This window comes from Acinetobacter variabilis, assembly GCF_000369625.1.
Classification (GTDB): Bacteria; Pseudomonadota; Gammaproteobacteria; order Pseudomonadales; family Moraxellaceae; genus Acinetobacter; species Acinetobacter variabilis.
In genome coordinates this window covers 619,984-735,326 of sequence record NZ_KB850113.1, presented here as the reverse complement: position 1 = coordinate 735,326, position 115,343 = coordinate 619,984, and the positions used below count along the sequence as shown (strand labels likewise).

Here is a 115,343-nt window from a genome sequence, read left to right as displayed (position 1 = left end):
CTTCTTCATATGCCGCTGCACCTGTCACTTTCAGAACATTCGGGTGCATTTGGCGAATTTTATCTTCGTCTTTTCCTAGACAACCTGTTACGATGACACGACCATTCGCGCTCATCGCTTCACCGATGGCATCTAAAGACTCTTGTACTGCAGATTCAATAAAACCACAGGTATTTACTACTACTAAATCAGCACCGTCATAATCCGATGCGACATCATAACCTTCAGTCTTTAACTGAGTTAAAATTCGTTCAGAATCTACCAATGCCTTAGGACAACCTAAAGATACAAAACCGACTTTGGGGGACTTCATGAATCTGCGCTCCACTAGAATGCGCGTATTGTATGTCTTTTCGCATCATAAAAATAGTTGAAATGGCTACTCTTTGCATCACGCACTAAAATAACGCCATAAAATATTCAATATAAAAGTTTATGCACCAAAATGAATCACTTTAGGTTTACAGCCTCAATTTAATCCGTTATACCTGAGTTTGATTGGGCATCCCCGTCAGATTTCGTGCATTTTTCAGCAAAATTTTAACAAGAGTTCTAAAGTTGGCGTGCATCTTGCTTAATTTGCCTCAAATCTGAACTTTGAAATTGTTATTTTGCTTTATGAAGATGCCATTGCGCCATTTTAATACAGGAAAACCACCGCTAATGGATCAGCCTCATTCCATCGATTATCGCCTTTTGGTGGACAACCTGACCACTGCCATTATGCTGGTTGATAGTCACCTGAATATTTATTACTTAAATACGGCCTGCGAGGCCATGTTTGATGTCAGCCTGTTACGCGCATCAGGCACGCCGGTCTTAAATATACTGCAAGCGCCAACAGATGAATTCAATACTGAAGAATCTCTATATAACACGCTGCATACTGGCCAACCTTATACTCGCCGTGAGGCGACGATCATCGTCAACTTTAAAGACATTCATGTGGACTATACGGTTTCCCTGCTCAATGCGGGCAAGCCAAATCATCCTTTATTGCTGATCGAGCTGAATCAGCGTGACCGCATGCTGAAAATATCGCGTGAAGAAAACTATATTCAGCAGCATCAGGTCGCGCGTCAGCTGATTCGCGGTGTCGCGCATGAAATTAAGAACCCGCTCGGTGGCATCCGCGGTGCAACACAGCTTCTGGCACGTAGCCTTGAAGATCCAAAATATAAAGAGTTCACTGACATTATTATTAGTGAAGTGGATCGCCTGAGAAATCTGGCGGATAGTATGCTGGGTTCACGCCAGTTACCAAGCTATGAAATGGTCAATGTGCACGAACCACTGGAACGTGTCCGCTCACTGATTGTGAACCAGACCAAAAAGAAAATTAAAATTACCCGGGACTATGACTTGTCCCTGCCAGAAGTTTTGGCAGACCGCGATCAACTGATTCAGGTCATGCTGAATATCTGCGTGAATGCTGTTCAGGCCATGACCGAGAACAAGGATTTCTTTGTCGAGCACCAACCTGAACTGGTGTTAAGAACCCGGATTCAGCGTTTATACACTATTAATGGTGTGATACATCGCTCAGTGGTACGCATCGACATTGAAGACAATGGTCCGGGTGTACCAGATGATATTATTGAAGCCGTTTTCTACCCGCTGGTGACCAGCCGTGCCAAAGGAACAGGCCTGGGCCTCAGTATTGCTCAAAATATAATGCACCAACATAACGGAATGATTGAATGCCAGTCAGTTCCAGGAAAAACCGTATTTAGCTTATTTTTACCTTGGGAGTCAGATCATGTCGCGAAATAAAATATGGGTGATTGATGACGATCGTGCCATGCGTTGGGTACTAGAAAAAACATTCAAAGAAGAAGGTTTCGACGTCACCAGTTTTGAAGAAGCCCAGTCAGCACTTGATCAGTTGGGTGTCGATGCACCTGATGTGATCCTGACCGATATCCGTATGCCGGGTATTGATGGTTTGACCTTTTTAGGCAAAGTAAAAAATACCAATCCTGATCTGCCAGTTATTATTATGACGGCGCATTCAGATCTGGAATCGGCGGTATCCAGTTATCAAACGGGTGCTTTTGAATACCTGCCAAAGCCATTTGATATTGATGAAGCATTAGCACTGGTTAATCGTGCGATTTTGCATATCACCAAATTACAGCAGCAAGAATCTGCTAAATCTGCACCAACGATTCAGTCAACTGAGATCATTGGTGAATCGCCTGCGATGCAGGAAGTGTTCCGTGCGATTGGTCGTTTGTCTCAATCACATATTACCGTGCTGATTAATGGTGAATCGGGTACAGGTAAAGAACTGGTCGCGCATGCCCTACACCGCCATTCACCTCGTAGTAATAAACCATTTATTGCACTAAACATGGCTGCAATTCCAAAAGACCTGATTGAGACTGAATTGTTTGGTCATGAAAAAGGCGCTTTTACCGGTGCAAATACGCAACGTCAAGGCCGTTTTGAACAGGCCAACGGCGGTACGCTATTCCTGGATGAAATTGGCGACATGCCTTTTGAAACCCAGACTCGCTTATTACGTGTCTTGGCAGATGGCGAGTTCTACCGTGTCGGTGGCCACATCCCGGTGAAAGTTGATGTACGTATTGTAGCTGCAACGCATCAGGACTTGGAAAAGCTGGTACATGATGGTCGCTTCCGTGAAGACTTATATCACCGTCTAAACGTAATCCGTATTCATATTCCTAAACTGGCGCATCGCTCTGAAGATATTCCAATGCTGGCGCAGCACTTCCTGGCGCGTGCCGGTAAGGAATTAGGCGTTAATCCTAAAATCTTGCGCCCTGAAACTCAGGAATATATGCAAAAGCTACCTTGGCAAGGGAACGTACGTCAGCTTGAAAATACTTGTCGCTGGCTAACTGTGATGATCACAGGCCGTGAAGTTTACCCAGAAGATCTGCCGCCTGAATTAAAACAGATTCCAATTCAGCAGCAAGATCCGGGCGCTCCAATTCCAAACCTGAATCAGATTGCGCCACATCACTGGGATGAATTACTGGGTCAATGGGCAATCCAGAAACTGAAAAACGGCGAAATGAAGCTGTTAGATGTAGCCACACCAATGTTTGAACGCACTCTGATCAATGCTGCACTACAACAAACCCGTGGTCGTAAGCGTCATGCTGCGGAGCTTTTAGGTTGGGGGCGTAATACACTCACTCGTAAGCTGAAAGAACTCGGCATGGACAGTGCGGATGACGATGAAGTAGAAGAAGTCGAAGGCCAGGCCTGAAATTAAAAAAGCACCTAAGGGTGCTTTTTTATTGCTTATATATAGTAATGAGATTCTTACACTGTTAAACCGATATATCGTGAATAACCCGCCGCGCCTAGATCCGATTTTAAAATCAGATAATTCGGATAAGTACTTGTGGTGATTTCTTCGAACATGTTGACGATGTCATCATTGGCATGCAGCTCATCTACTGTCTTTCGCATAGTTTGCTCAAATTCATCGGTAATGTATTCAAAACCGATATCCATGGCAATAAATAAGGTATGTTCACAGGGTTGAACATACTGTTCTTCTTGCCAGTTAATAATCTCTTGATGGCAATGTGGGCAGGCAATATTATCGGTGGCTTGGATGTCGAGTTCTACAAGTTGATATGGCATCTTTAATATCTAAAATTAGGACCTTCATTATTTTAACAAACGATTGAATATGAAATCTAATTATTATAAACAGATCTTTCCCTCTCCTTTTAGGGGAGGATCAGGGAGAGGTAGATTTAAAAAAAACAGTTCTATTCCACAATAAAAAACCCGCACTTAGCGGGTTTTCTATTACTTCATGATCTTAAGCAGATTTTTTCGCTTGAGCATTCTTACGGATGGTGATCATCACCAGTTGAACCGCTGCTGGTGTTACACCTGGAATGCGGCTTGCCTGAGCCAGTGTTTCAGGACGAATATCTTTCAGCTTCAAGGTAATTTCGCGAGAAAGACCTGAAACAACATCATAGTCAAAATCAGCAGGAATCTTGGTTTCCTCTAAACGTTTCATTTGCGCAACGTCTTGATGCTGACGGTTGATATAACCTTCGTATTTCACTGCAATCTCAATCTGGTCACCCACTTGTTGAGAGACTTCAGAACCAGTCAATTCAGCAATTTGAGCAAAGGTAATGTTTGGACGTTTCAGCAAATCAATCGCAGAACATTCTTTAGAAAGATCCGCACCTGTCATCTCAACGAATTTTTTACCCATTGGGTTGTTTGGTGCAGCCCAAAGATGTTGCAAACGACCTGTTTCTTTCTCTACAGCTTCCATTTTTTCACAATAAGCTGCCCAACGTTCGTCATCAACTAAGCCCATTTCACGGCCGATTGGTGTTAAACGTTGATCCGCATTGTCTTCACGTAGCATCAAACGGTATTCTGCACGAGACGTGAACATACGGTACGGTTCTTTAGTACCTAAAGTGATCAAGTCATCAACCAGTACACCCATGTATGCTTCATCACGTTTTGGTGTCCATTGCTCCTGATCCCAAGCGCGGCGTGCTGCGTTCAAGCCTGCAAGCAGCCCCTGTGCACCCGCTTCTTCATAACCTGTCGTACCGTTGATCTGACCAGCAAAGTACAGGTTATTGATCGCTTTGGTTTCCAAAGTGAATTTCAACGCTTGCGGGTTAAAGTAATCGTATTCAATCGCATAACCCGGACGAAGAATATGTGCATTTTCCATACCACGGATTGAGCGTACCAGTTCAAACTGCACGTCAAATGGTAAAGATGTTGAAATACCGTTTGGATAAAGCTCATGTGTATCCAGGCCTTCAGGCTCAAGGAATACTTGGTGTGAGTCTTTATCCGCGAATTTATGAATTTTATCTTCAATCGATGGGCAATAACGTGGACCTACACCCTCAATCACACCAGTGTACATTGGTGAACGGTCTAAACCGCCGCGAATGATCTCATGGGTACGTTCATTGGTATGTGTAATATAGCAATTCACCTGTTCAGGGTGCATAGACACATCACCCATAAATGACATGGTCGGAGATGGGAAATCACCCGGCTGTGGAGTCATTACAGAGAAATCAACTGAACGCGCATCGATACGTGGTGGTGTACCCGTTTTTAAACGACCAACAGGCAAGTTCAATTCACGTAAACGGTGCGCCAGAGAGATTGACGGCGGATCACCAGCACGACCACCTGAAGCATTGTTTAAACCGATGTGAATCACACCGCCTAAGAATGTACCCGCAGTCAGCACCACAGTTTTCGCATCAAAGCGAATACCCATTTGGGTCACGACACCTTTCACGGTATCGCCTTCAACAATCAGGTCATCTGCTGCTTGCTGGAAGATATCTAGGTTCGCTTGATTTTCTAAAGTCTCACGAATCGCCGCTTTATAACGAACACGGTCAGCCTGCGCACGAGTCGCACGTACTGCTGCACCTTTACGTGAATTCAGAATACGAAATTGAATACCGCCTTTATCGGCAGCCAGCGCCATCGCACCGCCCAAGGCATCAATTTCACGCACTAAATGTGATTTACCGATCCCGCCAATGGCCGGGTTACAGCTCATCTGCCCTAAAGTCTCAATGTTATGAGTTAAGAGTAATGTCTGTCGACCCATACGTGCTGCAGCCAGTGCTGCTTCCGTACCTGCGTGACCGCCACCGATAACAATGACATCGTATACTTTAGGATAGTGCATAGTGGTAAATAGAGAGATAGAAAAAGGATAGCTGAACATTATAGCAAACTTCCTTCCAAAGTTGACAAAATCACTTGAATTTATCCTTCGGAATTTACCCTGCCAGCCAATAAAGCAATGTAATTAAACTTTGCAGACTTACTATATAAATTAAACATCTAAACTCAAAAAGTTACCCGACTCATATTGTTTAATATTGATTAGTTTTTAATCTATAAAGTGGTCACATTACAAACAAAGGTATACATGATGAATAAGAATATTTTCCTAGCAACAGCGCTCTGCGGTCTATGTTTCGCTCCATTTGCAGCCTCAGCAAATGATAAAGTCGAAAAGGTTTATAATGCCCAAAAATACCAGCAAGTTTGTAAAGGTAAATCAGAGGGTGCTCCTGTAAGTTTTGCTTACCGCGGCATTATCTGGAATGGTACCTGTCAGCAACAGTTCTTCCCTTCATCATCAACCAATATCAAAGGCGATGAACCCGAACTTTATATATCTTGTAGTTCAGGCGGCGAAACTTCTGCAACCATTAATGGCACTCAGATCAATGGTAAATGTGCATTAGGCTTTACCCCTCCACGTCCACAGTCACAAATGCAGTCTCAGCCACGGATGTAACAAGATATGCAGTCTCAACCGCAAATGCAAACTCAGCCTCAAACCCCATCTCACTCAGGGATGTAAATCACTATATAGCTGATTAAATATATTTTTAATCATAAACTTAACGGGTAAAATGCATAAATTTTATCCGTTTTTATATTGCTTATTTATTCATCTACGCTAAACTCAAAACATACCTAAAAAATGAATAATAAAAAGGAAACTTCATGGATTCGGGGTTTTTTAGCTTGTTTTTGCCGATTACTTTGGCAATAACAATGATGGGGTTAGGGCTACAGTTAACAATCAAGGATTTTCTACATGTTAGCCGTTATCCTAAGGTGATTTTTATTGTCTTATTCTCACAACTGGTAATTTTAACCGGTTTAACCTTTTTAATCTGTCTGGTACTTGATCTGCCGCCATTGCTTGCTGTAGGCATGATGCTGCTGGCTGCCTCTCCAGGAGGAGCTACTGCCAATCTGCTAAGTTATCTTTATAAAGGTGATGTTGCGCTTAATATCACGTTAACCGGCATCAATACGATTATTTCTATTTTTACCTTACCTTTTATTATGAACCTGTCCCTGTACTATTTTATAGGACAGGATACCGGCATCGGCTTACCGCTTGAAAAAATGGCTCAGGTTTTTCTGATTACGATTATTCCGGTTGTGATCGGCATGCTGATGCGGGCAAAATTTCCAAAGCTTTCAGATATTGTACATATGCCAATGCGGCTGCTATCTATCGCTTTTTTAAGCATGCTCTTGATCTATGCCATTTTCCAAGAGCGCTTTAACATCATCGAATATTTTACCGGCATTGGGATTGCTACCTCTATATTATGTTTTTCCAGCCTGTTTCTCGGTTATTGCCTGCCTTTATTAATGGATATTCCAGACAAGATGGCACGTGCCTGTACCTTTGAAGTCGGCATTCATAACACAACTGTGTCAATGACAATTGCGATTTCTGTCCTGAATAATGTCACCATTGCCATCCCTGCGGGTATTTATTCAATTGTCATGTATGTTTTTGCTGGTATTTTTGGTTTTATGATCAGCCAGCAGAAACTCAGCTATAGTGCCAAGAGTCGTTTATCAGATTTGTAACTTTCTAAGTTAATTGCCTGCTTAAGCTGTATGCTTTTTATAGAAAATTTAAAACTATTAAAATAAATTTCTATAAGGAGCATGCAGATGGACTCTGGCATCATAACAATATTCCTCCCCCTCGCACTCGCCATCATCATGGTGGGATTAGGACTCGAACTCACACTTAAAGATTTTGCGCGGGTAAGTCAGCACCCTAAAGCAGTGCTGGTTGCCTTGTTTTGTCAATTAATTCTGCTGGTAAGCATTGCTTTCATTCTATGTAAAGTTCTGGCTTTACCACCTTTACTCGCTGTTGGTCTGATGTTGCTGGCCGCTTCGCCAGGTGGTAGCACCGCAAATCTGTTCAGCTATCTATTTAAAGGTGATTTGGCGCTTAATATTACCTTGACTGCGATCAATTCGGTGGTTGCTGCATTTACCTTACCTTTAATCATGAATTTCTCGATCATGCATTTTATGCAGGACAGTCAGCAGATCAGCTTGCAGTTCGGAAAGATCCTGCAAGTGTTTGGTATCATTATTATACCGGTCGCGATTGGTATGTTGATTCGTCATTATGCCCCAGCACTCACTGTAAAGCTGAATAGGCCTCTTCGCATTTTTGCAGTCCTCTTTCTGGTGCTGATTATTGCAGGAGCAATTTATAGTGAACGCGCCAATATTGCCGAATATCTGACTCAGGTGGGTTTAGCAACCGCCCTGTTCTGTCTCTTCAGCTTAATGATTGGCTATTTTGTTCCACGCCTGATGAATATCAATTTCGCTCAGGCACGTGCCAGCGCCTTCGAGATCGGTATTCATAACAGCACACTCGCCATGACTATTGCACTTACTGTCATGTCCAGCACTGTAGTTGCTATGCCCGCTGCGGTTTATTCAATCTTTATGTATATCTTCGCAGCTATTTTTGGATTATTACTGAATCGCTTTGCTCCAGTAGCTGCACATCCTACGATCTCTCCCACTCAGGAAAATGCGTTTTAACCGGTTTTCATAAAAAGGATGCGAAAGCATCCTTTTTATTTAACTCCGTCTCAAGAAGATCACACCTTCAAGCCGAACTTCCGTTACAATAGCTTTTTGAAAAAATGTATGAAGGTTATTTCTGTGAAGTGGTTACAAATTCATATTACAGTTGATCAAGCTCAGGTAGATTTTACTGAAACATTACTTAGCTCACTGGGCGCCGTAAGTGTCACTCTGGATGATGCTGAAAACCAGGATTTACTGGAACCACTTCCGGGTGAAACACCGCTCTGGAATAAAGTGATCGTGACTGGCATCTATGCTCAAGAAGATGACGAAGAAGAAATCGATGTAGCTGCATTGGAAACCTTTATTCGCGCACAACTACCTGAAGCACCGATCCGCCATGAATTCCTGGAAGATCAAGCTTGGGAACGCACCTGGATGGATGCCTACGAGCCAATCCAGATTTCTGAAAAATTCTGGATTGTTCCAGAGTGGATGGAAGCGCCTGAAGCAGATGCAGTGAATATCAAGCTTGATCCAGGTTTAGCTTTTGGTACAGGTAACCACGCCTCTACTTTCCTTTGCCTGCAATGGTTGGGTAAAACTGATGTAAAAGACAAGATCGTGATCGATTATGGCTGTGGTTCAGGTATTCTGGCTGTCGCTGCATTGTTACTCGGTGCCAAATATGCGTATGCAACTGATATTGACCCACAAGCTGTTTTGGCCACCAAACAGAATGCTGAACTGAATGGTGTATTGGATCGACTTTATGTTGGTTTACCAGAGGAGTTCAATGCAGAGCTTGGCGAGCAGAAAGCAGATGTATTTGTTGCTAATATTCTGGCTGGCCCACTCATGATGCTTGAGCCTGAGTTCGCAGAATTGGTCAAACCTGAGGCAGAGTTCGCACTCGCAGGTGTTATTGAAGAGCAAGTTGCTGATGTTACTAGCATTTACTCAAAACATTTTGATATATTAGAAGTAGAAAAACGCGATGAACACTGGTGCCGTATTTCGGGGAAACGCCATAAGAATTAAAGAGTCTATAAAACATTTATGAGTGACAAGCGAACCCACTGCCCGACCTGCTCTACAACCTATAAAGTTACGGTTGCGCAATTAACCATTGCCCAAGGCATGGTTTGCTGCCCAAAATGTAGTACGACCTTTAATGCTTTATCGCATCTGGTGACCGAAGCACAGAATTCGGTCGCCCTTACCCATACGCCAAGTCATGTTTCTTATATTAATAGAAGCCTCGCCGAATCTACTTGTTCAGCCAATTCTTCAGATCAGCACTATTTACTCAACATCTTTGATGAAAAAGTTGAAAACTCAAATATTGATCTGAAAACATATCTGAACAACCTGAATTATTTCAGTACCGAACCGATTGCAATCCTCCCTAGCATGAACTGGGATGATCAGGCTGATAAACAGCACAATAAAGGCCCGCTTTATTATTTAGGCTGGACCAGCCTAAACCTGTTCTTATTTGGCTTACTTTTATTTCAATTCTTCTGGTTTAATCCACACTATATTAAGAATAGTCATGTGATGAGTGTGGCTTTTAACAATATCTGTGAAGTGTTCAACTGTTCCAATCTCGAAGAACATTACAATCTGATCAATACCAATAAGGTCAAAGCCAAAGCAATTGCTACAGATAAAACCCAGTTTAGCGGTGAACTGATCAATTTCCATAAGCGTAGTCTGGAAATGCCAAATTTGAGAGTCCACCTTAAAGATCAGGGTGTGGTCTTGGCGACTTATAATTTAAAACCTCAGGAATACCTGATCGAAAGCTTGGTCAAGATTCAACGTATTCCCCAAAACAGCCCATTTAAATTTGAATTTGTGCTTCCTGTCGACCGTAAAGACTTCGATAATTACAGTTTGGAAATAATTCGACCTTAATATTGATAAAAACTATTAAAAAACGAAAAAAAAGTTAAAAAAAATGCAGTTTTCTTGCTCACTTTTCCCGAGACAATGGTATTATACGCGCCACGAAAGCTATGTGCTGCAAACTCCTCGCTACTTTTTCACAACAAATACAGTCTTGCCTAATGCGCTCTAAAACTTATTGCGTATCTAGCAGATTTTTTTGTTTTGATTTTGGTCAGTAACAAAACTTTAACTATTGTTACGCTTATTTTTCGACCAAATCGTCGAGATGTGGCAAGCTACAAGCTCAATGTAATGACCAAGTTTTAGAACTCCAGTTTTAGGATCTAAAATGGAGTTCATTTCAATTTCTAGACCACTTTTATATATCGCTTTACCCAAGTGATATTTGATTTTTCGGATTAATTCGCATGAATAGCAAATCTCCTATTTTTACTGCACAATCTGATGTCGCTCTTCGTATTCACGTAGATCGCGCAGTTCGCCACTACTTTGCACAACTGCAAGGCGAGCAACCTTCTCAGGTGTACGACATGGTGCTGGCAGAAATGGAGAAGCCTTTATTATCTGTCGTTCTAGAATATACGCGTGGTAATCAGACACGCGCTGCCGAGATTCTCGGACTAAACCGCGGTACTTTACGCAAAAAGTTAAAAGCTCACGGTTTAATGAGTGAATAAATGATAAAATGCTTGCGGCTACCGCAGGCATTTTTTTTTGACTGTTAATTAGCTATTTAGATTTAATCTGTTCCTTGGTAACTGTGACGAAGATCATGACTATTAAACGCGCTTTAATCTCTGTTTCCGATAAAACCGGTATTGTGGAATTTGCACAAGACCTTGCTGCTCTTGGGGTAGAAATTTTATCTACAGGTGGTACATACAAATTGTTGAAAGACAATAATGTCGCTGTAGTAGAAGTTTCGGAGCACACTGGTTTCCCAGAGATGATGGACGGCCGTGTAAAAACACTACATCCGAAAATTCATGGTGGCATTTTGGCTCGTCGTGGTCTAGACGAAGCTGTGATGGCTGAACACAACATCGATGCGATCGATCTTGTCGTTGTTAACCTGTATCCATTTGCTGCAACTGTAGCGAAACCAAACTGTTCACTGGCTGATGCGATTGAAAATATCGACATCGGTGGTCCAACAATGGTTCGTGCTGCTGCGAAAAACCACGCATCTGTTGGTATCGTGGTAAATGCTGCTGACTATACGACTGTGATTGCTGAGCTTAAAGCTGAGGGTGCTTTATCTTATGCAACGCGTTTTGACCTTGCTGTTAAAGCATTCGAACACACTGCTCAATATGACGGTATGATCGCATCTTACCTAGGCGCTCGCGTAGGTAAAGAAGAAGGTCAGGCAGATAAATTTGCGCGTACTTTCAATACTCAATTAAACAAAGCTCAAGACTTACGTTACGGTGAAAACCCGCACCAGTCTGCTGCGTTCTATGTTGACCCTGCTGCGAAAGAAGCTTCTGTTGCGACTGCTAAGCAGTTACAAGGTAAAGAACTCTCATATAACAACATCGCGGATACTGATGCTGCACTTGAATGCGTTAAATCATTCGCGAAACCTGCTTGTGTGATCGTAAAACACGCGAACCCATGTGGTGTTGCAGTATCTCTAGACGGCATCAAAGCCGCTTATGATCTTGCTTATGCAACTGACCCAGAATCTGCATTTGGCGGCATCATTGCGTTCAACCGTGAATTAGACGTTGCAACTGCGCAAGCAATTGTGGATCGTCAATTCGTTGAAGTGATCATTGCACCAAGTATCGCTGACGGCGTACTTGAAGTGACTGACGCGAAGAAAAACGTACGTGTACTCGTATGTGGCGAACTTCCAGCGATTAATGAACGTGCTCCACAGCTTGACTACAAACGTGTAAACGGTGGTTTACTGGTTCAAGATCAAGACTTGGGCATGATCACGAAAGATGACCTTAAAGTAGTGACTAAGCGTGCTCCAACTGAACAAGAAATCGATGACATGATCTTTGCTTGGAAAGTTGCGAAATACGTGAAATCAAACGCGATTGTTTATGCGAAAAACCGTCAAACTATTGGTGTGGGCGCAGGTCAAATGAGCCGTGTAAACTCAGCTCGTATTGCTGCGATCAAAGCTGAACACGCTGGTTTAGTGGTTGAAGGTGCAGTTATGGCATCTGATGCCTTCTTCCCATTCCGTGACGGTATCGACAACGCGGCTAAAGCCGGCATCAAATGCATTATCCAACCAGGTGGTTCAATGCGTGACGAAGAAACAATTGCTGCAGCGGATGAAGCTGGTATTGCAATGGTATTCACTGGCATGCGTCATTTCCGCCACTAATTAATTATAAGTTGTATTTATTAATCCCCCTAAATCCCCCTTTATAAAAAGGGGGACTTTTCGCGCATATAGAGGAAGTCTTTATTTCGCGATTCCCCTCCCTTTCGTAAAGGGAGGTTGGGAGGGATTCAATTTTGAGGGATTTTTTAAATGAATATTCTGGTTTTAGGTAGTGGCGGCCGTGAACATGCGCTTGCATGGAAAATCGCACAAGACGATCAAGTGGCAAAAGTATTTGTTGCACCGGGCAATGCAGGCACCGCAACTGAAAATAAATGTGAAAATGTCGCTTTGGACATTCTCGACAATCCTGCCATCATTGATTTTGCGAAAAATAATGCAGTTGAAATGATTATTGTGGGTCCTGAAGCACCGCTTGTGAATGGTGTGGTTGATGCTTGCCGCGAAGCAGGCGTGAAAATTTGGGGTCCAACTCAATTTGCTGCTCAGCTGGAAGGCTCTAAAGCATTCGCTAAGCACTTCTTAAAACGCCATAACATTCCAACAGCTTTCTACGATGTATTTACCGAAGTAGATGCAGCGAAAGCCTTTGTAGAGAAAAATGGTGCACCAATCGTGATCAAGGCTGATGGTCTTGCTGCAGGTAAAGGCGTGATTGTTGCCATGACCAATCAAGAAGCATTTGATGCGATTGATGACATGCTGGCTGGCAACAAATTTGGCGATGCCGGTTCTCGCGTAGTCATTGAAGAATTCCTTGCTGGTGAAGAAGCCTCTTTCATTTGTATGATTGATGGTGACAACATCCTGCCAATGGCGACATCTCAAGATCATAAACGTATTTTTGAAGGCGACCAAGGTCCAAATACTGGCGGTATGGGTGCTTACTCTCCTGCTCCTGTTGTGACTGCTGGCGTATTTGAAAAAACTATTAATGAAGTGATGCGCCCGACTGTTGAAGGCATGAAAAAAGATGGTCAAGTATACATAGGTTTCTTGTATGCAGGTCTGATGATTGACGATAAAGGTCAACCAAAAGTAATCGAGTTCAACTGTCGTTTTGGTGATCCTGAAACTCAACCGATCATGATGCGCTTAAAATCATCTTTGGTAGATTTGGTTCAAGCAGGTCTTGAAGGCAATCTTCCTGCAGAAGCTGAATGGGATGAGCGTAAAACTGTCGGTATCGTACTGGCATCTAAAGGCTACCCTGAAACTTCTAGCAATGGCGATGTGATTTCAGGTCTAGATACTGAAATGACTGATGCCAAAGTATTCCATGCAAGCACCAAAGCCAATGAAAATGGTGATATTGTCACTGCTGGCGGTCGTGTACTTTGTGTGACTGCTTTGGGTAACACCATTGGTGAAGCACAAGCGAAAGCATTAGAGCTTTGTGAAAAAGTAACATTCGACGGCGTTCAATACCGTAAAGATATTGGTTACCGTGCAATTGCGCGTGAAAATGCTTAATCTATATTTAGATTAAATAAAAACCCCGCTGAATGCGGGGTTTTTTTATAGTGAAGAATTTCAACTTTACTCATGCTTGGCTTTATAGTTTTATAAATAGCTAGATCACTAAACTCCATTTTTAGAAATGTTAGAAACATAACGCCTCATCCTTCGACCTTGGCAAGCATCGGACTATCCAGCTTTTATTGCTATGGGGCAAAATCCTGAAGTTATGCGTTATTTTCCCAGCCTACTGACACCTGAACAAAGTCTACAATTTATTGAAAAAGTAACTAAACAGATTGATCAGTATGGTTGGGGTTTATGGGCAGTTGAGCTAAAAGAGCCTAAAGAATTTATTGGCTTTATTGGCCTGCAACCGCAGCCTGATCTGTTTGAGTTTATACCCTGTGTTGAAATTGGCTGGCGTCTTGCCAAAAAATATTGGCATCGAGGTTATGCCACTGAAGGTGCTCGCGCAGTATTGGATTACGCATTCAATACTTTAGGTTTGAATAAAGTTGTATCTTTCACTGTCACAGTCAATACACCATCCGAAGCGGTGATGAAAAAGATAGGCATGGTAAAGACTCAAGAATTTCAGCATCCACGCTTGCCTAAGGATCATCCTTTATGTTGGTATGTATTGTATGAAATTAATCAAAGCAATTATTCAAGTAAATAAGGGTTGACTTAAACCTTCCTTAACCATTCATTAAAAAAGATTTTTCAGTAGCTCAATGAGCTAGTAGATTTACCTATGTTTATTCATTTTTATGATTTCTATTGGATAAAATCTTATAAAGATCAATCTTTAAGCGATATGTAATTCTGATTTATCTTCAATAAAAATAATATATTGTATTCATTAATATTTTAATCATTTTCATCTAATATATATTCTATTAAATAGATAAGTAGATAGTTTTTATCCACTATATCGAATAAATAATAATTGCTATGATTGCGCCCATTCAGAGTACTAAATTTGACTATATCTTTTATAAAATCTCTATTTACTCTCTCCAAATAGAAAACCGATATAGTGGTTTGGTGAACTCTGACCCGATCGAATTAACGTGAACTGTTGCAGTACATTTGCATTTTCTCTGCCGGAGCCACATGCGACATCGATCTAGAGTCAGATGAAAGTGTAATAAAACTCCACTTTAACATGACCTTAAAATGCATATACTTTAGGCAACACGAGAATTAGGATATCTTTATGAAAAAGCTACTTGGCGTTTTACTCAGTGCATCTGTATTGACTTTAACTGCATGCGGAAAACAAGAAGCCCCTGCAACGGATGCAGCACAAAACAAAGATTCAGGTGAACTTCAAACAGTTACTATGGCATCCACTGGTTCAGATGCTGACGTATGGCGCTACATTTCAACTTTGCCTGAAACTAAACAAGCCGGCATCAAACTTGATGTGAAAAACTTCACTGATTATGTTGCGATGAACACTGCGGTTGCCAACAAAGAAATTGATGTTAACGCATTCCAGTCTTATGCCTATATGGTGGCTTATAACGACGCCAATACTCAAAAGATCGCTCCACTTTCTACGACTTATCTTGAGCCAATGGGGATTTACTCAAGCAAAGTGAAAAAAGTTGAAGAGTTTAAGCAAGGTGCGACAATTGCTATTCCTAACGATGGCGCGAATGAATCACGTGCATTGTTACTTTTACAATCTGCGGGTCTGGTAAAACTTAAACCAAACTTTGACCTGGTAAAAGGTACGCCTGCTGACATCACTGAAAATGCGAAACAGATTGTCATCAAGCCAATTCAAATGGCGACTGCAGTCCGTGTGAAAGATGAAGTCGATGCGATTGTTCTAGGTAATACTTTGGCAATGGAAGGTGGTCTGAACGTATTGAAAGATGCGATCTATTACGAAGCGATTGATCAAAGTACTAAAATGAATGTTAACATTTTAGCTGTCGCTGCTGACCGTCAAAATGATCCTGTACTTCAAAAAGTTGGCCAGTTGTATCATACTCCTGCTGTGAAAGCCTATGTTGATGAACACTTCGGTGGTACTAAAGTTGCTGTAAATAAACCAGTGACTTATTTAACCGAAGAAAAGTAATACAATAATCAATATTCAGAACAGGCAAGATTTCTTGCCTGTTTTTTTATTCGTGATGCAGTATTTGACACTATGATTGAATTTAAAGACATCTCCAAACAGTATGAGCTCAAGGGTCAAACCTTACGTGCCTTGAATCGGATTAATTTACAGATTCCAACCGGCAGTATCTTTGGCATTATTGGCTATAGTGGTGCCGGTAAAAGTACCCTGATCCGCCTAATTAATCTGCTTGAACGCCCTACTTCTGGTCAGGTGATTATCAATGGCACGGACTTTACTGCTTTGGATGCCAAATCATTGCGTCAGGAACGTACCCAGATCGGCATGATTTTCCAGCACTTTAACCTGATGCAGACCAAAACTGTGGCTGCCAATATTGAAATGCCAATGAAACTGCTTGGCTGGAGTAAAGCTGAACGGGAAAAGCGTCTTGAAGAATTGCTGGACTTTATTGATTTAAAACATAAACGCAATGCTTTTCCAGATGAACTTTCTGGCGGTCAGAAGCAGCGTGTCGGTATTGCCCGTGCCTTAGCGAATCATCCAAAGATCTTGTTGTGTGATGAAGCAACCTCAGCACTCGATCCGCAAACCACCAAGTCTGTACTGCAACTGCTGAAACGCATTAATCAGGAACAAGGCATTACCATTGTCATGGTCACCCATGAAATGGATGTGATCGAAACCGTGTGCGATTATGTGGCCGTGATGGAAAAAGGTGATGTGATTGAAACCGGTTCTACCCTGCAGATCTTTAGTCAACCTCAGCATCCAACGACGAAAAACTTCATTCAAACTGTACTCCAGCAGAACTTGCCAGTAAATATTCTGGCGAATCTGGAAAATCAGAATCATCACAGTATTTATTGTTTAAAATTCCTGGGCAGCTCAGCGCAGGAAACCGTGATTCAGGGTGTAATTAAACAGTTTGATATCAGTTTAAATATCCTGTTTGCCAATATGACTGAAATTAATGGTTCGGTGATTGGACAGATGTTTATCCAGCTTCTCGGCGATCCTGCACAAATTACAGCTGCAATACAATATCTCAGAGATAACGGCGTACAGGTAGATCAAGCAGGAGTACAGGAATGAGAGACTTAATTGTACAGTGGCTTACTACAATCACTGCGCCTTTCTGGAAAAGCTCGCTGTCAATGGACCAGTTCGTGACCGCACTTCAAGAAACCTTCCATATGGTGTTCTTTGCGATGTTGTTTGGCTGTATCTGGGGCTTCACTCAGGCGATCATTTTACTCGTCACTCGTCCAAACGGGATTCTGCCAAACCGTGTGATTTACCATGCTCTAAACCCGATCGTAAATGCCCTACGCTCTCTACCATTTATTATCCTGTTGATTGCTGTTATTCCCCTGACTAAATTCTTGGTCGGTACTTCTATCGGTACGTGGGCAGCGATTGTTCCGCTGACCATTTATGTGGGTCCTTATATCGGCCGTCTGGTAGAAACCTCTCTGCTGGAAGTGAATGAAGGCATTATCGAATCTGCTCAAGCCATGGGTGCAACACCGATGCAGATTATCTTTAAATTTATTCTGCCGGAAGCACGTAGCTCACTAATTTTGAATCTAACCACAGCAACCATCAGCCTGATTGGTGCAACAGCGATGGCTGGAGCAGTTGGTGCTGGTGGTATTGGTGACTTAGCGATCTCTTATGGTTATCAGCGTTTTGATACCTCTGTCGTGATTATGACTGTAATTGTCTTGTTGATTCTGGTGCAGATTGTACAAAGTGTCGGTGACTGGTTATCTCGACTTCGTTAAGCTAAATTCCTAAGTAAGTAAAGCCCTCTTTTTGAGGGTTTTATTTTATCTACTAAGCAAATGATCTTACATTACAAATCCACCTTAACAGCTCTTTATTCAAATTCCACTAAGCACTAACTATAAAGAATGGTGACAGGATGTCACCCGTTGAGCTGTGGCACATGGACGTGCCATCAGATTAACAAAGGGGTTTTGTTACTTTTGGCTCGTCACTCGTCAAAAGTAAGGCACAAACACTACAAAGTTAAAATTGAATAAAATACTGAAATTCGATTTTTCCAATAACTTCATGACAAAGCTTATTAGCACTTGAAATTCTTCTTTTACTTTTGAAAGATCAAAAGTAACAAAAATCTTTTTTTGGCTTGATAATACTTCCCTGTATCACAAGCCAAAGGCGACATCCATGTCGCCTACTACAAATTCAATTTGGGTGCGTAGTTCTATTCCGATAAAATTATAAACATGACTTTAAGTCAATTCTAATTCACAATCTAAAAGTTCAGCATTTCCCCTCAATTTCAAACTGAAACAATAAATCCCGTGCTAAACTATCGAGTGGTTTTTGCAGGGACTCATTTATGCACTTTGTTCATCTTGGTATTCATACAGAATTTTCGATTACTGAATCCATCGTACGTATACCTGACTTGGTCAAAGCAGCCGCAAATGACGAGATGCCAGCACTTGCGCTGACTGATTTATCCAATCTACATGCTGCTGTTAAATTCTATAAAAAATGTCTAGATAAAGGCATCAAACCGATTCTCGGTTCTGAAATCCGCCTGAATGATGCCGAGCATCGGGTCACCCTGCTTTCCATGACCAACAAAGGCTGGCGCAACCTGACCGAACTGGTCTCTGAAGGTTATATCCGCGGCCAGCAACTGGATATTCCCTGCGTACAGAAAGATTGGATCTTAAACCAGCACGATGACATGATCGTATTGCTCAGTATGCAGTCCGATGTCGGCAAAATGCTGATTACTTCAAATCCCGATAAAGCTGAACCGCTACTGCAAGAATGGGTAGAGAAATTTGGAAATCGTGTTTATCTCGCCCTCACCCGCACTGGCCGTGCTAATGAAGATACTTTCATTGAAGAAGCGGTAAAGCTCGCAAAGAAATATAATATTGGTGTAGTTGCACATAATGATGTGCATTTTATTGCACGCGAAGACTTTGAAGCACATGAAGCGCGTGTCTGTATCGCAGATGGTTATGTGCTTGGTGATAATCGCCGTCCTAAAACCTATAGCCCTGAGCAATATTTTAAAAGCTCAACAGAAATGGCGGAACTGTTTAGCGATATTCCAACCGCGATTGAAAACACCTTCCATATCGCAAAACGTTGTAATGTCACCCTACGTTTAGGTTTCAACGATCTACCAGATTATCCAATTCCTGAAGGCCATACTATTGACACCTACTTCGCACATTTATGTGAAGAAGGTTTAGAAGAACGCCTGAACTTCCTGTACCCACCAGAAAAACGTGAAGAAGATTGGCCTATAATCCGTCAGCCTTATGATGAACGTCTGGCCTTTGAGATCAAGATTATTCTGGATATGGGCTTCCCAGGGTACTTCTTGATCGTCATGGACTTCATTCAATGGTCCAAAGGAAATGGCGTACCGGTAGGTCCGGGCCGTGGTTCAGGTGCGGGTTCCCTCGTAGCCTATAGTTTGAAAATTACCGATCTTGATCCTCTGCGCTATGACCTGCTGTTCGAACGTTTCTTGAACCCGGAACGTGTTTCGATGCCCGACTTTGACGTCGATTTCTGTATCGCTGGTCGTGACCGCGTAATTGACTATGTGGCACAGACTTATGGTCGTGATGCGGTATCGCAAATTGCGACTTTCGGTACCATGGCAGCGAAAGGTGCGATTCGAGATGTAGCCCGTGTCCTCGGTAAATCTTATGGTCTGGCTGATCGTATTTCCAAACTGATTCCCACCAAGCCTTTGGGTTTAAGTCTGGAAGAATCGTTAGAAGCCGAACCCCAACTGAAAGATATCGTCACCAATCCATCAAATCCAGATTATGACGATGCCTCAGAAATCTGGGAAATGGCACTCAAGCTTGAAGGCATTACCCGTAATACTGGTAAACATGCCGGTGGTGTAGTGATTGCACCGACCAAACTGACCGACTATTCAGCCGTGATGTGTGATGCGGATGGTACAGCACGTGTTGCTCAATTTGATAAGGATGATGTCGAAGCTGCCGGTCTAGTGAAATTCGACTTCTTAGGTCTACGTAACCTGACCGTTATTGAAGATGCCATCAAGCACATCAATGCACGCCCAGACGTGACCGAACCGGTGAATATTTCCTATATTCCGCTGGATGATAAACCTGCCTATAACATCTTCGCGACGGCGAATACCACCGCGGTATTCCAGTTTGAATCCGTCGGCATGAAAAAGATGTTGAAGGAAGCACGTCCTAGCAAGTTCGAAGAAATTATCGCCTTCGTATCGTTATATCGTCCGGGTCCAATGGATCTGATTCCTGACTTTATCCATCGTATGCATGGTGGCGAGTTTGAATACCTGCATCCATTACTGGAAAAGGTATTAGAGCCGACTTACGGGATCATGGTCTACCAAGAACAGGTAATGCAGTCGGCACAGTTCTGTGCCGGCTATAGCTTGGGTGGTGCGGACTTACTTCGTCGTGCGATGGGTAAGAAAAAACCTGAAGAAATGATCAAGCAGCGTAAGATCTTCATTGAAGGTGCTGCGAAAAAAGATATCGATGAAGCAACGGCGAACCATATCTTCGACTATATGGAAAAATTCGCAGGCTATGGCTTTAACAAATCGCATGCTGCAGCCTATGCACTTGTCGCCTATCAAACAGCTTGGTTGAAAGCGCATTATCCTGCTGAATTCATGTCAGCGGTGATGACCTCGGAAATGCAGAACACTGATAACGTGGTGTTCCTGATTGATGATTGCCGTCATAACGGACTGGAAGTATTACCACCATCGGTGAATATGTCGATTTACCAGTTCCATGCCAGTGATCCAAAAACTATTGTGTATGGTTTAGGTGCGATTAAAGGCGTGGGTGAAGCGGCAATGCAGTCAGTGATTGAATCACGTCAGAAAGAAGGTCCTTATAAAGACCTGTTTGACTTCTGTCACCGTATCGACCTGAAAAAAATCAATAAACGTACGCTCGAAGCCCTGATCCGTGCTGGTGCACTGGATTGCTTGAGCATTGAACGCGCTGATTTAATGGCACAGCTTCCTGAAGCAGTACAGGCTGCAGATCAGGCCCGTCAGAACCGTGAAACCGGGATCATGGATCTATTTGGTGAAGTTGAAGAAGTTCAGCGTAAACCGGCCAAACCGGTGAAACCTTGGTCTGATGAAGTCCGTCTCAAAGGTGAAAAAGATACACTCGGCCTATATCTAACGGGTCACCCAATTGATGTATATCGTAATGAGCTAAAAGCATTCGTACCTTGTCAGATCAATGAATTAACCCCGACCCGTCGTGGTGTAACGACTGTGTTTGCTGGTCTGGTAGTCGATGTCGCTAACTTCCCGAACCGGATGATGGTGACATTAGATGATGGTACGGCACGTATCGAAATCTCCACCAACCATGAACGCTTCCAGCGCTTTAAAGACATCGTTCAGGTTGATAAAGTGGTGGTGATTGAAGGTGAAATTTACGAGCGTGAAGGTTTTGATCGCCCACTCAGTCGTTTGACCAAAGCCTTTAGCCTGAATGAAATCCGTCAGAAACGTGCTAACAGCATCAAGATTACCTTGCAAGCTGAACATTACAGCAAAACCCTCAGCCGTGACTTGCAGCAAATTCTGATGCCATATACCAATGTGGATATGAGCACGCATATTCCAGTAATTCTGTATCTGGATTATGGCTATGCCACGGCTGAACTGCATCTGGGCTTAAGCTGGAAAGTTGCACCACTGGATGATCTTCTCGCCAAGCTGCGTGACTATTTTGGCAAGACTGCGCTCTATATCGAGTATCAGGTGAAGTCTAAAGCTGCACGTGCCGTATCTTATGAAGAAGCTAAGCCAGTTGAGGTTCCGCCTCCACCTTCAGATATGATTATGGACGATGCTCTGGCACAATATGAAGCCGAGTCTCAACCGCAGTATTCATAATCTCCCATTCTAATATATCCAAACTGGAATCATCATGAGTCAAATTGACAATGCTGCTGTTTCAGCACATCTCTCCCATGTGCGTATTGTCATGGTTAATACCACCCTGCCTGCCAATATTGGTAGTGCCTTACGTGCCATGAAAACCATGGGCCTGTGCAAACTGGTTTTGGTTGCACCAAAAACCTACCCGCATCCAGATATTGATGCGCTGGCTGCAGGTGCAGCCGATCTGATCGAACAGATTGAAATCGTAGAAACGCTAGAAGAAGCTATTAAAGATTGCCAGATCGTCTTTGGTACCAGTGCGCGTAGTCGCACTATTCCATGGCCTTTACTTGATGTACGTCCAGCCGCAGAAAAAGCCCTGTCTGCGGTCGTGCGAGAGCAACAGGAAATTGCGATTCTGTTTGGCCGTGAAGACCGTGGTCTGACCAATGAAGAACTGGCGATGGCGAATTATCACTTAACCATTCCTGTGAATACGGATTACGGCGTATTGAATGTCGCTCAAGCCATTCAGGTGATCTGCTATGAGTTACGTATGGCGGCACTGGATCAGGTTGAACACCCACGTGATCCAAAAGCCACCATGCAAGTCATTGATGGCATTGAAATGGAGTGGGATGAACCGCTGGTGACCCATGAACAGATGGAACAGTTCTACCCGCATCTGGAAAAAATGCTGGCAGAAATTGAATTTATGGACCCAAAAAACCCACGATTACTTCCTTTACGCTTGCGTCGCCTTTTCGGACGTATACAATTAGATCGTATGGAATATCACTTACTTCGTGGTATTTTCACTCGTGTTCAGGCACTGAATAACGGCACCTGGAAAAAATCTTCCCATACATCACAACAGGATGAGGATCAAAACTAATGCTAAAACAGCTCAAAGAAGATATCCAAGCTGTCTTTGCGCGCGATCCTGCAGCACGCAATACCTTAGAAGTCTTAACCACCTACCCTGGCATTCATGCACTAATTATGCATCGCATGGCACATGAGCTATGGAAAAAAGACTGTAAAGGTACAGCGCGTGTTTTGTCCTCTTTTAGCCGTTTTGCAACAGGTATCGAAATTCATCCGGGCGCCAAGATTGGTAAACGTTTTTTCATTGATCACGGCATGGGCGTTGTGATTGGTGAAACTGCGGAAATTGGCGATGATGTCACCCTGTATCATGGTGTGACTTTGGGTGGTACAACCTGGAATAAAGGCAAACGTCACCCGACTCTGGAAGATGGTGTTGTGGTTGGTGCAGGTGCCAAAATCCTGGGTCCATTCACGGTAGGTAAAAATGCCAAGGTCGGTTCCAATGCTGTGGTTACCAAAGCAGTTCCGCCGAATACCACAGCGGTTGGCAACCCAGCGCGCTTTATCATAAAAGATCAGCCAAAAGATGATGCTGAAGCACGTCGTCGTGATTATGCCGAAAGTATTGGCTTCCAGCCTTATGCAACTACACAGGATCAGACAGACCCGATTCTGGAAGGCATGCGTGTTCTACTTGACCGTATTCAACAAAATGAAAAACGCATGAATACGCTGTGCAACCGCCTGTCTTTGCTTGACCCGACTTTCAAGAAAAACCAGTTAAATGAACAGCCATTTAGCAAAGAAGAACTTAAAATTCTGGAAGATGCGCGCCGTGAGTGCGAAGCACAAACCAGTCAGTCCAAGGCCTGACTGTAAATCGTAATTCTTTTGTAACACGCATTTGCTTGCATGATCGCAGCACTTTTCATAGACTGACGATCATGCATTTTTTTGAATAGATGTTTTAAAAAATAACATAAATGGACGGATATTATGACCTTGAAGCCCTTAGCAATTTCTTGCTTAGCTTTTACCATAACGGCGTGCTCTATGGCACCGATATCAAGCAAACAAGAACAGAAACCAGCTGATCAGGTAGTTTTTGTTGAACCTGAAATTACTCCGCCATTTTATGCTTTAAACCCGTTTAACTATAACGAACCACCTCCATTTGAAGTTCATTTGCAAAAGGCCGCTGCGCAGCCAGTGACAAAAATGGTGGTGACTGATCCTAAAGATCCGTCTAAACAGTTAACCCTAGATGTAAACAAGCTGATTATCCCGATGGTGGATAGCAATACACGCAGTATGCGTTATGCAGCACTTGCCAATGAAAATGAAATCGACATTACCGAAATCGATGATTTCTTGCAGATGGTAGAAGGTAAAGCGCGTCATTATCCACCTCGTTTTAGCGACCGTCAGGAACGCCGTGGTTTTGAAGCAAAGCTTCGCGAAGTTTCTCAACAGCTAGATACTCTAGCTTCACGTCCAAATGCTTCATTTGATGTATTAATGCGTGCATTTAAGGCCAGCGTGATGGCACGTAATCTTGATTTAGGTTCTATCTATACCACCAAGTCAATGACCTATGCACAGCGCATTCTTCGTATCAACCAGGATGATGCTGAAGCAAACTTCTGGTTTGGCTTTGGTCTGTCTGAAGGTGGCGGTCATCGTGAAGCGATTCAGTATTTGGACAAGGCAATGCAGGCGGGTGTTCAGGAAGCTTATTTATCTGCGGCAAATAACTACATTGCCATGGAGAATAAAAAGAATGCTGTTCAGGTTCTGAATAATTACAAAATTAAATACCCGCAAGAAGCTGAAGTCGCTGATCGTCTGATTCAGGAAATTGAAAAACAGGGTCGCTGGAACGTATGGCAAGTCATGCAAACAGCCGCTCCTGCACCAACAACCCCGGCGCCTACACCAGCACGATAAGCTATATTTCAGATTCATAATATTACAAATAGACCGCTCCGGCGGTCTATTTTTATGGGAAAAAATTAGTAAAATACAAAGCATTATCAAGCTTTATAATTTTAAATGAGTGTTCAAAGTCTTTATGCACGAGAAAATAAATAAGATAGCATTACTTTGCACTGTACTCATGACAGCCTTACTCAGTGGCTGTCAGGTGGTGAGTGTTAAAGAGCAGGCTATTAATGTCACCATCAATAATGAACGCGATAGCATTCTTACACGCGATAAGTTGAGTGAAGCCAGTCTGAATGTCCTGTCCATGACCGGACGTGAAGCACAAGTCTGTGAAGATAATCCAGAAGAATGTGTGAAAGAGCTACAAGAAATTCCACAGATTCTGGATGAGCAATTACTTTCCACATCGAGTGAATTATATCTAGCTAAATCACTACAGCTGGGTAAATCGGCTGAATGTAAAACCAGTGCTCTGGCTAAAACCCGATCTGAAGAAAAACAGCAACTGCAAACCCAGAACCTGCAAAAATGTCAGGAACAGCAGTTACAAATGCTGGATAAAAGTATCCGCTACAGTTATGCCTATCTGTTCCAGACTGAACGTGCGCCCCAAGACCGGATTTTCGACAACCGACAAGTTCAGATTCGTGACTTTTATAACCTGGCGATTGCTCATTTAATCCAGATCTACGCGGAACGTTATAAAACCAAAGAAACCGGACAACGTCTACAGGTTGGCAACAGTGTCTATAGCATTAATCTGGACGATTTCCCCCAGCTCAAGAATCAGTCGATTGAACAGTTAATGTCGACCTATAACATGAACTTCTCTGGTCTGCGCTCGATTACCCGTCGTGACGGTTTCGGCTCTGAGTTTCTGGTGGTTTTGCCGGAAGAAAAAATTTCCAAAAAAGATAAAAAATATCTGGTTGATCCACTAAATTACCAATATCAAAATGGCGTAAATCCTTTTATTCATTCAGCACGTTATCTGGCAACCACAATTACTGCCATTCCAGAATCAGCGAACTCTGTAGAACAGATCCTAAATAACAGCAACTTCCATTTAAAACTTTATGACCCGTATAAATATGACAAGATTAAAGTTGCCAATAAGGAATATACTTTAGCTGCAAATTTTTCAGCGCCTTATGGCTTATGGCTGGCAGAAAATAACCTGGGACGTGCAGCCTATCTGACACTGATCAATCGTGACGATAATCTGGTCATGCCTCATCTATTTATGCTGGAACCTTATAATCCAAATAAAAAGGTTTTAGTGCTGATTCATGGTTTGGCCAGCAGCCCGGAAGCCTGGATTCGTTTAACGAATGATATTATGGGTGATCCGGTCTTAAGAGAAAATTTCCAGGTGTGGCAGGTCTTCTACTCAACCAACATGCCTATTCTGGAAAGCCGTTTCCAGATTAATGCGCTGCTTCAACAAGGTTTCGCGCGTATTAGTAATAATGCACCAGCCAAAAAAGAAGCTGTACTGGTTGGACACAGTATGGGCGGTGTCATTGCCCGTCTATTGGTAAGTGATGCAGATATTACCGAGCCCGCTTTTAATATTGTAAAAAATTCGAAGCTGACCAAGTTCCGGGACAATCCGCTCTTTAAAGCGCGCTTGAAAATGCAGCCGGTTCCGAATTTCAGTCGTGCTATTTTCCTGGCAGCACCGCATAAAGGGACCGATTATGCAGATCGCTGGCATACCAAATTGGCACGTAAAATTATTCGTGTTCCGAGTGCCTTTTTGGGCGCATTTGCCGACACAGTCCAAGGTGAAATTGGCTTAAGTGATTTTCTACATGAAGTCGGTCGTGACCTGATTCAAAATGGGCCGAGTGACCTTAGTAAAAAATCAAAATTCACGGCATTGACTAAAGATATTAATCCTGCACCGGGATTCAAATTTCACTCGATTATTGGCAATAATACAGATAGTGATGATGAAAATATCATGACTGATGATGTCGTTGCTTATCAGAGTGCATATCTTGAAGGTGCGGCTTCCAATAAAATTATCAAAGGTGGACATTCCGTTCAGGAAACGCCTGAGGCTGTACTGGAACTCCGCCGCCTTCTCAGATTACATCTGGTCGACTTAGGATTGTATGACCCTGATTAAATTTTGATGAAAGACATAAAAAAAGCTGCCAATCGGTGGCTTTTTTTATGGGCAACCCATGTATCAATACCCTTTTATGCTTTATATCGACTAAGTCCGTCTAAATACAGATTCCTGAGGATTTATATTTCTTTCTAAAAATTAAATTTGTTAGACTTGAGGCAATTACTTTTGACATTCAAACCGGTCTTTACAGGATTTTTAGCTTAGGCTATTTTCCAGGTTTTCCGAGGATAGTGTTTCGGAAAAAGATTCAGGTTTTGCTTTATATATTTAAAGGATTTTTTCTTAATGACCAGTTCAGAACTTGTGGCTGATCTCTCTAGCTTAACGCCCATGATGCAGCAATACATGTCGGTCAAAATGCAGCATCCACACTCATTGATGTTTTATCGGATGGGTGATTTCTATGAACTGTTCTTTGAAGATGCCCATAAGGCAGCCAAAATTTTAGGCATTACCCTGACCCATCGCGGTAAAGCCAATGGCCAGCCAATTCCGATGGCCGGTGTACCTTTCCATGCTGCTGAAGGCTATCTGGCTCGTCTGGTGAAAAAAGGCGAAACGGTGGTGATCTGCGAGCAGATCGGTGAAGTGACTGGTAAAGGCCCAGTTGAACGTGGTGTCGTCCGAATCATTACTCCTGGAACCTTAACCGATGATGCCTTATTAGGTGCTCATCAAACCTCCAACCTGGTTGCTCTGTGTGTTCACCAGCAACAAATCGGAATTGCACTTCTTGACCTGAGTGCCGGTTTATTTAAAGTCCAGCAAATCGATTATGACTTAAGTCAGTTAGCCATTGAGTTGGCACGCCTGATGCCTAGCGAAATTGTGATTGATGAAAATCTGCAAGATCAGGCACTGGTAGAACACTTAAAACAACAGCTAGATGTTCCGATCAGCAAACGCCCGAATGTTGACTTCAACCAGAACAATGCTCAGAAGACATTATGCGACCAGTTTGCAGTGAGCACACTTTCAGGTTTCGGAATTGATCATCTGCCTTTGGCCAAAGCTGCTGCGGCTGCATTAATTCACTATGCCAAAGAAACTCAAAAAACAGCTTTACCGCATATCCGAACCATTCAACTGGAACAAAGTTCAGACTTTATTGCACTGGATCCAGTCACCCGTCGTAATCTTGAGCTAATTGAGCCTTTATTTGAGCATGGCACTTCATTGTTCCAGCTGATCAATGACTGTCAGACCGCTATGGGTGGCCGTCTGCTTAGCCGCACCCTGATGCAACCGCTTCGTGATACTGCGATTCTGGATGAGCGACTGGATGCCACACAGGTATTGCTTGAAGGTTTCCATGAATCGCCAGTCCGTCTGGTCTTAAAAGAAATCAGTGATATTGAACGTGTACTCAGCCGTATCGCTTTAGGCAGTGCGCGTCCACGCGATCTGGTTCAATTACGTCAGGCCTGTGCACAGATTCCATTTTTACGCCATGCATTACAACCACTGTTAAGTCAGCAGAATTCGAAATTATTACAGCAGCTGAATCAAGAACTGGGCGATTTTCATGGTCTGCATCAGCGCCTGATGTCCGCTATCGTTGAAAATCCACCGGTACTGCTACGTGATGGCAATGTCATTGCAGAAGGTTTCGATACCGAGCTGGATGAGCTGCGTAAAATCCGTGATCATGCTGGACAGTTCCTGATTGATCTGGAAATTAAGGAACGGGAGCAAAGCGGCATTCCTACCCTGAAAATCGGCTATAACCGTATCAGTGGTTATTATATCGAACTTACACGTGCACAAGCTGAACAGGCACCTGAACATTATATCCGTCGTCAGACACTGAAAAATGCCGAGCGTTATATCACGCCTGAACTAAAAGCTTTTGAAGATAAAGTGCTGTCTAGCGAATCCCGTGCGCTTGCTCGTGAAAAAATGCTGTTCGAAATATTGCTGGATGAACTGCGTCAGGATATTGGTAATCTACAGATGATGAGCAGTGCGATTGCCCAGATCGATCTGTTGGCAAACTTTGCGCATCAAGCACGTTTACGCAATTGGGCACGACCAAAATTCAGCCCTGAAATTGGTGTGAAAATCGTTGCCGGCCGTCATCCAGTGGTGGAAGCTTTAAGCAAGACTGCATTTACTCCGAATGATACCCAGCTGGATTATCAGCACCGTATGGCCATTATTACCGGTCCAAATATGGGTGGTAAATCCACCTTTATGCGCCAGACTGCCCTAATTGCCCTGCTGGCTTATTGCGGTAGTTATGTGCCAGCGCAATCGACAACACTGGGTCCAATTGACCGAATCTTTACCCGGATTGGCTCTGCAGATGATTTGTCGACTGGCAAATCAACCTTTATGGTGGAAATGACGGAAACTTCGCAAATTCTGCATCATGCTACCAGTCAATCTCTGGTTCTGATGGATGAAGTGGGTCGTGGAACCAGTACCTATGACGGACTATCACTCGCTTGGGCTTGTGTGCTGGATCTGACTAAACGGATTCAATGTCTATGTCTGTTCGCAACACATTATTTTGAGCTGACCGAACTGGATAAAGAATCAGGCATTGATAACTACCATGTCACAGCCAAAGAACTAAATGGCAACCTGATTCTACTGCATAAAGTCCAACATGGTCCAGCTAGTCAGAGTCATGGTTTACAAGTGGCTAAACTGGCAGGTATTCCTGCGGCTGTAATTAAAGAAGCTCAACATCGTTTGAAGATTCTGGAAAAGCAGCATCAGGCCAAACCGCAAAGTCCACAGCATGATCTGTTCGCGATGCCTGAAATCATTGAAAAAGTCATCGAGATTGAAAAGCCTTCAGCAGCGCTTGAATTATTAGAAGACCTTGATGTCGACAATTTGAGTCCACGTGAAGCATTACAGCAACTTTATGCTCTTAAAGATCTCATGAAACAGCCAAGTTAAAATCACTCCTAAGCCCTATCCTGCATAGGGCTTAGCTGATGATGATTCTCATTCCCTGAGCCTTTCCTCAAATCATCGCAGTTTTTTCAAATTTAACAGCCCTATATATAACAAATATCAATAAAAGGAATTGTTTGTTCCCTCTATTTTTGCCTAAAATACGGTATTCGTCATTAGAACCATATTTTTTAGGTAGCTGTCGCCATGACCTTCGTTGTCACTGAAAATTGTATTAAATGTAAATATCAAGACTGTGTTGAAGTTTGCCCTGTAGACTGTTTCTATGAAGGTCCTAACTTCCTTGTGATTAACCCGGACGAGTGTATCGACTGCGCGTTATGTGAGCCTGAATGTCCTGCGAATGCAATTTTCTCTGAAGATGAGTTACCGGAAGGCCAAGAAGTTTTTATCGAGCTAAATGCTGAACTGTCTCAAAAATGGCCGAACATCACCCAAATTGGTGAGCAACCTGCTGACCGTGAAGAGTGGAATGGTAAAACTGATAAATTACAATATCTTGAAAAATAACTTTTCAAATCTTAAAAAAAGACCAGCACAGACTGGTCTTTTTTTATACCCCATCCACACATTTCATTGCAATTTATCCTGATTTTCTCCGTAAAAGTGGACTAAAATAGCGCTATTTTATAAATATCCGAATTGCTATCAATGAAGCATTTAATAAAGGGGTTATTGAGTGTTTGTATAATCCCGCTTGTCTTTGTAGGATGTGCTACCACCACAAAACAGTCTGGTAAGGTAACTCCAGATAAAAGGATTTACATCCCAGAAGAACGAGTCCAGTACAATCATAAACTACAGCCTAAACCGGTTCCTTATGTCTATACTCACTGGGTATCGGCACTGAATAACCTGTCTCTTGTACGTGAATATGAAAACTTTTTGGCCCAGCAAGGAGTCGGGAATATTATTCCAAGCTTTGAGCTGATGCGTACTGCACGGGATTGGGCTAAATGTGGTCGATCGCAATACATGATTCCAAGCCGTGAGCTCTGGTCAAATCAGGTGCCGACCTTACGTGTCTTTAAATATCTGGTTGCAGCCAATGTGCTGACTGATTTTGAAGTCACTTCGGTTTATCGTGACCTGCCTTTAAATCAGTGTGCCGGTGGAGCCAATTCTTCACGTCACCTGTTTAACTCGGCAATTGATTTCCGGATCGGACCTGAGTACCCACAGGCTCAGGATTATGCAGCAATTGAAAATACCAAGTTCAAACTGTGCCAATTCTGGTTACAACATGGACAAAGCCTGAATATGGGGCTCGGTTTATATGCCTCTGGCCAAATCCATATTGATACTCAAGGTTATCGTACTTGGGGTCCGGATTTAAGCCGTCGCTCATCAATGTGTAATTACTAAGTCATTCCATTTCCTATACAAAGCCAACTTTTGGCTTTGTATAGCCGAAAAAACCAGCGAATATAGAACAATAAATTGCGCTGTGCCCGGAAAAGTTTAAAATGCACGCATCACAATAGAGGTGCGAGTACTATGCAACAAATGTGGACAGATATTGACCGCTACATTGATTCACATTTAATTCCTGAAGATCCTATCCTGAATCAGACTCTTGAAAATACTGCTGCACATGGTTTTCCAGATCATCTGGCTGTTGCGTCAAATCAGGGAATGCTGCTGCAAATGCTGATCCAAATGAATAAGTGCAAACGTGTACTGGAACTGGGAACCTTTGCTGCATATAGCACCATGTGGCTGGCTCGTGCCCTACCTGAAGACAGTTATATTCTGACCATTGAAGGCCGTGACACGCATGCTGCCATGGGACAGGAAAATATTGATCGTGCACAGTTAAAACAGAAAATTGAGCTGAAATGTGGCCGGGCTGCAGATGTGCTTCGTGCCCTGCCTGAAGATACTGAAGCCTTTGACTTTATTTTTATTGATGCTGATAAGCAAAGCTATCCAGAATATCTAGAGCTAAGCTTAAACCTTTCTCACTCCGGTACCATCATTTTCTTGGACAATGTGATTCGTGCCGGTGATATCATCAATCCGGACAATAAAAAACCAAGTATTGAAGGCATTCGTGACATGTTTAAAGCGCTGGAAAATCATCCACGTATCTTGTCTTGTACTGCTTTACAGACCGTCGGTAGCAAAGGCCATGATGGTTTTGCACTCGCAATTGTTAAATAAAACGACTAGAACAAAAATCAGCCAGTAAAGTATTCCTGATAAATAACATCATCTTACAGAATGTAACCACATAGTTATCCACAATATATGAGGATAACTCTGGTTATTTTTAATTCAAGCTGTAACAATTTATCAAAAAATACATCTCTGCCGCTTTTGTTATCCTCTTTTTACTTTGCTACCAATAATGGCACTTTAGAATTGCGGAAAATCGTTGTCGCAATACTGCCCAAGAAGAACTGGTGGATCTTGCTGTGACTGAATGCCCCCAAGACAATTAACTGAATCCCATGTTCCTGCTGATAAGACAGGATATTTTCAGCCACTTCTCCATAGCGGTATTCTGGAACGACCTCTAGTCCTGCTTCTGTCAAATATTGCAGAGGCTCATTCAGGATTTCCACATGATCCCCGATATAAAGCAGATGACATTGTAATTGTCTTAATAAATCACTTTCTGCAATACGTTTCATCATCTTCATACAGGTTGGTGAATATTCATAAGCAAAGATAAAACGTGTCGGTGGTCTGAAGTGTTCCCCTACAGTCATCACTGTACAGTTAGCACCACGGATAAAGTTTTCTACATTGGTGCCGATTGGCTTGTTTTTCTCGGCAGAACGTTCACCGAGTAATCCAATGACTGCAATATCATCAGGTTTTAGAATCTGAAAGCTTTGTTCCAGAAAATCGCCCTTTTCCTGAATATGCGTGGTGCAGATGCCATAATCTTTAAAGATACGGTCCGAAATGTGCTGGAGCAGATTATTACTATAGCTGAGTGCGATTTCACTTTGCTTCTGTTCCAGCTCAGCCAGCTCTTTAAGCAACATGGCATTGCTTTCAAAGCCAATCACACCGCTAATTTCCCCAAGATGATAACTGGCCGGGTAATAATCCAGAACCTGTAATAAAACCAGTTCACGACCGGTTTGTTTGGCAATCCATGCAGCCGCATCTGCAAGCGCGTTCGTGCATGGTGAGGAGTCTATGCAGGCAATGACACGTTTCATGTTCAGCCTCTCTTTTATAATAAAATTTCTTAGTTATTTTTAAATTAGCACAAGCATTAGTAAATGTGCACTGAAATCTGTAAGGCTTGAATTGAAATATGTTAACTTTTATGTGATGTGATAAGACCTTTACCTAATATTAAGCGCTTGATATAAATCCTTTTTCCAAGCACCTTTTTTACTATTTTAATCCCGATATCGAATCAATTTTGCCGGATTTCCGGCGACAATTGCACGCGCTTCAATATCCTTCGTGACCATGCTATTCATGCCTATAATTGCCTGATCGGCAATTCTCACCCCATCTTTTATGCCGACGTGGGCACCTAGCCAAACATCCCGACCAATCTCAATTCCTTTAGACCTGACCGGTTGCTGATAAATTGGCTGCTCCAGTTCCATCCCATGATCAAAAGCATAAAGATGACAATAAGCTGCGATGCGTACCTGATCATGCAGTTTAATCCCTACCCGACCGCCATCCAGAATACAGTGATGATTGATGGCGACTTCGTTACCGATCTCCAGAGGGCCATGTAGCGTACAATCTGCCGCAATAAAGGTATTGTCCCCGATAATAATTTTACGCCCCGGTTCAGCGAAGATATGCGCCAACGGCGAAATAAAACAGTTTTCACCAATCTCGACTGTTTCCATCTCCATTAGATAGGTCTGATATTCTTTCTGCCAAGCTTCAGCCCAACCACGATTCTTCGGTTTTAAGGACCAATATAGCCAAGGCATATAGTTCAGACGATGTTTATGCTGCTCGCGATATTTCAGTAATGGATCTTGTTCAGTCATCCGTGGCTTCTTCTATGATTTTTAATTGTTCACGACCGCGAGTGACATCCTGAATTTTTAAAGCAAAAGGTTCAATCTGATGTTTCTGGAATTGTGCCTGAACCTGTACGCCTTCAGCCGTATATTCTTCCTGATAATCAATCTGCTGCTGATTCAGCTCATACTGAAAAATGGCCCATTCATTAAACTGGCAGACAAATTCGACTTTTTTCTTTTCAATCAGTTCAATTTTTTCAGCTAATAACAAACATTGTCCAGCACAGCCCCCATAGGCACGTACCAGTCCGCCAGTCCCTAGTTTAATACCGCCATACCAGCGATTCACCAGTACCAGTACATTGGTTAGCTCATTGCCTTCAATAGTCGCGAGGATCGGCCTGCCGGCTGTACCCGATGGCTCACCATCATCATTAAAGCGTACATGATGACCGATTTTCCAGGCCCAGCATTGATGAGTGGTGGTCGGATCACGGTAGGCCTCCAGAAAATCCTTCACATCCTGCTCATTTTCTACAGGTGTGACAAAGGCCTGAAATCGGCTTTTTTTTATATCTTCCTCAAAACTGACAAGGCTGGCAATGGTAAATGGCATAACTTCAGGCGTTCAAATTTCACCTATGCAGTATACCTGTTTTGATGGGGCAAAGAAAAAGCCTCTCTATACGAGAGGCTTGATTCGATTTAATTTTATTGATTACATTTAAATTTAACGTTCACGCAATGCTTCTTTAGCCTTGTTGAATGGCTTGATCAGATAGTCCATTACTGTTTTTGCGCCGGTACGAATATCGACGGAGGCCACCATACCGGGTGTGATATTAAACTCCTGCCCGGCGGCGTTTCTCAATTTGTCACTATCGGTACGGATATACACCCGATAATAGAACTGATCCTGTTTGACTTCATCTCGCAAGGTATCTGGCGAAATCACGGTCACTTTGCCTTTTAGACCGCCATAAATCGAGTAATCATAGGCCGTAATCTTAACCAGTGCTTCCTGATCAGGTCGGATAAAAGCAATATCACGTGGTGAAATTCGGGCTTCAACCAGTAATTTTTCATCCAGAGGCACGATGGTCATCAGCTTGCCATTTTGCGGAACCACGCCACCCAAAGTCATGACATCAACTTCTTTGACCACGCCCCGGACTGGGGATTTAAAAATGGTCCGGTTCAAGGTATCTGACTTGCCGCGTACCACCTGTTGCTGGGTTTCCACATCAGTATTGGCTTTGGACAGTTCTTCCCGTGCTTTCACATAATATTGGTTGCGAATATCATTCATCTGGTTACGCAGGTCATTGGCTTCACGCTTCAACCGTAAAACTTCAACTTCACTGGCTGCGCCTTTGGCCACCAATGGCGCGGTCATTTCCAGTTCCTGTTGTACCAGCACCAATGCCTGTTGCAAGCCGGCAAGAGATTCTTCCAGATTGGCACGACGTGACTGATACAATGCGGTTTCTTCTTTGACCAGTTTTGGATATTTCAATACTTCTTCGGGGAAAGATAACGGCGCGCCACTCACTTCTGCACGTAAACGGGCGGAAGTCGCACGTGAGGCGATCAGCAAGGATTCTGATTCACCGACATTAGACTCAAATCGGGTGGGGTCGAGCTGTGCCAATACTTGACCACGCTCTACAATCTCACCTTCTTTGACATTTAACTTGGTTAGAATGCCACCCTCCAGAGACTGAATCACCTGTTCTTTGGAAGATGGAATGACTTTACCTGTACCGGTCGAAACCTCTTCCAGTTTAAATAACCAGGCCCACGTCAGCAGTATTAACAAACCAATGCCCACAATCCAGATAATCAGACTGGATTTAGGTAATGGCGGTTCCTGGAAGCTTACTTTGTTTGAACGCGTTAATGTCTGTGGTTCACTCATGCGCTTGCTCCCACGACCCGTTTAGTTCCTACCTGTGACTGATTTAATATTTGATCTCGTGGACCATCCATGACAATTTTGCCATCATTGACCACAAGAATACGGTCAACTAACTCCAGTACGGCGCGACGATGCGTTGCTACTATCAGCGTACGATGGGTTAAATACCCTTTAAGATGATCAATCAACTGTTTTTCTGACACATCATCAATGGCAGCGGTCGGTTCATCCAGTAGCAAAATCTTTGGTTGACGAATCAACAACCGCGCTAATAACAAGGCTTGGCGCTGTCCACCAGAAAAGCCGACACCACCCTCTAAAATGATATGATCCAGCCCTTCTTTTTTCTCCTGTACAAATCCCAGTGCACCGGTAATTTATAAGGCTTCCAGAATTTGCTGATCGGTGGCCAAAGGTGCACCCAAAGTCAGGTTTTCACGGATACTGCCATAAAAGAGTTGTGAATTCTGATTGAGCAGGCCCATATCACGCCGCACATCTGACGGGTCAATCAGGGTTAGATCAATCCCATCCAGCTTGACCTTGCCCTGTAGCGGTGTCTGCATCCCAGACAAGAGCTGCAATAAGGTCGATTTTCCTGCACCATTACGGCCCAGAATCGCAATTTTCTCCCCGGGCTTGATTTCCAGCCTAGGAATCATCAAACTCGGTTTGGGATCATCATCACCATATTTGAACACCACACCACTCAGGTCATAATGCCCATCCAGTGCCGGACGATGAATCAGGTGCGAATAATCTGGCTGGTCCACCGGTTTTTTCATCAATTCATCCAGACCGCCTTTAGCAACTTTGGCTTGTTGTAAACGCCCTAAGACACCGTTGATTTGTGAAATAGGTGCCAGCATCCGTGATGACAAAATTGAACAGGCAACTAAAGCACCTGTGGTCATCTCACCATCCATCACTGCAAATGCACCCACCAAGACCACAATGGCAAAGGTTAAACCCTGAATTTTTTGAGTCCATGTGGTCATCAATCCAACAATTTTACGTTGTTGCATGCTGACATCAGCAGAGACTTCATTCACGTGATTCCATTGGTTCTGGAAGCGGGTTTCAGCTCTTAACAGCTTGATATCTTCAATACCCTGTACGGCTTCAACTAATAAGGTATTACGGATTGCGGACTCACGCATTCCCAACTGTGCCAGCTTGGCCAGTTTTTTCTGTGCCAGAATCCCAGGAAGAATCATGAGTGGTGCTACCAGTAGCATGACCCAGAACAGGTTACCGCCAATAATCCAGAAGATTCCCAGGAACAGGAAGAAGAACGGCAGATCTGCAATTGCCGTCACGGTAGTGGAAGTGACCAGTTCACCCACACCTTCAAGTTCACGAATCTGTGAAATAAACGTTCCGGTCGATTTGGAACGCTCACTGTTTTTAATTCTTAAGGAATGCCCAAATACCCGGTCAGATATTTTCAGGTCAGCCCGTTTACCAATAATGTCGGAGAGATAAATACGGGATACCCGCAATACAAACTCGAAAATGGCCGCAATCAGTACACAACCGGCCAGCACCCATAAAGTGGGAATCGATTGTGAAGGAATGACACGGTCATAAACGTTTATCGAGAAAACAATAGTTGCCAAAGCCAAAATATTGGCGATTAAAGAGGCAAACATCACATCGATATAGCGTTTCCAGTCTTTCAAAACAATTGACCAGAACCAGTTTTTCTCAAAGGGCTTGATGTATTCGTCGACACGCGCATCCCGCACAGAAGACTCTGGTCGCAGGATATAAACATGCTCCGCACCTGTTTCTAACTGCTCAATCGTAAAACTTTGCGATAAACCAGCATTTCCACTCAGTTGTACACTGACATTGCCTTGTGTGTCGATACGTTCAATAACACCAACATCTCCGCTATCAAATTCAACCAGTAAGGGCAAACGCCAGGGATTCAGCAAACTGCTATCGAATTTATTTTTACGGACATTTAATCCCATCTGACGGTTGACAATTTTGAGCATTTCATCAATGTCATGATGCTGGTTCCAGTCCAGTTGCAGACGAATCCGCTCCTCAGATGGTTCGATCCGATAATGCTTGGCAATGTTCAAAACTGCCTGAAGCCACGGCTGATAATTTATTGTAGTACTCATGGCTGGACTTCAAACCCCTGAATAGAAATACGGTTAAGCGCGTAAATATCCCGTGTACGACCTGTCACCTGAATGTATTGCACAATCGCCGAATAGATGTCATAGCGTGCCGATTCAAATTCCTGTGCTGCGCTGTGAATAAGCCTGTTCTGCGTTTAATAAATCCACTACAGTCCGTGTGCCCAATTTATATTGTTCTTGATATAGCTCTTTGGTTCGTACCGTGGTTTCACGGCGCTGAGCCAGGACATCCATTTGTTTTTGTTTATTTTCAATCTATTCCCGGATTAAGCGAACCTGATCCAGTACATCCAGATAGACAGTATTGACCTGTGCGCGTGCAGCTTCTTCGGCATAACTGGCAGCACGTGCCTGAGACCGAACAGCTCCCCCCTGATAAAAATTACTGCTGGCTTCAATCATGATTGAATTATAAAAGCCATCATCTTCATTATTATTCGGATTTCGACCATTAACCGCCTGACTTAAGCTACCTTTCAGATTAATAGTCGGATAACGGCTTAAAAGTACCTGATCTTTTTGCAATCGGGCTACATCTACTCCTGAATGTGCCAAGATCATGCTTGGAATCTGGGTAAATTCATGATCCTGATAAAGATCAGCCTGGTTTACGATACGATCTGGAATTTCCCATTGAATTGCAGAGAAATCAAATCCCAATAAAGTTCTGAGACGTTGCTGATATTGTCTTAACTGGGTCTGTTGCACGATCAGGTTAGATTGTGCAGCTTCCAGATTAGACTGCGCCTAAACCGGATCAGCCTATGTGCTAATTCCGGCGCGGTCACGTAAATTGGCAATTTCTGCAATTCGTGCAATGCCCTGAATCTGCTGTTCGGCAATCTTGGTAATTTCCTGATAGCGTTTGACATGGACAATAGCATCCGCTACTTCCAGTGCAACCTGATCCAGACTCACTAATGCTCTTGCCTGGTCTTCTGCCAGTCTCGCCTCTTCAACACTGACATTGGTTTTAATCTTGCCAAAGTCATATAGCATCTGGGTAGCATTCAGAGAGGCTACCTGACGTCCACGTTCACCTGAGGTCAAATCTCCATTACCTACACCGCCAGATAACTGCGGTTAATAGGCTGCTTTGGCCACATTAATATTGGCTGCCTGTGCAGATAAAGACGAAATACTTTGGGCAATTTCCGGACGACGCTGAACTGCTGTATGAACCGCCTCAATTAGACTCATTTTTGCAGGAATATCAGCATTTATAGGCCGAATTGAAGATTGTCCCTGCTGCGGTCGAGTAATCTGCGGCAGTTCAGCCACCTTTGAGCTATCCAGTGAGTACTGACTGAGTGAGCTAATATCAATCGTTTGCGCAGATCGCGTTGGCTCTGGTGCAATCAGTTTTCCTAATCCACTTTTAATATTATTAAAATAATTCTGTGAATTTTCTGCATGTACGAATGGCACAGATAAAGGTAAAAGAAAAATGATCTATATTCCCTTATTTTTATCTATTATCCCCTGAACATTTTTTAAGTGCTGCACCCTAAATTGCATAATAATGAATGTTTCGTGTTTTAGCCTAAAAATATATCAAATCATACAAAAAGATAGCTTTTTCGTCTTAATTTAAGTAAAAAAACCCACATTTGACGACTAAAGTCTTAATGCGGGTTTTTTCTGATAATGAAAATTTTCTATACAGTAAAGTCATCACCCAGATAAACTTTACGTACCATTTCATTGGCCAAAATTTCTTGTGCCGTGCCTTCAGCAATGACTGAACCTTCGCTGACAATATAGGCATGTTCACAGATGGCCAAAGTTTCACGAACGTTGTGATCGGTAATCAATACACCAATTCCACGATCTTTCAGCGTGGTAATAATATCTTTAATATCACCTACGGAAATCGGGTCAACCCCGGCAAAAGGTTCATCCAGTAACATGAATTTTGGGTCGGCCGCCAAAGCACGGGCAATTTCAGCACGACGACGTTCACCACCCGACACGCTCATACCCAATGAATCTTTAATATGGGTAATTTTAAAGTCTGCCAGTAATTCGGCTAAACGTTGTTGACGCTGGGCTTTGCTTAAATCCTTACGGGTTTCCAGAATCGCCATAATATTTTCAGAAATGGTTAGTTTTCTAAAAATAGAAGCTTCCTGAGGTAAATAGCCAATCCCTTTACGCGCACGTTCATGCATCGCCAAGTCCGACAAATCCAGATCATCCAGATGGATTTCACCCTTGTCCATACGCACCAGACCCACCACCATATAGAAACTGGTGGTTTTACCTGCACCATTAGGCCCTAAAAGCCCAACAATTTGCCCACTTTCCATACTGAAGGAAACGTCCTTGACTACCCAGCGTTTACTATAATTTTTCGCCAGATGCTTGATGGCTAAAGTTTGAACCTGATGCGTCTGTGCCATTAATCACGTGCTCCCGGAAAGGATTTCGAAGATGAAGGCGGAATCACGATTTGTACACGACCTGCTGCTGAACCGGTTTTATTTGGTGTACCTGTTGCTTCAATATCGCCTTTATTCATGCTGTATTTCAGCGTATTACCACGGATACTAGCGCCATCTTGCTGCAAGTAGGCATTTCCAGACAGGGTAATAATCCCGGTTTCCGCATTATAGACAATTTTCTGTGCCTGACCTTTGGCCAAACCTTTGGCAGGATCAACTTTCTGCTGAAATTGAGCCGGGCTACCTGTTGCCGTAATCAGGCTGATCTGTTTTTTATTATTCAGATTCGCCACAATTGAATTGGCTTGCAATTTCATGGTGCCCTGTTCAATGATGACATTACCCGAATAAGTGGTGACTCCGGTACGCTCATTAAAAGTCGCACGGTCAGCTAATAAGGTAATTGGTTGGTTACGGTCAGATGGCAATGCAAACGCAGTGGCTGAACCCAATGCAACCAAACTTAACAACGCGGCGCGCTTAAGGAAAGTGTTCATCATTTTAGCTCTAGGAATTTGGTTCATACTTTCCTCGAATATTAAAGAATTCGTATTGACCATCATTAAGATTGGCTTTTAGGCCCTGACTGATAAATTCAGCCTGTGGAGATTCAACAATGACGGTTTTATCGGTTTCAATTTCACGTATTTTCGGAAAAGCCGTTAGCTCCTCGGTGTGGAACTGCATTTTTCCATTTTGCATGATCTTGGTCGCCAGCACTTCTTGAGAAAGTACAACTTTTGTATTGTCATCATAACCGTTGCCCTGTTTGGCAAAAAATGTCGCATCAACCTGACCGTCTTTATAGGTCGTTGCCTGCAGATTTTTGAGACTCGAAGTCTCTAGCTGCAGGTTTTGTTCAAGCTGGTCGACCTGGGCACGTACAGACAACATGCCCTTTTCATCAGTTTGGGTTAAGTTAATATTATTTGCAGAATAAGTCATGCTACGTGCAGAATCAGTCTGCAACTTATTGCCCTTACCGCTGTAATAGTAATAACCACCACTTATTGCGGCAATGATAATAGCCGTAAGATATAAAACTCTAGTGTCCATAAGCGGTGTACTTAATCCAGGATGTATGACTTATTAATAAGGCGCACGAGTATATTTTTCAAGTAACTCTTGGTACTTACCTTTGGACATCAGTAACATGTCACAAATTTCGCGTACCGCACCACGACCACCATAGGCCTGCGTTACCAGATCAGCACGACGACGTACTTCAACATGCCCGTTTGGAACAGTCACTTTCATGCCTGCAATCGCGAAGGCAGACAGATCAGGCCAGTCATCACCCATGTATAAACAGTCTTCAGGATCGATATTGAGCTGATTACAAGCTTCACGTAAAGCAGTCCCTTTATCTTCACGGCCCTGATAAACCAGATCTACACCTAAATCCGACATACGTTTCTGTACGATATTGCTTTGACGTCCAGTGATAATGATTACTTTGATTCCGGCTTGCTGTACCAGTTTCATGCCCAGACCATCACGGATATCAAAAGATTTGATTTCATCGCCCGTATTGGTCAATGTGACAAAACCGTCGCTTAAAATACCATCTACATCAAGTACCAGTGCCTTAATATGACGTGCCTGCTCTAATAATACATAAGATGCCATTTATTAATTTACCCCAGCCTGAATCAGGTCATGCATACTAATTACACCAATGACTTTATTGGCATCATTAACCACAACAAATTGATTAATTTTACGTTCGTTCATTTTTTCCAGTGCAACGACAGCACGCGCTTCCTGAGAAATCGTCAGCGGATTTTTGGTCATCACTTCCTGAATCGGTAAATTGACATCAAAACCTTGCTGTTTGTCGATCAGGCGGCGCAAGTCACCATCAGTGAAAATACCCAGCAGAACATCATTTTGATCCACAATTGTGGTTAAACCTAGGCGTTTATTTGAAATCTCGTATAAAACTTGATTCATCGGTGTATCTGGTGACACTTTTGGCAATTCCGAACCTGTATGCATGAGATGTTTTACATGCAGCAATAAACGTTTACCCAAGGCACCCGCTGGATGTGATAGTGCAAAATCATCAGCAGTAAAACCACGTGCATCCAGAAGAGCGACAGCCAGTGCATCACCCAGCGCTAAAGTTGCCGTTGTACTCGAAGTCGGTGCCAGACCAAGCGGACAGGCCTCTTGAAGATGACCCAAAGTTAAAGCCACATCAGCATTTTGTGGCATTGGACCTTTGGCATCACCGCTAATAGTAATTAAAGGAATTTCCAGACGCTTGATCAAAGGCATCAGCATCATGATTTCATCGCTTTTGCCTGAGTTTGAAATGGCAATCAGTACATCACCCGGTACTAGCATTCCAAGATCACCATGCCCTGCCTCGCCCGGGTGCATGAAGAATGAAGGCGTACCCGTAGAGGCAAAAGTTGCCGCCATCTTACGGCCAATATGCCCGGATTTCCCCATCCCGGTAATCACCAGACGACCTTTGCACTGCAAGATAATTTCACATGCCTGACTAAAACGCTCATCGATCTGCGTGGCTAAAATCTGTAATGCTTGTTCTTCGATACGCAAGGTTTCAAGTGCAACTTTCTGGAAGTCTATTTGATTTGGCATATTTGGTGGGTTCAAAGTAGGTTTACCTTAACTCTATACAGAGTTGACTCAGTCTAGCAAAAAATAATTTTCGCAATTTTATCATATCTATGCAAATGTCAGGTTTCAAAATGTAGAGCTTTTCATAAAACTTAAACAGAATGTTCTAAAATTTCCCTGACCGAAAACTCTCCATTATTTAAAATTTCATTAGGTAAACCAGTTTTGATTGTCCTTTTTATTTTACGTAGGCAATAAAAAACCCTAATCTTTCGATCAGGGTTTTTTGAATTTTGGAGCGGGAAACGAGACTCGAACTCGCGACCCCAACCTTGGCAAGGTTGTGCTCTACCAACTGAGCTATTCCCGCAATATGGGAGTGAATTATAGAGAGTTTCTGCTAACTGTCAACTCTCTATTGATTCAACTGTCGAATTAATCGGCACGACGCCATACAGTTCCTTGACGGGTATCTTCCAGCACCACCCCTTGTTCTAATAAAGACTGGCGGATTTCATCGGCACGAGCAAAGTTTTTCTCTTTTTTGGCATCTTTACGTTGCTGGATCAGATCTTCAATCTGCTCTTCAGACAAGCCTAAAGCTTCCTGACCAATATCAGACTTTAAGAATTCGTCGACATTGTGCTGTACCAGACCCAGAATATTGGTGAGATGGCGCAAAGTGGAATAATAAACAGTAGCCTGCTCCTGATTCTGGTCTTTTACCGCACGGTTCAGCTCTTTATTCAGTTCAAATAATACAGCAATGGCTTCTGGCGTATTGAAGTCATCTCGCATTGCCGTATTAAAACGCTCAACAAAGTCTTGATCTAACGTATCAACCAGCTGTTCGCCATATACTGCCTGATAAGCTTTGAAAGAATGATAGAAACGCATTAGCGTATTTTTCGCTTCTTTTAAAGCTACATCTGAATAGTTCACCGGGCTGCGGTAGTGTGAAGATACGATAAAGTAACGCACCACTTCCGGATGGAATTTTTCAATCACATCACGGATGGTGAAGAAGTTACCCAAAGACTTCGACATTTTTTCGCCATCAACATTGATGAAGCCGGCATGCATCCAGTAGTTCACATACTGTTCACCTGTCGCTGCTTCAGACTGTGCAATCTCGTTTTCATGATGCGGGAAGCTTAAGTCAGCGCCACCGCCATGAATATCAAAATGATTGCCGAGGCAGCAGGTAGACATGGCTGAACATTCAATATGCCAGCCTGGACGACCATTGCCCCATGGTGAAGCCCAAGACGGTTCATTTTCTTTGGCATGTTTCCACAGCACAAAGTCAAACGGATGTTTTTTCTCAACTTCGACGTCTACACGTTCAGAAGCGCCTGCCTGCATATCTTCCAGTTTACGGCCTGAGAGACGCCCGTATTTGGCGAATTTTTCAACCTCGAAGTAAACATCGCCATTATTTGCCGGATATGCAGTCCCTTTTTCCACCAGCGTACCAATCATGTTTTGCATCTGATTGATGTAATCAGTGGCTTTTGGTGCTTCATCCGGTGCAAGACAGCCTAATTTGGCAAAGTCTTCATTCATGGCATCAATAAAACGGCTGGTCAGTGATGAAATGCTTTCCCCATTTTCATTGGCACGTTTAATAATCTTGTCGTCAATGTCAGTGATATTGCGTATGTATTTAACCTTCCAGCCCTGACTACGCAAGAAACGAATAATATAGTCAAATGCAACCACCGTGCGTGCATGTCCAATATGACAGTAGTCATAGACCGTCATCCCACAAACATACAGATCAATCTGACCTTCTTTACGAGGCACAAATTCTACTTTTTTACGTTGCTCTGAGTTATATAGAACAAATGGTTGCATAGGTCTTCTAGAATGCTTTTACAAATGATGGCTCATCTTAACCTAAGCATTATTTTTCATAAAGTTTTAAGAAAAGTTTTCAAGACTTTTTCTGCGGTTATTTCTATATTGTTAAAAAAACCAGCAACTGCTGGTCTTTTTAGATATCAGGATTTAGCTTCAGTTTTGCACTGTATTAACATCTGCTTGTTTTTTGGACCTAATGAATTACTTAGACTGGTATTTAAAACACGCGCATAGTTTTGATGATCTTTCTGGTAGAAATCTACCGTAGCCCCCTGGTACTCGGCGGTAGTTATATATTGATAATCGTCAAAAGATTTTTCAGACTTAGGCTCAATTGACTTTAATAAAGCACGCTTTTGTTTAGCAGAAATCAAGCGCAAAATGCTTTTTTCACCAATAACATAAGATAGATTATGAGCTTTCTCTTTTGAACAATCCAAAGCATAACGGCCTTTTAATTCCCCTAAAGATAGTTTCACAATAGTCTGTTCAATTGTTGCGAACACTGAACCTGACACAAGCATAGCCCCAAGACCAATTAGGGTCTGTTGACATTTACTGTTCATAATTAAACCTATAAAGGTAGCCATAAAAATATACAGGCTAAGGCAACAGCACTTTGATAATTTCTTTTGAGCTTGTCATATCGAGTAGCTATTCCTCTAAATTGCTTTAATCTACAAAACTGAACCGTACCGGGTTTGTCGGAGAGTCAATATTCTGAGTGAGAAGCGCTGCTTCGCAAGGTTCGATGACAAAATTAAAATATACCCCTGAAATCAGAGAAAGAGCGGTTCAATTATTGATTGAATCTGAAAAAGATTATCCATCGAATTGGGCTGCAATCACAGCAATTGCGCCTAAGATTGGTTGTACTCCTGAAACACTACGTGCCAGGCATCAAAAGCATTTAGATCAGCAAAATCCTATTAAAGTACAACAGATATCTGATCAAGAAAAAATGAAGCAAATGGAACGTGAAATTAAAGAATTAAAGCGTGCCAATGAAATTCTACGTAAAGCAGCCGCTTTTTTCGCCCAGGCGGAGCTCGACCGCCCACATAAATAATGGTGGATTTCATCCATAACAATAAAGATCGATATGGTGTTGATGCGATTTGTAGGATTTTACCGATCGCAGCTTCAACCTATTACCGAACTTTAGATCTCGCTGATGAAAAGCATCGCTTTGCAAGGGAACATCGAGCGAAACGAGATCTACATGATGAGCATCATGCTGAGGAGATTAAACGAATTTGGAAGGAAAGTTCAGGTCGGAATGGTGTGCGTAAAGTCTGGCAAAAACTGAAACGTGAAGGCTATATTATTGCACGCTGTACTGTTGCTCGATTAATGAAAAAGCTAGGTATACAAGGTGTTTAGCGTGGTAAGAATAAACAAACCACCCGTAGCCGAGATGACCAAAAACGAGCAGATGATTTAGTGAAACGGAATTTTAATGCTGATCATCCTGACCCTTGCGAAGCAGTGCTAAGTTCGATGACTTCACGTATATTCAAACCAATTCAGGTTGGGGCTATATCGCCTTTATTATTGATGTGTTCTTACGAGCAATTGTTGGATGGAAAGTATCTATACGGATGAATACAGATATGGTGCTCGATGCACTTGAGCAAGCATTACACGATCAAGGCATGCCAAAGAATGTGATTCATCATTCCGATAGAGGTGTTCAATATCTTTCTACTCCTATACCAATCGTTTAGAAGCTGCAAATTTACGAGCATCAGTCGGTACAACTGGTGATTCATACGATAATGCTTTGGCTGAAACGGTGAATGGCTTATACAAAACAGAGGTGATTGAATATTTAAAAGCAGATTGGCAAGGTTTAGCAGATGTACAACTTGCGACATTCAACTGGGTAGATTGGTTCAATAAAAAGCGTGTACACAGTGCACTGGGTTATTTATCGCCTTTTGAGTTTGAAGCAATGTACTATGATAAGATTAACCCGTTAGGTCAGGTGGCCTAACTTAAATAAAAAAGTCTCCGACAAACCCGGTACGGTTCACCTGGGTAACACCGGAAGGTGGCGGTGGTCCGAATTACCCGAATATGTAAGGTAATTCGTATGAATAAGAAATCTTTTTCTTGTTCATATACCCAATTTTGAAGCAGTTATAACTAACACTTCACTTTAATTTTTTAGGTAATCCCAGTTCCCTAGGGAGCTGGGATTAAAAATAATCAAGAATAAAGAGAAAAAAAAAAAACAGATTCATGTCTTTTTCGTTGACTTGCTGCTTAGACCAACTTATTGACTGTGAAATAGTGTGCCTCAGTAGAAAACCAACACCTTATCTAGTCATTTTTATCCATATACGTTGTCTTTAATTAAAATTAATTGCCTGAATATACAAACACTTTAGTCGTATTTCTCTTTGGTTCTTCATATTCAAAATGCTATTGTACAAAAAGTTTCCAATTTCTCATTTTCTAATCACGATCTAGTTTCATGACTTATAAACTGAATGCCCGACATCTGGTGCTAGACCTGCTCTATGCCTCACATAACTCTACTGTTAGCATCAAACAGATGTTATGTGCAGCAGATTTATTAGGAATCTCTGACAACAGCTTGCGGGTTGCAGTCGCACGACTTAATCAGGATCAGATCATTCAGTCAGTAGAACGCGGCATTTATCAGTTAATTGAAAAAAAATTTGATACTTCTTTTATTAGCCTGAACAAACATCCCAATATGCAGACCGCTACGGCTTGGGATGGTAAGTACATTCTGGTTTATACCGGTGCTTTGGGGCGAGTAGATCGTACGGCCTTATCTAAACGGGAAAAAGCCCTGCGTTATTATGGATTTCAGGAACTGGAACAGAACGTGTTTATCCGCCCGGACAATTTGCAACTTGGTTTGAACGAGCTTAAATCAGCAGCCGTCAAGTTTGGTCTGGATCAAGGCGCACGATTTTTTCAGGTCAGCGAGATCGATCAGCACACCCATGTATCTGCACTTTGGGATATTCATGGCCTGCATCAAACTTATTTGAATATCAGCCAGGAAATTGAACAATGGTTTGAAAACCATCAACAGTTATCCTTGGCTGAATCAGCTAAAACCGCCTTTTATCTGGCAAAATCTGCTGTATTTAGTCTGCGTGCAGATCCGCTATTGCCTGAAGAATGGCTAGATGCTCCAGCCCGACAAAAGTTTGAACTGGCCGTACGGCGTATGGAGGAGCAAGGCCAGCAGTTATGGCAGCAATATTTTCAACAACAAGGTGTATAATTTATTTCCTACATACTCACAAAAGTAAATTGACTGTAATATTTTAATTCAAATATAGTGATAAGAAATACAAGAATTAGATCAAGGCAGAATAATGAACAGTAAAGTGAGCGTCACAGAGCTATTTAGCCGTGAAGAAATTAGAGAGCTGACTACCCCATCCGATTTACAGGGTGCTCTGGCAGTGGGTTCAACTTGGGCTGTGATTGTTTTGACCTTTGGCACAATTGCTTATAGCTGGAAATATTTACCAGTCTGGGGAAAAATATTGATGTGTGCCTTGGCATTAGCCATTCTGGCGGGTCGCCAACTCGCTATGGCCATTTTGATGCACGACGCCTCACACCATAGTTTGTTTAAAACCAAGTGGCTAAACACACACTTCACTGACTGGCTATGCGCCCGTCCGATCTGGAATGAGGTCGGTAAATATCGTCCTTATCATTTGAAACATCATGCCCGCACCTCTCAACCTGATGATCCAGATTTAGGTCTGGTCAAAAACTTTCCAATTACTAAACAATCATTATTCAGAAAATTCTTTAGAGATCTAAATGGTCAATCCGGCCTGAAATTTCTGACTGGTCGTGTCTTAATGGATTTAGAACTTCTGGAATGGAGTGTTTCCAATGATCCGAAACCAATTCCTCGGGGTAATCGCAGTAACTTGGAACTGGCAAAGAATCTGTTAAAAAATAGCTCGGGCATGCTGATTTCCAATGCTGCCCTATTTTCTGCACTTTGGGCCAGCGGTCATCCGAAACTTTATTTATTATGGCCCCTAGCTTATATCACCCCTTTCCCACTGTTTATCCGTATCCGGGCAATGGCTGAGCATGCCGGTCTGGAAACCAGCCATTCTGCACTGACTAATACCCGTACTACCCGTGCAGGCTGGCTAGCGCGTGCTTTCGTTGCACCGATTCATGTAAATTATCATATTGAACATCATTTAATGGCCTCTGTTCCACATCAAAATCTGCCCAAAATGCATCAGATGTTGCGAGAGCGCGATTATGTGAAAGCACCACCGAGTTATAAAGATGTAATTGTGTCATTATTGAAAGACTAAAATTAAAAGATCGAAGTTTAAAAATACATTAAGTGTGATGGCAAAATGTCTTACACTTAATGTTGATGGCTTTCCTTATGCTCATGCTGTTCATGTAAATGGTCCGATTGCCGATGCTGTTCTGGGGGACAATCTTCTGCTTCAATCTGCAATGTCATCTCGGTAATGTGATGTTCATGGTGCAACATCTCAAACGCCTCCTGATGTAACTTTTTATAGTCAACGTCTGGCGCAACCAAATGTACAGTCAGCATGACTTTTTTGGAAGTAATCGCCCAGACTTTTAGCTGATGAATATCTTCAACACCGTCTAGCGCCAGTAGGTCATGGCGCAGTTTTTCAATATCGATTTCATCAGGAACCCCTTCTAGCAGAATATTGATGCTCTGTTTCAACAAAATCCATGTCCGTGGAATGACCCAGAATCCGATCATGACCGCAATCACGGTGTCGATCCACATCCAGCCACTGAAATAGATGATGATTGCGCCAATAATGACACCCACCGAACCTAGTGCATCACTCAGTACTTCCAGATAAGCTCCTTTAATATTCAAGCTTTCCTGACTGCTAGAAACCAGAATTTTCATGGAGATCAGGTTAATGACTAGTCCGAGTATAGCGACAATTAACATGCCCAGACTTTCAATTTCAGGAGCATTGCTCAGGCGCTGGTAAGCTTCAAACAGGATATACATCGCTACCAGAAATAGCATAATCGCATTAAACAAAGCTGCCAGAATTTCAAATCGCTGGTAGCCAAAGGTACGTTTATCATCTGCGGGTTTTTGTCCGATCTTAATCGCAGCCAGTGCAATCGCCAATGCAGCGGCATCGGTAAACATATGCGCTGCATCAGAAAGCAAGGCCAGACTCTGAGTCATAAAACCAGCAATAACTTCTACAATTAAAAAGGCTGTCGTCAGAGCTAAGGCGATGGACAGTTTCTTAGCATTCTTCGCACTAACTTCTACATGACTATGATCATGATGATGTGATCCACCCACCGTATACTCCTTTTCATTTGAATCTGATTCTAAGTTTTAGCTACTTCTTATTACCTATACTTTCTATACTACGCCTGCGCTGCTGATATTTAAGCAATTTTTTGTATAACGTGTCTCTCTTTTAAAATATCCATGTCTATTCATTAAGCAAACTTAGTACTTAAATTATTAAATTTACCTCTCTACCCGATATAGAATCAAAACTCAGCATGAGTACGCAGTTTTTCATTTTCCAAAATCCAGGACTGCACTGAAGATCGCTGAAAATTACGCTGGATATAAGCCTGAATCTTTTCGGGAAGCTCAACATCGTGACTAAGCAGACGATGCAGCATAAAGGCTAGATCAAAGTCTGCAATTGACCATTGTTCGGTGAGCCACAAATTTTCAAGTAAAATTTCTGTGATTGCCAGTAAGCGCTGAATATCCTGCATGGTTTCAGCCGATGCGAGTAAAGGCCTTTTAGGTGGAACAAAGATCGAAGTTGAAGGCATATCCTGCCGGATAGAGGAAAAATCAGTTTTCATCAAAGCCTGAACGGCGCGGCATTTTGCTCTGGCTTTCATCTCTGCAGGATATAAAGCAAGATAATCTGGTGCCGGAAAAACATCTTCCAGATATTCGGTAATCGCCCAAGATTCAAATAAATGAAAATCATCAATAATCAGGCAAGGGACTTTGCCACTCGGACAAATTTTACGATAAGCCAAAGATTGCTGTTCCAGCAGATTCAGATCGATCATTTTTTCCTGAAAGTTGAGTCCTTTCTCTTTTAAAGCCACATAAACCGACATGGCATAAGGACTAATGCGTTTTTTATCGACATACAAGCAGATATTGTGCATTTTTTATCCTGCCTCTTATGATTATCCACTGCTTTCTACTCTAACGCCTTTTTTATAGAAAAGGAAAATATCGCTGCATATTGATACAAAGCGGAGTCTTAGGCTTACAGAGAATTGCCGATTCGGATGAATCATCTACCTAAGGCTAAATCACCGGATTAAAAAGACTTCTAATTTTTTGCAGAATAACGTTAAATAAATATTTTCCATTTAGACCTGACTGCTATGCTGAATCTTGACCACTTCCCTGATACCGTATATGCCATTCAACATATGGCTTTTGAAGACCTAGGTGCCTGGGAAAATGTGTTTTATCAGCTGGGATTACGTGTTCGCTATTTTGAAGCCGGAATTGATGACCTACGAAAGGCGTATGAATATAAAGGTCTGACAATTATTTTAGGGGGTCCAATTGGTGTCTATGAAACGGTGGACTACCCTTTCTTACAACAAGAAATAGACTTACTTAAAGTGCGTTTAGAGAAGAATTTACCCACTTTAGGTATTTGTCTGGGTGCTCAACTCATTGCTCATGCACTCGGTGCTAAAGTCTATGCAGGACATAGCAAAGAAATTGGCTGGTCTAAACTCTGTCTTGCCTCTATTGAAAATAATCCACTAAAAGCTCTCGAAGATATCGACGTCCTGCATTGGCATGGTGATACCTTTGACCTTCCTGCACAGGCTGAATTGCTGGCCAGCTCTGATCTTTATCCAAATCAGGCCTTTAGGGTAGGACAGAATATTCTAGCACTACAATTCCATGCTGAAGTAGCCAGTGAAAGTTTAGAGAAATGGCTGATTGGACATACCTGTGAGTTACGCAAAGCCCAAATCAATATCCCCACCTTGCGGGCGGATCATCAAAGCTATGCACCCGCGCTTGAACAGGCAGCCAGTTCGGTATTGATGCTTTATTTAGAAAACCTGCAACTTAAATAACCGTAATAAAAAAGCACCCTATTGGGTGCTTTTTTAATTTGTCATTCTTACTTTTTCGGAGCAGGTACAGAAGCCTCGGTAGTAATGTTCACTGTAATTTTATCGCCCACATTTGGAACATAGCCGCCTACCCCAAAGGCTGAACGGTTAAATGAAGTGGTTGCATTAAAACCAATCGTTTGTAATTTGGTCATTGGATGTACGCCTTGTTTATTTAAAACTGCATCCAGTACCACAGGTTTAGTGACATCTTTCACGGTTAAGTTACCGGTGATTTTGTATTTGTTTTTGCCTAAAGCCTGAACTTTAGTACTTTTAAAAGTGATATTCGGATATTTGGCAGCATCAAAAAATTCTGCTGTCTTAATATGGTCATCCAGCGCTTTCACATTCGTATTAATGCTTGCAACCGGGATATTCACATTGACCGAAGAATTCGCAGGTTTTTCATTATCAACATTAATCGTACCCTGTATATCACTGAAGTTTGCAGATGGTGTAGAGAAACCAAAGTGGCTCCAAGAGAAAACCGTTGCTGAATGAGTCGGGTCAATCGTATAAGCCACTGGTTTTGCCATAGAAAATGTTGCTACAGATGCGACTGCCAAGCCTAATGCTAATGTTTTTAAATTCATGTTTTTATCTCACGTTTTGGATTTTATTAAGTGTATAGAATCTGGAACCGTTTACAGCCTTAAAGATAAAACGTTTTGTTGCAGCAATGAAACGATAAAATTGTAAGTTATTTTTTTAATTTTTGAGCTTTAATCCATACGGTACTGAATAAATCCAGTTTTCTTGGCGACTTTGTTATACAATGCTTGCGCCTGATGATTTGATTCCTGAGTCAGCCAGTAAACCCGGTCGCAATTACGCTGCTGCGCTACCTGATAGACATGCTGAATCAACTTTCGCGCCACGCCCCGTCCGCGATAGTCCGGATAGGTAAATAGATCCTGCAAATAAGCATATGGTCTTACTGTCCAGCTACTGTTATGCTCGATGACATGCACAATCCCAACGACCTTTTCATCAATCAAGGCCGCAAAACCGTACATTGAATCTAATTCATAATTGGTTAATTTATCCCAGGTATTTTTACTTACCTCATCCGAAATTTGCGTTTGATAAAAGCGTTGATAGTCTTGCCATAAAGATAGCCATTCTGACTGTGATATTTGCTCTAGAGATTTGATCTGGATCTGGGGCTGTATATTCATGTTTAACTGCTTCTTTGGCTTATTTCTTTAATTTAAGTCGTTTCGATAGTGGTCGCGGAGTTTTTATAGCAACTTCAACTTAGCTTTATCTCATCTGGCGCTCATAAGCAACCTGTCAGATGGAAATCATCCGACATAAAAAAAGCCCCAATTAGGGACTTTTTACGCTTTATATTTAAAGTTTTTCAACCAGAATACGATCCACCTGTTTCAAACCAGAATGCTTTTCATGGTTCTTGCGACGTACTTTAATGATTTTTTCTTCAGCCATTTCCTGAAGTAATAGCTCAACCGCAACCATTGCTTCAAGGGGGAGATCCTGCCCGATCCATTTCTGCTCGCCTGCATCCATTAAAGTAATTTCGTCACTAATTTGTTCATACAAGCTCATGTTTATCTCACTCTTTCATTTCAATTATGGGAGAACACTTTTTAGCGGTTGCCACATGAAAACAAGGCTAGAAAGCAAAAAAACAAAAGACGCCCCAAAACTGGGGCGCCCTTAAAAAACGACTTAATCAGTTGATTAAGCAGTAATCTCTTTTACAGCTGCTACAACAGCTTCAGTTGTAATACCGAAGTGTTTGAACAGGTCTTTAGCAGGTGCAGATTCACCGTAAGTGGTCATACCGATCACACGACCATCCAGACCTACAAATTTCCACCAGTAATCTACATGTGCAGCTTCAACCGCTACACGTGCACGAATCGCTGCAGGAAGAACTGATTCACGGTAAGCAGCATCTTGCTTCATGAATTCTTCAGCACATGGCATAGATACGACACGTACACCTTCAAGCTGTGCATAAGCTTCCATTGCAAGAGAAACTTCAGAACCAGTCGCAATGATAATCGCTTTCAATTCGCCTTTTTCTTCAGCCAGAACATAACCACCTTTCGCTACATTCTCAATTTGTGCTTGAGTACGAGTCTGGAATGGCAGGTTTTGACGAGAGAAGATCAACGCTGTTGGACCTTCTGAACGCATCAAAGCAGATTTCCAGGAAATCGCTGCTTCAACGGTGTCACATGGACGCCATGTATTCAGGTTTGGAGTACCACGTAAAGATGCGATTTGTTCGATTGGCTGGTGTGTAGGACCATCTTCACCCAGACCGATTGAATCGTGAGTGTAGACATGAATCACACGTTGTTTCATCAGCGCAGACATACGTACTGCATTACGTGCATATTCCATGAACATCAGGAATGTTGCTACATAAGGAATGAAACCGCCATGCAGTGCTACACCATTGGCAATCGCAGTCATACCAAATTCACGTACGCCGTAATGAACATAGTTACCTGCTGGATTGTCCTGTACGCCTTGTGCACCTTTCCAAAGTGTCAGGTTAGAACCTGCAAGGTCAGCAGAACCACCTAGTACTTCTGGTAATGAAGGTACAAGTGCTTGCAACGTATTTTGGCTCGCTTTACGTGTAGCAATGGTTTCTTCTTTTGCATTTACTTCAGCGATATAAGCATCCGCTTTTGCAACAAAGTCAGCTGGAAGATCACCAGAAAGACGACGTTTTAATTCAGCTGCTTCAGTTGGATATTTTGCTGCATAAGCGGCAAAAGTTTCGTTCCATGCTGCTTCAGCTTGTGAACCTTTTTCTTTGGCATCCCAAGCTGCGTATACATCCTCAGGAATGACAAATGCTTCGTCTGACCAGCCAAGCGCTTCACGAGTCAATACGATTTCGTCATTACCCAAAGGTGCACCGTGACAGTCTTCTTTACCCTGTTTGTTCGGTGAACCTAAACCGATCACTGTTTTACACATGATGATGGTTGGTTTGTTCGCTTCAGCTTTCGCTTCTACAGTCGCTTGACGGATTGCATCTGCATCATGGCCATCAACTTTGATCACTTGCCAGCCATAAGACTTGAAGCGTTGTTCTGTATCGTCAGAGAACCAGCCTTCAACTTCACCGTCAATTGAAATGCCGTTGTCGTCATAGTAAGCAATCAGCTTGCCTAGACCTAAAGTACCTGCCAAAGAACATGCTTCGTGAGAAACACCTTCCATCAAGCAGCCATCGCCCAGAAAGCAGTAAGTGTAGTGATCAACAACTTTGATATCGTCTTTATTGAATTGCGCAGCTAAAGTTTTCTCAGCCAGTGCAAAACCAACAGCATTTGCGATACCTTGGCCTAATGGGCCAGTGGTTGTTTCAATACCCGGTGCATAGCCCAATTCTGGGTGACCTGGAGTTTTAGAATGAAGTTGACGGAATGCTTTAAGATCTTCAATTGAAAGATCATAGCCCGTTAAATGAAGAAGTGCGTATTGAAGCATAGAGCCATGGCCATTCGACAATACGAAACGGTCACGGTTAGCCCAATTCGGATTTGTTGGGTTATGGTTTAAGAATTCACGCCAAACCACATCAGCGATATCTGCCATCCCCATTGGAGCACCTGGATGTCCTGAGTTTGCTTTTTGCACAGCATCCATTGCCAATACACGAATTGCGTTTGCAATACGACGTTCATTAAGCGGGGTTGTCATAAATCAGCGTCCAAATAAATTCAGAAGAAATAGGAAATGATGAAAAGACTTTCAAAACTGCCGTCTATTGTCTTAAAAAAACAGCGAGGGGTAAAGACTAGCCTACAATATTTATCAATTTATTGATGTTGTATTTACCTATCGGATAAATATTCTGCACTTTTAAGATGCATTGATTGACTAGAGTCTAAGTTAGATTCTAATAAAATGATAAATCTGGGATTATTCTTAACTATTTTTTATAAATTAAACTTTCACAATATGTTGAATTCCTTTTCAGGATACATGCATATAGGGATCAAAACAGAAGATCCGGATTTAAATAAATAATCTTTCCAGGCTATAAAAATGCATATGTGAATATCTATTGTTTGCCCAAGGTCCCCAGACATAAAAGATAAAGGTTAAAGTTAAATCAGGCTAATCGATACCACGAAAATTATTGTCCTCGGCAATCTTTAGGTAAATAACGCTGACTGATATCGCTCGACGAACAACTGCCGCTATAAACATCAAAAGCGATGGATTTCCCACGGATTGCCGTATCTACCCTATCCTGCCGTAGCTTAAATTCAATCCGACAAGCGGCATTGATCACGACTTTTTCAATATATTGGGTTCCGCTGCCAATTTGACGGCCTGCATCACAATGTCCATCAGAGGCAATAAATTGAGTTCGATAGCTACCTGCCTGCTCAAAAACCTCTGTTAGTTGGCTTCGCACTACATAACTGTGATAACTCATGCCTGCTACTGTCGCCAGAATGGCAATAATCGTGAGTACAATCATGACTTCAATCAAGGTAAACGCCTTTTGATACATGCTTTTCCATCTCCGTACAGTCTTTTAAACAAATCCATACCAAAAGATTTCGCCACTTCCTGACAGGCGGTTTCTGAAGACTTGAAGCTACTATGCAGAGTCGTACTATTTGCAGCAAGGCTGTCTGTCGTGTGGTCAATACACCCACCTTAATTTATTAATAGAATGATCACTTTCCTTGATATTTGAGGCATTTAATTTTTATATTTTTCTTAGTACTTAGTTATGCAAATTTGTTTAGAAATATCACTGCTTAATAAGCGTCTCTTATCAATTCACAGATTATTTATTAAGTTTATTAAATGAATCCACCCTGCTGTTTAGTTAGGCATATCAGTTTTTTTAATTCCAATAATCAAATAAAAGCACAATAATTTGAAACAATTTCGTGCAATTTTGTCGAGTTGCGCTAGTCCTAGAGCACAAGTCGATGTAACATATCGGGTCTTTAAATTTAACTGTGATAGGACTATGCGCGAGTACGCTGTATTTACTTCGGAATCTGTAAGCGAAGGCCATCCAGATAAAATGGCTGACCAAATCAGTGATGCTATCTTGGATGCAATCTTAAAAGAAGACCCATATGCACGGGTTGCTTGTGAAACGCTTGTAAAAACAGGTGCGGTTGTACTTGCCGGTGAAATCACAACAACTGCGAACATCGATTTTGAAGCGGTTGTCCGCCATACCGTTAACAGTATTGGTTATCATCATTCTGACCTTGGCTTTGATGGTTCGACTTGTGCGATCATCAACATGATCGGTAAACAGTCTCCTGAAATTGCTCAGGGTGTAGACCGTCAGAAACCGGAAGATCAAGGTGCCGGCGACCAAGGCTTGATGTTTGGTTATGCCAGCCGTGAAACTGATGTACTTATGCCTGCGCCAATTTCTTATGCGCACCGCTTAATGGAAAAACAGGCTGAATTACGCCGTAACGGTACATTGCCTTGGTTACGTCCAGACGCAAAAAGCCAGGTGACTTTCGCTTATGAAAATGGCGTACCTGTTCGTCTAGATGCTGTTGTGCTTTCGACTCAACACGATCCTGAAATTTCACAAGCTCATTTAAAAGAAGCTGTGATTGAAGAAATCGTGAAAAAAATCATTCCTGCCGACATGTTCCATGCAGATACCAAATTCCACATCAACCCGACCGGGATGTTTGTGATCGGTGGTCCTGTAGGTGACTGTGGTCTGACTGGCCGTAAAATCATTGTAGACACTTACGGTGGTATGGCACGTCACGGTGGCGGCGCATTCTCTGGTAAAGATCCATCGAAAGTTGACCGTTCTGCTGCTTATGCAGGCCGTTATGTTGCGAAAAACATTGTCGCTGCGGGTCTTGCAGACAAATGTGAAATTCAGGTGTCTTATGCGATTGGTGTAGCCGAGCCTACTTCAATTTCAATCAATACCTTCAATACAGGCAAAGTGTCTGATGAATTGATCGTTCAATTGGTACGTGAGCACTTTGACCTGCGTCCATACGGTATTACCCGTATGTTGAACCTGATCCAACCGATGTATAAACAGACTGCTGCTTATGGTCACTTTGGTCGTGAAGGTTCAGATACTGCGTTTACTTGGGAAAAAACTGACAAAGTCGAAGCACTTAAAGCATCTGCTGGTCTATAAGTTTTCAGGTTTTAAAAGCTCGCTTTATGCGGGCTTTTTTATGGCTTCTAATTTTAGCCTGACAAAAATTGAGCCGGAAATAGTTGTGTTTTGTTACATCTAAAACTACATCTTAAAGCAGATAAACTCACTTTTTATAAGCGGTGAGAAGCAATCCACACAAGGTTTGTAAGAAAATACATTCAAATAATCAAGACGATTTATATTTAGCAGAAATTGTATAAGTCTTTATAAAAATTACATTTAGCGAACAAATTCTGATCTAATTATTAGCATAAATTCAAATAAATACTCGCTAGACTGTTTTTCGACCTTACAACTACAAAGGATATGACACGATGAATAAATTACTTGTTGCTTTGGGTTTAGCTGCAACCGTTGCTTTAGTGGGTTGTAATAAGAAAGAAAATCCTGAAACAGGTGCGACAACTGGCGAACATTTAGAAAATGCTGCTACTCAAGCCGGCCATGATATGGAAGATGCCACTCATGAGGCTTCTCAAGAAACTGATCAAGCCATGAATAATGCGGCTGCAAATGCTTCCCGTGCCGCTGATGAAGCCGCCGCTGCGACTTCTCGAGCAGCCGATGCCACTGCTGAAGCCGCTAAAAACGCGACTGCTGCAACTGCCGGTGCTATTGAAGAAGGTGCAGGCAAAGTACGTGAGAAAGCTGAAAATTAATTTTTAAAGCTTTCGATCTTTAAAAGCCTGCTTTGCAGGCTTTTAAACTTTTTATACGTTTCACTATTAGGCAGGTGATTGTTCTAATTAAGCTGATATCTTTTGAAATAATCACGACCTTATATCATTTAAAGTCATAATTATTATCAGTTATCAGGATGTTTAATTGACTCTTAGAAGCCCTAGATCAGCCCATTTTAGTGAGAAATTGCGTAATATACGCGACTTTATTTTTAAAGCTTGATCTCCCATGTCTGTCATTGCTGCGTCTTCCCAGCGATCGAATCTCTCGGTCTGGGTGGCTTTTATTTTACTTGTATTAGGAACTGTCGGTGCTTATCACATCGTAGGTCTGAACCAGGCTCTATTATTTCTGGTGGGTGGTGCACTGGGTATGACCTTGTATCATGCATCGTTTGGTTTCACCTCCAGCTGGCGCGTCTTTATTAAAGAACGTCGTGGTCGTGGCTTACGTGCCCAAATGATCATGCTGAGTCTTGCTGTATTGCTATTTTTCCCTGCTTTAGGCGCAGGTGAACTGTTTGGTAATCCAGTTCAAGGCTTTGTCAGTCCGGTTTCACTGTCTGTGGTGATCGGTGCATTTATTTTCGGGATTGGCATGCAGCTCGGTGGCGGTTGTGCATCAGGTACACTTTATACTGTGGGTGGTGGCAGTGCTCGTATGCTGGTCACCCTGTTTTTCTTCTGTGCCGGCTCACTGATTGCGACTTCGCATATTGACTGGTGGTTTAACCTACCTCATTTCGCACCTATCTCCATTGTAGAAAGTTTTGGTGTCATTCCTGCACTTGTTTTGAGCTTTGTCGTTTTTGCTGTTATTGCTGCTGCAACTGTATTTTTTGAAAAGAAACGTCATGGCAACTTGGAAATTGAAGCTCAAAGCCAGCATCAGGGCTGGAAACGCTTTTTGCGTGGTCCATGGCCATTAATCTGGGGCGGAATCATTTTAACCCTGCTTAACTTTGCTACTTTGGCGCTGGCTGGTCGTCCATGGGGTGTCACTTCTGCCCTTGCTGTCTGGGCCGCGAAATCTGCAAGTTTTGTTGGAATTGATGTAGCCTCTTGGGCGTATTGGCAGCAACCAGCAAATGCCAAAGCCTTATCTGAATCACTCTGGTTCGATATTACATCCATGATGAACTTTGGCATCATGCTTGGTGCATTATTGGCTGCCAGTCTGGCAGGTAAATTTGCTCCGAACTTCAATATTCCAAAACGTTCATTGGTTGCTGCGGTTATTGGCGGCTTGATGCTCGGCTATGGCGCTCGTCTGGCTTATGGCTGTAATATCGGTGCCTATTTTAGTGGTATTGCTTCGGGCAGCGTACATGGCTGGTTATGGCTGGTCTTCGCATTTCTCGGAAATGGTCTAGGTGTAAAACTTCGTCCAATTTTCTTCCCCGGTGAGAAACCTCAACCAGAAAAATTAACTGGTTGCTAAATAAAAAGCCCATCTTTGTGATGGGCTTTTTTTATAGCTTCATACTTATAACGCAGCTTTTAAGTTACAGCCATAATTCATGGTCTGTTGAACCTGGCGATAAGTGGTATAACGATCCAGAATAAAAGTATAGAACTGATCGCTAGATGCAAAATTGGATTTCAGGTCTTCATTCTCGACTTTAGGCAACTGGATCTGATCGACCAGATTCAGATTATAATGCCCCAAGCGATACATCTCGGCAAAATAGCCATTCATCATGTCACAATAGGCCACTTTACTGGATTTTAGAGCAGTCCGGCTGACAGGATGCTGATTCAAGGTTTGCAGATTATTTACATCCAAAGGCAGCTGATGAGAAAAGGCAATACTTTCTAATTTTTTAAATTGCTGAAAGTCCTGTGCCAACTTACTGTTTAGATCATCAAAACGTTGCTGTAATTCCTGTGCACTTTTAACCTGATATTTACCCGGATCTACTGCTACTTTCTGTTGCTCTGCTGAACACGCAGCCAATCCGGTTACCATAGCTAATGATGCCAGCCATACCTTCATATCTATACACTCGATCTAAATATTAGCTGTCATTATGCCTTAAACTTGGGCGAAGATTTTATTTAAAGTACTTTCTCATTCATATAACGCCAGTAGCGTTTAGGTACATACTGGATATGTAGTTTCATATTTTGTCGTGCCTGAATATTCACGCTTTTAAAATAATCTTTCCAAAGCTGATCATAGAGTACTTCTTCATCATCCAGTTCAATACTAAAAGACTGACTATGTCCAATCCGGATTTGTGGATCAACCATTTCTGCATTCATCTCTATCTGGTGCACATCATGTAAATCGTAATAGATGCCGTACTGGCGCTGTTCATCATAAATTAGCCAACGCTGGTCTTGGTAACGTTCCTTAAAATGCCGGGAAATAATCGGCAGTACATTAAAATCCGGCTTCACCAGACTGAGGAACGATCCATCTTTGGCTTTTTTGAAGCGGACAAAAGCTTCCATACGATGCTTTTCACGCCCGACCTGTTTGCACCATTGTGACATTCCGATGACTGCATGATGACCATAATCTTTATCAACCGGCCGCTGGTTTTGAAACACATAAACTGCAAAATCAAATAGATTCTGAAATGCCTGTTCTTTTTCAGAAAGAAAAGCATAATAAAAGGCTTTTAAACTGCTGGATGATACTTTCTGTTTTAAGCCTTGCCAGACCCGCTGTCCCTGACTTTCATTCGAGGCCACATGAATAAAATCATCGAATAAGCCATTTTGTGCCTGCGGATTGGCAGTCACTTTGACATCAAATTCTTTAAATTCAAAAGCCCGAAAAACACAGCTTAATAAACCGGTCATGGTGCCATCAAAACAGTAGTGTGGCATCAGAAACCGAATCCCAGTTGAGGTGACAATTGTTGCTGATATTTGGATTGACCAGCTTGTAAAATCTGCTGGCGAATCTGCTGGGATTGCTGCTCCTTTTGAAATTTTGGTGTATCTGCACAGCGGATAAAATGCTGTGCCCGGTTATACGCCACGCCCATCCTTTTCAGTTGGTCAATATGAATCTGACCAAAACGGCGTGCCTGTACAATCTTTTTGGCAGAACGTACTCCAATGCCCGGCACGCGTAAAATCATTTTGTAGTCGGCTCGGTTAATATCAACCGGGAAGGCCTCAGGATGACGTAAAGCCCAGCTCAGCTTTGGATCAATATCCAGATCCAGATTTGGATGCTGGTCATCTACAATTTCATCCGCTGAAAATCCATAAAAACGCATCAGCCAGTCAGACTGATATAGACGATTTTCTCTTAATAAGGGTGGTGCTGAGCCAATTGCGGGTAAGGCTTTTTCTTCGGGATTAATCGGAATATAGCCAGAAAAATACACACGTTTCAGCTTAAACTCCTTGTAGTGCCGATCAGCCATCAAAATAATATCTTTGTCCGTCTCACTATGCGCACCAACCACCATTTGCGTGGTCTGCCCTGCAGGAACAAATTTAGGAACGGATTTGATGATCTTACGTTCATCTTTCAACTGGATTAAACGGTCCCGCACAATTCCCAGATCTTTTTGTACTTCTGTATGGGTTTTCTCTGGGGCAAACTTTTGCAAGCCTGCTTCGGTCGGCATTTCCAGATTGATACTCATCCGGTCGACATATAAACCTGCTTCAGTAATAATCTCCTGTGATGCTCCAGGAATGGTTTTGAGATGAATATAACCATTAAAATTTTCTTCAAGACGCAACTTTTTCACCACCTGCAACATCCGCTCCATGGTGTAATCTGCTGATTTAAAAATTCCCGAACTGAGAAACAGCCCTTCAATATAATTACGGCGATAAAAATTCATGGTCAGATCGACCACTTCCTGCACGGTAAATGCAGCACGTTTTACGTCATTGGAACGACGAGAGACACAATAAGCACAGTCAAAAATGCAGACATTGGAAAACAGTATTTTCAGTAATGAGACACAGCGACCATCTTCGGTATAGCTATGACAGATCCCATTTCCGGTATTGCCCAAGCCTTTGTCTTTATTTTTGCGGTTGCTGCCACTCGATGAACAGGACACATCATATTTGGCGGCATCAGCTAAAATTTGTAGTTTTTCTCGGATACGATCAGACATGATTTCAGCAAGTTGTTGGCTAAAAACCTATTATAAATTTTCCCTGTTCTGCACTATAGCTTTGCTGTCTTTGTGACGACATCTCATGTCGTAAGAAATGTAAATGAACCGTTATCCATACAGCATTATTTCAAAATAAAATAACCAATATGATTTGCTTAATTCTGCGGCTATAGGCAAAGTAGATAGAGTAACAGGGAGCAAATCTATGTCTTTATTAGAAAAACTTGGAATAAAACATCCTATTTTTTTGGCCCCTATGGCAGGCCTTTCGACACCTGAACTGGCAGCGGAAGTTTCAAATCAAGGTGGTCTGGGTTCGCTAGGCTTGGGAGCCAGCAGCGTAGAATCTGCGCGCCAGCAGATTTTAAAAACTCAGGAACTTACAGACTGCCCATTTCAGGTTAACTTTTTCTGTCATGACAGCCAGCCTCTTGATGAAAACGTAGCTCAAGCCTGGATTGACCAGTTTAAAGATAAATTTGCTGAATACGGAATTAATCCACCCACTCAATTACACTGTATTTACCCAAGTTTTAAAGACAATGATGATTTCTTGAATCTGGTTCTGGAAACCAGACCATGTGCGGTCAGCTTTCATTTTGGCATTCCTCTTCCGCATCAGGTTCAGGCTCTAAAAGATGCCGGTATTCTGACGATGGTATCTGCCACCAATTTTGCTGAGGCCAAAGCCATTCAAGAGGCAGGGATTGATATCATCATTGCTCAAGGCATTGAGGCTGGAGGTCACCGGGGTATCTTTAGCACCAAGTTTGATGCCTCAGTCAAAACCTCTAATCTGGTCAAGTTAATAAAACAGCATTTTTCATTGCCGGTGGTTGCTGCAGGCGGAATCATGAATGGTGAACAAGCACGTCAGATGATGGACTTTGGCGCTGAAGCAGTACAATTAGGCACGGCATTTGTTCAGTGTAAATCTTCCAATGCCAATGACGCCTATCGTAAAGCGCTACTGTCCAAGCCGCTGACTCAAGTTAGTGCCAGCATTTCCGGCCGTCCAGCGCGTGGCATCATTAATCACTGGCATATAGACATCGACACTCCTGATCGTCTGGATGTACCTGCCTATCCATATACTTATGATCTGGCCAAGCAGTTACATGCAGCAGCGTCCAAACATGGTGATCAGGGTTATGGCGCGTTTTGGGCAGGTTCAAATGTGGCACAAATTCGTGAGATGGAAGCCTCTGATTTAATTAATCAGTTAGTGCTGGAAATGAAACAGAAGTAAAGAAAATCTTTATTTTAAAAATAAAAAAACCTCTCCACGAAGAGGTTTTTTTATATCGTTCTTTTAACGAGTCATACGATACCAAGCATCTTTGATCGCAAATTTTGCTTCTTCCCAATTCAAACGGGATTCCCCTTTTACCTGCTCCCATTTGGTTCGTAGTTCAGGTTCGGCATGTTCAAAGTCAGTCTGACGGTCATATAGCGGACGGTTTTCATAACCCACCCGATAAGCACCACGATAGTCACGATCATAGTCTAGATCGCTGTAGGTGGTACGTGATTCAGTATAATACGGACGGTTGGTATGTTCGTTTCTCCAGTAATCATCTTCCTGCTTAATCGTGTCCGGATGCTGATAATTATCTGCCTCTGGATGATTTTCTGGATGCTCGTAGTTATCCGTCTGTTTCGAATGATCAGGTGAAGCAATATCATTTCCTGCAATGCCGCCTACAACACCGCCAATGATACCGCCTACTACTGCACCTGGAGGACCACCTACCAGACCGGCAGTCGCTCCAACTGCTGCCCCGCCTAAAGTACCTGCACTGGTAGCAAGTACATTATCCTCGCCTTCATTCATATCTGGCACACGAGGATTATCTTTTTGAGGTGAATTCAAATCTGGTCGAGCACTGGCATCTGTTGCATCTTGATTTAATGCGTCACTACGTTCCTCTGGTAATTTAGTCGAGGTTTTATTGCCAAAGTCTGTAACTGGACGATTGGTATTTGTCATTATAGATCTCCCTTGATCATGAGAATGAACAAGATTGAATAAACATCTTGCCATGCTAGAAATTCAGCTTAGAGCAATTTCACGTAAACAATGTCCATGTCCTGTCCAGTTTAAGTGAACTTAATATGCGGCTATGTTCACTACAGGCCTTAATGTAACGGAAGCATATAAAATCTTAGCTATAAGATAAAAAAGGTACTGTATTTACTACAGTACCTTTTGAAATAAGTAGGAAGTCTATTTTTTTATTTAGTTTCTAACAGATTCACCTGATCTACTTGTACATCGCTCATGATATGGCCATGTTCTAGTAATCCATTAAAATAGTTTTCCACCACTTTATATTGATCGGCAGTGTTTTCTACTTGATACATATTTTGACGGAATTCATTACTCGAACGTAGTCCTTTGGTATACCAGGCAATATGCTTACGCGAAATACGGCAACCTGAATATTCACCATAAAATTCATAAAGCTCAGATAGATGTCCTAATAACACATCTTTCACTTCAGCAATACTTGGCGCAGCAAGATGCTCTCCAGTTTCTAAATAATGTGCAATTTCACGAAAAATCCACGGACGTCCTTGTGCAGCACGGCCAATCATGATGGCATCTGCACCTGTATAGTCCAGTACATATTTGGCTTTCTCAGGGCTATCAATATCTCCGTTCGCAATCACGGGAATATTCAGCATCTCTTTAACTTCCTTGATTAAGGAGTAACGTGCCGTATTGAGGTACATGTCTTCACGAGTACGACCATGTAATGCTAACGCTGCAATCCCCGCGTCTTCAGCACGTTTTGCAACTCGTAGGATATTTTCATGACCGTTGAGATAGCCCAAACGGGTTTTTAAAGTCACAGGAACATCAACTGCAGCGACGACCGCATCTAAAATACGTGCAACCAGATCTTCATTCTTTAACAAGGCAGAGCCGGCTAGCTTATTACAGACTTTCTTTGCTGGACACCCCATATTGATATCAACAATTTGTGCTCCATTTGCAACCTGATAACGTGCTGCCTCAGCTAAGTCATGCGGATCAGAACCAGCAATCTGCGCTGAGATTGGTGCCAGCTCACCATCAAAATTTGCCCGATATAAGCTCTTTTTGCTCATGCGCAAGGTCTTGTCAGAAGTCATCATTTCACTGACTGCATGACCCGCACCGAAGTACTTGCATAAGGTTCTAAATGGACGATCGGTGACACCTGCCATGGGAGCGACAATCAAATTATTTGACAGTTGATAGGGACCAATATACATATAAATTCATCACTTTTCTGATGGGCATAGTATACTGCATCTGCCTTGTTCACTCATCTTTTCAATTTATTTACGACACCATGAACAAATATTTTGCTCAAGCTTTTTCTCTTAAGTCCTTATCCCTACTTGCTTTATCTATTAGCCTTGTAGGGTGTGGCAATGGCTCATGGTGGTCAAATGATGAACCAACTCTTGAAGTTGAACATATTCGCAAAGCCATTCCAGGTCGTGTCAGCCAGCGCGAATCCTGGGCACAGGATATTTATGACATTACTGACCAGCTCGGTATTCCACAAACTAAAGAGAATATCTGTTCAATCGTAGCAGTTGTCGATCAGGAATCTAACTTTAATGCAGACCCGGTAGTTCCTGGTCTTGGTGAAAAAGCCGTTAAAGAAGTTCAGGAACGGCTGGAAGAAAAATTTAAAGATAAACTTGGTGAAAGTATCGGTGGAACAGTTGCAGGATATTTCCAGGATGTACTAAAAAACCATCCAAGCCCAGAAGACAATTATTTAAGCCGGATGCGCCGGGTCAAAACCGAACGTCAATTAGATGAACTTTATCGTGAAATCTTTGATTACATGGCTAAGCATTATCATGTAAGTGCATTGACAGGTGCAGCTAAACTGTTTGGGCAAAATATTGGCGAAAAAATGAATCCGATTACAACCTTGGGTTCTATGCAGGTTCATATCAGCTATGCCAAGGAATATAAACGTCAAGGTGGTAGTATTGCTGATTTACGTAGTGACCTGTATAGCCAGTATGGCGGACTCTATTACGGGATTCATCGATTGATGATGTACCCTGCGGATTATGAAAAACCGATTTATCGCTTTGCTGATTATAACTCTGGGATGTATTCCAGCCGTAATGCAGCATTCCAGAGCATGTTAAATAGCTTAACCGAAGCTGAGTTGAGTCTGGATGGCGATTTACTACTATATACTAAAGATGGCGCGATTCGCTCACAAAAGAGTCAATCTGAACGAGAGCTCATCAGCGTTTTTGCAAAAAATAATTTTATTATTACTGAACGTCAGATTCGGGCTGACTTAAAGAAAGAAAAAGTTAAAGATTTTGAAGATACTATGACTTATCGTGGCATCAGTAAACTTTATCAAGAAAAAACTGGTAAAGAGCCAATTTATGCAATGATGCCAGAAGTCGTGATCTCAGGCCCAAAATTGAGTCGTGAGTATAATACTAACTGGTTTGCCAGCCGTGTCGATGGTCGTTATCAAACATGCATGCACCGCATCAAAAACATAAAACTCTAGCCTTATTTGATTTTGATGGAACCCTGTATCCTTATGACAGTTTTACAGGGTTCATTTTCTATGCCTTAAAGAAAAGGCAAATTCTGAAACGTGGACTTCGTATTCTGCCTTGGATTCAGGCTTACTATCTTAAGCTCTATCCTGCTCATGCGATGCGACCAAAACTGTATTACACCATGTTCAGAAATAGTCATGCGCAGGAAATTCAGCAGCTTGCCGAAGAATACGCACAGCGGCTTGTTTTAAGATTGAATCCCAAGCTCTTAAAGCAACTCAGACAACACCAGCAACTCGGGCATCAAGTCGTTCTCGTTTCAGCCTCGTTAAATTTATATTTAAAACCGGTTTGTACTTATTTAGGCATTGACCTGATTTGTAGTGAAGTAGAAATTCTGACAGGCGAAATGACAGGTTTATACAACACACCTGATTGTAGTAAGGATCAGAAGAAAAGCAGAATCTTGGAAAAATATAATTTAGAAGATTATGCTGAAATTTATGCTTATGGAAATAGTGAGGAAGATGAGGCAATGTTAAGCCTTGCACAGTATGCTTATTTAGAAGGACGAGATAAAGTACTTCCATTACTTGAAATGAATTTACCCAAGTCTGAACTTAAAATAATTAATTAAACTGAGAATAATAAAAAACCGCTATGAACAGCGGTTTTTTATTGAAATCTATCTTACTTCTTAAACGGAAACGCATATTTCACGATACGTTTAATCACGCTGCCATACTGTTTTACCAGACTGGCATTATTATAGTTTAAGCCGTATTTTTTACATACCGCTTCTACTTTTGGTGCCATTTGACGATAACGGCGTGCAGGCACATCTGGATATAAGTGATGTTCAATCTGATGGCTTAAATGTCCAGTCAAAATATGAAACGCTTCAGAACCGGTTAAGTTTGAAGAACCACGAATCTGACGCGTATACCAGTGACCACGGCTTTCATTTTCCATGACGGCTTTCGGAAACACTTCTACATCTTTAGTAAAGTGACCACAGAAAATAATACTAAAAGTCCAGATATTACGAAGACCATTTGCCACCAGGTTACCTGTCAATACCGGTAATGCTGCAGGACCTGCAATCAACGGAAAGAATACATAATCTTTGAATAATTGCTTACCAATTTTACGCTGCATTGGCTCCCATTCTTCAAGAGTTTGTTCTTTGGTTTTACGGCCTTTGAAGTATTTACCCAATTCAAGGTTTTGAATGGCTACGCCCCACTGGAATAATAAGCAAAATGGAATACTGTAAATTGGCTGTAATAAATAGCCTGGTTTCCAGCGTTGCTCAGGGAATAAACGCAACAAGCCATAACCAATATCATCATCCATACCTTTAATATTGGTATAGGTATGATGCTTAAAGTTATGGGTTTGACGCCAGTTGTCTGAAGTTCCGACAATATCCCACTCGTAAGTCTGGCCATTGAGCTTCGGATCATTCATCCAGTCATATTGACCGTGCATGACATTATGACCCAGTTCCATATTTTCCATGATTTTGGCAAAGCCTAATAAGCCTGTACCCAACAACCATGCTGGCGGAAACCAGCCTGCGAATAATAAGGCACGACCTGCAATCGATGAATAACGGATGCTCGAATATACGCGACGGATATATTTGGCATCTTTTTCACCTAAATCATCCAGCACTTCCTGTTTGATGGCATCAAGCTCACGTGCAAGTTCATCTAGCTCAGATTGGGTCAGTTCACGGTTTTTAGGATTTTTAAAATACTGTAATTTTACTGGCATATTCATAGGATAAAACTCGCTTATAAGTCGATGACAAGGTCAGTCTGCGCTGAGTTAACACAAATTTTTAAAAGATTACCTGGCTCGGTATTTTGTGCGCCATTGACCAAATTCTTGGTTGAACCTTCTGCTTTATTACAGGCACATTTATTACAGATGCCCATACGACAGCCATGGGTCGGTCGGATATTCTGCTGTTCCAGACCCACCAGAATCGACTGACCTTTAGGAATCGTGACAATTTTTTTCGATTGAGTCAGGGTTACATTGACAAAACCAGTATCAGCTTCATCATTCAGACTCATGCTGAAAGCTTCACTTTTGAACAGTTTTGCTGAAGCAAACAGTCGTTCTGCAGTCGCAACAAAACCTGATGGTCCACACGCATAGACTGTGCTGTGTTCCAATGCCTGCAATTGATCTAGATAAGATTCATCAAGACGCGGCGCAGCCGGTTGTTCCTGAGTTGCAAATACCTGATAAGAAAAGTTTGAAAACTTTTGTGTCAGCTCTTCAAAACGCGCAATGAAAGCAGCATCCTGATTTTTCTTGACCCAATACCATAAAGTTACTGGTGCAACCAATTCAGCTTTATCATTTAAAGCTTCCAGTATACTCAGCATTGGTGTAATACCACTACCCGCAGCAAGCAAAAGCAATGGGCTGCTCTGTTCTGGCAAAGTCATGTCACCGAAAGGTTGACCGAATTCAATGATATCGCCGACTTCAGCCTGTTCAGCAAACCAGGTGGTAACCTTACCTGCATTCACTTTTTTAACCGTCAATAAAACATGCTGCTGATCAATACGGGTCAGACTATAGCTACGTTCATAACGAATGCCGTTCACCACCACAAATACAGGATGATGCTGGCCCACCTGACCGAACTGGAATAAATGATTGACACGAATCGTCAGACTCAGCATATCCTGCGCAGCATTTTCTTTGCGCACGATCTTGCCTAAGGGCTGATTCATCGACCATAGAGGATTTAATTTCTGCATCCAGAAATTAATCGCATATGGATCAATCACACTCTCTTTCAGCGTATTTAATGGCGTTTTAAGCTTTTCGAGTACAGGCATCGTTTTAGACATCACCTTGGATTTTTAATTATTATACACTTGTATATATATTTGTATATACACTTGTATTGTTTCTAATCATTTCACAAGCTGGACTGCCTTCGTTATAATGTGTTAATGCCTTTTACTAATCACCTCATGAATGAGCCTTCAATGAAAATAAGCAGTGACGCGTCTTTACCATCGAAAAGCATTGATGAGCCCATTATTGTCCGTAGTGTGGGCCGTAAAGCGACCATTACCAAGGAAGAACTGTTTCAGGCTGCTTTAAACCTGATTGGACCACAAAAAAGTATTTCATCTTTAAGCTTGCGTGAAGTTGCCCGTGAGGCTGGAATTGCTCCGAACAGTTTTTATCGTCATTTTAAAGATATCGATGAACTGGCGATTGAATTGATTGATCGTGCCGGGATTGTGCTGCGTCAGATTCTCAATGAGTCCCGCCTAAAAGCATCGAAACAGAATAGTATTATCCGTAGTTCTGTCGAAGTCTTTATTGCCCAGCTGGATGCTGATGAAGGCAATTTAAGCTTGTTATTACGTGAAGGCTATACCGGTTCAAAATCTTATAAACAGGCAGTCGAACGCCAACTGAATTATTTCCAGCAGGAGCTTCAGGAAGACCTGATCCGTCTGGAACGACTTAATAATAAAAAATTATTTCATCCCGATATTGCTGCTAGAGCGATTACCCAACTGGTATTTAATATGGGAGCCAATGTGATCGATATGGCACCTGAAGACCGTAAGGAAATTGCGGAACAAACCATGATCATGATTCGCATGATTCTGGAAGGTGCCCGTCATCTGGATCAGTCTCAGATCCGTTAAACCAGCTGAAAAAAGACTCTTAGTGAGTCTTTTTTATTATCAAGATTAAAGCTCATTCAATTTAGCTTTAACATGGTTTGCTGTCACTTCTGGATGTTTTAGTGGAAACATATGTCCGCCCTGCACCACTGAATAATCTACCCGATAAACCTTATGCATGCTTTGTGGTAAACCTTGCTGATAAAACTGGCTGCGCTCTGCTGTGATTAAATGTATCGGAACCTGTGGTGGTTTTCTTGGTGTACGCCACCACCAGGCCGGTACAGTCCGGAAAATTTCTGCCTCAACCTGTTTCGGAATAGCTAAAGTTACTCCTCCACGCTCTTGATCAGGTACAATCCCGCTTTCAATATAATCCTGAAAACATTGTTCATCAAAATGCTTAAATAGACGATTCGATCTCAGCGCTGCAACGGCGTCCTGTTTAGATGGCCAGTAATCCTTACGTTTTAGGGTAATACCTGCCGGAGTGAAGCGGTCAATACTTTTTAAGTTGAACTTTTTCACGACTTCAAACAATGCACTATTTTTCCCAATTACGAAAGGTGGATCCATGATCACCAGTTTGGAAAATAAATCCGGACGTTGATAGGCTGCCATTAAAGTTACCAAACCACCAAATGAATGTCCCAGCCCAATCACCTTTTGATCCGGAGATTGCTGCTGGATATCCTGTATCACTTCATTTACTAGATAACGCCAGTCTTTGGTAATTGGATAGGCTGGATTCATCCCGATCAGCGGAATCGCCTTGACCTGATATTCATCCTGAAAATAATTTAAAAACTTACGATAGCTTGCCGATGGAATGCCATTGGCATGAGTAAAATGCAAAACCTGTTTCATTATTTTCTTTGATCATTTCTTTATAAAGCCTGATAGAAGCTTAATATTAAAATATGAAATTCCACAGGATCTAATTCACCAATCTATGACCTTTAAGTCACTTTCAGTCTAGATCGACATATGGTCCATTATTTTTTAGAAATAGCCAGATTTTGCATCGGTAAAAAAGTGGCTCCACAACTGGCTTTATCTCCAGCAATGATTACAGCCCTACCTTTGACTATTGTAGATAAATCACTAGCAATTGCAGTAACCGTAGTTTGACACTTGGGACAGTAATGCTTCATGCCATTCAGATGCACTGCCATACCATTAATTAAAAAAGAGCTCTCACACTCAGAGACCATACCGCCATGGCTGGTTTTCGCGCCAATAGTGATCAATGCTTTGGACATGGTATTTTATTTCTTATTCTTAGGTGTGCTGATTTTAAACAATACAGAAAATATCAGCTAGCACAGCCCGACCAAGCACTTAATGAAGATTTAAATTTCAGTCATAAAAAAGCAGCCCGAAAGCTGCTTTTTAATTCATTAGACCTTTATGGCTTAACCACGACCATTACCTGAATTGCTTCAGGTGTTACAGATAAACCTTCTAACAAACTCAAACCTTCTTTCTGCAATTTCTGTAAACGTGCGATTTCATCTTCACGGATACTTGGGTTGAACTGTTTTAAGTAAGTCAGACGGTCAATTTCATACTGCCATTTATTACCATACACTTCTTTAGCCTGCTGCTTGAAGTTTGGTAATGCTGAACGAGCCAATTCCAATGCTTGTTGATAACGCGCTTCAATTACTTCACGGCGCGCTTTCACTACCTGACGGCAGCTATTGCCATCTAAATGATGTAGATATGGTTTCAGGATTTCAGGCGCAATCTTCTGAGACAAGTCCTGACCTTTTTCACTCAGCAATACACGGATCAGCTGTTGTGGCAAGCTTGATGGCAAGTTTAGTGCTTTTGGTGCAACCACATCAACCTTGAACCACACTTCCATCAATAGAGAACCTTGTGGTAACGCTGCAGACTTTAAGACTGCAACATTGGTACTACCAAAGCCCTGGGTATTGATCATTTCCATCACGCTTTCAGTGAATGGATGTTCTAGGGTCAAGTACTGTGCATCTTCACGGATTTGAGCCTGGTCACGATAGAAAGTGGCTGTCATGCCCTCTTCATCCAGGGTTAAACCTTGTACCTGCATCTGATCCGTTGGCTTGATGATCACCGTACCATTACTTTGTTCATCAAAATCGATATTGGTCGATGCCATGAAACGCTTCATGAACATTGGCAAGGTGGTATTGTCATCATAGTCTTCAAGCGCATTAACAATTTCCTGTGCCACGACGGGGCGGCAAGAATTGTACTCAAGCAGACGGTCACGACCTTCCTGCAACTCAGCTTCCAGTGCTTCACGTTGTACGCTAACTTCTTCCAGCAGATCTTCAAATTCCTGTCCTTTATCTGCCAGCAGGCAATCTTTCAGAGCAACAATAAAGTTTTCTTGCAGCGTTTGTGCAGTTGGAGAAATGTTGCTGAAAATATTCAGCGCTTCGTTATACCAGCGGAACATACGTTCTTGCGCAGTACCCATCAGATAAGGCACATGAATCTGGATACGGTTTTCCTGACCGATACGGTCCAGACGACCAATACGCTGTTCCAGAACATCCGGGTTGGCTGGCAAATCAAACAGGATCAAGTCAGATGCAAACTGGAAGTTACGGCCTTCTGAACCGATTTCAGAGCACAATAAAATCTGTGCACCATAAGATTCTTCAGCAAAATAAGCAGCTGCCTGGTCACGTTCCAGCAGACTCATGCCCTCATGGAACATGGCAGTACGTATACCTGCATGCAGACGTAATACATTTTCTAGCGCTTCAACCACTGGACCACTACGCGCAATCAGCAATACTTTTTTATGCTTCAGATCAGTACGCAACTTTTCCATCAACCACATTACACGCGGATCAGTTTCCATCCACGAGCCATCGAGTTGAGATTCTTCCGGCCACATTTGCTCACGCAATTTACCATCTTTAGACCAGTTTTCTGGCGCTGGCAATGGTGCTGGCTGACAGTCACGGCCCGGGAAGCCCTGAATTGCCTCACGTGTATTACGGAACAGGATACGGCCCGTACCATGACGGTCTAGCAATTCATGAATCGCACGGAAACGTTGCTCTGGGGTATCTTCAATCGCATGACCAAGCAGGCTTTCAATCGCAGTGAAATGCTCTGCTTCAAGTGGCAGATCTGACATCAACACTTCAGCGATTTTAGCGGTATGCTGATACTGCTCTTCTTCATCCAGGAAACGGTCCAATGAACTGAAACGTTGCGGATCAAGTAAACGTAGACGTGCAAAGTGAGATTCTACACCGAGCTGTTCTGGTGTTGCAGTCAATAACAATACGCCCGGTGTTTTCTCTGCCAGCTCTTCGACCAGATCATAACGGTCATTGCCACCTTCTTCCTCAGACCACATCAGGTGATGCGCTTCATCGACAACCAACAGATCAAAGCCCGCTTCAATCGCCTGTTCGCGCAGATCTTCGTGATCCACCATCAAGTCCACAGAAGCAATAATGCGCTGCTCAGTCAGGAACGGATTTAGATCAGGATCATGCTCTTTAATCGAGGCAGTACGCGCCAGATCAAATAGAGAGAATTCAAGATTGAAACGACGACGCATCTCAATCATCCACTGATATTGCAGTGAATCTGGAACCAAGATCAGGATACGTTCAGAACGGCCAGTTTTAAGTTGCTGATGAATGATCAGACCAGCTTCAATGGTTTTACCCAAGCCAACTTCATCCGCCAGTAAAACACGCGGTGCAAAACGCTGACCGACTTCATGTGCGATATACAACTGGTGTGGAATCAGACCTACACGCGAACCGACCAAGCCACGCAATGGACTGGTTTGCATATTGGCTTGCATCAGCAAGGCTTCAATACGCAGGTCATACCACTCTTTATAGTCAATCTGGCTGGCCAGTAAACGGTCTAAAGGTTTAGACAACTGGATCGTTGCGCCTACACGGGTTTCATTTAAAGCTTTACGTTCTTCTGTGCCATCTTCAAGAGTACGGACCACGTGATAACGCACTACGCCATTGCGATCTTCAACTGACTCAACGGTCCAGATCGTACCTTCCTGATCTTGCAGCTCGTCATTTGCATTAAATACGATACGAGATAAGGGTGCGTTACTGCGAGCATAGACGCGAGTTTCATCGCTTTTTGGGAATAAAATGCTGACCGATCGCTCATCAACATCAATGAGAACCCCTAAACCGAGTTCTGTTTCAGTATCTGATAACCAACGTTGACCAATAGCAAATTGCTGCAATTTTTCCACCTTTATCTTAAGTACAAGATTATGAATATCAGGCTCAATCACGAAACGTCATTTGAGCAAAATTTCACACCTTCAAGCAATGTATTTTGACATAAAGCCCACTAAAAAGTGAGCATAATTCACGTCGATTAAACAAGTATTTCCTAGAATTCAGCCGGACAATTAAATTCAACTAACTCTTCTGTTTTAGGATGATAAAAACTTAAACGCTCAGCATGTAAGCATAGACGCGGACTAAGCTGTTGCTGCTCTGGCGTTGCATATAAGGTATCGCCAATAATCGGATGTCCGAGATATTGCATATGTACACGGAGTTGATGTGAACGACCGGTAATCGGGGTCAGTTTCACCCGGGTCACAGCTTGCCCCTGAATTTCAAAATGTTCGATGGCCTGCCATTCTGTAATAGCCGGCTTATTATGATTCGGTTCAGCAATATGCAGTGGTGGACGGCTTGGATCATAAATGACAGGCACATCAACTGTACCCTTGCCTTCTAATGTTCCAGCCACGATGGCCTGATAGGTTTTATCGGTTTGGCGTTCCTGGAACTGGCGGGAGATGGATTTTTGCCCTTCACGGCTTAAGGCAAATACTAAGATACCGGAAGTATCTCGATCCAGACGGTGGATCAGTAAAGTTTTAGGTTCTAATTTGATAAGGCGATTGATCAGGCAATCTTGTAAATCTTCTGTTTTACCGGGCACTGTGAGTAAGCCTGCAGGCTTATGGATGACCATTAAATCTTCATCACGATGTATCAGATGTTCGGTTAGAAAATTACTCAAAGTTCAATCCCACGCTGATCGCGAAAAACAAGGCGGCCATGATAGAAAGCTTGAGTGATAATTACAATGCGCATTTATGTAAATGGCGATGAAATTTCCGATTATTTTAAGAAAATTACCCAATTACCGATCATCGACGTGCAGATTGCATTACAAAGCTCACTAAATCATGTAATGACGGGTGTTGCAGCACATCTTCGTAACGTAGATCAGCACCATGCGCACGCCATGTGCCAACCAGACTCACTACCGCAACCGAGTCCAGTCCATACTGTTTTAAGTCAGCATAAGGATCAATTTCCAGCGCATCCATATCCAGCTGTTCAGCTACTGCTAACATGATGCCTTTGGTTGACAATACATATTCTGACGGCGCACTCAGGTTCCACAATCGGGTCAGACTATAGCTGTTCATATGATGCAAACCTTGTGCCGATATATTCTCAACCCACTGGATATGCTGTTCCTGACTAGGCATCAAAATTGCATCATTAATTATGCAAATTTGCTCTGTCACACTTTGCAGATGTGGCAGGATCTGTTTCAGCATCGGTGTAATCTGTCCGGCGAAAATCAGTTGTGAATGAGTTGAAGCATATTCTCCAAGTTGCTGCATACCTTGCATTAAATCATCGCCATACAAATCAACGATTGGAATATCGAGTGCTTTGGCTTTATTACTGATCTGGATCAGATGAGTTATCAGGTCGCTGTCTTGTATGCCCTGCTGCATACGCAAGTTTTGCAATCCGACTAAAACCAAAACAGATTCATTTGATGTAAGCTGCCATTTGGCTTGAGATGGCGCGAGTTGGATTTTTTTGGGCATGGGGTACAGCATGGGAAGCTCTTATAAATACAAAATAGCATGATGGTTCATGCTATTTTAGTTTAGCATCGATTTGAAAAACACTTTGATTTTACAGACGTTTATTGTTCTAATTTCGTATAACCACCATTATGTTAAATGGAGTTTTTTGCCATTCTTGAAGCTCGTTTATAAAGTTATGAAATACTTCCATAGGCTCTAATGGCGAATAATTTTCTAGTGCTAAATACAATTTATCATCATATGAAATGAGTAAATTATTCAATTTTTTGTCTTCTAAATATTTAGAAAATAAAATAATATTTTGAAAAAAAAGATAAATATCCTCTTTTGATCGAATAGAAATAATGCGACTAAGAACATACTTATTCAATAATTTATGGATTACATTGTTTCTCGTGTTTATATCAAGATCAGTGATATGTATGTTTTTAAAATACTCAATAACCTCTTGAGAATTAGCCAAAAAACATACTTCTAAAGCTAATTCATCTGAAGGATTACTTTCTAGAGTATTTAAGGCCCATTTTTGAATGTCTTCTGGGGATTTTAAATATAATTCTAATTCGACTTTAAATTGAACTTTATTGGCTTCACTCATATTTTTATTTAATTTCTCTAAAATTAACATAATACATATGTTCTATGATGAAAATCTCTTAATGTATCCTTATAAAATTCTAACAATTTGAGTAAATTTATGTGGGACATGGTCATCTATATTTCTATTTTTGATCATTGGCTTTCAGAAGTGGAAGCTGATCAATCTAATATCATGTGCTATAACATCGCATTAAAAAATAATAGTTTAGATGAATATTTAGATGGGGAAGAAAAATTCTTAAATTTTTATTCTCAAATTTTTGATGAGTATTCTTTTAAAAATAATAAAAAAATAGATTTTGATGAATATAAAACCACAGTCATACGAAGCCTAAGAGAACAACTATTAATGGATATTTATGTTCAAAATGGAAGAATAAGGCTACAAGGTGGGTTTGATAGGACTGATCAGCTATTTTTAGCTGATGCATCTTTGCTCCCAGAAATTATGAAAAAATTAGAAACGAATAAATTGCATGTTTTAGAGACAATGAATTATGAAGATTATTTAAAATTAACATAATACACCTTATACGAAATTATTTTGATTTCCTTTTTAAATCATAACTTTATTGTATATAGACAAGCTCTCTCATTAGCGATTGGGCTTTTTAGTTGATATTTCACGTTCCACGCTTCATGTTGGAACATCGTTGGATGATTTTATTAAATTGAGCTGATCAATTTCTATTTTGGATTAGCTTTGCTTAGCCAAAAACTTTTCAATCTCCTGCTGTGCAATCTCAGCATCTTGGAAAGACTTCACTCCAGAAACACCCATTGCACCTACGAGCTGACCTTGATACATAATCGGCTCACCACCTTCCAACATCCCAGAAAAAGTATCCATCGTCAGAAAGCCCATTTGACCGCCTTTGATAATATCTTCAAACAGCTTGGACGGACGGCGACTAATAGCAGAACATCTTGCTTTTTCCAGACACAGGTTTGCTGTCATCGGTGATGCACCATCCATACGCTTCATTGCCAGTAAATTACCAGTTTCATCAACCACAGCAATACTGACATTAAAGCCATTTTCTAACGCATATTCATAGGCCTGATTTAATAAAAACTCAGCATCGCTTAAAGTCAAATAATGTTTGGTTTTCATCAAGATTTTCCTAATTTTTAATATAAATCTCCCCCTAGCCCCCTCTTTTAAAAGAGGGGGAACTTAAATTTTAAGCTTAAGAATTCCCTCCTTTTCCAAAGGAGGGTTAGGGAGGATTTAAAACTTAAGCTTTCATTTCAGCAAAAGTTTCTTTAGCCGCCTGAATTGTGAATTCGATATCCTCATCACTATGCGCAGCTGAAATAAAGCCCGCTTCAAATGCAGATGGAGCCAGGTTCACACCACGACTTAACATGCCATGAAAGAATTTTTTGAAGGCTTCAACATCACATTTCAGCATTGAATCAAAGCTGGTGATGTCTTCCTGATCCGTGAAGTACAGGCCAAACATACCGCCCACTTGCTGGGTCTTGAATGGAATACCTGCTTCATCCGCAGCTGCCTGTAAACCTGCAAGAAGTTTTTCAAGCTGTGCAGTCAATTTTTCATAAAAACCTGGCTCACGCAGATGTTTAAACATCTCGATTCCGGCACGCATTGCTAGCGGGTTACCCGACAAGGTACCTGCCTGATACACGTTACCTAGTGGCGCGATACATTCCATCACTTCACGCTTACCGCCAAAAGCACCGACTGGCAACCCTGCACCAATAATTTTACCCAAAGTGGTTAAATCAGGAGTCACGCCATAATGTGCTTGAGCACCACCAAGACCCACGCGGAAGCCTGTCATCACTTCATCGATAATGAAGACTGAATCATGTTCGTCACAGACATCACGAATAGCTTGTAGAAAACCATCAATCGGTTTCACCAGATTCATGTTCCCTGCTACTGGCTCAACAATCACACCCGCAATTTCAGATCCAAACTTGGCAAAGCATTCTTTTAAAGTAGCGATGTCGTTATACGGAAGGGTTAAAGTATGTTTGGCAAAATCAGCAGGTACACCCGCTGAAGTTGCTTCACCTTCGCCTTTAGTTAGCAGGCCAGAACCTGCTTTTACCAGCAGCGAGTCAGAGTGACCGTGATAACAACCTTCAAATTTTACGATTTTGTCACGTCCGGTATAACCACGCGCCAAGCGGATCGCAGTCATCGTTGCTTCAGTACCGGAATTGGTCATGCGCACCAACTCAATCGACGGCATGATGTCGCAAATGATATCTGCCAGAGTCGTTTCATGCACGGTTGGTGCACCAAAGCTTAATCCATCTACTGCTGCATCTTGCACCGCTTTAATAATCTCAGGATGTGCATGACCCAGAATCATTGGACCCCATGAACCCACATAGTCCACATAGCGCTTGCCATCGACATCGTACAGATAAGCACCTTGGGCTTTCTCGATAAAGATAGGCGTACCACCCACGCCATTGAAGGCACGTACAGGTGAGTTGACGCCACCCGGAATATGTTTATTGGCTTGTTTAAATAGTTGTTCTTGCTTTGGAGATAAACTCATGAGAATCACTCAACTCAAAAATACAATAAGAAATAAAAATTAAGCTTGTTCAGCAAACAGTTCCGACCAATCATACACACGTTGACCAACAGTCGACATTGAGCGACCCAATACATCACTAATGACTGCACAAAGGTCGGCGCCGGCTTCAATGACTTCTTTGCCGTTTTCCACCGTCAAACCGCCAATAGCACAAATCGGTACATTTAATTTACTTTTGGCCTGTTTTAAGGTTTCCAGACCAATATTACCTGCTTCTGGCTTGGTATCAGTCGCATAGATCGCGCCAAAGGCCACATAATTAGCCCCATCAGCAATGGCTTGTTCAGCAAGCTCAAGTGAATTATTACAACTGCGGCCAATCAATACATTTTTGGGCAAACGTTCAACAGCTTCCTGAATTGAGCCATCATCCTGACCCAAATGCACGCCTACGCCATATTTTACTGCAGTTTCTAAATCGTCATTAATCACAAATGGAACTTTGTACTGTTCGCACATTTGTTTCATATATTCGATTTCGTAAGCCTGATCTTCTTTCGCTACTTTTTTACGACGATACTGAAGTACCGCAACTTCATAAGTCGCCATTGCACCTTCAAGTTTTGCCAAGAGAAGTTCAATAGGATCATCATTGGTAATTAAATACAAACCGCGCATGACTGCCGCCATTCAAAATACATACGCTATTATAGGCATAAATGGGCGAGTTTCCCCATCCTAAACACTGAATAATACCCAATTCAGGTATTAGATTATTATTTGTACTTTTTATACAGGTGATTGATCAATATCCCTATTTTCAGTGATAGGCGGCTGCGAGAATTTACGTTTTAATGGTTTTATAACAATAATGATAAAGTGTTAATGCTTACGCGCTCCGACAAACGCTTTTAGGATTTTGCAGATAACTTAGTGGAGAAGTTGCAAAATTCTGAAAGCGATTTTTTTATGCCCGAATTTTACAATTCCTGTTTATAAAATTGTTCGAATACCATTAGTCAAAAAACTCAAAGAAAACTTCAAAATACCCAATTTCAGGGATAGGTTTACACCCATTAAAGGATTTAAATAAGTTTGAACACAACAAATAAATAGAAAAGCAAAAGCTGTGTTTTATCTACCAGATCCTTTCTAGCTTTGGGTAAACCGTTAATGAGGAGACGTGTCAAAGCTAGAAAGGATCGACCCATCTAAGCAAAACCGACCATCTTATCTTTCGAACTTGCCTCATTCATCTCGTGAATATTTTCGAAATCATTCAGATAAATTAAAAATACGTCAATGCACATCTTTCTATTTTTTTAAATATAAAAAAAGCCCGGAGAAGGTCACTCCAGGCTTGGAAAACTGATTTATTCAGTGACTTATACTCTTTGATAAAATACTGAATAGGTAATAAAACAATTAATAGAATAATAACTCTACACTTGCAAGTGTTTTTATCGTTTTTATTGCAATACTTAAGCATAAATCCGATAAAACGTCATAAGCCCTAACTTGGAATTTTGTCGTGCTTACGATCGACCAGGCTCAGGTTACCACGTAATACATCAGCAAACATACGCCAGTCTGAAATAAAACTGTAAAGCGGCTGTTTAAAGCTGGCCGGTTTATTCTTTTCAAAAATGAAATGACCAATCCAGGCACATGCATAACCTGAGAGTAGTCCATAGGCCAGATATTTGGCTTTACGCTGACAAAGGGCTTTGCTAAAAAAATATAAACCGATACTGCTGCCGGCGACATGCAAACGGCGGCTCATAATATGGCGATGCTCGGTTAGATAAAACCGGTAAAATTCATGATAGTCATGAATCGGCATTTGTGGAGAAGTCAATACTGCAATCTCATTGCTCGGCTGCACCTGTGCATTCATTATCATCATCCTGATCTTTTTTCTTCACCTTAGCGCATAATTTAGGCAATTAAAAGTACCTTTATTTTCATGCAATTCTATACCTGAATTTGGCTTAGATATTGAATTGTCATGCTTTCAGCAAAAACTGGTGAATGAGATCAGCATGTTAATTTTTCCATTTCCATTTTTTTCAATCGGTCAAGTCTTACATCAGATTGGTTTTTCGTTACAATCAGCCGCTCAAAAGTCTAAAAAATATTTCCGTTTCATATCGGAATTTCATGCAAGCGAATAAAAATTCAATTTATTTTTTAATATTTTTCAATAAATTGAATAGACAGGATGATTATCATGGTTGAAGTTGAACTCAAGTTCCAGATTCCCGCGGCACGCCGTACTGCCCTGCTTAAGGCACTTGATCCTAAGAAATCTCAACAGATCCAGCTTCAAGCCAAATACTATGATACTGCAGACCGTCAACTGGCCCAGCATGGAATTGCCCTACGTCAGCGATTAGAAGGCAGTCGTTGGGTTCAGACGTTAAAAGCGGCAGGCAAAAGCCACATTGAACGTTTCGAGCATAATCATGATCTAGATGAATTAGAATATTCTTCTGAGCTGGACCTGAGTATTTACAAGCAGTCTGCTGAAGCGCAAACCTTGCTTAATCGTGCTTTAGGTGATCAGTTTGACCTGCTGCAACTGCAGTTTGAAACCGATATTGCCCGTACCTTGCGCGTGATTGAATATGAAAATACGTCAATCGAAGTCAGCTTGGATATCGGCTGTATTCGCACGCCTCATGCTGAACAGGAAGTGCATGAAGTCGAATTCGAGTTAAAGCATGGCTCAATTCAGGATTTGCTGGCCTTTAGTTTTGAATGGGTCAAAAAATATCAGTTGTGGCTGGATGTACGTAGTAAAGCAGAAATCGGGAATCTGTTAGCGACTAATCAGAACGTAAGTCCTGCTACTTTTGCCAAGGAATTCCAGATCAGCAAAAAAGATAGTGCAGGCAAAAACCTGTGTCATCTGGTGGCCCAGCAAATGCAGCACTTATTGCCCAATATCGCGGCAATCTCCGCGCAAGTGGCAGAACAGGAACATATTGATCAGGCACAACAGGCCTTAGATCATCTCTATCTGACCCTACTTTTGTTTAAAGATTGGCATCCTCAAGTTTCAGACAAATGGGCGCATCAGCTTGCCGCATTTAAACACCAGTTTGAACATCTGCAACATTTACAGCACATGCAAAACACTCTGGCTGGCTTCCTGCAAAATCCTACAACCGCAGAGAACCTGACTAAAGATATTCTTTATGCTAAGGAGAAGCTGGGCAATCTGGTTAAATCTACCCAGAATGTGCATCACTATCTGGAATTGTTGATCTTCAGCTTAAGTACAGATGAAGCTAAGCCGCTAGAATTAAAATCTGCAGCGCAAACTACCCTGCAGCAACAATACAAAGTTTTGCAGGAACAGATGAACCAGACTGATATTACGAATTTTGAAAGTCTGGATCAGCTAGCAATTCGCATTCAGGAATTAAAATTCAGCTTCCCGATTTTGACCACAATTTATGATGTCAAAAACCTGCAAAAATACAGCAAGGCTTTAAATGATGCACAGCAGGCAGCCAATGAATATCAGACGCTAGCCTCTTCTGCAGTCTATATTCAACAGACCGAGCTGGAAGCCAGTGACTGGTTTGTGCTAGGTTGGTTGACCGCAAAACAGGAAGTCTATGCACAAAAGTTACTGGAAGCGACAGAACAGTTTCTGGTCAGCCGCAAATTCCTTAAATAAGTATTTAACTGACTTTCAAAGCACGCTACGGCGTGCTTTTTTGTTGCACAAGCACATCACAACACTTTCGTTGTTTGGTCTATATTGATTGTTATGAGCTTCATCGAGAAGGAATGGCCCGATGGCAGAAATCGAACTCAAATTCCAGATTCCGCAAAGTATACGTCACCAATTCGAACAAGATTTTCAGCAGTACGGGCCGACTCGACATCATTTATGTGCCAAATACTTTGATACTGCCGATCAGCAGTTACAGCAGCACAAAATTGCACTCCGGCAGCGTCTGGAAGATCAGCAATGGTTTCAGACCTTAAAAGCACCGAGCCAGCATCAGTTTGAACGCTTTGAACTAGAAGAAGCATTGGATACTGCACCGGATAGGTGTGATTTAAAAGTTTATAGCAAGCATAAACAAGCTCGGAAGATTCTAAAACAGGCACTTCACACCCTAGATACGACTCTGTCTCTACAATTTGAAACTGATGTAGAGAGGGATCTTTGGGTTAAAGATTACCGAGGAAGTCAGATTGAAATTGCACTAGATAGAGGTGAGATTCGTTCTAAGGGCCAAACTTTGGATATTTATGAAGTCGAATTTGAGCTTAAAAGTGGCAGACTTAGTGACCTAATTGATTTTGTTAAACCTTGGATTCAACGCTATCAGTTATGGCTGGATGTACGCAGCAAATCTGAACGTGGTTATGCCCTGTTGAATAATAAAACTGATCTTCCGGTCCAGCATCAGACAACCTTAGAGCTCGCAGCTAAAGACGATATTCATCATATCTTGCAAAAAATTATCAGCAACTGTCTGACTCACTTGTTTCCTAATGCGACGGCGATTGCGCTAGAGAATTACAATAGTGACCATGTGCACCAGGCCCGCGTCGCTATCCGGCGTTTACGCAGTGCCTTAAAAATCTTCCAGCCCTATCATCAGGATTTGCCAGAGGAATGGCAGGATCAGTTACGAAATATCTTCCAGCAATTGGGTTCTACTCGGGATCGCGATGCTTTGGCTGAAAGTCTGCTTCCTCAGCTAGAAGCGGCAGGTTCACCAGTATTGCAATTACCTCCAGCCCAACAGGATCAGACAGATATTAGCCAATTATTCAAAGAGTCGACCACGATGGAGCTGATACTGGAGCTATTACGTTTTAGTCAGGATCAGAGTGAAAAACAGCAAAAGTCCTCCCATAAAATCCTGTGTAAAGGACTGAGTAAACTGCACCAGAAAGTCTGTGCAGATGCAGAGAGTTATCAGGAACTGGATATTGAATCGCGCCATCGCACCCGCAAGCGGGTTAAACGCTTGCGTTATAATGTGGAATTTCTGCAAAGTCTGTTTCCTGAAAAGGAAGTTAAAAGATATCTGAAAGCGCTAAAACCCTTACAGGAAACTTTGGGTCATTATAATGACCTGTTTGTCGCAGAAAGCCTGTATAGACCTTATGCCAAAAAACACTCCAAGGCATGGTTTGTCATCGGGTGGCTTACTGCAGAACAGCAGCATCTGTCGAAACAGGCTGCCGAGCAGTTACAGAAATTTTCTCACACCAAACCATTCTGGCAATAGATAAATAGGCAAAATCGCTCTAGCGATATTTGCCGTACACTTTCCAGGTATTGTTATCGGCTAATGGATCGCTATAACTATCGCTGCGCTGCTTACGCGGCTTATCACGGGCATCAACCAGCTCAAAATGTGGTTCAACACTCAGGACGATTCCATTCACATAAAATCGAGTCCGAGTGTATTCACTTTGACCATGCTGGAACACATAAGTACGCAGATCTACAAATTCACGATGTGCCACCAAAGCCGCCGTCTCATCACTGTCTAGCCAGCGTTGCATGGCCTGAATCTGTTCCGGTTCAAATTGTCCACATTTTTCAATCAGGCTGGCAATACCACGAAAGGTCTTGGATTCTTTAGCACGGGTTTTATTAATCCGGATGCGGTCTACATGAAAATAGAATAAAGGCAAATTCAAATGACTTGGCAAATGAATCGCATCCAGGACTTCATCTTCCATAAAAGGCTGAAACAGATCCTGTGCCCTTTCAATCAGACCCAGCCATTGCTTGTAATATTCTTCGACCTGCGACTTGGTGCCATAATAAATTGGCAATCCTTCAACATTAGCCAGATTTGCCGGTGGCCAGATATTCTGGCGCAATAAGGCAATATCACTTTTCAGGCTCTGTACCGCAATTGCATCTTGCATGAGATTCACATTTTTATTGCTTAGGCTATTTTTAGATTAAGGCAAAGGTTTAGTTTCTGCAAGGCTTTGCCTATAATTAGTGATTAAGATTTTATTATCAGGAAAAATTCATGGTTCAAAAGATTGAAGCAACCGATGTAACCGAAGAAGAAGCGTTAAATGCTGCATTCTTTGAACGTGCTGATGAATTTATTAAACAGGCCAACGAATTTAGCCGTATAGAAAAAGGCTCTCAGGAAAACCCGGCAGAAAAACGTGGTCAAGTCAGCGCCGCAATGCTGTTTGGTACTGCCCGCTTTAATACTTGGGTCGCTGCCAACAATTTCAAAGATGGCAACGAGATGCGCGACGCTAAAGATCAGGTCATGTCTTATATCTTGCAGCAATTTCAGATGATGCTGGAAGATAACTATGATGAATACTGTGAGCAGTTTGAAAACTATTTACGTTTCCGTCGTAATGAAGAGTTTCATGCCAACAAGCATCAACACGACCACGATCATTAATGAAAGCCCTACGGGGCTTTTTTTAAATCTTTGATTTTTAATTTGACTTTAATGCTGCATTTATCCTATAAAAAAATGAATAAAAATTAAACGACGACCAAAAATATCATGCAGCAACTGCCCTTTCCGATTATAGATCCGCATATTCATCAATGGGACCCTTATACCACACCGCATGCCGCAGCCTCTGCCGTAAAATTATTTGGCAAACATCCAAAACTGCTGGACAAGATGGTGCGACTGATCAAGCCCAAAGCGGTGATCGATACCATTGGTCTAACCGAACATCTGACCGCACCTTATCTACCTGAAAATTATAAACGTGACATCGGTCATTATCAGGTGGAACAGATTGTTCATATAGAAGCAAGCTGGCATGAGCATAAAGGTACTGGTGTGGTTAATGAAACCAGGTTTATTGCCGGACTGCCTTTTGCTGAACAGAGTATTCAGCTAGGCGGCATTGTGGCCACAGCTGAACCTCGTCAAAAAAACTTTAAACAGCTGCTGCAATTGCATCAGGAAGTTTCGCCTAAACGACGTGGTATTCGTAAAATGGCATCGTTCCATGCCGATAAAGGCATTCATGCTTGGACCGATGAACCGCATTTATACTGCAACAAGAAATTTCTGAAAGGATTTGAGGAATTAGCCAAAGCCAATTTAAGTTTTGATGCCTGGGTTTATTCTACCCAAATTTCTGATGTGGCCCATCTGGCCAAAACATTTCCTGAAACACCAATTGTGCTGGATCACTTGGGCACACCTGCCGGCATCTTTGGTAAAGTCGGTATAGCGACAGGACAAACAGCACAGCAGCGAGACTATATTTTTCAGACCTGGAAAGAAGACCTGGCTGAACTGGCAAAATGCCCGAGTGTATATAGCAAAATCTCCGGTCTGTTTATGCCTGTACTCGGTCACCGTTTTCATTTAGATCGAAAACTGGCAAAAAAAGATGAACTGATTCAGCTCGCGACTCCGCTAATCCAACATGCCTTACAATGTTTCTGTAAAGATCGCATCATGTTTGCTTCTAATTTCCCGATGGATCGTGTCAGCACAGATCTGGTCACCATCATTGATGCCTTTAGCGATATTGTGCAGAACTATGACGAACATGCTGTAAAGCCGGTTTTTTATGAGAATGCGAAACGCTTTTATCGCTTATAGAAGTCTTATTGGGTAAAACTGAATCAACAAGTAGATTAAAATTTTTCATGGTCATAGATACGCGGAAACGTCATCCGCGATTGTTTGAGGCAGGACTACATCGTAAGAAGATGGCTTCTATAATAAATTTATTTCGTGAAGGTGGTGGACGAGTTTTGCAAATGACAAATGGTTTTGGCTACTTTTGCCGAAACAAAAGTAGCCATATAGACATCTAAACACTGATTCAAAATGAAAAGATACCGTCATTGGCTTATAAAAATTATGGAGTTTATTTCACCGCTTTCCCATACTGATCCGCCATGACTTCAACCAGTTGATCCGGTTTAACATATTTTTTGATAACGGCATCGACATCTGCCTTGGTCAGCTTGGCAATGGCCTGATCGCGTTTTTCCCGATAAATCAGATTACGATCCTTTTCAAGTTGTGGGATCAGCATGCTGTGAATACGACGATCATCTTCCAGTGCAGTGACGCGCTGTTTCAAAATCGTGGCTTTCGCTGCTTCAACTTCCTGCTCGGTTACTCCTTTGGCCAAAAGTTCATTCAATACCTTATGCACAGCTTGGGACACCTGTGCTGATCGGCCAGGCGTATAATTCGCCTGAATGCCTAATGCACCTGAGTCAATCCATTCATCATACTGAGCATTGGCACTGAAACCATAAACCAGCGCATTTTTCTCACGCAGTTCCTGTGCTAAACGTGAAGACAACTGTGAATCACCTAGAATGTGTCGGAATACCAGCATGGCAGGCAAATCTACATGTTCTGCACCGACAGGAAATGTCATGACAGCCTGATAATGACCGAACTCACGCTGTTCAGACAACGCATGGATTTTCTGTGCCGGATAAACTGTATATTGACCACTTAAGAGCTCATAAGGCTGCTTAGCTTTCCAGCTCGCAAAGTTATTTTTGAGGACTTTACTTACGGACTTCGGATTAAATTCCCCGGTCACTGCGATCTGGGCATGATGGGTATTAAAGAACTGTCGATATAACGCTACGACCTGTTCACGAGTAGCAGCTTGAATCTGTTTTTTTGCTAGTTCAGGTTCAAAATGATAGCGAAGGTCACCCGGCTGATAAATCTCGGTCGCGCGAGACATAGTCAGGCCTGCCACCATATTGGGCTCAGTATAAGGACGGTCTAACGCAGACAGGCTTTGTCCTTTAATCAGGTCAAACTGGCTCTGCTCAAAGGCCGGTTTATTGAGCACATCCAGCACATACTGGAAAAATTCTTCAAACTTCTCTTTTTTGGCACTGATCTGAATGCTCATGCCATTTTCAGAGGAACTGGCCGTGGCTGAACCACCGGACTCAATAATTTTATCGGCAATCTGTTGCAAGCTTTGGGTTTCAGAAGAACGCAGCAGTAAGTAAGCTGTCAGATCCAGAATCTCGCCTTTATTTAACAAACTTTGTGCCGTACCAAAATTAAGTGCAATAGTGGCATAAACTTTGTCATCCTGAGTCTGGGTCAGGAATAAAGCGTATTTAATGCCATTCTTCAGTTTGCCCCGTTGAATCTGCTTGTCCTTAGCCTGTAAATATTGCTTGGACTGCGCCACATACTGCTTTACTTCTGCCTGATAGACACTGACATCTCTCAGCGGTTCTGCTGTTTCAGCCTGCTGATCCAGAGTTTGAGCCGGCACTTCAGTCTGGGTCAACTCCTGTGCTTTTTTCTGATCTTCTGGTGTCGGCAAGATATTGCCAGAAATACGATATTCTGGCTTAAAGAATGCCTTATACACCTGATTGATCTGATTGACATCCAGCTTTTCTATGGCTTGCAGATCTTTGAAATACTGGCTCCAGTCACCTGAATAAGCCACTACATATTCACTTAAACGCGAACCTAAAGCGGTTGCGCTATTTTTAATATTGTCCGCCTGGTTTCGGGTTAGACTTTTAGCCCGGTTTAATTCGGTTTCGTTAAATGGCTGGCTCTGCTCTACACCTTGAATCAGGCCCTGCTCAACCTGCTTGACTTGATGATTTGGCGCATAGATGGCACCCATAAACACCAGATTAAAATCTTTATCCAGCCAGGTCATAGACTGCACTGTAGTGGTCTTACCCGTCTCGACCAGACTTTGATACAGGTGTCCGCTAGGTTGCAATGTATATAAGATTGGAGACATGGCCAGCGTGGTTTTAATACTTTCTTCTGACTGGTTCAGATAAATATTAAATTTGGCCAGATCACTACCCTTTTGCACGGTAAATTCACGCTGTTTGATCTGTTCAGGTTTTAGCGCAGGCACTTTTACCGCTTCAGGCACTTTGCGGGACTGGATCGGGCTGAAATGGGTATCAATCTGCTTCAGCACTTCTGCCTTATTAAATTTGCCTGAAATAATCATGAGGGCATTATTCGGTGCATACCAATGACGATAAAACTGGTTCAGCTCCTGCATCTTGATCGATTGCAGTTCGTTCAAATCGCCAATCGGTAATCGTCCCAGATATTGATTGCCATAAGCTGATTTAAATACCTGATCCATCAGCACGGAAAATGGCTGATCCAGACGGATTTCACGCTCACGCTTCACGATATCAATTTCAGTTGGCACATACTTTTCTTGCAGGACAAGCTTATCCATACGTTCAGCTTCAAGGAAAATTACTTCATTGACCGCAGTCTGCTCAGGACGAATCAAATTGGTATATTTGGTTGAGTAATAGTCAGTACTGGCATTGGTCATTAAGGTATATTGATCCAGACGGCGCTGAAACTCATCTCCCTTTACATTTTCAGTGCCTTTAAATGCCAAATGTTCAAGCAGATGTGCCAGACCACCTTTGCCTTGCGGATCATTCAGTGAACCGGTCAGATAAACCGTATTCATAAACACTTTATTTTCTTTATCATTGGGCGCAAGAATAATTCTTAAGCCATTTTCCAGTCGATATTCTTCGATATTCTGTTCTGTTTTGACCAATACCGGCTGTGCAAAACTGGCCGCTGTCCAGCCAGATAATAAAATCGCCAAGCTTAAACGTTTAAAGCATATTTGCATTGTTCATCCAAATTTTTAAGTGTGAATTTTTATTTACAGTCACTCTGATCTTAGAGAAAAGTCTTTATTATGAATAGTCTATTTTATAAGAGGCCAAATAAAATACCGCGCAATTTCACGGTATTTTATTGAATATATTAATTAAATATAAAGTTCGGCCAGCATAAACAGTTTGGCATAACCAGAAATTTCAATGCGGTCTTGTTCTTTTAATGCGCAATATAATACACCACCACGCTGAGAGGCCTGATAAGCCACCAGTTCAGTTTTATTTAATTTCTCCGCCCAGATCGGTGCAATCCCGGTATGAATTGAACCGGTGACCGGATCTTCATTAATCCCGTTACTTGGTGCAAAATAACGTGATATACAATCATATTGAGTATCGCCAGCGGTAATCGCGACATCCAGTAATGGACCCACCGCTGTAATCGCGGTTCTTTTTCCATTCAGCTGCTTCAGCAATTCAATATTGGGTTGCTCATCCAGCACATCCTGCACTGATTCATATTCAATAATATAACCTTGTGTATTCAGATAAACATTTTTAAAAGGCTTCGTCAGCGCCTGTCTTAAGGCTTCCGGATATTCTGTAATGAGTTCAGGCTGACGGATTGGGAAATTCATCCGGATTTTGCCATCTTCATCCTGGCGTACTGTAAAAATACCTAAATCTTTGACATGAAAATAAATGGTTTTTGCAGAGCTAAAATCCTTGAACAGTACAAAGCTACTGGCCAATGTGGCATGTCCGCAAAAATCCACTTCCTTGGTCGGTGTAAACCAGCGAATTTCATAATTTTCTGCATCCAGCACTTTGACAAAAGCGGTCTCAGACAGATTATTTTCCAGGGCAATATTCTGCATCAGGTGATCATCCAGCCAAGCATCCTGCACGATGACTGCAGCAGGATTTCCCTTAAATAGAGCCGTCGTAAAAGCATCCACCTGGTACATTTTCATTTTCTTTACTCCTGTATGTAGGTGTTTAGTTTAAAAGCTTTTTTCCAGAAGGGGAATTTTATATGCTGTGGATCAGATGATTTATTTTTCTCCCTTTTCACTCATTAAGGTTCTTTATGAACAATTCACATATTCAAACTGTACCTTTAGAAAAAGCCTATCGCCTGATTACGCACGGCCCAACAGTACTGGTGTCTGCCAATGATGGGCAAGACACTGATGTCATGACCGCTGCCTGGGCATGTGCACTCGAATTCAGTCCAGCAAAAGTCACCGTAGTGCTGGATAAAAGCACCAAGACCCGAAAAATAATTGAAAATTCTGGCAACTTTGCACTGCAGATTCCCACCCTCAAACAGCTGGAAATGGTCTATAGCCTGGGAACATTGAGTCTGTACAATGACCCAGACAAACTGGAGCAGTCCGGTGTGCAGTTATTCAAATTCGCAGATCAAGAGATCCCAGTTGTAGAAGGTTGTGCCGCCTGGATTTTATGTGAGCTGATTTCCGAGCCACATAACCAGCAGACCCATGACCTGTTTATTGGTAAGGTCATTGCGGCTTATGCCGATGATCGGGTGTTCCGTAATGGGCACTGGTACTATCATGAAGTCAGCGAAGAATGGAAAAGTATTCATCATGTCGCCGGTGGCCACTTCTATACCATTGGCGAAGCCGTCACAGTCAAAGATGCAGAATAAATGACTGATCTTTTTAAACAAATCATATAAAAAATTCTTGTAAACAGGCAGCTTTGACCACAGTCAGACTGCCTGAATTTATGCTACTTTATCCATAATATCTGTTTGGTCTGATGTCTTATGATGCCGTTTAAAATCCACTGTATTGATGTTAAAAACTCATTACAAAATTATATCTGGTTACTTGAACATACACCGACGCATCAGGTCGCGGTCATTGACCCCACTGAAGCTGCGTTAGTTCAGAATTACTGCGCCGAACATGGGCTTGAGCTGAGTCAGATCTGGCTCACCCACTGGCATAAAGACCATATCGCTGGTGTTCCAGATTTAATTCAAAAGCAATCATTACCGGTATATGGCCCAAAAGCTGAGCTGGAAAAAATTCCGTTTATTAACCATCCACTTGAACATAACGACCAGTTCAGTTTTCATGGTGTTGAGGTACAGATTATCGCCGTACCGGGGCATACCCTAGGCCATATCGTGTATTTCCTGGATGCTATTGATGTGCTGTTCTGTGGCGACACCCTGTTTGCCATGGGCTGTGGACGGGTATTTGAAGGTACTTATCAGCAGATGTACCACTCTCTGGCTCGCCTGGCTGCCCTACCGCCACGTACCCAGGTTTATTGCACGCATGAATACACCTTGTCGAATGCACAGTTTGCCAAACATGTAGAACCGGATAATCCAGCAATTCTGGAACGTTTCGAACAGGTTGAGCGTATGCGCATGCTTGGACAATGCACCTTACCCAGTACTATTGCAGCAGAACTGGAAACCAATCCTTTTTTACGCGCAGACAGTGTCGAAGAGTTTCAACGTTTACGCGTGATGAAAGACTCGTTTTAAACTATAGCTGCTTAGAGCAGCTGATGCTTCTGAGCATAGTCATCCAGTTCCTGCTGGGTGACCACTCGTACCGCATTCATTTCATCAATCCTGACCAGCAATAATCCACCCAAAGCAGGTTGATAACGACGCGCACTACCGAATGGCGTATACGCCACCTTGGACTGTACCGAAAAATCCAGCCAGTCTTCATGACCCAGCATCACAGCAACCGGCTCCTGCCCTTGTTGCTGCATAAGTTCAATTTGCTGTTTGACGTACTGTTCAATATTTAATTCAGTCATCATCAATCTTATTTAAATTATATCCATGACAGTATAAAGGGCTGAGCCTAACACCATGACCTGAATACTCGGAAACTTTACTGGATTGTATATTTTTCAGCCTTATTCAAACTCTAAAACTTCAAACCACGCTAATTCCTAATTTAAAATGAATAATATATAAACAATTATTGATTTAAATATTTGAATATTAATAACTATTCAAAAAATTATTTAGGCTTAAAATTAAAATATTTAGTTACAACATCTTGAAAATAATAAAAAACATAGACTTAGATTAAAAACCTTATATTTTGTCTATATTATCTTGTTCATTAAATCCGCAAATTCAATTAAATTAATTTAAATAAGGGTATTTGCCCTTTAAAACGAAAATTCTCACCCTTATCTATGATTTAACTGATGAAGGAGTTATCTCGTGAAAAAAGTGGTCAAAGCAAAAAACGTTCTCGCATTTAGACTTTGGTTAGAAAAATTGGGGTATTCGGTTCGCACCCTGGCAGACAATCGTGGTTTTAGTTTCAGTTTTAAAAAAGAATATGGTCTGGTGACCTGCGATCTTTCAGGTAATGCATTGGCCATGCAGCTGGGTGAGGAGTTTGAAGATCATCTGAAAGCTTAAATTTAATTAATCAATGCACTCATGATTTACCCTTTTATTTGAGTAAAATTCTATTATTCCTATAATCAGCCCATTTCGATGGGCTTTTTTTCGTTTATAAAATTTCAGGCAAAAAAAAACAAGGCATCAACCTTGTCTCTTTTGATGGTGGGGACGGAGAGACTCGAACTCTCACACCTCGCGGCGCTGGAACCTAAATCCAGTGCGTCTACCAATTTCGCCACGTCCCCGATGGCTGTGTATATTATAGAGATAGCAGGTCATTGACAAGTGATTTTACAAGCAATCACTGCCTATTCCGCTATAAATTAAACAGTTAATGCAATTTTTTTATTTTTTATAAGATTTAACAAGAAAACTCGGCCTTATGAGGTTTCTTTGCTACTGCTTTGAACTTGATCTCTAAGCCTCTCTAGTTCAATCCCAGCAGATCACAGACCTCTAGAACCTCACTTATCTTGATCAAGCATGTTGTTTAAACAATAAATTAATCCAATACAAAGAATAAAAAGCCGAGCCAATAAAAATGTCGCACTAAATTTCAGTCAAAAAAAAACAAGGCATTAACCTTGTTTCTTCATATATGGTGGGGATAGAGAGACTCGAACTCTCACGCCCAGAAGGCGCTGCGACCTGAACACAGTGCGTCTACCAATTCCGCCATATCCCCGTGGCTGTGTATATTATAGCGATCGCATCTGCTTGACAAGCGATTCTATGATCAACTCGGTGTTTTTATATCAAAAATTAATCAGTTAATTCTTTGATGATTAAATACTGGCTTATTTTTAATAAAACCGCTTAATTTCATTTCTCCGATTTAAAAAATCAAGTTATTTGAAAGAGTGCTGAATATTAATTTTAATAGTGTTTAGATCAGCCAATTGATTGAATATTTTAAAGGACTTCCCTCTTCTCACCCTCACTGATACTTAGTTTGAGTATTTAAAATCTACTCATCGAAAGTAAGCGAATAATGAAAATGAGATTAAAAGATGGCTCAGCCTTAAATTCCAGGCAAAAAAAAACAAGGCATCAACCTTGTCTCTTTTGATGGTGGGGACGGAGAGACTCGAACTCTCACACCTCGCGGCGCTGGAACCTAAATCCAGTGCGTCTACCAATTTCGCCACGTCCCCATCAGGGTACCAACTTTGTGTTGGACTTTTTTTCAAACTTTGGCAGAGGATCAAGGATTCGAACCTTGACGAACGGTTTTGGAGACCGTCATGCTACCATTACACCAATCCTCTACTCGGCCATTTTACTCAATCTCTTAAGTAAATTGGTGGGGACGGAGAGACTCGAACTCTCACACCTTGCGGCGCTGGAACCTAAATCCAGTGCGTCTACCAATTTCGCCACGTCCCCGATGGCTGTGTATACTATAGGGATCAATTTCACCTGACAAGCTCTTTTTAAGAAAAAACCACTCGTTTGATTAAATAAAAAACAATATCCAATTTATTGTATTTTTCTCATGCAATTTCAGTAAGTAAGGCCTGTTTTACGGCTTTGAAATCAGACAATCTATCCTGTGAGTGCTTTCGAAGCATATTTTGTAGCAGGCTTTGCAAAGCTTGATATTGTGCAGGGAGCTCAGGTTTAAAATGCTGACAATGCAATAATGCCCAATCTTGATAATCTGTCGCTTCTAAACGTTGCCCTGTAAGCCACTCATAAAAAATGATACCCAGCGCATAAACTTCGCTCTGTAGCGACTTGGCTTGCCCTTGGAACAATTCGGGCGCCATATAACGAGGCGTTGCGTTCATTGCTTGGCTGGTAGTGTTGAGGGGCTGCACCTGCTCAAAATCAATCAAACAAACCCGATTCTGATAAATGACAAAATGCTCTCGTTTGAGATCAGCATGCAGATACCCGAGTTCTTGTAAGCTTATCAACGTTTCTAATGCCCGTAGTATATGCTGACGGACTTCTTGAATTGAAAACAGCTTAGGGCATACCTCAAAATGTGCTGGTGCATCAGGCAGGATCAAAGCCAGTTTGAAAGATTCATCTCCAATCTGAAACGGCTTTCGAATAGTTTGATGCGGAAGCATGAAAGTCCGCCCTTCTTGCTCACCATAAGCTTCATAAAAATCCAATTCATGACTTAAGCCAGTCTGGGCATAGTGAGAAATAGCCGTTGAATCCAGATTCTGGGTTTTTAACCACAATGCTGACCCGGTCTCAGGATTAAATTCTAGATAATAAAGACGGCGACCAAAACCCAGACTTCGGGCTTTGGTCTTAAGCTGAAAATCAAGCTGATGCAGTTTGGCGGGGTTAAGTAACAATATATTCCTGCTTGGCATCTGGAGCATGCTGGTAATTTAGCAGTTCCAGACAATGCTGAATAGTTTTACCTACCCGCTCCTGAGTTTCGATCAGAGAGATTTTTGGCCAGGTCGCCCGCTCACCTTCACGCTGCAACACCTTGAATAAATGCGGACGAGGATTTTGCAGCATATAGCTATAATGACGCAGGCTATATTTACCCACAATATTCACATCGCCATAGTAACGCTGATCCACCACGCCATAACCATGATCCAGCAAACGGCGGACTGGCGGCAAACTTCCCGCATGCTCACGGGCAAAATCCATAATCCCTTTGGTAAATACCACACTCTGACGGCGTACAATGCGTTTCGGCCAGCTTAATGTCCCTTTACGGAAGCGTGAAATATCATCCTGCATAAAAGGCACAATGTGTGGATTGGCCTGACTGGCAATGGTGTAATTGATATTGTACAGCCGCGCCATTTTCTCCTGCGGGAAATCGCTACGAACACTGCCATCTACCCAGCATGTTGCGCCCATATAAGGCGTATATTGCCCATCGTGGCGTTTACTGGTGAGACGTACCGGCGGGAACAAAATTGGCACAGCACAAGATGCCAGCACCGCACTCCAGACCAGTACATCTGGAGAGGTATAGGCATTCATGATCCGGGCATCCTGCGCTGCATCATAAGGTGCGACCGCAATATTAATATGTAGACCCGAAGTTTTTAATGCTTCTTCAAAGGTCATATCTCCCAAGTTTTCGATCAGGAATTTTTTCAGGTATTTAACATCCGCCAGACCACCATTACCCTTCAGTAATTCACTCATGGTACGGAAATGGAATGCTTCATGGAAAAAGTTATGACCTTTTAAAATATCCACATATTGTGCGGGTTTGGAGACGCCCAACATAGCGGTCATAATTGCACCAGCACTAGAACCCGACATCACTCGAGGTAACAGATCCTGTTCCATTAGCGCCTTACATACACCGGTATGAAAAAAGCCGAGTGTTGCACCGCCCGAGAACATTAAAGCTGGCTGACCATAAGCACGTTGGCAGTGCTCAAAATATTCAATTTTTTCTTCAAGAGTCAGACAGGTACATTGTGCAGAAGCAATATAAGCCAAGCCCAGACTGACTTCTTCTACATAATCCTCAATAATTTTTTTAGTGCCGACATAAGTGACGGTAAACAATAAAGGATGGGCGATATTGGCAATATCGTAACTCAACCCTTCACGCAGGATATACATCAGGTCGCGAGTGCGTTTCTGCTGACGGTAACGTCTTAATTTCCCCAGTCGATGCGCAATCACTTCGGCATCAAAATACGGTGAACTATTATCCAATTTCCATTCTTGTGCCCCAGATTCTTCGTCGATCTTTAAGGCAATATATTTCCATTCTTCGTAAGTTTCAGCCTGCTGCAATTGCTGCTTCAGCTTTTTAATACGATAGGCCTGATGTGGATTGATATCCTGAGTAAAATCTTTAAACAGCATCTGCCCTCTTCCCTATCTATATTGTAATTTTCAGACATCCTGCAGCCATGAACAAAAAAACAGGCATCTATTTTCTTTGTACTACAATAACGAAAATTCACCACTTTAGGCAAATTATCACACTTTCCAGACTTTGACTGTGAATTTTACAGTGATAGTATTCTAGCCATAATTGTAAATGTACTGCTCAAATCATGGCGAAAATTGATTTACCTGACAATATCTTAAATGCTCTTTCTACTGTTCTTCTCCAGCTCCAGCAAAGCCTGCCTGAATTAAAACAAAGTCCTGATTTTTCTGCTTATGCCTATAAATGGCAGGCTGGAGAACTCAAACCCATTCACCAGCTTAAACAGATTGAACTGGCAGATTTAAAAGGCATTGAGCGACAAAAAGAAAAAGTCATTCAGAATACTTTGCAGTTTCTAAAAGGATTACCTGCCAATGATGTCTTACTCACTGGCTCTCGCGGTACAGGCAAATCTTCGATCGTGCGTGCCTTGTTGACTGAATATGCAGATCAGGGTCTACGTTTGATTGAAATTGAACGTGATGATTTGTCAGATCTTCCACAAATTCAGCAACTGATCGCCGGTCGTCCGGAAAAGTTTATTGTCTATTGTGATGACTTGGCCTTCAATGCGGAAGATGAAAACTATCGCAGTCTAAAAAGTGTTTTAGATGGCTCATTACAGTCCGGTTCCAGTAATTTTGTGATCTATGCGACTAGTAACCGTCGTCATCTATTACCGGAATTCATGCATGAAAATACCCCGGTGACCAAAGTAGATGTACCGCAATATACAGAGTTACATCCACAGGAAGCCATTGAAGAGAAAATTTCCTTGTCGGATCGTTTTGGTTTATGGCTGTCGTTCTACCCAATGGATCAAAACCTGTATCTGGAAATCGTTGAGCATTATTTGAAAAAGGCAGATATGCAAATGACAGTTGAAGCCCGTGCTGAAGCATTGCGCTGGTGTCAGGCGCGTGGCCAACGCTCAGGCCGTGCAGCCTATCAGTTCTCTAAACACTGGATTGGTTCGCAGCAGTTAAATTCTCTGTAAATTTTTCCCCAAATAAAAAAAGCTCCTTAATGGAGCTTTTTTTATAAGGTTAGTTCTTATTTTTTATTGCCAATAATCGTAGACCACAACAGATCATCCAGCTCACTGCCATTGAAATAGACAGTCGCTTTTAAGGATTCAGGCTGATTCTGTTTGACCTCAATCACCTGATCATAACTGTCAGTAATTTTAAGCACGCCCTCTTTCGGCAGATGCTTATAATTATTTAACACCGTTTCGTTCATCTTGAATGATGTAGTCGTATTAAAATCAAAACTATAACGGTAATCCGCCAGATTTGGCTGACCAATAATGCTGCCGCTGCTGGTTAAGGTACGAATACCATTACTGCCACTACCATAGTCATCTACAAGGCTATAGTTATAATTACGTACCAGTAAGTATTCCTTGCTCAGCTCATCATACTCGGCGTCAGATTTACCCACATTCTTGTCTTCCGCTACACGCTGAAATTCCAGACAGTCAATTTTATAGCTTTCCAATGCACCCAAATTGTTTTTGCTTTTGGTATGAACAATCGTACCTGAAATCAGATAATCATCTTTTAGATTAAAATCAACATTGGAACCATAACGTACATTGCTAAAGGTCAAGGTCGTAGTATCACCGTTGACCGTCTGGGTAATGGTTGAATCTTTGCGATAGGTTTTATCCAGAACAATACAGTTATTTTTATCGGTTTTTAATTTAAAAGTTTTCACTGCACCATTGGTATTCACTTCAGAACAGATCAGATTCGGATATTTGATGCTGTTCACACCCAAATTATAAATCTTGATAATACGGCTCGTGCGTCCATAAGGATAATCCGCAAAAACCTCACCAATCATATGACCTAACGCAACGTTATAGTCCGTATCATTACTGGCGCTATTGTTAATTTTGTCGCGGATTTTCTCAATGATATCGCGATCCTCAAAAGGAATAAATTCTTCTGAAAGTTCAGGAGAAATACTCTCCTCTGGAACATTTGGCGGTGTGGTCACTGTAGAATTGTCTGAGCTACCTCCACTGCCACCACATGCGGTAAGCAAGCCTGAAACCAATACCAGCCCAAAGAATGACATCTGCTTTTTCATAAAATTTTATTCCCTAGAATTTCTTTGCATTTTTATTCAATGAGAATGAAATATGGGCGTATTAAAACTGCACAATACAAACCCACTACCTGTCGATGATATTTTTTCTGGACAGTATTTCTTACACTCTGATCGTGCTTTATCTTTTAATAAACTAAGGATTAACTCTGTAATTTTAATTTATATTTAAAACAACAATTATCATAAGAAATGAAGTGCTTATTTGAATCTTGTTCCTTACCAGAGTCACTTTTCAACACACTTAAAGCGCATTTAATTAGATCGATTAACTTTGCAACAAAGCTTATAAAATTTGTAATGGTTAAGTTAAAGATGGATTGAATTTTCTTTTTATGGAGAATCATGTTCAACTTTCATACATGGCGATGAAAGAGAATATTGAAAGATAGGATGACTTTAGAGCATAGAAAATAATCATTTTCATGATATGAGATGCTTAATCACTTATAGAAGATTTAAAGCGTGAATTATTTTAGATTGCTCGATTCACTGGATTTTTTCCGACGCTTATACTCAAACATGTTCTGATCCGCTTGTGCGAGCGCTGCAAATAAACCATGACCAGGATGACGCATCGCCATACCAATCGCTGCGCCAATGTTTGCTGCTGCAAAGGCATTAATTAAACGATCCACTAAACTTTCAGTACTCGTTTCATCATTTTCCACGCTAAGAATCACAAACTCATCGCCACCTAAACGGGCAACAATATCGTTGATCCGTACATTATCTCGTAATACTTGAGCCGCGTTTTGAATCAGCTTATCACCTTCATCATGACCCAAACTATCATTCACCTTTTTTAGGTCATTCAGGTCAATAAATAATACAGCGGCGGGATGACCATATTGCTTGCAACGCTCTTCTTCAGCTCGCAGCAGTTTTTCCCAGGCCCGGCGATTATAGAGCCCGGTCAATTCATCTTTACTGGCTTCTTCCTGCAATAATTCATGCTGTCTTATCTGCTCACTCTGACGCAATTCTGCCTGCAAGATCGAACTGAGCAATTGTCCCAATAACTCGATCAGTTGCATATCTTGCAAAATAGCTTCCGATTTGGTTTCTGGATCAATCGCACAGAGTGTTCCAAACAAACTGCCATCTTCTTTAAGGAGTGGCTGACCAATATAAGATTTTATATAGACCTGCTGATTAATCGGCGCTGTGGCGTATAAAGGAATTTCTTCAGAGCGGGGGGCAATTCTCGGGGCCTTACCTGCGACCATATGAGAACAAAAAGAATCAGCCCACTGAAACACTTGACCGGGTCGTATATCATAACCATGATCTTCACTTTGCAGCACAATCCAGTCTTGGCCTTCTACCCGGGTGATCATCCATAAATTAAAGCCAAAATGCTGATGCAAAAACTTTAACACCGCCTCTCCAGCATCCTGAAAACTTTTGAAATTTATAATTTCCATCCGAGATTGCCTCTGCTGCGAACCTGTAAAAATATGCGTGATATAAACTTAAGCTATTAAACTATTTTTCCGGTTTCAATAGAATATACGAGCTCTAAATCCAGCCATAAAACTATATATTTACAACATACCGTTGCTATAAGTTTTCATTTAAAAATTCACAATAAAAAAAGAGGCCTAAGTCTCTTTTCTTCAAGCCAGAAATCTATGCCTCTGTCGGATTCGTCAATTCTGTCATTGGCCAACGTGGGGTTGTGGTCACAGCCAAACCATCTTGCTGTCCGGCTTTCAAACGTTGATAACCCGCGAAGGCAATCATCGCACCATTATCGGTACACAATGCAGGTTCTGCATAGTACACGGTGGCTTTGATTTTCGCCAAATCAGCTTCCAGACGTTCACGTAAACGCTTGTTGGCACTTACACCACCTGCAATGACCAGACGTTTTAAGCCAGTCTGTTTCAATGCCTTCACTGATTTTTTCACTAAAGTATCGACAATAGCTTCTTGGAAGCTCGCAGCGATATCAGCATCATGTCTTTCTTCACCGAGTTTCTTCATTTGAACAGAAACTGCAGTTTTTAAACCACTAAATGAAAACTCTAGGCCTTGATACAGCATTGGACGTGGGAAAGCAAATGCATTCGGATTGCCCTGCTCAGCCAGTCTGGAAATATTCGGGCCACCTGGATATGGCAAACCCATCATCTTCGCAACTTTGTCAAATGCTTCACCCGCCGCATCATCAATCGATTCACCGAGTAATTCATACTGCCCAATACCATAAGCAGCCATGAGCTGTGAATGCCCACCAGACACCAGTAATGCCACAAATGGAAATTTCGGTGGCGTTTTAGAAAGTAATGGTGCCAGCATATGACCTTCCATATGATGCACACCAATCGCCGGTTTATTTAAGGCAAAGGCCAAAGTCCGACCAAACAGTGCGCCCGTCATTAATGCGCCCATCAGGCCCGGACCACGGGTATAAGCCACCGCATCAATTTCTGATTTTTTGATGCCACTTTGTTCAAGCAGTTCATTCAGTAAAGGAATGAGTTTACGCACATGGTCACGCGAAGCCAGTTCTGGTACGACGCCGCCATATTCAGCATGCAGTTTAATCTGGCTGTACAGCACCTGTCCGCGCAAACCTAACTCGCTGTCATACAGCGCAAGTCCTGTTTCATCACACGACGTTTCCAAGCCTAAAACGATCATTAAACTGCCTATAACCTGTATCAAATATATTGCAGCAACTATTATAGACTTGTGATATGAGATGTAAATGAGTAAAATACTGACCTTCACTTGTGATCGAGGGCAATTCGGCCCTGATCTTATCCATAACTTAATGAGGATTCTTCATGCCACAAGTTAAATTGAAAGAAGGCGAACCAGTAGACGTAGCTATCCGTCGTTTCAAACGTTCATGCGAAAAAGCGGGTGTTCTTGCTGACGTTCGTAAACGTGAATTCTACGAAAAACCAACTCAAGAACGTAAACGTAAAAAAGCTGCTGCTGTTAAACGCTACCAAAAGAAATTGGCACGTGAATCAGTACGTACTACTCGCCTTTACTAAGATTAATTTGTGATTGACTGCTTGGAATAAATAATGACTACTTTAAAAAACCAGATTACTGACGTATTGAAAGCCACCATGCGTGCCAAAGATATGTCAAAGTTGACGGTCATTCGTAGTCTGCAAGCAGCAATTAAGCAAATCGAAGTCGATGAGCGTAAAGAACTTGACGACGCTCAAGTTCTTGCGGTCATTGAAAAGCAAATTAAACAACGTAAAGAATCGATCAAAGCCTTTGAAGGCGCTGGTCGAGATGATTTAGCTAGTAAGGAACAAGCCGAAGTTGAGGTTCTCTCTCAATTTCTACCAGAAGCTATGACTGAGGAAGAACTTGATTCCCTGATTGCGCAAACAATTGAAGCGCAACAAGCTACTAGCATGAAAGATATGGGTAAGGTGATGAATTCTCTGCGTCCGCTCATAGCCGGGCGCGCCGATCCTGCACAAGTTTCAGCAAAAATTAAAGCAAAACTTGCTTAATTTCACCATTCTATTTCAAATCTAAATCTGCGTTGAACTGCCTCCATTCCGGACAGTTCTCAGCATTTTCTTATTTATTCTTACTGTAAATTACAGTCTACATTATAACGTTTCAGCAACTGCATCTCTTTTGAAGATTTTACCTGCAGTATGACATCCTGCTTGCCTACATTTTGATACTGACGATCCAGATAAGCTCGGTTCTGGTCTGCCGCTTTATATAAGCAATCCACATAACGCTGCACAATCGCACAAAACTGCTGATTCTGTGATGCGCTAAAACCCTGCTGCTGTGGATTTAAACCTTTTAAAAACTGGCGTGATTCTTTTTGATAATCAGCGTTAATCTGCTCAACGGACTGCACGTATTCTGCCGCACTAGCCGCCAATATATTTCCGCCACACCCCAATATCCATAAACCCAATAATATTTTTTTCATAAAATAATTAAAATAGACAACTTAGCTTTGTCCGGATTGTAGCGTGATTTAGTAAACTTCGGCTATATCTACTGAAGCTAAAAATCATTAGAAAAATAGACTTAAATTTTAAACTGTCGCGTTTGCTGCATCTGTTTTAAACGTTGACCAATGGTTGCTGACAGAGATTGATTATTTTTGCTGATGCGTTGAGCATGTATTAAGGATTTAATCGCAGTTTCTTCATAGCCTGACCAGTACTCTACTTCGGCACGATAACGCAAGACGTTGGCGGCTTTTATTGATGAATCAGGTGCTGCATTCGCTGCCAGTTGCATTAATCTCCAGCCACTAACATCACGGGTACTGCTATTTAAAAAGCGCTGTACAATGGATCTGGCTTGATCAGGTTGTTTGGCACGAATCAGGGTTTCGGCATATTTATAATTTAAAGCACGGTTTTCCGGCATGATTCGTGCGGCTGAACTAATGCTTTTTAGCGCATTATCCAGCTGATTTTGCCCCAGATAAATATCAGTCTGAAATAACACCTGCAAAGGATGCATTTTATTGTGCTTTTTGGCTTGATCCAGTGCGGTTTGTGCCGCCTGAAAATCTCCCTGTTGAAGCTGATAAGCCGTTAAAGCGAGCTGACCAGGAAAATCATTACGTTGCACCATTAAGTTGAGCTGTTGTTCAGTAGTCTGACGTGACAGTACCCGTGTATACCATTTAATGATTTCAAAATCCTGATCATTTAAATTACGCTTAACCGCAGGCAGCTGATTGGCGCGCAAACGTGCTTCACTCATACGCTCAGTAGTTAGAGGATGCGTCAGCCAGAAATCAGGCATAAAGCTTAAACGGCTAGTGGAACGATGCATCACTTCAAAGAAATCCGCCATACTGTGCGGACTGTATCCGGCAGCATACATATATTGCATGCCGATCCGGTCCGCCTCACGTTCCTGATTACGGCTATAAGTTAATTGCTGATCCAGTAGAGCTGCCTGAGAACCCATCATCACTGCTGCACCTGCATCACCATCTGCCTGTGAAGCCACTAATGCACCCACCAGAATCCCTGCCAGGGCCAACAGTCCTTGTCCTTTAAAGGTTTCTTGCGAACGACTGTAATGACGTTGTGTGACATGTGCAATTTCATGTGCCATCACCCCTGCCACTTCATCCGTATTTCGAGCAGAATTAATCAAACCCGCATTCAGGGCAAATAACCCACCAGGTACCGCAAAGGCATTAATTTGCGGATCATTGATTACCATTAAACCGATCGGTTGCTGTAATTTGGTCTGACTGAGAATTTGGGAAAATATGGAAAGTAACTGATCTTCAAGCCATGGATTCTGAATCACAGGCATTTGTTTCTGGACTTGACGATAGACCTTTTCACCAATCATTTGTTCTTTTTGCTGGTCGATCAATCCGACGCCCGCACCAATATCCGGTACAGAAAATTGTGCAGCAGGCTGATTAAAATAATCATTATCACTATGTCCTGCTGCTGCACACAGACTTAACCCGCACGCCAATACCAAACGTTTCAATGAAAAATCTCTAAAATTCAGTTTCAACCTGTCTCGAATATAGCATCGAAAAATGAGCATAGATGCAGGAAAATGTTATTTAATATTACTTAGATGAACCAATCACTTGCGGATTCACCACATAGCGTGGCACCCGCCCTTCAAGTGCATCGACCAGATTCTGATAAGCCAGCTCAGCCATTTTTCGACGTGTTGCCACTGTGGCCGAACCGACATGAGGCAAGGTAATAACATTATCCAGCTCAAATAATTCTGATTCTTTTAAAGGTTCTTTCTCATAAACGTCCAGCCCCGCAGCAAAGATTTGGTTGGCTTTTAAGGCTTCGATCAAAGCCTGCTCATCAATCACAGACCCACGGGAGATATTCACCAGCACCGCATGTGGCTGCATTTGTGCCAGTTGTTCTGCTCCAATCAGAGCTCTTGATTCAGAATTTAAATCCACGGTAACCACCACGAAATCTGAGCGCTGCAAAAGTTCATTCAGAGAGCAATACTGTGCATTGAGGCCTTGAGCCAATTCCGGTTTTTCATTGCGATTATGGTACAGGATATTCATATTGAAACCGTAAAATCCACGGCGTGCAACTGCTGCCCCAATATGCCCTAGCCCGATTATTCCCAGCGTTTTTCCGAAAATATCCACACCAAACTGTGCTTCACGTGTTGTACGGTGCCATTGTCCCTGCTTGGTCCAGTGATCCAGATAAGCCACTTTGCGTGCAGCTGCCATTAATAGCGCAAATCCCAGCTCTGCCGTGGTTTCAGTCAGGACATGGGGGGTATTGGTCAGATAGATATTTTTTTCATTCAGATAATCAACTTCATAGTTGTCATACCCGACACTGACACTAGAAATGATTTTAAGTCGGGTTGCTGGTGCCAGATTATTGCGATTGAGCAGTCGGCCTGCCCCAATCATGCCATCGGCATCGCGCACATGTTCCAGCAACTGCTCATGCACATTGCCCAGTTTCGGCTGTAAGGTCACTACATTAAAATTTTGTTCGAGTTTTTTTTGGACATCCTTATCAATCTGGCTGAATACAATCACTTTTTGTTTCATATGTCCCTATTCCACATCAATATTAATCTGAGTTCTCTGGCCTGTTTTGCATAAACTGCCATAAGCGTTTTTTATGTATTGGCTGATCCAGCATTTCCTGTAAAGATGCCAGTTGAATCATTTTATTATGTGTCACATGCGGAATAGAGCCAAGGGAAATGATATTTTTTCCCAGGCTCATCATGTCCAGAAAACCTTGAATATAAGATTCAACACCTCGACCATCTTGCAGATTCACCCAAGAAAATGGCCAGTTCAGTTCATAAAATTCACTTTGCAGAGCACGCTGGATGTTGGTCCATAAAAGCTGGGTTTGCCCGGTCATTTCTGTGGCATCGATGACAATCGTGCAATGTTCCAAGCTTAAAGCTTGTAAGTTGAATGGCGGAATATGCAGAATTTCCCGCTGTTCCTGAATTGTTGCAACAACTACTGGCGCTTCACTTTTAGCTTCAGCTTTTGCTTCAACTGTAACAGGCTCAGGCGCAATTAAAGGAGCTTTTGCTACCGGAGCAATCTGAGTCGGTTGTGGCAGGATGATTTCGCTATGCAATTCTGCTGGAATCTGATCACGCCAGATCGAAACCTGATGCTGCTGACATACGTCGCCCTTGGGAATCCAGATATCTATTCCTAATGTTGCCAGTATGTCACGCTGATGCCCAATCATCTTTTCTTCATCACCTATTTCAGGTCGAACATTTTAACGGGATTCGCTTTTCTTTGCCGAACTATTTCCAGTTTTTCACTCTCTATCTTGAATCATTTTAACTTAGAATAGAAATCAATTTATAAGATTACTTTTTTTCTACTGCAAGTTCTTTTATAGATCAGTTCTTGAAAAACTGGACTTAAATACATCTTCTTAATTTAAAAATATTAGATAATCATCAAACTGTTTTTCTTGAGCATTTGCGAGGTAATTTCATTGGATTCAAAGCCCAAGCGCCAGTACAGAAGTTCCATCACATCCAGCTCATCCTGAGTCATGATCCGGTCACTCCACAGGCAAACTTCTGCAATACCCAACATGCTCAAACGATCACGTAATAACAATCCTGCAATATCATTTAAAATCTCGGCCAAATCAATCGGCTCATCTGAGATTTCACTATACAGCTCAAGTTCTCGTGGACTAAGAATACGGTTTAAAATCTTTTCCCGAACCTCCAGTTGATTATCGCTATTAATCTGCTGCACATGCAGCAAGGCATCAATCAGACGTACAATCTGTGGTTTGACCTCATCTAAAGACGTCGGCGTATGCATCGGCAGTAAATTCAGCTCATACTTCACCCGCTCTAGCAATAAGGCATCCAGCAAACCAATTTCACCATCTTCCTGAATAATCCTTGCCAGCTTCATTAAAAACTGCCGTGCAACTGTGGTAGGCATTCCACCAATATTTTTACAGGCTTGCTGGAAAATCGAGATATGTACCCGTCCATCCAGATTTAATAATGAATCAATAATCGCACGACTGACCTCTGCCTCGGTCGGAATAAATTCACGATATTGCCGGATCATCAAAATTGCGACCATCACTTCACGTGAACCGGTCGAAGTTTGCAAAGCACGTTCAATCAGCTCCGGACGCGGCATATTGGCACGCAGCTCCGGATTTAATGGCTTGATGGCATCTTTAATGGCGAAGCTAATTGGAGACAAGCGTAACAAAGGCAAAGGTTGTGGGGATTCCCAGACTGCTGTGCTTTCAGGCACGACATCTTCGAGTGAACGAAACAGACTAAACAAAGGCTGGTTTTTTAATTTCTTCAGATTTTCAAGCTGCAGATCCTGAATCAAGGCAGGATTTAATTCATAAATACGCTGATTAATATTCGGATGAATATTCAACCAGTTCTGTGGACTTAGAGAATTGGCAAAACACATATGTGAAATGGATTCGGCATATTCACTGTAAATCTGTGAACCTGAATGATGTACATGAATGCGCAATAAAGTCTGAATATTGGCATCATTCTGAATCAGGCGTCGGGTTTTCTGGTCATTTTTATAGGTACGTCCGCCCAATGAAATATATTTAATAAAACGTGTAATCAAAATACCCAAGCTGCCAATCAACCAGATGACTGCTCCGATTGAGACATAGAAGGTTTCAAACTTGTTTTCGCGAGGTACATCATTTCGATAAAACCCCAACTTCGCAATCTTGCTGCCCCACTGGCTAAAAGTGGTCAGACTGCTATATAGAATTTTCAGGCGGGTATTTTCAGCTGTTTCACCAGATAGAATCTTGTTAAATTCATGACTGAGCAAGCCGTAAAGTTCAATTTCATCAAGAGTTTGTAATGCACCCCAAGTCAGAATAATAGCAGTATCACGTGGACTAAAACCCGCTGTTAATGCATTGACCCCCACTTCATTCGGCAGGACATACATAGCTGGCGGTTCAATCAGGAACGTATCTGCCAGTTGAGTATTGATCCGTAGTGCAGCACTTTCTTCCGGAATACTTTCCATTTGGTTCAGTCGACGCGCGCCCATTTGCTGGGCTAAAGAATAGCCGCCGGCACGAAACGTATAAAATTCATAGATGACCGAAATAATCATCAAGAATAAAACCAGTGCTACCAGATAAGGACTAAGGACATGCCACCATATCGACTGGCCAGGATCAGCATAGAAAACAAACAGGCCAACCACTGTATTGATAATCAGAACTGTTAATAGTATCGCAATCAGACAAAAGCTGGCTAGCAATAGCATATTCTTGTTTTTGACCAAAGCATATCCTACGCTTTTCAATCTACCACCCTAACTGATCTGGTCTTTCCTTGGGCTCATCATAAAACAAAAAAGCGGGAAATTCCCGCTTTTTCATCATGATTTTAATTGCTTAGACTTCGCGTACACCGGTCAGATCAACTGATGCTGCATCAATATTCACATCAATAAAATTGTCGACTTTTTTGGCGCCATCACTGCGTTTTTGCTCTAATTGATCGAGGTATTCAGCATTGATTCCACCTGCGACATACACACCATCAAATACAGAACAGTCAAATTCACGCAAATGAGGAACCTTTTTGGTACGTACTGCATCTTTCAGGTCTTCCAGATCCTGGAAAATCAGACGGTCAGCACCAATAATTTCACGGATTTCTTCTACACTACGTTCAGAAGCGATCAGTTCAGATTTCGCCGGCATATCAATACCGTATACGTTTGGATATTTCACCATAGGTGCCGCAGAAGCGAAGAATACTTTTTTCGCACCCGCATCACGTGCCATCTGAATAATTTCATTACAAGTCGTACCACGCACAATCGAGTCATCGACTAGTAGAACGTTTTTGCCCTGGAACTCGAGCTCAACCGGGTTCAGTTTTTGACGTACTGATTTTTTACGCAGTTGCTGACCTGGCATGATGAAGGTACGGCCGATATAACGGTTTTTCATGAAACCTTCACGGAATTTCACGCCCAGCATATTAGCCAGTTCAAGTGCAGAAGTACGTGAAGTATCCGGAATTGGAATCACCACGTCGATGTCGTGCTCATCGCCCCACTCGCGCAGAATTTTTTGTGCCAGCTTCTCACCCATTTTCAGACGGGCTTTATACACAGAGATCCCATCAATGGTTGCATCTGGACGGGCAAAGTACACATATTCAAAAATACATGGACGGTATTCTGGATTTGCTGCACATTGCTGGGTAAAGAAGTTACCGTCAGAATCAATGAAAACCGCTTCACCCGGTTCGATATCACGCTCAACCTTGAAGCCTAGCGCAGTAATCGCTACAGATTCAGAAGCAATGATATATTCCATACCATTTTCTGTTTCGCGCGAACCGTAAATCAATGGACGGATACCATTTGGATCACGAAAACCTACCAAACCTTGGCCAGTAATCATCGCAACAACGGCATAACCACCTTTACAACGCTCATGTACACGCGTTACAGCCTGGAAAATATCTTCAGATGTTGGTACCAGCTTGCCACGTTTTTGTAATTCGTGCGCCAGTACGTTTAGTAGCACTTCTGAATCTGAATCAGTATTCATGTGACGCAGGTCAGTTTTAAACAGGTCATCATGAATTTCTTCAGCATTGGTCAGGTTACCGTTATGTGCCAGCGTAATCCCATAAGGTGAGTTTACGTAGAATGGTTGCGCTTCGGCACTGCTTGAAGTACCTGCCGTTGGGTAACGCACATGACCAATACCATAATTACCCTGTAAAGCACGCATATGACGGGTATGGAATACATCACGGACCATACCGACATCTTTACGCAGGAACAGACGGCCTTCCTGACAGGTCACAATCCCAGCTGCATCTTGTCCACGATGTTGTAACATCGTTAATGCATCAAACAACATTTGGTTAACAGGTGATTTACCAGCTATACCAACTACTCCACACATAGCAACCTCGCAGACAAGCTAGGATTAATAAAAAGGATTATTCGTTGACGCATCTGAACTCTTGGCCTTGGATGCCGGTTCAGATGAGGAATCTGAAGGTTTCTGTGCCCCTTCAGACTTGATATGTTGCAGGGCGCCATTTGCGGCTTCTTTGGAGAGCTCTGTTGCCCAAGGCGCATATGGCAATAAGACCTGTATAAATTTAGACTGCTTCCAGTGCGGTGAACTTTCGACCCACGGACCAATGCCCTGCATGGTAATCAGGACAATCAGCAAACCTTTCAGGCTGCCGAAAACACCCCCCGCAAGACGATTCAGCGGACCAAGTTTCAGGGTTTTTAAAATGCGGTTGAGCAGAAAGGTGACAATCCAGGTGAGTACCACAATCATCAGAACAATAAAGGCAAAGGCTGCAATCTTCTGTACCACTGGATCTGTACTGAGAGCAACCATTGAGGGCGCAAGTAGTGTTGAATATTTCGCCGCAATAATCAAGGCAAAAATCCATCCCACTAAGTTCGCAAAGGCTTTGATAAATCCTTGGCGCAAACCGTTGAGCCCTCCAATGAGCAAGATAATCAGTAGAAAGATATCAATGGCATTCATAGGACTTAAAGCGCGGCTACACAGTCTTTAACCAGTTCCGGCCCAGTATATATGAGGCCACTATAGACTTGTACAAGGCTTGCACCAGCTTTTTTCTTGGCCAGCGCATCCGCACCTGAAAGAATACCACCCACACCAATCAATGGAATTTGTCCCTTTAATTCCTCTGCAAATGCAGCCAGACATGCCGTGCTTTTCTCAAAGACTGGCGCGCCTGATAAACCGCCCGCTTCTTCTGCATGCTCCAGACCTTCCACACCTTCACGTGACAATGTGGTATTGGTCACGATCAGACCATCAATCTTGTATTGCAATAACTGCTTGGCAATAAAGGCAATATCTTCAGCTTCAAGATCCGGTGCAACTTTTAATACCAGAGGAACGTAATGCTGATGTTCCTGAGCCAGTTCCAGCTGACGATTCTTCAGCGTTTCCAGCAATTCAGTCAGTGCATCGCCACTTTGTAAACTGCGCAGGTTCTTGGTATTTGGAGAAGAAATATTAACGGTGATATAGGAAGCATAATTATAGACTTTTTCTAAACAAATAAGGTAATCATCTACTGCTTTTTCTACCGGAGTATCAGCGTTTTTACCGATATTGATTCCCAGTACACCTTTAAATTTTGCAGCTTTAACGTTTTCAATCAACTTATCCACGCCATCATTATTAAAGCCCATACGGTTAATAATCGCTTTGGCTTTCGGAAGACGGAATAAACGTGGATGAGGATTACCAGGTTGCGGGCGTGGAGTAATGGTACCAATTTCAATAAAACCAAAGCCTTGACTGGCCAAGGCATCAATATAGGCACCATTTTTATCTAACCCTGCTGCAAGACCGACCGGATTAGGAAATTCGATTCCCATACAGGTCACAGGTTTCACAGCAACATTTTGACGCATCATGCCCATTTTATGGGATGATTTTAATAGTGATAGTGTCAGCTCATGTGCACGCTCTGGTGCTAAAGAAAACAACAAAGGGCGGGCTAGAGAATACAACATATCTAGAAAAGTCTACTGCTTTTTAAGTCGGCATATTATAGGCATAGGCTGACAAAAAAACCATGCTTTGCAAATCTTTATTTTTACCAGTTATTGCACAGTCGCTGTTAATTTAATCTGCCCTGCTTCATTATTTAGTTCCATTTTCTCGATACTTAGCCCCATTTGTGCCAGCTGCGTCAGGAAGTTGGCCAGCACAGAATAATTTTCGTGAGACAGCATCAACTGAATTTTTCCATCCATTTGCTGTGATGCAATCGACAGCCCTTGTTGCTGGGCAATGCGTTGCACTTTTTCTGCTGCATCTAATTGCAAGTCTCCTGCCGGCTTCATGGTAACCGCATTGCTTTGCATCCAGACCAGCGTATCTTTTAGATCATTTAAACGTTTCTGCTGGGTATCTGCTGCCTGATGCATCGCCCAGAGTGCACTTGCAACAGCGGTCACCAACACAAAGATCGTTGTAAAGATCACCAGAATGCGTTCACGTGCTGACAAACGATCCAGATAATCGGTCAGTTTTTCGATTTGCAGATCCATACGGTTCTGTAAGGTTTCAATGGCTTTCATTATTGTATTTTCACCAGTCCTACGACGCCTGTTCCATTCGCCTGTATATTCCCCAATTCCACTTTAAAGCCCTGCTGCCCTAGTTGCTTGGTTAAAGTATTTAAACTTTCAGATGAATTGGACTGTAATTGTAGACTCAATCCTGACGGGTCATAATTGACGCGCTGTGCCACAATCTGGTTTTGCATTAGTACCGGCCCGACTCGGCTGATGAGCTGTAAGGCCTGAGTGTCTGCGGTCTGGCTTTGACGAAGCTGAGCTTCGAACTGGCTTTTAATATTCTGCTCAGTGACCGGATAATTTTGTCCGAACCAGTATTTAAACTGGTCAATAGCCTGCATCGCAGTGGTATTGGCGACTTTTTTATATTGGTACCAGCGCACCGCATCGTAAGTGAACTGCAATACCAGAATCCCAAGAAAAACCGTCGCACAGGCTTTCCAGTAACCAGAAACAGTATGATCCGATTTACCCTTTGGCAGGATATTAAATGGATGCTGTTTCGGTTTTTTTAGCATTGGCAACGTATATTCGAACGAGTTTAATTGTTCACGTGTTGCCACAGCTTCCAGACTACTCATTTGTTCAGGGCTGAGATTGCTGACCTGATATTCCAGATCTTTGGGCTGAAAATCCAGATAAAGGCTCAAATCATCCACTGACTGTCCGATATATTCAGCTTCACGTACCAGCAGATGCCCACTGATTTGTGCAATAACGCGCTGCTGCGCATGTTCAGGCACTGGCAAAACCAGAAAGTCTGGCAATAACGCAGCGACTTTAACAGGAATCAAATTCAGGGCATGCTGCAAAGTTTCAACTGTAGAATTTGCAATCCCCAGAATACTAATCTGATCAGGCTGCTGAAAATGATGCAGCACTTTCATGGTATCGACAGGCAGTACTACATATTCTTCTAACAGATATTTGATGCCATCATTGCCCATTTTTTTATATTGGCTCTTTGGCAAAGTCTGCTGCAAAATCTGCACATGACGACTTGGAAAAAAGACCGTCGCCTCTTCACCATGATAGGCCTGAATATCCTGAATCAGCTGCTCGAGTGTCGCAGCAGTGTTCCAGAATTCCCCCTTTGACCATTGCCAAACCCCATTGGCTTCCGGCATCCATAAATACAACATCGATTGTGTTCTACCGTTTTAATTGGTTTTTTATACTGTTGGAATAAAGCTTTTAACTTGTGTTGATAAGCCTGGTGCAATCACGGCCTGATCATAAATACGTGCTTCTGACAAATGAAATGGGTGGAAAGACTCAGTCACGAGAATGGAGGCAATATGCGCCACTACATTCATATGACAAACCACCGCAATGGACTCATACGGCAACTGCGATAACCATTCAACTGCAACTTTGGCATCATCATCAGGCTTGATGGTATTACAGATCACCACGGGTACATCTTTAAAATAGTGCTGTAAATGCGCCAGAGTTTCCTGCGCACGCAATAAAGGACTGACCACAAACACCTCCGGTTTAATGATGTCCCTTAAATACTGCGCTGTCTGTTCCGCCTGTTGATGCCCGCGCTCCGTTAGGGGACGCTTGGTATCATTCCCATTCACTGGTGGCGCGGCTTCGCCATGTCGCACTAAAGTCAGTTGCATCTTATTTCCTTATTTATTTGGTCGTTACGATCATCAGTCAGCATCTTAATCATCGTGCTTCTTGTGTTATAGATCAGACTTGATGATGTGGCAAGACAAATTCGACATCACTGCGATGACCATTTTTCATCAAGGATAAAGCGATCGTCAGCGGCGGCGCTCCTTCAAAGATCACTTCATACAAAGCAGTTGTAATCGGCATATACACATCCAGCTCTTCTGAGCGTGCTTTTACCTGCACAATCGTGTTAATCCCTTCTGCCGTCTGCCCCAGTTCAGTCGTCGCCTGCTCTAGGGTTTTACCCTTACCTAATGCATAACCAACCTGATAGTTACGACTTAGCGGACTA

The 115,343-nt window shown here is 42.2% G+C and carries 103 protein-coding genes, 6 tRNA genes, 4 pseudogenes and 1 other annotated feature (2 of these 114 only partly in view); of the genes and pseudogenes, 45 read left to right on the top strand and 68 right to left on the bottom strand.

What is annotated here, in order from left to right:
* Nucleotides 1–313: the 5' portion of a 30S ribosomal protein S12 methylthiotransferase RimO gene (gene rimO, locus F897_RS09175; RefSeq protein WP_005235275.1), read on the bottom strand. 1,031 nt of this gene lie to the left of the window's left edge; 313 of the gene's 1,344 nt are visible here — the first part of the coding sequence; the start codon lies at nucleotides 311–313; the stop codon falls past the left edge of the window.
* 350 nt (nucleotides 314–663) lie between these two features.
* Here rimO and glnL point away from each other — a divergent pair, with 350 nt between their 5' ends.
* A complete protein-coding gene (gene glnL / locus F897_RS09170) occupies nucleotides 664–1,773 on the top strand; it encodes a nitrogen regulation protein NR(II) (RefSeq protein WP_005235272.1) in 1,110 nt (369 codons plus the stop codon).
* A complete protein-coding gene (gene glnG / locus F897_RS09165) occupies nucleotides 1,760–3,241 on the top strand; it encodes a nitrogen regulation protein NR(I) (RefSeq protein WP_005235270.1) in 1,482 nt (493 codons plus the stop codon). Before glnL ends, glnG begins: the two co-directional genes overlap by 14 nt.
* Before the next feature lie 56 nt (nucleotides 3,242–3,297).
* Here glnG and F897_RS09160 read toward each other — a convergent pair whose 3' ends face one another.
* Nucleotides 3,298–3,624: a hypothetical protein gene (locus F897_RS09160; RefSeq protein WP_004786177.1), complete on the bottom strand. Its 327-nt coding sequence runs from the start codon at nucleotides 3,622–3,624 to the stop codon at nucleotides 3,298–3,300.
* A 184-nt stretch (nucleotides 3,625–3,808) separates the two neighbouring features.
* Nucleotides 3,809–5,689 (bottom strand): tRNA uridine-5-carboxymethylaminomethyl(34) synthesis enzyme MnmG, encoded by a 1,881-nt coding sequence (gene mnmG, locus F897_RS09155; RefSeq protein ID WP_034581157.1) that lies wholly within the window; start codon nucleotides 5,687–5,689, stop codon nucleotides 3,809–3,811.
* Nucleotides 5,690–5,938: 249 nt separating this feature from the next.
* Here mnmG and F897_RS09150 point away from each other — a divergent pair, with 249 nt between their 5' ends.
* The 21 genes from F897_RS09150 (at nucleotide 5,939) to F897_RS09050 (ending at nucleotide 32,104) form a co-directional block, all read left to right on the top strand.
* The gene (locus tag F897_RS09150; RefSeq protein ID WP_034580932.1) at nucleotides 5,939–6,310 is read left to right on the top strand and encodes a hypothetical protein; all 372 of its coding nucleotides are present in this window, start codon (nucleotides 5,939–5,941) and stop codon (nucleotides 6,308–6,310) included.
* A 212-nt stretch (nucleotides 6,311–6,522) separates the two neighbouring features.
* Nucleotides 6,523–7,410, top strand: a complete 888-nt coding sequence (locus F897_RS09145; RefSeq protein WP_005235266.1) for a bile acid:sodium symporter family protein — start codon at nucleotides 6,523–6,525, stop codon at nucleotides 7,408–7,410.
* Nucleotides 7,411–7,497: 87 nt separating this feature from the next.
* Nucleotides 7,498–8,397 carry a bile acid:sodium symporter family protein gene (locus tag F897_RS09140; protein WP_005235265.1) on the top strand — a complete coding sequence of 300 codons (900 nt, stop codon included), beginning with the start codon at nucleotides 7,498–7,500 and terminating at the stop codon, nucleotides 8,395–8,397.
* A 123-nt stretch (nucleotides 8,398–8,520) separates the two neighbouring features.
* Nucleotides 8,521–9,426, top strand: coding sequence for a 50S ribosomal protein L11 methyltransferase (gene prmA / locus F897_RS09135; protein ID WP_034170373.1), 906 nt, complete (start codon nucleotides 8,521–8,523; stop codon nucleotides 9,424–9,426).
* A gap of 18 nt (nucleotides 9,427–9,444) precedes the next feature.
* A complete protein-coding gene (locus F897_RS09130; protein WP_005235262.1) occupies nucleotides 9,445–10,305 on the top strand; it encodes a DUF3426 domain-containing protein in 861 nt (286 codons plus the stop codon).
* A gap of 401 nt (nucleotides 10,306–10,706) precedes the next feature.
* On the top strand, nucleotides 10,707–10,976 hold the full coding sequence (gene fis, locus F897_RS09125) for a DNA-binding transcriptional regulator Fis (protein ID WP_001086304.1): 270 nt from the start codon (nucleotides 10,707–10,709) through the stop codon (nucleotides 10,974–10,976).
* 95 nt (nucleotides 10,977–11,071) lie between these two features.
* Nucleotides 11,072–12,646, top strand: a complete 1,575-nt coding sequence (gene purH, locus F897_RS09120) for a bifunctional phosphoribosylaminoimidazolecarboxamide formyltransferase/IMP cyclohydrolase (RefSeq protein ID WP_005235255.1) — start codon at nucleotides 11,072–11,074, stop codon at nucleotides 12,644–12,646.
* A gap of 150 nt (nucleotides 12,647–12,796) precedes the next feature.
* Nucleotides 12,797–14,080 carry a phosphoribosylamine--glycine ligase gene (purD, locus tag F897_RS09115; RefSeq protein ID WP_005235253.1) on the top strand — a complete coding sequence of 428 codons (1,284 nt, stop codon included), beginning with the start codon at nucleotides 12,797–12,799 and terminating at the stop codon, nucleotides 14,078–14,080.
* A gap of 148 nt (nucleotides 14,081–14,228) precedes the next feature.
* Nucleotides 14,229–14,747 (top strand): GNAT family N-acetyltransferase, encoded by a 519-nt coding sequence (locus tag F897_RS09110; RefSeq protein WP_082188712.1) that lies wholly within the window; start codon nucleotides 14,229–14,231, stop codon nucleotides 14,745–14,747.
* A gap of 540 nt (nucleotides 14,748–15,287) precedes the next feature.
* Entirely contained in the window at nucleotides 15,288–16,163 is an 876-nt protein-coding gene (locus F897_RS09105) for a MetQ/NlpA family ABC transporter substrate-binding protein (protein ID WP_005235248.1), read from the top strand.
* A gap of 72 nt (nucleotides 16,164–16,235) precedes the next feature.
* A complete protein-coding gene (locus F897_RS09100; protein ID WP_005235247.1) occupies nucleotides 16,236–17,261 on the top strand; it encodes a methionine ABC transporter ATP-binding protein in 1,026 nt (341 codons plus the stop codon).
* On the top strand, nucleotides 17,258–17,953 hold the full coding sequence (locus F897_RS09095; protein WP_005235246.1) for a methionine ABC transporter permease: 696 nt from the start codon (nucleotides 17,258–17,260) through the stop codon (nucleotides 17,951–17,953). The genes F897_RS09100 and F897_RS09095 overlap by 4 nt, the downstream gene beginning before the upstream one ends.
* Nucleotides 17,954–18,537: 584 nt before the next feature.
* Nucleotides 18,538–22,110: a DNA polymerase III subunit alpha gene (gene dnaE, locus F897_RS09090; RefSeq protein WP_005235245.1), complete on the top strand. Its 3,573-nt coding sequence runs from the start codon at nucleotides 18,538–18,540 to the stop codon at nucleotides 22,108–22,110.
* A gap of 34 nt (nucleotides 22,111–22,144) precedes the next feature.
* On the top strand, nucleotides 22,145–22,993 hold the full coding sequence (locus tag F897_RS09085) for an RNA methyltransferase (protein WP_005235244.1): 849 nt from the start codon (nucleotides 22,145–22,147) through the stop codon (nucleotides 22,991–22,993).
* Complete coding sequence (cysE, locus tag F897_RS09080; RefSeq protein ID WP_005235243.1) at nucleotides 22,993–23,802, top strand: serine O-acetyltransferase; 810 nt, start codon at nucleotides 22,993–22,995, stop codon at nucleotides 23,800–23,802. Before F897_RS09085 ends, cysE begins: the two co-directional genes overlap by 1 nt.
* 123 nt (nucleotides 23,803–23,925) lie before the next feature.
* Nucleotides 23,926–24,876 (top strand): ABUW_2363 family tetratricopeptide repeat lipoprotein, encoded by a 951-nt coding sequence (locus tag F897_RS09075; protein ID WP_005235242.1) that lies wholly within the window; start codon nucleotides 23,926–23,928, stop codon nucleotides 24,874–24,876.
* Between the two features lie 124 nt (nucleotides 24,877–25,000).
* Nucleotides 25,001–27,007: an esterase/lipase family protein gene (locus tag F897_RS09070; RefSeq protein ID WP_034170299.1), complete on the top strand. Its 2,007-nt coding sequence runs from the start codon at nucleotides 25,001–25,003 to the stop codon at nucleotides 27,005–27,007.
* A gap of 291 nt (nucleotides 27,008–27,298) precedes the next feature.
* On the top strand, nucleotides 27,299–29,923 hold the full coding sequence (gene mutS / locus F897_RS09065; RefSeq protein WP_005235238.1) for a DNA mismatch repair protein MutS: 2,625 nt from the start codon (nucleotides 27,299–27,301) through the stop codon (nucleotides 29,921–29,923).
* A gap of 204 nt (nucleotides 29,924–30,127) precedes the next feature.
* On the top strand, nucleotides 30,128–30,451 hold the full coding sequence (fdxA, locus tag F897_RS09060) for a ferredoxin FdxA (RefSeq protein ID WP_004786212.1): 324 nt from the start codon (nucleotides 30,128–30,130) through the stop codon (nucleotides 30,449–30,451).
* A 141-nt stretch (nucleotides 30,452–30,592) separates the two neighbouring features.
* On the top strand, nucleotides 30,593–31,306 hold the full coding sequence (locus F897_RS09055) for a D-Ala-D-Ala carboxypeptidase family metallohydrolase (RefSeq protein ID WP_005235236.1): 714 nt from the start codon (nucleotides 30,593–30,595) through the stop codon (nucleotides 31,304–31,306).
* A gap of 132 nt (nucleotides 31,307–31,438) precedes the next feature.
* On the top strand, nucleotides 31,439–32,104 hold the full coding sequence (locus F897_RS09050) for an O-methyltransferase (protein ID WP_005235235.1): 666 nt from the start codon (nucleotides 31,439–31,441) through the stop codon (nucleotides 32,102–32,104).
* Nucleotides 32,105–32,274: 170 nt separating this feature from the next.
* On the opposite strand, the gene F897_RS09045 is transcribed toward F897_RS09050, so the two are convergent.
* The 15 genes and pseudogenes from F897_RS09045 to F897_RS17065 form a co-directional block, all read right to left on the bottom strand.
* The gene (locus tag F897_RS09045; protein WP_005235230.1) at nucleotides 32,275–33,117 is read right to left on the bottom strand and encodes a universal stress protein; all 843 of its coding nucleotides are present in this window, start codon (nucleotides 33,115–33,117) and stop codon (nucleotides 32,275–32,277) included.
* Nucleotides 33,118–33,303: 186 nt separating this feature from the next.
* Entirely contained in the window at nucleotides 33,304–33,921 is a 618-nt protein-coding gene (locus tag F897_RS09040) for a DapH/DapD/GlmU-related protein (protein WP_005235228.1), read from the bottom strand.
* The gene (locus F897_RS09035) at nucleotides 33,914–34,513 is read right to left on the bottom strand and encodes an IMPACT family protein (RefSeq protein WP_005235225.1); all 600 of its coding nucleotides are present in this window, start codon (nucleotides 34,511–34,513) and stop codon (nucleotides 33,914–33,916) included. The genes F897_RS09040 and F897_RS09035 overlap by 8 nt, the downstream gene beginning before the upstream one ends.
* A gap of 114 nt (nucleotides 34,514–34,627) precedes the next feature.
* Complete coding sequence (locus tag F897_RS09030; protein WP_005235224.1) at nucleotides 34,628–35,815, bottom strand: beta-barrel domain-containing protein; 1,188 nt, start codon at nucleotides 35,813–35,815, stop codon at nucleotides 34,628–34,630.
* Nucleotides 35,812–37,950: pseudogene (locus tag F897_RS09025) on the bottom strand (type I secretion system permease/ATPase). Before F897_RS09025 ends, F897_RS09030 begins: the two are co-directional and overlap by 4 nt.
* A pseudogene (locus tag F897_RS09020) lies at nucleotides 37,947–39,420 on the bottom strand (TolC family protein). Before F897_RS09020 ends, F897_RS09025 begins: the two co-directional pseudogenes overlap by 4 nt.
* A gap of 209 nt (nucleotides 39,421–39,629) precedes the next feature.
* Complete coding sequence (lptB, locus tag F897_RS09015) at nucleotides 39,630–40,373, bottom strand: LPS export ABC transporter ATP-binding protein (RefSeq protein WP_005235214.1); 744 nt, start codon at nucleotides 40,371–40,373, stop codon at nucleotides 39,630–39,632.
* On the bottom strand, nucleotides 40,373–40,939 hold the full coding sequence (gene lptA / locus F897_RS09010; RefSeq protein WP_004786229.1) for a lipopolysaccharide transport periplasmic protein LptA: 567 nt from the start codon (nucleotides 40,937–40,939) through the stop codon (nucleotides 40,373–40,375). The genes lptB and lptA overlap by 1 nt, the downstream gene beginning before the upstream one ends.
* Nucleotides 40,923–41,471 carry an LPS export ABC transporter periplasmic protein LptC gene (gene lptC / locus F897_RS09005; RefSeq protein ID WP_005235213.1) on the bottom strand — a complete coding sequence of 183 codons (549 nt, stop codon included), beginning with the start codon at nucleotides 41,469–41,471 and terminating at the stop codon, nucleotides 40,923–40,925. The genes lptA and lptC overlap by 17 nt, the downstream gene beginning before the upstream one ends.
* A 33-nt stretch (nucleotides 41,472–41,504) precedes the next feature.
* The gene (locus tag F897_RS09000; RefSeq protein WP_005235208.1) at nucleotides 41,505–42,044 is read right to left on the bottom strand and encodes a KdsC family phosphatase; all 540 of its coding nucleotides are present in this window, start codon (nucleotides 42,042–42,044) and stop codon (nucleotides 41,505–41,507) included.
* A gap of 3 nt (nucleotides 42,045–42,047) precedes the next feature.
* Nucleotides 42,048–43,025, bottom strand: a complete 978-nt coding sequence (locus F897_RS08995; protein WP_005235203.1) for a KpsF/GutQ family sugar-phosphate isomerase — start codon at nucleotides 43,023–43,025, stop codon at nucleotides 42,048–42,050.
* Between the two features lie 273 nt (nucleotides 43,026–43,298).
* Nucleotides 43,299–43,374 (bottom strand) — tRNA-Gly (locus F897_RS08990).
* Between the two features lie 65 nt (nucleotides 43,375–43,439).
* On the bottom strand, nucleotides 43,440–44,861 hold the full coding sequence (gene cysS, locus F897_RS08985; RefSeq protein WP_005235201.1) for a cysteine--tRNA ligase: 1,422 nt from the start codon (nucleotides 44,859–44,861) through the stop codon (nucleotides 43,440–43,442).
* Nucleotides 44,862–45,007: 146 nt separating this feature from the next.
* Entirely contained in the window at nucleotides 45,008–45,433 is a 426-nt protein-coding gene (locus F897_RS08980; protein WP_005235199.1) for a hypothetical protein, read from the bottom strand.
* Nucleotides 45,434–45,441: 8 nt separating this feature from the next.
* Nucleotides 45,442–45,552 (bottom strand): annotated as a pseudogene (locus tag F897_RS17065) (IS5/IS1182 family transposase); the annotation flags it as partial.
* 66 nt (nucleotides 45,553–45,618) lie between these two features.
* Here F897_RS17065 and F897_RS17060 point away from each other — a divergent pair.
* From F897_RS17060 to F897_RS08950, 3 genes and pseudogenes are all read left to right on the top strand, one after another.
* Nucleotides 45,619–46,863: pseudogene (locus F897_RS17060) on the top strand (IS3 family transposase).
* Nucleotides 45,894–46,010: a sequence feature (AL1L pseudoknot), on the top strand. (Overlaps the previous pseudogene by 117 nt.)
* A gap of 483 nt (nucleotides 46,864–47,346) precedes the next feature.
* Nucleotides 47,347–48,135: a PaaX family transcriptional regulator C-terminal domain-containing protein gene (locus tag F897_RS08955; protein ID WP_005235191.1), complete on the top strand. Its 789-nt coding sequence runs from the start codon at nucleotides 47,347–47,349 to the stop codon at nucleotides 48,133–48,135.
* 94 nt (nucleotides 48,136–48,229) lie between these two features.
* Complete coding sequence (locus F897_RS08950) at nucleotides 48,230–49,207, top strand: fatty acid desaturase family protein (protein ID WP_005235189.1); 978 nt, start codon at nucleotides 48,230–48,232, stop codon at nucleotides 49,205–49,207.
* A 56-nt stretch (nucleotides 49,208–49,263) separates the two neighbouring features.
* Here the strand turns inward: F897_RS08950 and F897_RS08945 are convergent, their stop codons facing one another.
* Together F897_RS08945 and yfcF are read right to left on the bottom strand one after the other, a co-directional pair.
* Nucleotides 49,264–50,214 carry a cation diffusion facilitator family transporter gene (locus tag F897_RS08945; RefSeq protein WP_005235187.1) on the bottom strand — a complete coding sequence of 317 codons (951 nt, stop codon included), beginning with the start codon at nucleotides 50,212–50,214 and terminating at the stop codon, nucleotides 49,264–49,266.
* A gap of 197 nt (nucleotides 50,215–50,411) precedes the next feature.
* Nucleotides 50,412–51,059 carry a glutathione transferase gene (yfcF, locus tag F897_RS08940; protein WP_005235185.1) on the bottom strand — a complete coding sequence of 216 codons (648 nt, stop codon included), beginning with the start codon at nucleotides 51,057–51,059 and terminating at the stop codon, nucleotides 50,412–50,414.
* A 225-nt stretch (nucleotides 51,060–51,284) separates the two neighbouring features.
* On the opposite strand from yfcF, the gene F897_RS08935 reads away from it, so the two are divergent.
* Nucleotides 51,285–52,001 carry a glutamine amidotransferase gene (locus tag F897_RS08935; protein ID WP_005235183.1) on the top strand — a complete coding sequence of 239 codons (717 nt, stop codon included), beginning with the start codon at nucleotides 51,285–51,287 and terminating at the stop codon, nucleotides 51,999–52,001.
* Nucleotides 52,002–52,048: 47 nt separating this feature from the next.
* Here F897_RS08935 and F897_RS08930 read toward each other — a convergent pair whose 3' ends face one another.
* The 5 genes from F897_RS08930 to F897_RS08910 form a co-directional block, all read right to left on the bottom strand.
* Nucleotides 52,049–52,636 carry a YceI family protein gene (locus F897_RS08930; protein WP_005235180.1) on the bottom strand — a complete coding sequence of 196 codons (588 nt, stop codon included), beginning with the start codon at nucleotides 52,634–52,636 and terminating at the stop codon, nucleotides 52,049–52,051.
* Nucleotides 52,637–52,765: 129 nt separating this feature from the next.
* Entirely contained in the window at nucleotides 52,766–53,221 is a 456-nt protein-coding gene (locus F897_RS08925; protein ID WP_005235178.1) for a GNAT family N-acetyltransferase, read from the bottom strand.
* 175 nt (nucleotides 53,222–53,396) lie between these two features.
* The gene (locus F897_RS08920; protein ID WP_004786275.1) at nucleotides 53,397–53,612 is read right to left on the bottom strand and encodes a hypothetical protein; all 216 of its coding nucleotides are present in this window, start codon (nucleotides 53,610–53,612) and stop codon (nucleotides 53,397–53,399) included.
* A 135-nt stretch (nucleotides 53,613–53,747) separates the two neighbouring features.
* A complete protein-coding gene (gene tkt / locus F897_RS08915) occupies nucleotides 53,748–55,736 on the bottom strand; it encodes a transketolase (RefSeq protein WP_005235176.1) in 1,989 nt (662 codons plus the stop codon).
* Between the two features lie 439 nt (nucleotides 55,737–56,175).
* Nucleotides 56,176–56,559, bottom strand: coding sequence for a pilin (locus F897_RS08910; protein ID WP_005235174.1), 384 nt, complete (start codon nucleotides 56,557–56,559; stop codon nucleotides 56,176–56,178).
* A gap of 471 nt (nucleotides 56,560–57,030) precedes the next feature.
* On the opposite strand from F897_RS08910, the gene metK reads away from it, so the two are divergent.
* From metK to F897_RS08895, 3 genes are all read left to right on the top strand, one after another.
* The gene (gene metK / locus F897_RS08905) at nucleotides 57,031–58,197 is read left to right on the top strand and encodes a methionine adenosyltransferase (RefSeq protein WP_004786281.1); all 1,167 of its coding nucleotides are present in this window, start codon (nucleotides 57,031–57,033) and stop codon (nucleotides 58,195–58,197) included.
* A 338-nt stretch (nucleotides 58,198–58,535) separates the two neighbouring features.
* A complete protein-coding gene (locus F897_RS08900; protein WP_005235172.1) occupies nucleotides 58,536–58,880 on the top strand; it encodes a hypothetical protein in 345 nt (114 codons plus the stop codon).
* Nucleotides 58,881–59,130: 250 nt separating this feature from the next.
* Nucleotides 59,131–60,342, top strand: coding sequence for a YeeE/YedE family protein (locus F897_RS08895; protein ID WP_005235170.1), 1,212 nt, complete (start codon nucleotides 59,131–59,133; stop codon nucleotides 60,340–60,342).
* 45 nt (nucleotides 60,343–60,387) lie between these two features.
* Here the strand turns inward: F897_RS08895 and F897_RS08890 are convergent, their stop codons facing one another.
* The 3 genes from F897_RS08890 to F897_RS08880 all read right to left on the bottom strand — a co-directional run bounded on the left by F897_RS08890 (nucleotide 60,388) and on the right by F897_RS08880 (nucleotide 62,998).
* Entirely contained in the window at nucleotides 60,388–60,897 is a 510-nt protein-coding gene (locus tag F897_RS08890; protein ID WP_005235162.1) for a hypothetical protein, read from the bottom strand.
* 62 nt (nucleotides 60,898–60,959) lie between these two features.
* The gene (locus tag F897_RS08885) at nucleotides 60,960–61,739 is read right to left on the bottom strand and encodes a TIGR03915 family putative DNA repair protein (protein ID WP_005235160.1); all 780 of its coding nucleotides are present in this window, start codon (nucleotides 61,737–61,739) and stop codon (nucleotides 60,960–60,962) included.
* Nucleotides 61,739–62,998, bottom strand: a complete 1,260-nt coding sequence (locus F897_RS08880) for a putative DNA modification/repair radical SAM protein (protein ID WP_005235157.1) — start codon at nucleotides 62,996–62,998, stop codon at nucleotides 61,739–61,741. The genes F897_RS08885 and F897_RS08880 overlap by 1 nt, the downstream gene beginning before the upstream one ends.
* 208 nt (nucleotides 62,999–63,206) lie before the next feature.
* Between F897_RS08880 and F897_RS08875 the strand changes: the two genes are divergently transcribed.
* Nucleotides 63,207–64,250 carry an NAD(P)H-dependent flavin oxidoreductase gene (locus F897_RS08875; protein ID WP_005235156.1) on the top strand — a complete coding sequence of 348 codons (1,044 nt, stop codon included), beginning with the start codon at nucleotides 63,207–63,209 and terminating at the stop codon, nucleotides 64,248–64,250.
* Nucleotides 64,251–64,313: 63 nt separating this feature from the next.
* On the opposite strand, the gene F897_RS08870 is transcribed toward F897_RS08875, so the two are convergent.
* The gene (locus F897_RS08870; RefSeq protein WP_005235155.1) at nucleotides 64,314–64,991 is read right to left on the bottom strand and encodes a hypothetical protein; all 678 of its coding nucleotides are present in this window, start codon (nucleotides 64,989–64,991) and stop codon (nucleotides 64,314–64,316) included.
* Between the two features lie 245 nt (nucleotides 64,992–65,236).
* A complete protein-coding gene (gene dusB, locus F897_RS08865; protein ID WP_005235154.1) occupies nucleotides 65,237–66,262 on the bottom strand; it encodes a tRNA dihydrouridine synthase DusB in 1,026 nt (341 codons plus the stop codon).
* 80 nt (nucleotides 66,263–66,342) lie between these two features.
* Here dusB and F897_RS08860 point away from each other — a divergent pair, with 80 nt between their 5' ends.
* Entirely contained in the window at nucleotides 66,343–67,548 is a 1,206-nt protein-coding gene (locus F897_RS08860; protein ID WP_005235153.1) for a DUF1615 domain-containing protein, read from the top strand.
* A complete protein-coding gene (locus tag F897_RS08855; protein WP_005235152.1) occupies nucleotides 67,515–68,180 on the top strand; it encodes an HAD-IB family phosphatase in 666 nt (221 codons plus the stop codon). The genes F897_RS08860 and F897_RS08855 overlap by 34 nt, the downstream gene beginning before the upstream one ends.
* A gap of 53 nt (nucleotides 68,181–68,233) precedes the next feature.
* Here F897_RS08855 and F897_RS08850 read toward each other — a convergent pair whose 3' ends face one another.
* Both F897_RS08850 and F897_RS08845 read right to left on the bottom strand, forming a co-directional pair.
* Nucleotides 68,234–69,328 carry a fatty acid desaturase family protein gene (locus F897_RS08850; protein WP_005235151.1) on the bottom strand — a complete coding sequence of 365 codons (1,095 nt, stop codon included), beginning with the start codon at nucleotides 69,326–69,328 and terminating at the stop codon, nucleotides 68,234–68,236.
* A 14-nt stretch (nucleotides 69,329–69,342) separates the two neighbouring features.
* Nucleotides 69,343–70,407 carry a ferredoxin reductase gene (locus tag F897_RS08845; RefSeq protein ID WP_005235150.1) on the bottom strand — a complete coding sequence of 355 codons (1,065 nt, stop codon included), beginning with the start codon at nucleotides 70,405–70,407 and terminating at the stop codon, nucleotides 69,343–69,345.
* Nucleotides 70,408–70,560: 153 nt separating this feature from the next.
* On the opposite strand from F897_RS08845, the gene fabR reads away from it, so the two are divergent.
* Entirely contained in the window at nucleotides 70,561–71,238 is a 678-nt protein-coding gene (gene fabR, locus F897_RS08840) for an HTH-type transcriptional repressor FabR (RefSeq protein ID WP_005235149.1), read from the top strand.
* A 45-nt stretch (nucleotides 71,239–71,283) separates the two neighbouring features.
* On the opposite strand, the gene F897_RS08835 is transcribed toward fabR, so the two are convergent.
* From F897_RS08835 to F897_RS08810, 6 genes are all read right to left on the bottom strand, one after another.
* Nucleotides 71,284–72,084, bottom strand: a complete 801-nt coding sequence (locus tag F897_RS08835; protein WP_005235147.1) for an alpha/beta fold hydrolase — start codon at nucleotides 72,082–72,084, stop codon at nucleotides 71,284–71,286.
* Nucleotides 72,085–72,212: 128 nt separating this feature from the next.
* Entirely contained in the window at nucleotides 72,213–72,479 is a 267-nt protein-coding gene (locus F897_RS08830) for a PAAR domain-containing protein (protein WP_005235145.1), read from the bottom strand.
* Nucleotides 72,480–72,625: 146 nt separating this feature from the next.
* Entirely contained in the window at nucleotides 72,626–75,463 is a 2,838-nt protein-coding gene (gene rapA / locus F897_RS08825) for an RNA polymerase-associated protein RapA (RefSeq protein WP_034581153.1), read from the bottom strand.
* A 143-nt stretch (nucleotides 75,464–75,606) separates the two neighbouring features.
* Nucleotides 75,607–76,203 (bottom strand): RluA family pseudouridine synthase, encoded by a 597-nt coding sequence (locus tag F897_RS08820; RefSeq protein WP_171065463.1) that lies wholly within the window; start codon nucleotides 76,201–76,203, stop codon nucleotides 75,607–75,609.
* A gap of 178 nt (nucleotides 76,204–76,381) precedes the next feature.
* Nucleotides 76,382–77,092, bottom strand: a complete 711-nt coding sequence (locus F897_RS08815) for a phosphopantetheine-binding protein (protein WP_005235140.1) — start codon at nucleotides 77,090–77,092, stop codon at nucleotides 76,382–76,384.
* A gap of 97 nt (nucleotides 77,093–77,189) precedes the next feature.
* Entirely contained in the window at nucleotides 77,190–77,711 is a 522-nt protein-coding gene (locus tag F897_RS08810; protein ID WP_005235138.1) for a hypothetical protein, read from the bottom strand.
* Between the two features lie 69 nt (nucleotides 77,712–77,780).
* Here F897_RS08810 and F897_RS08805 point away from each other — a divergent pair, with 69 nt between their 5' ends.
* A complete protein-coding gene (locus F897_RS08805) occupies nucleotides 77,781–78,206 on the top strand; it encodes a hypothetical protein (protein WP_005235136.1) in 426 nt (141 codons plus the stop codon).
* 174 nt (nucleotides 78,207–78,380) lie between these two features.
* On the opposite strand, the gene F897_RS08800 is transcribed toward F897_RS08805, so the two are convergent.
* The 4 genes from F897_RS08800 to F897_RS08785 form a co-directional block, all read right to left on the bottom strand.
* Nucleotides 78,381–78,797 (bottom strand): GlcG/HbpS family heme-binding protein, encoded by a 417-nt coding sequence (locus F897_RS08800; protein WP_005235134.1) that lies wholly within the window; start codon nucleotides 78,795–78,797, stop codon nucleotides 78,381–78,383.
* A 124-nt stretch (nucleotides 78,798–78,921) separates the two neighbouring features.
* A complete protein-coding gene (hemL, locus tag F897_RS08795) occupies nucleotides 78,922–80,223 on the bottom strand; it encodes a glutamate-1-semialdehyde 2,1-aminomutase (protein WP_005235133.1) in 1,302 nt (433 codons plus the stop codon).
* 39 nt (nucleotides 80,224–80,262) lie between these two features.
* A complete protein-coding gene (gene thiE / locus F897_RS08790; protein WP_004786336.1) occupies nucleotides 80,263–80,883 on the bottom strand; it encodes a thiamine phosphate synthase in 621 nt (206 codons plus the stop codon).
* Between the two features lie 835 nt (nucleotides 80,884–81,718).
* Nucleotides 81,719–82,102, bottom strand: coding sequence for an Mpo1-like protein (locus tag F897_RS08785; protein ID WP_005235130.1), 384 nt, complete (start codon nucleotides 82,100–82,102; stop codon nucleotides 81,719–81,721).
* 333 nt (nucleotides 82,103–82,435) lie between these two features.
* Here F897_RS08785 and F897_RS08780 point away from each other — a divergent pair, with 333 nt between their 5' ends.
* Together F897_RS08780 and F897_RS08775 are read left to right on the top strand one after the other, a co-directional pair.
* Nucleotides 82,436–83,893, top strand: coding sequence for a CYTH domain-containing protein (locus tag F897_RS08780; protein WP_005235128.1), 1,458 nt, complete (start codon nucleotides 82,436–82,438; stop codon nucleotides 83,891–83,893).
* A 121-nt stretch (nucleotides 83,894–84,014) separates the two neighbouring features.
* Complete coding sequence (locus F897_RS08775; RefSeq protein ID WP_005235126.1) at nucleotides 84,015–85,469, top strand: CYTH and CHAD domain-containing protein; 1,455 nt, start codon at nucleotides 84,015–84,017, stop codon at nucleotides 85,467–85,469.
* A gap of 19 nt (nucleotides 85,470–85,488) precedes the next feature.
* On the opposite strand, the gene F897_RS08770 is transcribed toward F897_RS08775, so the two are convergent.
* The gene (locus F897_RS08770) at nucleotides 85,489–86,121 is read right to left on the bottom strand and encodes a hypothetical protein (RefSeq protein WP_004786345.1); all 633 of its coding nucleotides are present in this window, start codon (nucleotides 86,119–86,121) and stop codon (nucleotides 85,489–85,491) included.
* 110 nt (nucleotides 86,122–86,231) lie between these two features.
* Here F897_RS08770 and F897_RS08765 point away from each other — a divergent pair, with 110 nt between their 5' ends.
* Together F897_RS08765 and F897_RS08760 are read left to right on the top strand one after the other, a co-directional pair.
* Entirely contained in the window at nucleotides 86,232–86,627 is a 396-nt protein-coding gene (locus tag F897_RS08765) for a DUF3144 domain-containing protein (RefSeq protein WP_005235124.1), read from the top strand.
* Between the two features lie 108 nt (nucleotides 86,628–86,735).
* The gene (locus F897_RS08760) at nucleotides 86,736–87,800 is read left to right on the top strand and encodes an amidohydrolase family protein (RefSeq protein ID WP_005235122.1); all 1,065 of its coding nucleotides are present in this window, start codon (nucleotides 86,736–86,738) and stop codon (nucleotides 87,798–87,800) included.
* Nucleotides 87,801–88,071: 271 nt separating this feature from the next.
* Here the strand turns inward: F897_RS08760 and F897_RS08755 are convergent, their stop codons facing one another.
* Nucleotides 88,072–90,837 (bottom strand): M16 family metallopeptidase, encoded by a 2,766-nt coding sequence (locus tag F897_RS08755; RefSeq protein ID WP_005235121.1) that lies wholly within the window; start codon nucleotides 90,835–90,837, stop codon nucleotides 88,072–88,074.
* 141 nt (nucleotides 90,838–90,978) lie between these two features.
* A complete protein-coding gene (locus F897_RS08750) occupies nucleotides 90,979–91,800 on the bottom strand; it encodes a PhzF family phenazine biosynthesis protein (RefSeq protein ID WP_005235119.1) in 822 nt (273 codons plus the stop codon).
* 116 nt (nucleotides 91,801–91,916) lie between these two features.
* Between F897_RS08750 and F897_RS08745 the strand changes: the two genes are divergently transcribed.
* The gene (locus F897_RS08745) at nucleotides 91,917–92,501 is read left to right on the top strand and encodes a flavin reductase family protein (RefSeq protein WP_005235115.1); all 585 of its coding nucleotides are present in this window, start codon (nucleotides 91,917–91,919) and stop codon (nucleotides 92,499–92,501) included.
* 120 nt (nucleotides 92,502–92,621) lie between these two features.
* A complete protein-coding gene (gene gloB, locus F897_RS08740) occupies nucleotides 92,622–93,356 on the top strand; it encodes a hydroxyacylglutathione hydrolase (protein ID WP_005235113.1) in 735 nt (244 codons plus the stop codon).
* A gap of 11 nt (nucleotides 93,357–93,367) precedes the next feature.
* On the opposite strand, the gene F897_RS08735 is transcribed toward gloB, so the two are convergent.
* Nucleotides 93,368–93,640 carry a hypothetical protein gene (locus F897_RS08735; RefSeq protein ID WP_004786360.1) on the bottom strand — a complete coding sequence of 91 codons (273 nt, stop codon included), beginning with the start codon at nucleotides 93,638–93,640 and terminating at the stop codon, nucleotides 93,368–93,370.
* Nucleotides 93,641–94,058: 418 nt separating this feature from the next.
* Here F897_RS08735 and F897_RS08730 point away from each other — a divergent pair, with 418 nt between their 5' ends.
* Entirely contained in the window at nucleotides 94,059–94,262 is a 204-nt protein-coding gene (locus F897_RS08730) for a hypothetical protein (protein WP_004786362.1), read from the top strand.
* Nucleotides 94,263–94,407: 145 nt separating this feature from the next.
* Here the strand turns inward: F897_RS08730 and F897_RS08725 are convergent.
* From F897_RS08725 to F897_RS08695, 7 genes are all read right to left on the bottom strand, one after another.
* Nucleotides 94,408–94,492: transfer RNA gene (locus F897_RS08725), tRNA-Leu, on the bottom strand.
* 354 nt (nucleotides 94,493–94,846) lie between these two features.
* Nucleotides 94,847–94,932, bottom strand: a tRNA-Leu gene (locus tag F897_RS08720).
* Nucleotides 94,933–95,316: 384 nt separating this feature from the next.
* Nucleotides 95,317–95,401 (bottom strand) — tRNA-Leu (locus F897_RS08715).
* Nucleotides 95,402–95,441: 40 nt separating this feature from the next.
* Nucleotides 95,442–95,515: transfer RNA gene (locus F897_RS08710), tRNA-Trp, on the bottom strand.
* A 33-nt stretch (nucleotides 95,516–95,548) separates the two neighbouring features.
* Nucleotides 95,549–95,633, bottom strand: a tRNA-Leu gene (locus tag F897_RS08705).
* Nucleotides 95,634–95,740: 107 nt separating this feature from the next.
* Entirely contained in the window at nucleotides 95,741–96,580 is an 840-nt protein-coding gene (locus tag F897_RS08700) for a protein kinase domain-containing protein (RefSeq protein ID WP_171065449.1), read from the bottom strand.
* A complete protein-coding gene (locus F897_RS08695; protein ID WP_005235109.1) occupies nucleotides 96,552–98,060 on the bottom strand; it encodes a DUF3336 domain-containing protein in 1,509 nt (502 codons plus the stop codon). Before F897_RS08695 ends, F897_RS08700 begins: the two co-directional genes overlap by 29 nt.
* 194 nt (nucleotides 98,061–98,254) lie before the next feature.
* Between F897_RS08695 and F897_RS08690 the strand changes: the two genes are divergently transcribed.
* The gene (locus F897_RS08690; RefSeq protein ID WP_005235104.1) at nucleotides 98,255–99,127 is read left to right on the top strand and encodes an ATP-binding protein; all 873 of its coding nucleotides are present in this window, start codon (nucleotides 98,255–98,257) and stop codon (nucleotides 99,125–99,127) included.
* Between the two features lie 56 nt (nucleotides 99,128–99,183).
* Here F897_RS08690 and F897_RS08685 read toward each other — a convergent pair whose 3' ends face one another.
* The 3 genes from F897_RS08685 to tsaD all read right to left on the bottom strand — a co-directional run bounded on the left by F897_RS08685 (nucleotide 99,184) and on the right by tsaD (nucleotide 102,894).
* Nucleotides 99,184–100,227, bottom strand: coding sequence for a hypothetical protein (locus F897_RS08685; RefSeq protein ID WP_005235103.1), 1,044 nt, complete (start codon nucleotides 100,225–100,227; stop codon nucleotides 99,184–99,186).
* A 488-nt stretch (nucleotides 100,228–100,715) separates the two neighbouring features.
* Nucleotides 100,716–101,672 carry a sensor domain-containing diguanylate cyclase gene (locus F897_RS08675; RefSeq protein ID WP_005235101.1) on the bottom strand — a complete coding sequence of 319 codons (957 nt, stop codon included), beginning with the start codon at nucleotides 101,670–101,672 and terminating at the stop codon, nucleotides 100,716–100,718.
* 205 nt (nucleotides 101,673–101,877) lie between these two features.
* Entirely contained in the window at nucleotides 101,878–102,894 is a 1,017-nt protein-coding gene (gene tsaD / locus F897_RS08670) for a tRNA (adenosine(37)-N6)-threonylcarbamoyltransferase complex transferase subunit TsaD (protein ID WP_005235100.1), read from the bottom strand.
* A gap of 146 nt (nucleotides 102,895–103,040) precedes the next feature.
* Between tsaD and rpsU the strand changes: the two genes are divergently transcribed.
* Nucleotides 103,041–103,256: a 30S ribosomal protein S21 gene (rpsU, locus tag F897_RS08665; RefSeq protein ID WP_001136722.1), complete on the top strand. Its 216-nt coding sequence runs from the start codon at nucleotides 103,041–103,043 to the stop codon at nucleotides 103,254–103,256.
* Nucleotides 103,257–103,289: 33 nt separating this feature from the next.
* Nucleotides 103,290–103,736 (top strand): GatB/YqeY domain-containing protein, encoded by a 447-nt coding sequence (locus tag F897_RS08660; RefSeq protein ID WP_005235099.1) that lies wholly within the window; start codon nucleotides 103,290–103,292, stop codon nucleotides 103,734–103,736.
* 80 nt (nucleotides 103,737–103,816) lie between these two features.
* On the opposite strand, the gene F897_RS08655 is transcribed toward F897_RS08660, so the two are convergent.
* The 12 genes from F897_RS08655 to F897_RS08600 all read right to left on the bottom strand — a co-directional run.
* A complete protein-coding gene (locus tag F897_RS08655) occupies nucleotides 103,817–104,176 on the bottom strand; it encodes a hypothetical protein (protein WP_034580905.1) in 360 nt (119 codons plus the stop codon).
* A 101-nt stretch (nucleotides 104,177–104,277) separates the two neighbouring features.
* Nucleotides 104,278–105,720, bottom strand: coding sequence for a M48 family metalloprotease (locus F897_RS08650; protein WP_034580903.1), 1,443 nt, complete (start codon nucleotides 105,718–105,720; stop codon nucleotides 104,278–104,280).
* An 85-nt stretch (nucleotides 105,721–105,805) separates the two neighbouring features.
* Nucleotides 105,806–106,786 (bottom strand): 2-hydroxyacid dehydrogenase, encoded by a 981-nt coding sequence (locus tag F897_RS08645; protein WP_005235094.1) that lies wholly within the window; start codon nucleotides 106,784–106,786, stop codon nucleotides 105,806–105,808.
* A 22-nt stretch (nucleotides 106,787–106,808) separates the two neighbouring features.
* Nucleotides 106,809–107,456 carry a hypothetical protein gene (locus tag F897_RS08640; protein WP_005235092.1) on the bottom strand — a complete coding sequence of 216 codons (648 nt, stop codon included), beginning with the start codon at nucleotides 107,454–107,456 and terminating at the stop codon, nucleotides 106,809–106,811.
* Nucleotides 107,457–107,665: 209 nt separating this feature from the next.
* The gene (locus F897_RS08635; protein WP_034169988.1) at nucleotides 107,666–109,555 is read right to left on the bottom strand and encodes a M48 family metalloprotease; all 1,890 of its coding nucleotides are present in this window, start codon (nucleotides 109,553–109,555) and stop codon (nucleotides 107,666–107,668) included.
* A 91-nt stretch (nucleotides 109,556–109,646) separates the two neighbouring features.
* Nucleotides 109,647–111,182 carry an amidophosphoribosyltransferase gene (gene purF, locus F897_RS08630; protein WP_005235090.1) on the bottom strand — a complete coding sequence of 512 codons (1,536 nt, stop codon included), beginning with the start codon at nucleotides 111,180–111,182 and terminating at the stop codon, nucleotides 109,647–109,649.
* Nucleotides 111,183–111,206: 24 nt separating this feature from the next.
* Nucleotides 111,207–111,788: a CvpA family protein gene (locus F897_RS08625; RefSeq protein WP_005235088.1), complete on the bottom strand. Its 582-nt coding sequence runs from the start codon at nucleotides 111,786–111,788 to the stop codon at nucleotides 111,207–111,209.
* Nucleotides 111,789–111,793: 5 nt separating this feature from the next.
* Nucleotides 111,794–112,795 carry a quinone-dependent dihydroorotate dehydrogenase gene (locus tag F897_RS08620; protein ID WP_005235085.1) on the bottom strand — a complete coding sequence of 334 codons (1,002 nt, stop codon included), beginning with the start codon at nucleotides 112,793–112,795 and terminating at the stop codon, nucleotides 111,794–111,796.
* Nucleotides 112,796–112,885: 90 nt separating this feature from the next.
* Nucleotides 112,886–113,365, bottom strand: coding sequence for a type II secretion system protein GspM (gspM, locus tag F897_RS08615; protein ID WP_005235083.1), 480 nt, complete (start codon nucleotides 113,363–113,365; stop codon nucleotides 112,886–112,888).
* The gene (gene gspL, locus F897_RS08610) at nucleotides 113,365–114,507 is read right to left on the bottom strand and encodes a type II secretion system protein GspL (protein WP_005235082.1); all 1,143 of its coding nucleotides are present in this window, start codon (nucleotides 114,505–114,507) and stop codon (nucleotides 113,365–113,367) included. The genes gspM and gspL overlap by 1 nt, the downstream gene beginning before the upstream one ends.
* A 30-nt stretch (nucleotides 114,508–114,537) precedes the next feature.
* The gene (locus F897_RS08605; protein WP_005235080.1) at nucleotides 114,538–114,993 is read right to left on the bottom strand and encodes a SixA phosphatase family protein; all 456 of its coding nucleotides are present in this window, start codon (nucleotides 114,991–114,993) and stop codon (nucleotides 114,538–114,540) included.
* Nucleotides 114,994–115,066: 73 nt separating this feature from the next.
* Nucleotides 115,067–115,343, bottom strand: partial view of an NAD(P)H-dependent glycerol-3-phosphate dehydrogenase gene (locus tag F897_RS08600; RefSeq protein WP_005235078.1) — the 3' portion only. 797 nt of this gene lie beyond the right edge of the window; 277 of the gene's 1,074 nt are visible here — the last part of the coding sequence; its start codon lies beyond the right edge, outside the window; its stop codon occupies nucleotides 115,067–115,069.

Bases quoted from the DNA above. Each gene is read 5' to 3' on its own strand.
- glnL (WP_005235272.1), top strand. From the start codon at position 664: ATGGATCAGCCTCATTCCATCGATTATCGCCTTTTGGTGGACAACCTG.
- glnG (WP_005235270.1), top strand. From the start codon at position 1,760: ATGTCGCGAAATAAAATATGGGTGATTGATGACGATCGTGCCATGCGT.
- F897_RS09160 (WP_004786177.1), bottom strand. From the start codon at position 3,624: ATGCCATATCAACTTGTAGAACTCGACATCCAAGCCACCGATAATATT.
- mnmG (WP_034581157.1), bottom strand. From the start codon at position 5,689: ATGCACTATCCTAAAGTATACGATGTCATTGTTATCGGTGGCGGTCAC.
- F897_RS09150 (WP_034580932.1), top strand. From the start codon at position 5,939: ATGAATAAGAATATTTTCCTAGCAACAGCGCTCTGCGGTCTATGTTTC.
- F897_RS09145 (WP_005235266.1), top strand. From the start codon at position 6,523: ATGGATTCGGGGTTTTTTAGCTTGTTTTTGCCGATTACTTTGGCAATA.
- F897_RS09140 (WP_005235265.1), top strand. From the start codon at position 7,498: ATGGACTCTGGCATCATAACAATATTCCTCCCCCTCGCACTCGCCATC.
- F897_RS09130 (WP_005235262.1), top strand. From the start codon at position 9,445: ATGAGTGACAAGCGAACCCACTGCCCGACCTGCTCTACAACCTATAAA.
- fis (WP_001086304.1), top strand. From the start codon at position 10,707: ATGAATAGCAAATCTCCTATTTTTACTGCACAATCTGATGTCGCTCTT.
- purH (WP_005235255.1), top strand. From the start codon at position 11,072: ATGACTATTAAACGCGCTTTAATCTCTGTTTCCGATAAAACCGGTATT.
- purD (WP_005235253.1), top strand. From the start codon at position 12,797: ATGAATATTCTGGTTTTAGGTAGTGGCGGCCGTGAACATGCGCTTGCA.
- F897_RS09105 (WP_005235248.1), top strand. From the start codon at position 15,288: ATGAAAAAGCTACTTGGCGTTTTACTCAGTGCATCTGTATTGACTTTA.
- F897_RS09100 (WP_005235247.1), top strand. From the start codon at position 16,236: ATGATTGAATTTAAAGACATCTCCAAACAGTATGAGCTCAAGGGTCAA.
- F897_RS09095 (WP_005235246.1), top strand. From the start codon at position 17,258: ATGAGAGACTTAATTGTACAGTGGCTTACTACAATCACTGCGCCTTTC.
- dnaE (WP_005235245.1), top strand. From the start codon at position 18,538: ATGCACTTTGTTCATCTTGGTATTCATACAGAATTTTCGATTACTGAA.
- F897_RS09085 (WP_005235244.1), top strand. From the start codon at position 22,145: ATGAGTCAAATTGACAATGCTGCTGTTTCAGCACATCTCTCCCATGTG.
- cysE (WP_005235243.1), top strand. From the start codon at position 22,993: ATGCTAAAACAGCTCAAAGAAGATATCCAAGCTGTCTTTGCGCGCGAT.
- F897_RS09075 (WP_005235242.1), top strand. From the start codon at position 23,926: ATGACCTTGAAGCCCTTAGCAATTTCTTGCTTAGCTTTTACCATAACG.
- F897_RS09070 (WP_034170299.1), top strand. From the start codon at position 25,001: ATGCACGAGAAAATAAATAAGATAGCATTACTTTGCACTGTACTCATG.
- mutS (WP_005235238.1), top strand. From the start codon at position 27,299: ATGACCAGTTCAGAACTTGTGGCTGATCTCTCTAGCTTAACGCCCATG.
- fdxA (WP_004786212.1), top strand. From the start codon at position 30,128: ATGACCTTCGTTGTCACTGAAAATTGTATTAAATGTAAATATCAAGAC.
- F897_RS09055 (WP_005235236.1), top strand. From the start codon at position 30,593: ATGAAGCATTTAATAAAGGGGTTATTGAGTGTTTGTATAATCCCGCTT.
- F897_RS09050 (WP_005235235.1), top strand. From the start codon at position 31,439: ATGCAACAAATGTGGACAGATATTGACCGCTACATTGATTCACATTTA.
- F897_RS09045 (WP_005235230.1), bottom strand. From the start codon at position 33,117: ATGAAACGTGTCATTGCCTGCATAGACTCCTCACCATGCACGAACGCG.
- F897_RS09040 (WP_005235228.1), bottom strand. From the start codon at position 33,921: ATGACTGAACAAGATCCATTACTGAAATATCGCGAGCAGCATAAACAT.
- F897_RS09035 (WP_005235225.1), bottom strand. From the start codon at position 34,513: ATGCCATTTACCATTGCCAGCCTTGTCAGTTTTGAGGAAGATATAAAA.
- F897_RS09030 (WP_005235224.1), bottom strand. From the start codon at position 35,815: ATGAGTGAACCACAGACATTAACGCGTTCAAACAAAGTAAGCTTCCAG.
- lptB (WP_005235214.1), bottom strand. From the start codon at position 40,373: ATGGCACAGACGCATCAGGTTCAAACTTTAGCCATCAAGCATCTGGCG.
- lptA (WP_004786229.1), bottom strand. From the start codon at position 40,939: ATGAACCAAATTCCTAGAGCTAAAATGATGAACACTTTCCTTAAGCGC.
- lptC (WP_005235213.1), bottom strand. From the start codon at position 41,471: ATGGACACTAGAGTTTTATATCTTACGGCTATTATCATTGCCGCAATA.
- F897_RS09000 (WP_005235208.1), bottom strand. From the start codon at position 42,044: ATGGCATCTTATGTATTATTAGAGCAGGCACGTCATATTAAGGCACTG.
- F897_RS08995 (WP_005235203.1), bottom strand. From the start codon at position 43,025: ATGCCAAATCAAATAGACTTCCAGAAAGTTGCACTTGAAACCTTGCGT.
- cysS (WP_005235201.1), bottom strand. From the start codon at position 44,861: ATGCAACCATTTGTTCTATATAACTCAGAGCAACGTAAAAAAGTAGAA.
- F897_RS08980 (WP_005235199.1), bottom strand. From the start codon at position 45,433: ATGAACAGTAAATGTCAACAGACCCTAATTGGTCTTGGGGCTATGCTT.
- F897_RS08955 (WP_005235191.1), top strand. From the start codon at position 47,347: ATGACTTATAAACTGAATGCCCGACATCTGGTGCTAGACCTGCTCTAT.
- F897_RS08950 (WP_005235189.1), top strand. From the start codon at position 48,230: ATGAACAGTAAAGTGAGCGTCACAGAGCTATTTAGCCGTGAAGAAATT.
- yfcF (WP_005235185.1), bottom strand. From the start codon at position 51,059: ATGCACAATATCTGCTTGTATGTCGATAAAAAACGCATTAGTCCTTAT.
- F897_RS08935 (WP_005235183.1), top strand. From the start codon at position 51,285: ATGCTGAATCTTGACCACTTCCCTGATACCGTATATGCCATTCAACAT.
- F897_RS08930 (WP_005235180.1), bottom strand. From the start codon at position 52,636: ATGAATTTAAAAACATTAGCATTAGGCTTGGCAGTCGCATCTGTAGCA.
- F897_RS08925 (WP_005235178.1), bottom strand. From the start codon at position 53,221: ATGAATATACAGCCCCAGATCCAGATCAAATCTCTAGAGCAAATATCA.
- F897_RS08920 (WP_004786275.1), bottom strand. From the start codon at position 53,612: ATGAGCTTGTATGAACAAATTAGTGACGAAATTACTTTAATGGATGCA.
- tkt (WP_005235176.1), bottom strand. From the start codon at position 55,736: ATGACAACCCCGCTTAATGAACGTCGTATTGCAAACGCAATTCGTGTA.
- F897_RS08910 (WP_005235174.1), bottom strand. From the start codon at position 56,559: ATGTATCAAAAGGCGTTTACCTTGATTGAAGTCATGATTGTACTCACG.
- metK (WP_004786281.1), top strand. From the start codon at position 57,031: ATGCGCGAGTACGCTGTATTTACTTCGGAATCTGTAAGCGAAGGCCAT.
- F897_RS08900 (WP_005235172.1), top strand. From the start codon at position 58,536: ATGAATAAATTACTTGTTGCTTTGGGTTTAGCTGCAACCGTTGCTTTA.
- F897_RS08895 (WP_005235170.1), top strand. From the start codon at position 59,131: ATGTCTGTCATTGCTGCGTCTTCCCAGCGATCGAATCTCTCGGTCTGG.
- F897_RS08890 (WP_005235162.1), bottom strand. From the start codon at position 60,897: ATGAAGGTATGGCTGGCATCATTAGCTATGGTAACCGGATTGGCTGCG.
- F897_RS08885 (WP_005235160.1), bottom strand. From the start codon at position 61,739: ATGCCACACTACTGTTTTGATGGCACCATGACCGGTTTATTAAGCTGT.
- F897_RS08880 (WP_005235157.1), bottom strand. From the start codon at position 62,998: ATGTCTGATCGTATCCGAGAAAAACTACAAATTTTAGCTGATGCCGCC.
- F897_RS08875 (WP_005235156.1), top strand. From the start codon at position 63,207: ATGTCTTTATTAGAAAAACTTGGAATAAAACATCCTATTTTTTTGGCC.
- F897_RS08870 (WP_005235155.1), bottom strand. From the start codon at position 64,991: ATGACAAATACCAATCGTCCAGTTACAGACTTTGGCAATAAAACCTCG.
- dusB (WP_005235154.1), bottom strand. From the start codon at position 66,262: ATGTATATTGGTCCCTATCAACTGTCAAATAATTTGATTGTCGCTCCC.
- F897_RS08860 (WP_005235153.1), top strand. From the start codon at position 66,343: ATGAACAAATATTTTGCTCAAGCTTTTTCTCTTAAGTCCTTATCCCTA.
- F897_RS08855 (WP_005235152.1), top strand. From the start codon at position 67,515: ATGCATGCACCGCATCAAAAACATAAAACTCTAGCCTTATTTGATTTT.
- F897_RS08850 (WP_005235151.1), bottom strand. From the start codon at position 69,328: ATGAATATGCCAGTAAAATTACAGTATTTTAAAAATCCTAAAAACCGT.
- F897_RS08845 (WP_005235150.1), bottom strand. From the start codon at position 70,407: ATGCCTGTACTCGAAAAGCTTAAAACGCCATTAAATACGCTGAAAGAG.
- fabR (WP_005235149.1), top strand. From the start codon at position 70,561: ATGAAAATAAGCAGTGACGCGTCTTTACCATCGAAAAGCATTGATGAG.
- F897_RS08835 (WP_005235147.1), bottom strand. From the start codon at position 72,084: ATGAAACAGGTTTTGCATTTTACTCATGCCAATGGCATTCCATCGGCA.
- F897_RS08830 (WP_005235145.1), bottom strand. From the start codon at position 72,479: ATGTCCAAAGCATTGATCACTATTGGCGCGAAAACCAGCCATGGCGGT.
- F897_RS08820 (WP_171065463.1), bottom strand. From the start codon at position 76,203: ATGGTCATCCATAAGCCTGCAGGCTTACTCACAGTGCCCGGTAAAACA.
- F897_RS08815 (WP_005235140.1), bottom strand. From the start codon at position 77,092: ATGCTGTACCCCATGCCCAAAAAAATCCAACTCGCGCCATCTCAAGCC.
- F897_RS08810 (WP_005235138.1), bottom strand. From the start codon at position 77,711: ATGTTAATTTTAGAGAAATTAAATAAAAATATGAGTGAAGCCAATAAA.
- F897_RS08805 (WP_005235136.1), top strand. From the start codon at position 77,781: ATGTGGGACATGGTCATCTATATTTCTATTTTTGATCATTGGCTTTCA.
- F897_RS08800 (WP_005235134.1), bottom strand. From the start codon at position 78,797: ATGAAAACCAAACATTATTTGACTTTAAGCGATGCTGAGTTTTTATTA.
- hemL (WP_005235133.1), bottom strand. From the start codon at position 80,223: ATGAGTTTATCTCCAAAGCAAGAACAACTATTTAAACAAGCCAATAAA.
- thiE (WP_004786336.1), bottom strand. From the start codon at position 80,883: ATGCGCGGTTTGTATTTAATTACCAATGATGATCCTATTGAACTTCTC.
- F897_RS08785 (WP_005235130.1), bottom strand. From the start codon at position 82,102: ATGAATGCACAGGTGCAGCCGAGCAATGAGATTGCAGTATTGACTTCT.
- F897_RS08780 (WP_005235128.1), top strand. From the start codon at position 82,436: ATGGTTGAAGTTGAACTCAAGTTCCAGATTCCCGCGGCACGCCGTACT.
- F897_RS08775 (WP_005235126.1), top strand. From the start codon at position 84,015: ATGGCAGAAATCGAACTCAAATTCCAGATTCCGCAAAGTATACGTCAC.
- F897_RS08770 (WP_004786345.1), bottom strand. From the start codon at position 86,121: ATGCAAGATGCAATTGCGGTACAGAGCCTGAAAAGTGATATTGCCTTA.
- F897_RS08765 (WP_005235124.1), top strand. From the start codon at position 86,232: ATGGTTCAAAAGATTGAAGCAACCGATGTAACCGAAGAAGAAGCGTTA.
- F897_RS08760 (WP_005235122.1), top strand. From the start codon at position 86,736: ATGCAGCAACTGCCCTTTCCGATTATAGATCCGCATATTCATCAATGG.
- F897_RS08755 (WP_005235121.1), bottom strand. From the start codon at position 90,837: ATGCAAATATGCTTTAAACGTTTAAGCTTGGCGATTTTATTATCTGGC.
- F897_RS08750 (WP_005235119.1), bottom strand. From the start codon at position 91,800: ATGAAAATGTACCAGGTGGATGCTTTTACGACGGCTCTATTTAAGGGA.
- F897_RS08745 (WP_005235115.1), top strand. From the start codon at position 91,917: ATGAACAATTCACATATTCAAACTGTACCTTTAGAAAAAGCCTATCGC.
- gloB (WP_005235113.1), top strand. From the start codon at position 92,622: ATGATGCCGTTTAAAATCCACTGTATTGATGTTAAAAACTCATTACAA.
- F897_RS08735 (WP_004786360.1), bottom strand. From the start codon at position 93,640: ATGACTGAATTAAATATTGAACAGTACGTCAAACAGCAAATTGAACTT.
- F897_RS08700 (WP_171065449.1), bottom strand. From the start codon at position 96,580: ATGCCAAGCAGGAATATATTGTTACTTAACCCCGCCAAACTGCATCAG.
- F897_RS08695 (WP_005235109.1), bottom strand. From the start codon at position 98,060: ATGCTGTTTAAAGATTTTACTCAGGATATCAATCCACATCAGGCCTAT.
- F897_RS08690 (WP_005235104.1), top strand. From the start codon at position 98,255: ATGGCGAAAATTGATTTACCTGACAATATCTTAAATGCTCTTTCTACT.
- F897_RS08685 (WP_005235103.1), bottom strand. From the start codon at position 100,227: ATGAAAAAGCAGATGTCATTCTTTGGGCTGGTATTGGTTTCAGGCTTG.
- F897_RS08675 (WP_005235101.1), bottom strand. From the start codon at position 101,672: ATGGAAATTATAAATTTCAAAAGTTTTCAGGATGCTGGAGAGGCGGTG.
- tsaD (WP_005235100.1), bottom strand. From the start codon at position 102,894: ATGATCGTTTTAGGCTTGGAAACGTCGTGTGATGAAACAGGACTTGCG.
- rpsU (WP_001136722.1), top strand. From the start codon at position 103,041: ATGCCACAAGTTAAATTGAAAGAAGGCGAACCAGTAGACGTAGCTATC.
- F897_RS08660 (WP_005235099.1), top strand. From the start codon at position 103,290: ATGACTACTTTAAAAAACCAGATTACTGACGTATTGAAAGCCACCATG.
- F897_RS08655 (WP_034580905.1), bottom strand. From the start codon at position 104,176: ATGAAAAAAATATTATTGGGTTTATGGATATTGGGGTGTGGCGGAAAT.
- F897_RS08645 (WP_005235094.1), bottom strand. From the start codon at position 106,786: ATGAAACAAAAAGTGATTGTATTCAGCCAGATTGATAAGGATGTCCAA.
- F897_RS08640 (WP_005235092.1), bottom strand. From the start codon at position 107,456: ATGATTGGGCATCAGCGTGACATACTGGCAACATTAGGAATAGATATC.
- purF (WP_005235090.1), bottom strand. From the start codon at position 111,182: ATGTGTGGAGTAGTTGGTATAGCTGGTAAATCACCTGTTAACCAAATG.
- F897_RS08625 (WP_005235088.1), bottom strand. From the start codon at position 111,788: ATGAATGCCATTGATATCTTTCTACTGATTATCTTGCTCATTGGAGGG.
- F897_RS08620 (WP_005235085.1), bottom strand. From the start codon at position 112,795: ATGTTGTATTCTCTAGCCCGCCCTTTGTTGTTTTCTTTAGCACCAGAG.
- gspM (WP_005235083.1), bottom strand. From the start codon at position 113,365: ATGAAAGCCATTGAAACCTTACAGAACCGTATGGATCTGCAAATCGAA.
- gspL (WP_005235082.1), bottom strand. From the start codon at position 114,507: ATGTTGTATTTATGGATGCCGGAAGCCAATGGGGTTTGGCAATGGTCA.
- F897_RS08605 (WP_005235080.1), bottom strand. From the start codon at position 114,993: ATGCAACTGACTTTAGTGCGACATGGCGAAGCCGCGCCACCAGTGAAT.